General features: G+C 68.5%; 100 protein-coding genes and 2 pseudogenes (2 of these 102 running past the window's edge). 44 read left to right on the top strand and 58 right to left on the bottom strand.

Annotated elements, in window-relative coordinates:
* Nucleotides 1-49, top strand: the end of a protein-coding gene (locus ACEZHJ_RS13920) for a low molecular weight protein-tyrosine-phosphatase (RefSeq protein ID WP_018716774.1). 443 nt of this gene lie to the left of the window's left edge; only the last 49 of its 492 coding nucleotides appear in the window; the start codon falls outside the window, past its left edge; its stop codon occupies nt 47-49.
* A 172-nt stretch (nt 50-221) separates the two neighbouring features.
* On the opposite strand, the gene rne is transcribed toward ACEZHJ_RS13920, so the two are convergent.
* The gene (rne, locus tag ACEZHJ_RS13915; protein WP_375036635.1) at nt 222-3,566 is read right to left on the bottom strand and encodes a ribonuclease E; all 3,345 of its coding nucleotides are present in this window, start codon (nt 3,564-3,566) and stop codon (nt 222-224) included.
* Between the two features lie 588 nt (nt 3,567-4,154).
* Between rne and ACEZHJ_RS13910 the strand changes: the two genes are divergently transcribed.
* Both ACEZHJ_RS13910 and ACEZHJ_RS13905 read left to right on the top strand, forming a co-directional pair.
* A complete protein-coding gene (locus ACEZHJ_RS13910; RefSeq protein ID WP_018716772.1) occupies nt 4,155-5,105 on the top strand; it encodes an RluA family pseudouridine synthase in 951 nt (316 codons plus the stop codon).
* Between the two features lie 3 nt (nt 5,106-5,108).
* Complete coding sequence (locus ACEZHJ_RS13905) at nt 5,109-6,065, top strand: S49 family peptidase (RefSeq protein ID WP_018716771.1); 957 nt, start codon at nt 5,109-5,111, stop codon at nt 6,063-6,065.
* A gap of 16 nt (nt 6,066-6,081) precedes the next feature.
* Here ACEZHJ_RS13905 and ACEZHJ_RS13900 read toward each other — a convergent pair whose 3' ends face one another.
* A complete protein-coding gene (locus ACEZHJ_RS13900) occupies nt 6,082-6,672 on the bottom strand; it encodes a nucleoside triphosphate pyrophosphatase (RefSeq protein ID WP_018716770.1) in 591 nt (196 codons plus the stop codon).
* Nucleotides 6,673-6,782: 110 nt separating this feature from the next.
* Here ACEZHJ_RS13900 and ACEZHJ_RS13895 point away from each other — a divergent pair, with 110 nt between their 5' ends.
* The 14 genes from ACEZHJ_RS13895 (at nt 6,783) to ACEZHJ_RS13830 (ending at nt 17,670) form a co-directional block, all read left to right on the top strand.
* Complete coding sequence (locus ACEZHJ_RS13895) at nt 6,783-7,286, top strand: DUF177 domain-containing protein (RefSeq protein WP_375036634.1); 504 nt, start codon at nt 6,783-6,785, stop codon at nt 7,284-7,286.
* Nucleotides 7,287-7,316: 30 nt separating this feature from the next.
* Complete coding sequence (rpmF, locus tag ACEZHJ_RS13890; protein ID WP_018716768.1) at nt 7,317-7,496, top strand: 50S ribosomal protein L32; 180 nt, start codon at nt 7,317-7,319, stop codon at nt 7,494-7,496.
* An 88-nt stretch (nt 7,497-7,584) separates the two neighbouring features.
* Complete coding sequence (gene plsX, locus ACEZHJ_RS13885; protein ID WP_018716767.1) at nt 7,585-8,619, top strand: phosphate acyltransferase PlsX; 1,035 nt, start codon at nt 7,585-7,587, stop codon at nt 8,617-8,619.
* Complete coding sequence (locus tag ACEZHJ_RS13880) at nt 8,616-9,596, top strand: beta-ketoacyl-ACP synthase III (protein ID WP_375036633.1); 981 nt, start codon at nt 8,616-8,618, stop codon at nt 9,594-9,596. Before plsX ends, ACEZHJ_RS13880 begins: the two co-directional genes overlap by 4 nt.
* 26 nt (nt 9,597-9,622) lie before the next feature.
* Nucleotides 9,623-10,561 (top strand): ACP S-malonyltransferase, encoded by a 939-nt coding sequence (gene fabD / locus ACEZHJ_RS13875; protein ID WP_163139138.1) that lies wholly within the window; start codon nt 9,623-9,625, stop codon nt 10,559-10,561.
* A gap of 11 nt (nt 10,562-10,572) precedes the next feature.
* The gene (gene fabG / locus ACEZHJ_RS13870) at nt 10,573-11,319 is read left to right on the top strand and encodes a 3-oxoacyl-ACP reductase FabG (RefSeq protein ID WP_259200547.1); all 747 of its coding nucleotides are present in this window, start codon (nt 10,573-10,575) and stop codon (nt 11,317-11,319) included.
* Between the two features lie 131 nt (nt 11,320-11,450).
* Nucleotides 11,451-11,687, top strand: a complete 237-nt coding sequence (gene acpP / locus ACEZHJ_RS13865; protein WP_018716763.1) for an acyl carrier protein — start codon at nt 11,451-11,453, stop codon at nt 11,685-11,687.
* Nucleotides 11,688-11,776: 89 nt separating this feature from the next.
* Entirely contained in the window at nt 11,777-13,018 is a 1,242-nt protein-coding gene (gene fabF / locus ACEZHJ_RS13860; RefSeq protein WP_259200549.1) for a beta-ketoacyl-ACP synthase II, read from the top strand.
* Between the two features lie 16 nt (nt 13,019-13,034).
* Nucleotides 13,035-13,871 carry an aminodeoxychorismate lyase gene (pabC, locus tag ACEZHJ_RS13855; RefSeq protein ID WP_375036632.1) on the top strand — a complete coding sequence of 279 codons (837 nt, stop codon included), beginning with the start codon at nt 13,035-13,037 and terminating at the stop codon, nt 13,869-13,871.
* Complete coding sequence (gene mltG / locus ACEZHJ_RS13850; RefSeq protein ID WP_375036631.1) at nt 13,868-14,884, top strand: endolytic transglycosylase MltG; 1,017 nt, start codon at nt 13,868-13,870, stop codon at nt 14,882-14,884. Before pabC ends, mltG begins: the two co-directional genes overlap by 4 nt.
* A gap of 1 nt (nt 14,885) precedes the next feature.
* Complete coding sequence (gene tmk, locus ACEZHJ_RS13845; RefSeq protein ID WP_026320883.1) at nt 14,886-15,518, top strand: dTMP kinase; 633 nt, start codon at nt 14,886-14,888, stop codon at nt 15,516-15,518.
* Nucleotides 15,515-16,519 carry a DNA polymerase III subunit delta' gene (holB, locus tag ACEZHJ_RS13840; protein WP_375036630.1) on the top strand — a complete coding sequence of 335 codons (1,005 nt, stop codon included), beginning with the start codon at nt 15,515-15,517 and terminating at the stop codon, nt 16,517-16,519. Before tmk ends, holB begins: the two co-directional genes overlap by 4 nt.
* Entirely contained in the window at nt 16,506-16,865 is a 360-nt protein-coding gene (locus ACEZHJ_RS13835) for a PilZ domain-containing protein (RefSeq protein ID WP_018716757.1), read from the top strand. The genes holB and ACEZHJ_RS13835 overlap by 14 nt, the downstream gene beginning before the upstream one ends.
* A gap of 22 nt (nt 16,866-16,887) precedes the next feature.
* Nucleotides 16,888-17,670 (top strand): TatD family hydrolase, encoded by a 783-nt coding sequence (locus ACEZHJ_RS13830; protein ID WP_259200558.1) that lies wholly within the window; start codon nt 16,888-16,890, stop codon nt 17,668-17,670.
* A 5-nt stretch (nt 17,671-17,675) separates the two neighbouring features.
* On the opposite strand, the gene ACEZHJ_RS13825 is transcribed toward ACEZHJ_RS13830, so the two are convergent.
* The 3 genes from ACEZHJ_RS13825 to ACEZHJ_RS13815 all read right to left on the bottom strand — a co-directional run bounded on the left by ACEZHJ_RS13825 (nt 17,676) and on the right by ACEZHJ_RS13815 (nt 21,035).
* On the bottom strand, nt 17,676-18,809 hold the full coding sequence (locus ACEZHJ_RS13825) for an aminotransferase class V-fold PLP-dependent enzyme (RefSeq protein ID WP_375036629.1): 1,134 nt from the start codon (nt 18,807-18,809) through the stop codon (nt 17,676-17,678).
* A gap of 66 nt (nt 18,810-18,875) precedes the next feature.
* Nucleotides 18,876-20,075, bottom strand: coding sequence for a TraB/GumN family protein (locus ACEZHJ_RS13820; RefSeq protein ID WP_018716754.1), 1,200 nt, complete (start codon nt 20,073-20,075; stop codon nt 18,876-18,878).
* A 189-nt stretch (nt 20,076-20,264) separates the two neighbouring features.
* Nucleotides 20,265-21,035, bottom strand: a complete 771-nt coding sequence (locus ACEZHJ_RS13815) for a bifunctional 2-polyprenyl-6-hydroxyphenol methylase/3-demethylubiquinol 3-O-methyltransferase UbiG (RefSeq protein WP_018716753.1) — start codon at nt 21,033-21,035, stop codon at nt 20,265-20,267.
* Between the two features lie 265 nt (nt 21,036-21,300).
* On the opposite strand from ACEZHJ_RS13815, the gene ACEZHJ_RS13810 reads away from it, so the two are divergent.
* A complete protein-coding gene (locus ACEZHJ_RS13810) occupies nt 21,301-22,737 on the top strand; it encodes a PLP-dependent aminotransferase family protein (RefSeq protein WP_163141966.1) in 1,437 nt (478 codons plus the stop codon).
* A 12-nt stretch (nt 22,738-22,749) separates the two neighbouring features.
* On the opposite strand, the gene ACEZHJ_RS13805 is transcribed toward ACEZHJ_RS13810, so the two are convergent.
* From ACEZHJ_RS13805 to speB, 14 genes are all read right to left on the bottom strand, one after another.
* Nucleotides 22,750-23,574 carry a hypothetical protein gene (locus tag ACEZHJ_RS13805; protein ID WP_375036628.1) on the bottom strand — a complete coding sequence of 275 codons (825 nt, stop codon included), beginning with the start codon at nt 23,572-23,574 and terminating at the stop codon, nt 22,750-22,752.
* Nucleotides 23,571-25,028 (bottom strand): F0F1 ATP synthase subunit alpha, encoded by a 1,458-nt coding sequence (locus ACEZHJ_RS13800; protein WP_375036627.1) that lies wholly within the window; start codon nt 25,026-25,028, stop codon nt 23,571-23,573. Before ACEZHJ_RS13800 ends, ACEZHJ_RS13805 begins: the two co-directional genes overlap by 4 nt.
* Complete coding sequence (locus ACEZHJ_RS13795) at nt 25,025-25,753, bottom strand: F0F1 ATP synthase subunit delta (RefSeq protein ID WP_018716749.1); 729 nt, start codon at nt 25,751-25,753, stop codon at nt 25,025-25,027. The genes ACEZHJ_RS13800 and ACEZHJ_RS13795 overlap by 4 nt, the downstream gene beginning before the upstream one ends.
* Before the next feature lie 9 nt (nt 25,754-25,762).
* Nucleotides 25,763-26,032 (bottom strand): hypothetical protein, encoded by a 270-nt coding sequence (locus ACEZHJ_RS13790; RefSeq protein WP_018716748.1) that lies wholly within the window; start codon nt 26,030-26,032, stop codon nt 25,763-25,765.
* A gap of 3 nt (nt 26,033-26,035) precedes the next feature.
* Nucleotides 26,036-26,719: a F0F1 ATP synthase subunit A gene (locus ACEZHJ_RS13785; protein WP_018716747.1), complete on the bottom strand. Its 684-nt coding sequence runs from the start codon at nt 26,717-26,719 to the stop codon at nt 26,036-26,038.
* Complete coding sequence (locus tag ACEZHJ_RS13780; RefSeq protein WP_245558732.1) at nt 26,716-27,000, bottom strand: AtpZ/AtpI family protein; 285 nt, start codon at nt 26,998-27,000, stop codon at nt 26,716-26,718. Before ACEZHJ_RS13780 ends, ACEZHJ_RS13785 begins: the two co-directional genes overlap by 4 nt.
* The gene (locus tag ACEZHJ_RS13775; protein WP_375036626.1) at nt 26,997-27,395 is read right to left on the bottom strand and encodes a F0F1 ATP synthase subunit epsilon; all 399 of its coding nucleotides are present in this window, start codon (nt 27,393-27,395) and stop codon (nt 26,997-26,999) included. Before ACEZHJ_RS13775 ends, ACEZHJ_RS13780 begins: the two co-directional genes overlap by 4 nt.
* On the bottom strand, nt 27,392-28,774 hold the full coding sequence (atpD, locus tag ACEZHJ_RS13770) for a F0F1 ATP synthase subunit beta (protein ID WP_374759149.1): 1,383 nt from the start codon (nt 28,772-28,774) through the stop codon (nt 27,392-27,394). Before atpD ends, ACEZHJ_RS13775 begins: the two co-directional genes overlap by 4 nt.
* 147 nt (nt 28,775-28,921) lie before the next feature.
* Complete coding sequence (locus tag ACEZHJ_RS13765) at nt 28,922-29,731, bottom strand: carbon-nitrogen hydrolase family protein (protein ID WP_259200605.1); 810 nt, start codon at nt 29,729-29,731, stop codon at nt 28,922-28,924.
* A 19-nt stretch (nt 29,732-29,750) separates the two neighbouring features.
* Nucleotides 29,751-30,551 (bottom strand): ABC transporter permease, encoded by an 801-nt coding sequence (locus ACEZHJ_RS13760; RefSeq protein ID WP_018716742.1) that lies wholly within the window; start codon nt 30,549-30,551, stop codon nt 29,751-29,753.
* Nucleotides 30,552-30,562: 11 nt separating this feature from the next.
* A complete protein-coding gene (locus ACEZHJ_RS13755) occupies nt 30,563-31,429 on the bottom strand; it encodes an ABC transporter permease (protein WP_018716741.1) in 867 nt (288 codons plus the stop codon).
* Nucleotides 31,426-32,496, bottom strand: coding sequence for an ABC transporter ATP-binding protein (locus ACEZHJ_RS13750; protein ID WP_163141575.1), 1,071 nt, complete (start codon nt 32,494-32,496; stop codon nt 31,426-31,428). Before ACEZHJ_RS13750 ends, ACEZHJ_RS13755 begins: the two co-directional genes overlap by 4 nt.
* A gap of 80 nt (nt 32,497-32,576) precedes the next feature.
* Nucleotides 32,577-33,665 (bottom strand): PotD/PotF family extracellular solute-binding protein, encoded by a 1,089-nt coding sequence (locus tag ACEZHJ_RS13745; protein WP_163141578.1) that lies wholly within the window; start codon nt 33,663-33,665, stop codon nt 32,577-32,579.
* A 37-nt stretch (nt 33,666-33,702) separates the two neighbouring features.
* On the bottom strand, nt 33,703-34,767 hold the full coding sequence (speB, locus tag ACEZHJ_RS13740) for an agmatinase (RefSeq protein ID WP_018716738.1): 1,065 nt from the start codon (nt 34,765-34,767) through the stop codon (nt 33,703-33,705).
* 167 nt (nt 34,768-34,934) lie between these two features.
* Between speB and ACEZHJ_RS13735 the strand changes: the two genes are divergently transcribed.
* From ACEZHJ_RS13735 to ACEZHJ_RS13725, 3 genes are all read left to right on the top strand, one after another.
* Complete coding sequence (locus ACEZHJ_RS13735; protein WP_259200630.1) at nt 34,935-35,960, top strand: LysR substrate-binding domain-containing protein; 1,026 nt, start codon at nt 34,935-34,937, stop codon at nt 35,958-35,960.
* 58 nt (nt 35,961-36,018) lie between these two features.
* The gene (locus ACEZHJ_RS13730) at nt 36,019-37,191 is read left to right on the top strand and encodes an aminotransferase (protein ID WP_018716736.1); all 1,173 of its coding nucleotides are present in this window, start codon (nt 36,019-36,021) and stop codon (nt 37,189-37,191) included.
* A gap of 164 nt (nt 37,192-37,355) precedes the next feature.
* Entirely contained in the window at nt 37,356-38,282 is a 927-nt protein-coding gene (locus tag ACEZHJ_RS13725) for a pirin family protein (RefSeq protein WP_018716735.1), read from the top strand.
* Between the two features lie 292 nt (nt 38,283-38,574).
* Here ACEZHJ_RS13725 and ACEZHJ_RS13720 read toward each other — a convergent pair whose 3' ends face one another.
* The 6 genes from ACEZHJ_RS13720 to ACEZHJ_RS13695 form a co-directional block, all read right to left on the bottom strand.
* Nucleotides 38,575-39,531, bottom strand: coding sequence for a TIR domain-containing protein (locus ACEZHJ_RS13720; RefSeq protein ID WP_163140659.1), 957 nt, complete (start codon nt 39,529-39,531; stop codon nt 38,575-38,577).
* 357 nt (nt 39,532-39,888) lie between these two features.
* Nucleotides 39,889-40,872 (bottom strand): IS5 family transposase, encoded by a 984-nt coding sequence (locus ACEZHJ_RS13715; protein WP_163140662.1) that lies wholly within the window; start codon nt 40,870-40,872, stop codon nt 39,889-39,891.
* A gap of 768 nt (nt 40,873-41,640) precedes the next feature.
* Nucleotides 41,641-42,048 carry a hypothetical protein gene (locus ACEZHJ_RS13710; RefSeq protein ID WP_163140664.1) on the bottom strand — a complete coding sequence of 136 codons (408 nt, stop codon included), beginning with the start codon at nt 42,046-42,048 and terminating at the stop codon, nt 41,641-41,643.
* A gap of 150 nt (nt 42,049-42,198) precedes the next feature.
* Nucleotides 42,199-44,094 carry a hypothetical protein gene (locus tag ACEZHJ_RS13705; RefSeq protein ID WP_163140666.1) on the bottom strand — a complete coding sequence of 632 codons (1,896 nt, stop codon included), beginning with the start codon at nt 44,092-44,094 and terminating at the stop codon, nt 42,199-42,201.
* Between the two features lie 338 nt (nt 44,095-44,432).
* The gene (locus ACEZHJ_RS13700) at nt 44,433-47,918 is read right to left on the bottom strand and encodes a DEAD/DEAH box helicase (RefSeq protein ID WP_163140668.1); all 3,486 of its coding nucleotides are present in this window, start codon (nt 47,916-47,918) and stop codon (nt 44,433-44,435) included.
* The gene (locus tag ACEZHJ_RS13695) at nt 47,908-48,684 is read right to left on the bottom strand and encodes a Hachiman antiphage defense system protein HamA (RefSeq protein ID WP_163140670.1); all 777 of its coding nucleotides are present in this window, start codon (nt 48,682-48,684) and stop codon (nt 47,908-47,910) included. The genes ACEZHJ_RS13700 and ACEZHJ_RS13695 overlap by 11 nt, the downstream gene beginning before the upstream one ends.
* Nucleotides 48,685-48,939: 255 nt before the next feature.
* Here ACEZHJ_RS13695 and ACEZHJ_RS13690 point away from each other — a divergent pair.
* Nucleotides 48,940-49,188: pseudogene (locus ACEZHJ_RS13690) on the top strand (integrase core domain-containing protein); the annotation flags it as partial.
* Nucleotides 49,189-49,421: 233 nt separating this feature from the next.
* On the opposite strand, the pseudogene ACEZHJ_RS13685 reads toward ACEZHJ_RS13690, so the two are convergent.
* A pseudogene (locus ACEZHJ_RS13685) lies at nt 49,422-49,676 on the bottom strand (hypothetical protein); the annotation flags it as partial.
* A 60-nt stretch (nt 49,677-49,736) separates the two neighbouring features.
* Nucleotides 49,737-50,405, bottom strand: a complete 669-nt coding sequence (locus ACEZHJ_RS13680) for an HAD-IA family hydrolase (protein WP_375036625.1) — start codon at nt 50,403-50,405, stop codon at nt 49,737-49,739.
* 359 nt (nt 50,406-50,764) lie between these two features.
* On the opposite strand from ACEZHJ_RS13680, the gene ACEZHJ_RS13675 reads away from it, so the two are divergent.
* Nucleotides 50,765-51,076, top strand: coding sequence for a hypothetical protein (locus tag ACEZHJ_RS13675; protein WP_163140383.1), 312 nt, complete (start codon nt 50,765-50,767; stop codon nt 51,074-51,076).
* A gap of 127 nt (nt 51,077-51,203) precedes the next feature.
* Here ACEZHJ_RS13675 and ACEZHJ_RS13670 read toward each other — a convergent pair whose 3' ends face one another.
* From ACEZHJ_RS13670 to ACEZHJ_RS13635, 8 genes are all read right to left on the bottom strand, one after another.
* Nucleotides 51,204-52,373, bottom strand: coding sequence for a permease (locus tag ACEZHJ_RS13670; protein ID WP_163140381.1), 1,170 nt, complete (start codon nt 52,371-52,373; stop codon nt 51,204-51,206).
* Between the two features lie 321 nt (nt 52,374-52,694).
* The gene (locus tag ACEZHJ_RS13665) at nt 52,695-53,540 is read right to left on the bottom strand and encodes an SDR family oxidoreductase (RefSeq protein WP_163140379.1); all 846 of its coding nucleotides are present in this window, start codon (nt 53,538-53,540) and stop codon (nt 52,695-52,697) included.
* A 3-nt stretch (nt 53,541-53,543) separates the two neighbouring features.
* Nucleotides 53,544-54,224 (bottom strand): tetratricopeptide repeat protein, encoded by a 681-nt coding sequence (locus tag ACEZHJ_RS13660; RefSeq protein ID WP_163140377.1) that lies wholly within the window; start codon nt 54,222-54,224, stop codon nt 53,544-53,546.
* A 16-nt stretch (nt 54,225-54,240) separates the two neighbouring features.
* Complete coding sequence (locus ACEZHJ_RS13655; protein ID WP_163140375.1) at nt 54,241-54,891, bottom strand: TenA family transcriptional regulator; 651 nt, start codon at nt 54,889-54,891, stop codon at nt 54,241-54,243.
* Nucleotides 54,878-56,371, bottom strand: coding sequence for an AMP-binding protein (locus ACEZHJ_RS13650; RefSeq protein ID WP_163140373.1), 1,494 nt, complete (start codon nt 56,369-56,371; stop codon nt 54,878-54,880). Before ACEZHJ_RS13650 ends, ACEZHJ_RS13655 begins: the two co-directional genes overlap by 14 nt.
* Nucleotides 56,368-57,096, bottom strand: a complete 729-nt coding sequence (locus ACEZHJ_RS13645) for a thermostable hemolysin (RefSeq protein WP_163140371.1) — start codon at nt 57,094-57,096, stop codon at nt 56,368-56,370. Before ACEZHJ_RS13645 ends, ACEZHJ_RS13650 begins: the two co-directional genes overlap by 4 nt.
* 158 nt (nt 57,097-57,254) lie before the next feature.
* Nucleotides 57,255-57,725 carry a hypothetical protein gene (locus tag ACEZHJ_RS13640; protein ID WP_163140369.1) on the bottom strand — a complete coding sequence of 157 codons (471 nt, stop codon included), beginning with the start codon at nt 57,723-57,725 and terminating at the stop codon, nt 57,255-57,257.
* Between the two features lie 38 nt (nt 57,726-57,763).
* A complete protein-coding gene (locus ACEZHJ_RS13635) occupies nt 57,764-58,858 on the bottom strand; it encodes a hypothetical protein (protein ID WP_163140367.1) in 1,095 nt (364 codons plus the stop codon).
* 168 nt (nt 58,859-59,026) lie between these two features.
* Here ACEZHJ_RS13635 and ACEZHJ_RS13630 point away from each other — a divergent pair, with 168 nt between their 5' ends.
* Nucleotides 59,027-60,811 carry a sensor histidine kinase gene (locus ACEZHJ_RS13630; protein ID WP_163140365.1) on the top strand — a complete coding sequence of 595 codons (1,785 nt, stop codon included), beginning with the start codon at nt 59,027-59,029 and terminating at the stop codon, nt 60,809-60,811.
* Nucleotides 60,808-62,178, top strand: coding sequence for a sigma-54 dependent transcriptional regulator (locus tag ACEZHJ_RS13625; RefSeq protein ID WP_163140363.1), 1,371 nt, complete (start codon nt 60,808-60,810; stop codon nt 62,176-62,178). The genes ACEZHJ_RS13630 and ACEZHJ_RS13625 overlap by 4 nt, the downstream gene beginning before the upstream one ends.
* A gap of 43 nt (nt 62,179-62,221) precedes the next feature.
* Here the strand turns inward: ACEZHJ_RS13625 and ACEZHJ_RS13620 are convergent, their stop codons facing one another.
* The gene (locus ACEZHJ_RS13620) at nt 62,222-63,598 is read right to left on the bottom strand and encodes an MFS transporter (RefSeq protein WP_163140384.1); all 1,377 of its coding nucleotides are present in this window, start codon (nt 63,596-63,598) and stop codon (nt 62,222-62,224) included.
* Between the two features lie 205 nt (nt 63,599-63,803).
* Here ACEZHJ_RS13620 and ACEZHJ_RS13615 point away from each other — a divergent pair, with 205 nt between their 5' ends.
* Nucleotides 63,804-64,835, top strand: coding sequence for an Ldh family oxidoreductase (locus ACEZHJ_RS13615; protein WP_018719612.1), 1,032 nt, complete (start codon nt 63,804-63,806; stop codon nt 64,833-64,835).
* A 392-nt stretch (nt 64,836-65,227) separates the two neighbouring features.
* On the opposite strand, the gene ACEZHJ_RS13610 is transcribed toward ACEZHJ_RS13615, so the two are convergent.
* Complete coding sequence (locus ACEZHJ_RS13610) at nt 65,228-68,119, bottom strand: WG repeat-containing protein (RefSeq protein WP_375036624.1); 2,892 nt, start codon at nt 68,117-68,119, stop codon at nt 65,228-65,230.
* On the bottom strand, nt 68,116-70,902 hold the full coding sequence (locus tag ACEZHJ_RS13605) for a WG repeat-containing protein (protein ID WP_375036623.1): 2,787 nt from the start codon (nt 70,900-70,902) through the stop codon (nt 68,116-68,118). Before ACEZHJ_RS13605 ends, ACEZHJ_RS13610 begins: the two co-directional genes overlap by 4 nt.
* A gap of 702 nt (nt 70,903-71,604) precedes the next feature.
* On the opposite strand from ACEZHJ_RS13605, the gene ACEZHJ_RS13600 reads away from it, so the two are divergent.
* The gene (locus tag ACEZHJ_RS13600) at nt 71,605-72,504 is read left to right on the top strand and encodes a DMT family transporter (RefSeq protein WP_018719609.1); all 900 of its coding nucleotides are present in this window, start codon (nt 71,605-71,607) and stop codon (nt 72,502-72,504) included.
* Nucleotides 72,505-72,658: 154 nt separating this feature from the next.
* Here the strand turns inward: ACEZHJ_RS13600 and ACEZHJ_RS13595 are convergent, their stop codons facing one another.
* Entirely contained in the window at nt 72,659-73,903 is a 1,245-nt protein-coding gene (locus tag ACEZHJ_RS13595) for a hypothetical protein (RefSeq protein ID WP_375036622.1), read from the bottom strand.
* A 125-nt stretch (nt 73,904-74,028) separates the two neighbouring features.
* Between ACEZHJ_RS13595 and ACEZHJ_RS13590 the strand changes: the two genes are divergently transcribed.
* The gene (locus ACEZHJ_RS13590) at nt 74,029-75,420 is read left to right on the top strand and encodes a multidrug effflux MFS transporter (RefSeq protein ID WP_375036621.1); all 1,392 of its coding nucleotides are present in this window, start codon (nt 74,029-74,031) and stop codon (nt 75,418-75,420) included.
* Nucleotides 75,421-75,507: 87 nt separating this feature from the next.
* Here ACEZHJ_RS13590 and ACEZHJ_RS13585 read toward each other — a convergent pair whose 3' ends face one another.
* Nucleotides 75,508-76,683: a trans-sulfuration enzyme family protein gene (locus tag ACEZHJ_RS13585; RefSeq protein ID WP_375036620.1), complete on the bottom strand. Its 1,176-nt coding sequence runs from the start codon at nt 76,681-76,683 to the stop codon at nt 75,508-75,510.
* A gap of 84 nt (nt 76,684-76,767) precedes the next feature.
* Complete coding sequence (locus tag ACEZHJ_RS13580) at nt 76,768-78,126, bottom strand: MFS transporter (protein WP_375036619.1); 1,359 nt, start codon at nt 78,124-78,126, stop codon at nt 76,768-76,770.
* Nucleotides 78,127-78,298: 172 nt separating this feature from the next.
* On the opposite strand from ACEZHJ_RS13580, the gene ACEZHJ_RS13575 reads away from it, so the two are divergent.
* A complete protein-coding gene (locus ACEZHJ_RS13575) occupies nt 78,299-80,038 on the top strand; it encodes an alpha/beta hydrolase (protein ID WP_259201556.1) in 1,740 nt (579 codons plus the stop codon).
* Nucleotides 80,039-80,362: 324 nt separating this feature from the next.
* Here ACEZHJ_RS13575 and ACEZHJ_RS13570 read toward each other — a convergent pair whose 3' ends face one another.
* The 4 genes from ACEZHJ_RS13570 to ACEZHJ_RS13555 form a co-directional block, all read right to left on the bottom strand.
* Nucleotides 80,363-81,580, bottom strand: a complete 1,218-nt coding sequence (locus tag ACEZHJ_RS13570; protein ID WP_259201555.1) for a hypothetical protein — start codon at nt 81,578-81,580, stop codon at nt 80,363-80,365.
* 147 nt (nt 81,581-81,727) lie between these two features.
* Nucleotides 81,728-82,132 carry a hypothetical protein gene (locus ACEZHJ_RS13565; RefSeq protein ID WP_375036618.1) on the bottom strand — a complete coding sequence of 135 codons (405 nt, stop codon included), beginning with the start codon at nt 82,130-82,132 and terminating at the stop codon, nt 81,728-81,730.
* 15 nt (nt 82,133-82,147) lie between these two features.
* Nucleotides 82,148-84,607, bottom strand: a complete 2,460-nt coding sequence (locus tag ACEZHJ_RS13560; protein ID WP_259201553.1) for an outer membrane beta-barrel protein — start codon at nt 84,605-84,607, stop codon at nt 82,148-82,150.
* A gap of 188 nt (nt 84,608-84,795) precedes the next feature.
* Nucleotides 84,796-85,548: a helix-turn-helix domain-containing protein gene (locus ACEZHJ_RS13555; protein ID WP_018718909.1), complete on the bottom strand. Its 753-nt coding sequence runs from the start codon at nt 85,546-85,548 to the stop codon at nt 84,796-84,798.
* A 77-nt stretch (nt 85,549-85,625) separates the two neighbouring features.
* On the opposite strand from ACEZHJ_RS13555, the gene ACEZHJ_RS13550 reads away from it, so the two are divergent.
* The 8 genes from ACEZHJ_RS13550 to ACEZHJ_RS13515 all read left to right on the top strand — a co-directional run bounded on the left by ACEZHJ_RS13550 (nt 85,626) and on the right by ACEZHJ_RS13515 (nt 92,190).
* Nucleotides 85,626-86,027 (top strand): putative zinc-binding protein, encoded by a 402-nt coding sequence (locus tag ACEZHJ_RS13550; protein WP_163142421.1) that lies wholly within the window; start codon nt 85,626-85,628, stop codon nt 86,025-86,027.
* Between the two features lie 145 nt (nt 86,028-86,172).
* Complete coding sequence (locus ACEZHJ_RS13545) at nt 86,173-86,982, top strand: CbbQ/NirQ/NorQ/GpvN family protein (protein WP_018718911.1); 810 nt, start codon at nt 86,173-86,175, stop codon at nt 86,980-86,982.
* A gap of 47 nt (nt 86,983-87,029) precedes the next feature.
* Nucleotides 87,030-87,476, top strand: coding sequence for a cytochrome c (locus ACEZHJ_RS13540; protein WP_018718912.1), 447 nt, complete (start codon nt 87,030-87,032; stop codon nt 87,474-87,476).
* 28 nt (nt 87,477-87,504) lie between these two features.
* Entirely contained in the window at nt 87,505-88,914 is a 1,410-nt protein-coding gene (locus ACEZHJ_RS13535; protein ID WP_084594219.1) for a cbb3-type cytochrome c oxidase subunit I, read from the top strand.
* A 14-nt stretch (nt 88,915-88,928) separates the two neighbouring features.
* Nucleotides 88,929-90,764 (top strand): nitric oxide reductase activation protein NorD, encoded by a 1,836-nt coding sequence (locus tag ACEZHJ_RS13530; RefSeq protein WP_018718914.1) that lies wholly within the window; start codon nt 88,929-88,931, stop codon nt 90,762-90,764.
* On the top strand, nt 90,761-91,351 hold the full coding sequence (locus ACEZHJ_RS13525) for a cytochrome c oxidase subunit 3 (protein WP_018718915.1): 591 nt from the start codon (nt 90,761-90,763) through the stop codon (nt 91,349-91,351). The genes ACEZHJ_RS13530 and ACEZHJ_RS13525 overlap by 4 nt, the downstream gene beginning before the upstream one ends.
* Nucleotides 91,348-91,599, top strand: a complete 252-nt coding sequence (locus ACEZHJ_RS13520; protein ID WP_018718916.1) for a cytochrome C oxidase subunit IV family protein — start codon at nt 91,348-91,350, stop codon at nt 91,597-91,599. The genes ACEZHJ_RS13525 and ACEZHJ_RS13520 overlap by 4 nt, the downstream gene beginning before the upstream one ends.
* Before the next feature lie 126 nt (nt 91,600-91,725).
* A complete protein-coding gene (locus ACEZHJ_RS13515; protein ID WP_018718917.1) occupies nt 91,726-92,190 on the top strand; it encodes an Rrf2 family transcriptional regulator in 465 nt (154 codons plus the stop codon).
* A gap of 5 nt (nt 92,191-92,195) precedes the next feature.
* On the opposite strand, the gene ACEZHJ_RS13510 is transcribed toward ACEZHJ_RS13515, so the two are convergent.
* From ACEZHJ_RS13510 to ACEZHJ_RS13490, 5 genes are all read right to left on the bottom strand, one after another.
* The gene (locus ACEZHJ_RS13510) at nt 92,196-92,633 is read right to left on the bottom strand and encodes a GtrA family protein (protein ID WP_018718918.1); all 438 of its coding nucleotides are present in this window, start codon (nt 92,631-92,633) and stop codon (nt 92,196-92,198) included.
* A 164-nt stretch (nt 92,634-92,797) separates the two neighbouring features.
* On the bottom strand, nt 92,798-94,678 hold the full coding sequence (locus tag ACEZHJ_RS13505) for a protein kinase (protein ID WP_018718919.1): 1,881 nt from the start codon (nt 94,676-94,678) through the stop codon (nt 92,798-92,800).
* Nucleotides 94,679-94,691: 13 nt separating this feature from the next.
* Complete coding sequence (locus ACEZHJ_RS13500) at nt 94,692-96,005, bottom strand: 2-oxo acid dehydrogenase subunit E2 (RefSeq protein WP_018718920.1); 1,314 nt, start codon at nt 96,003-96,005, stop codon at nt 94,692-94,694.
* Nucleotides 96,006-96,014: 9 nt separating this feature from the next.
* Nucleotides 96,015-96,992 carry an alpha-ketoacid dehydrogenase subunit beta gene (locus ACEZHJ_RS13495; RefSeq protein ID WP_026321185.1) on the bottom strand — a complete coding sequence of 326 codons (978 nt, stop codon included), beginning with the start codon at nt 96,990-96,992 and terminating at the stop codon, nt 96,015-96,017.
* The gene (locus ACEZHJ_RS13490; RefSeq protein ID WP_051088243.1) at nt 96,992-98,176 is read right to left on the bottom strand and encodes a thiamine pyrophosphate-dependent dehydrogenase E1 component subunit alpha; all 1,185 of its coding nucleotides are present in this window, start codon (nt 98,174-98,176) and stop codon (nt 96,992-96,994) included. The genes ACEZHJ_RS13495 and ACEZHJ_RS13490 overlap by 1 nt, the downstream gene beginning before the upstream one ends.
* Before the next feature lie 419 nt (nt 98,177-98,595).
* Between ACEZHJ_RS13490 and ACEZHJ_RS13485 the strand changes: the two genes are divergently transcribed.
* Nucleotides 98,596-99,675 carry a hypothetical protein gene (locus tag ACEZHJ_RS13485; protein WP_018718923.1) on the top strand — a complete coding sequence of 360 codons (1,080 nt, stop codon included), beginning with the start codon at nt 98,596-98,598 and terminating at the stop codon, nt 99,673-99,675.
* A gap of 17 nt (nt 99,676-99,692) precedes the next feature.
* On the opposite strand, the gene ACEZHJ_RS13480 is transcribed toward ACEZHJ_RS13485, so the two are convergent.
* From ACEZHJ_RS13480 to ACEZHJ_RS13465, 4 genes are read right to left on the bottom strand one after another with little or no spacing between them, the layout of a single operon-like run.
* Nucleotides 99,693-100,616: an alpha/beta fold hydrolase gene (locus tag ACEZHJ_RS13480; protein ID WP_245558780.1), complete on the bottom strand. Its 924-nt coding sequence runs from the start codon at nt 100,614-100,616 to the stop codon at nt 99,693-99,695.
* Nucleotides 100,591-101,331, bottom strand: coding sequence for an SDR family NAD(P)-dependent oxidoreductase (locus ACEZHJ_RS13475; RefSeq protein WP_040409564.1), 741 nt, complete (start codon nt 101,329-101,331; stop codon nt 100,591-100,593). Before ACEZHJ_RS13475 ends, ACEZHJ_RS13480 begins: the two co-directional genes overlap by 26 nt.
* Nucleotides 101,332-101,333: 2 nt before the next feature.
* Entirely contained in the window at nt 101,334-102,164 is an 831-nt protein-coding gene (locus ACEZHJ_RS13470; protein WP_018718926.1) for a zinc-dependent peptidase, read from the bottom strand.
* Entirely contained in the window at nt 102,161-103,156 is a 996-nt protein-coding gene (locus ACEZHJ_RS13465) for a D-2-hydroxyacid dehydrogenase (RefSeq protein ID WP_259201546.1), read from the bottom strand. The genes ACEZHJ_RS13470 and ACEZHJ_RS13465 overlap by 4 nt, the downstream gene beginning before the upstream one ends.
* A gap of 331 nt (nt 103,157-103,487) precedes the next feature.
* Between ACEZHJ_RS13465 and dusB the strand changes: the two genes are divergently transcribed.
* The 3 genes from dusB (at nt 103,488) to ACEZHJ_RS13450 (ending at nt 106,819) form a co-directional block, all read left to right on the top strand.
* Complete coding sequence (gene dusB, locus ACEZHJ_RS13460; RefSeq protein ID WP_375036617.1) at nt 103,488-104,468, top strand: tRNA dihydrouridine synthase DusB; 981 nt, start codon at nt 103,488-103,490, stop codon at nt 104,466-104,468.
* Nucleotides 104,469-104,604: 136 nt separating this feature from the next.
* Nucleotides 104,605-105,855 (top strand): Xaa-Pro peptidase family protein, encoded by a 1,251-nt coding sequence (locus tag ACEZHJ_RS13455; RefSeq protein ID WP_018718929.1) that lies wholly within the window; start codon nt 104,605-104,607, stop codon nt 105,853-105,855.
* A complete protein-coding gene (locus tag ACEZHJ_RS13450; RefSeq protein WP_018718930.1) occupies nt 105,839-106,819 on the top strand; it encodes a threonine/serine dehydratase in 981 nt (326 codons plus the stop codon). Before ACEZHJ_RS13455 ends, ACEZHJ_RS13450 begins: the two co-directional genes overlap by 17 nt.
* 41 nt (nt 106,820-106,860) lie before the next feature.
* Here ACEZHJ_RS13450 and fabG (ACEZHJ_RS13445) read toward each other — a convergent pair whose 3' ends face one another.
* On the bottom strand, nt 106,861-107,607 hold the full coding sequence (gene fabG, locus ACEZHJ_RS13445; RefSeq protein WP_018718931.1) for a 3-oxoacyl-[acyl-carrier-protein] reductase: 747 nt from the start codon (nt 107,605-107,607) through the stop codon (nt 106,861-106,863).
* A gap of 352 nt (nt 107,608-107,959) precedes the next feature.
* On the opposite strand from fabG (ACEZHJ_RS13445), the gene ACEZHJ_RS13440 reads away from it, so the two are divergent.
* Nucleotides 107,960-109,408, top strand: a complete 1,449-nt coding sequence (locus tag ACEZHJ_RS13440; protein ID WP_018718932.1) for a DNA-3-methyladenine glycosylase 2 — start codon at nt 107,960-107,962, stop codon at nt 109,406-109,408.
* Between the two features lie 5 nt (nt 109,409-109,413).
* On the top strand, nt 109,414-109,929 hold the full coding sequence (locus tag ACEZHJ_RS13435; RefSeq protein ID WP_163138799.1) for a methylated-DNA--[protein]-cysteine S-methyltransferase: 516 nt from the start codon (nt 109,414-109,416) through the stop codon (nt 109,927-109,929).
* A gap of 15 nt (nt 109,930-109,944) precedes the next feature.
* On the opposite strand, the gene ACEZHJ_RS13430 is transcribed toward ACEZHJ_RS13435, so the two are convergent.
* Both ACEZHJ_RS13430 and ACEZHJ_RS13425 read right to left on the bottom strand, forming a co-directional pair.
* The gene (locus ACEZHJ_RS13430) at nt 109,945-110,613 is read right to left on the bottom strand and encodes a rhomboid family intramembrane serine protease (protein ID WP_018718934.1); all 669 of its coding nucleotides are present in this window, start codon (nt 110,611-110,613) and stop codon (nt 109,945-109,947) included.
* Between the two features lie 71 nt (nt 110,614-110,684).
* A complete protein-coding gene (locus ACEZHJ_RS13425; protein WP_375036616.1) occupies nt 110,685-112,325 on the bottom strand; it encodes an acyl-CoA synthetase in 1,641 nt (546 codons plus the stop codon).
* 195 nt (nt 112,326-112,520) lie between these two features.
* Here ACEZHJ_RS13425 and ACEZHJ_RS13420 point away from each other — a divergent pair, with 195 nt between their 5' ends.
* Entirely contained in the window at nt 112,521-113,540 is a 1,020-nt protein-coding gene (locus ACEZHJ_RS13420; protein WP_163138797.1) for a class I fructose-bisphosphate aldolase, read from the top strand.
* A 49-nt stretch (nt 113,541-113,589) separates the two neighbouring features.
* Here the strand turns inward: ACEZHJ_RS13420 and ACEZHJ_RS13415 are convergent, their stop codons facing one another.
* Nucleotides 113,590-113,781, bottom strand: the 3' portion of a protein-coding gene (locus ACEZHJ_RS13415; protein ID WP_259201542.1) for a GNAT family N-acetyltransferase. The gene runs 408 nt beyond the window's last position; only the last 192 of its 600 coding nucleotides appear in the window; the start codon falls outside the window, past its right edge; the stop codon is at nt 113,590-113,592.

The following is a 113,781-nucleotide window of genomic DNA, read 5'->3' as shown; positions in this document are numbered from 1 at the left end:
GGCGTCCGCCGGACTGCTGACGGCCATCCGGCGCGATCACGGCCTCTGAACCGGACGAACGGCCTTCACGGCGGCATCGCAAACATGCCGCAAGTCATTATATACAAGGGAATTCTCAAGAGCCGGTCGCGCCGGCAGGAAGGCGGGTAACATACCGGGCGGCATGATGCCGCCCGGTATGCCCGTGCCGGGGCCGACCGCCCCGACGGCATCGTCCGCAGTCAGGTCACGGACGATCCGGAGCCGTGATGGACCGGTCCGCCGTCGGAGTCCGAGCCGGGGTCCGACTCGTCCGAAGACTCCTCCGTGGCGGGCGACCCGGACTCGTGACGCCGGTGATCATCATCGCCGTCCGCCGCCGCAGGCTCCTCCGCCTCGGGGTTACCGGTAGCCTTCGTCGAGGACGTGTCGTGCGCCTCGTCCTCGCCGCCGACCCCGCTCCCGGTGCTCGCCGCTGTCGAGGCACCCGACTCCGGCTCCCGGTCAGCCGCTCCCGCCGCCGTCTCCGGGGCGTCGCTCACTGACGGCGCCTCCGGCTGGCCCACAGGTGCCTTCTCCTCAACGGTGTCACCCGCTGCCGGGGATGCGGCCCGAGTCCCGGCCGCCGGCGCAGCCGCGTCCGGGGCAGGGCGGTCGCCGGACGCCTCGCCGGCGGTATCCCCCGACGTGCCGGCGTCCTCCGCCGCGCGCTGCGGCTTCTCCGGCACCGCGGGCTCTGTACCCGCGGCCGTATCCTGCACCGGCGCCCCGGCCGCGGCCCCATCCGTCGCGGCAGAGGCCGCCGTACCGGTCCTGTCCGATCCCGTGGCATCAGTTCCGGCGCCCCGGGGCTGTCCGCCGTCGGCCGGGATGCGCGGCCGCCCCGACCAGCGGCGGGGATCATTGGCCGCCTCGTCGCGGCGTTTGCCGCCCTTGCGGCCCTCGCCGGACTTCTCCGGTTCGTCGGCCCCGGACCGGTCGGATTTCCTGTCCTTGCCGGAGCGAGTCCCGTCCTTGTCACGGGCCGCCTTCGCCGCGGTCTCCTTCACCGGCTTGTCGTCCCCGTCAGCCGCCACGGCACTTTCCTGCCCGGACTCGCCACCCGCCGGCTGCTTCGACGGCTTCCCGCTGCCGGCATCCTTCCCGGACTGCGGGGACGGCGCTGCAGCGGTATCCGTGTCAGCGTCACCATCGGTGCCGGCCTCGGCGGTCTCGCTGCCGTTACCTTCCTGGCCCGGACGGCTGGAACGGCGGCGACGACGGCCACCCCGGCGTCCCCGGCGGCTGCGGCCGGAGCTGCGCTGGCTGCCGCCGCGCCCGTCATCGCTGCGGGCTGTCTCACCGCCACTCTCGGACTTGCCGGCCTCGGCGGCCTCGGCCGTTTTCGTCTCGTCCGCCACCTTGGTCTCGTTTGTCTCCGCTCCGGCACTGCGACCGCGCTCATCCGCAGAGGCGGGCTTGCGGCCGCCGTTACCATTGCGCTTGCGCGGGGCGGACTCGTCATCGCCACCGCGCCGGCGGTCGCCACCACCGTCGTCCTTGCGACTCTCGCCGTCCTTGCGGCCCTTGCCGGAGCGCTCGTCCCGCTGGCCGCCGCGACCGCCTGCCTTGCCTTTCCCTTCGCCGCCGCCGGACCGGGCCTCCTGGGCCGCCTGCGCGTTGCCCTTGCTGCCGGAGCCACTCTTGCCGGAGGCCGCGGGGGCGGCCTTCGGTTGTTCTTCCTTGCGGGAGCGATCCTCCTTGCGGGAACCATCCTCGGCCGGGGTCGCCATCGCCTGACGGCGGGCGCTCTCATCCTCGCCGTCGCCGACGACGATCTTGCGCAGCCAGCCGAAAAAGCCACCCAGCGCACGGGCCGGCTCCGCCGGGAGCGCCGCAGCCGGGCGTTGCGCCTCGTTACGGGTCTGGGCCGGCTCGGACACGGTCTTGTCCTCCGCCTCGCCCTCGGAACGGCTGGCAGCGGGCCTGGACGCGGGTGCCGGCTTGCTCGGGCGCACCGATTTCACCGCGGGCTGCTCGGCCTTCGGCCGCTCCGAGGTCATGAGCCGCTCCGCCTCGCTCTGGCCCTCGTCGGAGGAGGCGAGCTGATAGCTGGCGTCGTCGTGGGAGCTGTCGTCACTGCGGATCCGATGGACCTCGTAGTGCGGCGTCTCCAGGTTGCGATTCGGGATCAGGATGATGTCGACGCCGTTGCGCTGCTCGATTTCGCTGATCGCCGAGCGCTTCTCGTTGAGGAGGAAGGTGCCTACGTCGACGGGCAGCTGGGCGAGCACCTTGCCCGTCTTGTCCTTCATCGCCTCCTCTTCGACGATGCGCAGGATCGACAGTGCCAGCGACTCGACGCTGCGGATCGTACCCTGGCCCCCGCAACGGCTGCAGATCTCCTGGCTGGACTCGCCCAGCGAGGAACGCAGGCGCTGGCGCGACATCTCCAGCAAGCCGAAGCGCGAGATGCGGCTGACCTGGACACGGGCACGGTCCTGCTTCACCGCCTCGCGCAGGCGGTTTTCCACCTCGCGCTGATTGCGGTTGGGCCCCATGTCGATGAAGTCGATGACGATCAGGCCGCCGAGGTCACGCAGGCGCAGCTGGCGCGCGATCTCATCGGCGGCCTCGAGATTGGTGTTGAAGGCGGTCTCCTCGATATCGGCGCCCTTGGTGGCACGCGAGGAGTTGATGTCGATGGAGATCAGCGCCTCGGTGTGATCGATCACGATGGCGCCGCCGCTCGGGAGCCGGACCTCGCGCTGGAACGCGGACTCGATCTGGCTCTCGATCTGGTAGCGGGTGAACAGCGGGACCTCGTCGTCGTAGCGCTTGAGCCGCGAGAGGTTCTGCGGCATCACCTGCTGCATGAACTCACGGGCCTGGCCGTAGACCTCCTCGTCGTCGATCAGGACCTCGCCGATATCCGAGCGCAGGTAGTCGCGCAGCGCACGGATGATGACGTTGCTCTCCTGATAGATCAGGAAAGGGGCGGAACGCTCATGAGCAGCCTTCTGGATGGCCTTCCAGAGATTGAGGAGATAGTCGAGGTCCCACTGAAGCTCCTCGACGGTACGGCCGACGCCCGCGGTACGCACGATCAGGCCCATGCCTTCCGGCACCTCGAGCTCGCGCAGGGCGTCGCGGATCTCCGTGCGGTCGGCACCCTCGATGCGGCGGGAGACGCCGCCGGCACGGGGATTGTTCGGCATCAGGACGAGATAGCGCCCGGCGAGGCTGACGAAGGTGGTGAGCGCCGCGCCCTTGTTGCCGCGCTCCTCCTTCTCGACCTGGACGACGACCTCCTGGCCTTCCTTGATGACGTCCTGGATGCTGACTTTGCCGGGGTCGGCGTCGTCGCCGCCCTGGAAATAGCTGCGTGCGATCTCCTTGAACGGCAGGAAGCCGTGGCGCTCCGCGCCGTACTGGACGAACGCGGCCTCGAGGCTGGGCTCGACGCGGGTGATCTTACCCTTGTAGACGTTCGCCTTCTTGCGCTCCCGGGAAGGGGTCTCGATGTCCAGGTCGTAGAGGGACTGGCCGTCCACGAGGGCGACACGCAGCTCTTCCGGCTGCGTGGCGTTGATCAGCATTCGTTTCATAACGGGGGGGTCTCCGGCGCTCGACCCGGTCAGCCGCCTCGCCAAATCCGTTGGGAAGCGATCGTGCCGCCAGCCGTGGCGCGTGCGCGCCACGACCGTCTCCGGCCAGCGCCGCAGCCCCTTCGGCCAGCCAGGGGCCGAGAAGCGCAGCAATCATTCGGGACACGATGAATCCAGACATTTCGCGGATAAGACGCCGGCGCCGGGGGGCGCATTGGCCACACGGAACATGCGTCCGCGCGGGTGATTGACAGTAACGGGCAACTGCAGTTTGGCCGCGCGCCGGTGAAGATGCCGCGCGCAGCCTGCAATCTTTATCCATGCGGCTACCGGCCGGCGCTTTGATCACGCGCTTTTGGGCCGTGTAACAGCGTTGCAAATATACCAACGTTGACAGTTGCCTTCCAAGCAATGAATGCATTGTCACCCCTGCGGCCACCGCCAGCACCGCCAGCACCGCCCTCCGGCGGGCCGGCCGGCGGCTTCGGCCGGGCGTTCGGACACTGCGAGGGGGTGACACCGGCCGTGGCCGGGTTAGTATGATGAGCGTCCGCCATAAACCTCCCTTTCTCACGCCGCGGAGCGCGCATGGGCAGTCAGGTCCGCCACATCGAGATCGACCCCGAATACGACGGCCAGCGGGTAGACAACTACATCAGCCGTGAGTTGCGTGGCGTACCGAAAAGCCTGGTCTACCGGCTGTTGCGCCGCGGCGAGGTCCGTGTCAACGGCTCACGCACCAAACCGACGTATCGCCTGCGTGCCGGTGACCGCCTGCGCCTGCCGCCCGTGCGGGAAGGCCGGGGCAGTCAGCAGGAGGCCTCGACACGGGTGCTGGAGCGGCTGCGCAGCCGCATCCTCCACGAGGACGACGACATCATCGTCGTGGACAAACCCTCCGGCATGGCAGTGCACGGCGGCAGCGGCATCGGCTACGGCGTTATCGAGGCGCTGCGCCAGCTGCGCACCGACTGCCGCTTCCTGGATCTGGTCCACCGCCTGGACCGCGACACCAGCGGCTGCCTGGTCGTCGCCAAGCGCCGGGCCGCCCTGAAACGTCTGCACGCGGCGCTGCGCGAGGGCGGGCTGGACAAGCGCTACACCGCGCTGCTCGCCGGCGGGATGAGCGCGGCGACGATACCCGTGGAAGCACGACTGGAGCGCCAGAGCGGACCGGGCGGGGAATCCATGGTCCGGGTGAGCGCGGCCGGGCGGCCGGCACGCAGCGTTTTTCACCGTCGCCGGCGCTATACCGGCTGGACCCTCGTGGACGTCGACCTCGAAACCGGGCGGATGCACCAGATCCGTGTCCATGCCGCCCACCTGGGCACGCCGCTCGCCGGCGACGACCGCTACGGCGAGCACGAACGCAACCGTGAGGCCCGCCGCCTCGGACTGCGGCGGATGTTCCTCCATGCCGCCCGGCTGTCGCTGCCCGCAGCGGACGGCACGCGGCTGACCGTGGAGGCGCCGCTGCCCACGGAACTCACCGGATTTCTCGACCGCCTTTCCGAACACCACCAGGACAAGGAGAGCTAGCAGATGGCCACGGACGAGCGCGACGACTGGGCGCAGGCGACCCTGCGCGACATCGCCCTGGAGGGCATCCGCGAGCGCCGGCGGGCGCGCCGCTGGGGCTTGCTGTTCAAATTCCTGCTGCTGGCCTACCTGGTGGCGATCCTCCTGCTCACCCTGCCGTCGCTGCAGGGCGAAGCCCAGATGCCCGGCACGGCGCCGCATACGGCCGTGGTCGACCTGGACGGCACCATCGCGGCCGACACCCCGGCCAGCGCCGACCGCGTCATCAACGGCCTGGAGGAGGCCTTCTCCGCCTCCGGGGCGCGGGCGGTCATGCTCCGCATCAACAGCCCCGGCGGCAGCCCGGTGCAGGCACGCCGGATCTACGCCGCGATCCAGCGGCTCCGTGCCGCCCATCCGGACAAACCCCTGTACGCCGTCACCGGCGACATCGCGGCGTCCGGGGCGTACTACGTCGCCGCCGCGGCTGACCGCATCTACGCCGACCCCGCATCGCTGGTCGGCTCCATCGGCGTGATCATGGGCGGATTCGGCTACACCGGGGCCATGGAGAAGCTCGGCATCGAGCGCCGGCTCTACACGGCCGGACGCAACAAGGCGATGCTCGATCCGTTCAGCGAGACAAACCCGGCGGTGGAGGAGCATGTGCAGTCGATGCTCGAGGAGATCCACCAGCAGTTCATCGACGCGGTAAAGCAGGGCCGGGGCGACCGGCTCGCCAGCGACCGCGACGACATCTTCTCCGGGCTGGTCTGGACCGGTGCCCGCGCGGTGGACCTGGGCCTGGCGGACGCACTGGCCACCCCGGACGAGGTCGCACGGGACGTCGTCGGCGTGGCCCGCACGGTGGACTACACCCCGCGGGGCGGCTTCCTGGAGCGGGTCATGAACCGCCTGGGCGTGACCGCGGTGCGTCTCGCCCAGCGGTTCGGCGGGCCGTTCACCGGTGCCGTGCGCTAGACGGTTCCGTGCCGGGTCAGGGCAGGGGTACCCCCGCCTCGCGCAGCAGTTCTGCGAGGGCGATCAGGGGCAGGCCGACGAGGGTGTTCGGGTCCCGGCCCTCGATCGCCTCGAACAGCGCGATCCCGAGGCCCTCGGCGCGGAACGCCCCCGCACAGTCCCAGGGCCGGTCCCGGTCGACGTAGCGTTCGATTTCGGCGGCGGAGAGATCGCGGAAGACGACGTCGACGGTCTCCAGGCGCTCGGCGAGCGCCCCGGTGCGGGTGTCGAGCAGGGCGAGACCGACCAGGAAACCCACCCGGCGGCCGCTGCCCGCCCGCAGCTGCGCGATCGCGCCGGCGCGATCCCCAGGCTTGCCAAGGACGTGACCGTCGTCGAGACAGGCCACCTGATCGCAGCCGATGACCAGTGCGTCATCCAGGCCGGCGCCCGCCGCACGGGCCTTCTCCGCCGCCAGGCGTACAACCAGTGCGGACGGGGACTCGTCGCCGTGCCGGACTTCATCGATCTCGGGGCTCCTCTGCTCGAAGGAGAGACCCAGGCGCTCGAGGAGCGCCGCACGGTAGGGCGAGCCGGAGCCGAGAACGAGCCGCCGGGGTTCCGTCACGTCGTCACCTCCTGCGCCCGCGCGCTGGCGGGGGTTGATGGTCGTCTGACAGCGTTTTGACACCGTCCCGTGCCGTGGATAATATGCGCTGCCTTATGCACGAGGAAACCTTGCCGCAGTTTGTCGACCTCCGCCGGCTCGGCGACGACGGCGCGAGTCTCACCGGCAGCATGCCTCTGGCAGGCCGGGAACGGCTGGCAGGGAGCCTCGTCGAGTCGACCGGCACGGCCAGCGCCGACATCCGCGTGAGCCGTGAGCCCGGCGGGCTCGTCATCGCTGAAGGGCAGGTCGATGCCGGGCTGGCACTGCAGTGTCAGCGCTGCCTCGGCACGGTGACCGTGCCGGTGCACGCGGACTTCCGCGTGGTGGTGGTCGCCACCGAGGCCGACACCGAGGGTCATGACGAGGCGGTCGTCGCGCTGGACGAGCGCCTCGACGTATTCGCGCTGCTCGAGGACGAGCTGATCCTCGAGCTGCCGGTAGTGGCGCTACACGACGCCGACAGTGGCTGCGCGGACTCAAAGCAGCACTTCGGCCCGCCGGGCGAACCGGAGCCCGAGCGCGAGAATCCGTTTGCCGTCCTCGCCGAGCTCAAGCGGCGGGACGATCACTGAGTCGCTGGATCCGATACAGGAGTAGCCTCCATGGCAGTCCAACAGAACCGCAAGACCCCGTCCAAGCGCGGCATGCGCCGGTCCCACGACGCGCTGGGCAAGCCCACGCTGTCCACCGAGCAGACCACCGGCGAGACCCACCGCCGCCACCACATCTCGGCCGACGGCTACTATCGCGGCCGCAAGGTCGCCAAGGGCCAGGAAGACTGAACGAGCGGCCCCCGGCCGCGCGGCCGCCCCGCCCGGACCGGGCGCGGCGGCCGTTCGCGTTGCGCCCGAGGCAGTTCGAGAGAGCAGCATGACACGGCGTCAAACCATCGCGGTCGATGCCATGGGCGGCGACCACGGTCCGGACGTGGTCGTACCGGCGGCACTCGCCGCCTGCCGCCGCCACGGGGATACGGTCAGCCTGATCCTCGTGGGCCAGGAGGATGCCCTGCGCGACGCGCTGTCCCGCCACGGCGCGGACGAGGGCGGGCAGCTGCGCGTGCACCACGCCAGTCAGCTCGTCGGCATGGACGAGCTGCCCTCACAGGCACTGCGCGCGAAAAAGGACTCGTCCATGCGGGTCGCCGTCGACCTCGTGAAGTCCGGCGAGGCCGACGCCTGCGTGAGCGCGGGCAACACCGGCGCACTGATGGCAACCGCCCGCTACGTGCTCAAGACCCTGCCGGGTATCGACCGGCCGGCGATCTGCACCACCATCCCCTGCGAGGGTGGCGCCTTCCAGATGCTCGACCTCGGTGCCAACGTGGACTGCACCGCCGAACACCTCTTCCAGTTCGCCGTCATGGGCTCGGTGCTCGCCGAGACCGTAGGCGGACTGGAGGCCCCACGGGTCGGGCTCCTCAACCTGGGCGAGGAGGAGATCAAGGGCAACGACGAGGTCAAGCAGGCCGGCCAGCTCCTGCAGGACAGCAGCCTGCACTACGTCGGCTACGTCGAGGGCGACTCGATGTTCCGTGGGGCCGCGGACGTGGTGGTCTGCGACGGCTTCACCGGCAACGTCGCGCTCAAGACCAGCGAGGGTGTCGCCGGCATGATCTCGCACTACATGCGCGAGGAATTCTGCCGTAACCTGCTCACTCGGCTCGCCGGCCTGGTCGCGATGCCGGTGCTGCGCTCGCTGCGCCGGCGGCTGGACACCCGGCGCTACAACGGCGCGAGCCTCCTCGGCTTGCGCGGCGTGGTGGTCAAGAGTCACGGTGGCGCGGATGCCGTCGCCTTCGAGCACGCCATCGACGTGGGCGTCCTGGAGGCGCGTAACGCCGTGCCGACGCTCATCGACCAGCGCCTCGGCGAGACCCTGACGAGAGGATTGCAGACGTCGTGAGCGTATACGCCAGGATCCGGGGGACGGGGAGCCACCTGCCCGAGCGGGTGGTCACCAACGAAGAGCTGGAACGTCTTGTCGAGACCTCGGACCGCTGGATCCGCGAACGCACCGGCATCGCCCAGCGGCACGTCGTTGCCGACGGTGAGACCTGCGGCGATATCGCCACGCGTGCCGCCGAGGCCGCGATGGAGGCCGCTGGCGTCGGCCCCGGCGACATCGACCTGCTCATCCTCGCGACGTCCACGCCGGACCAGGTCTTCCCCAGCACCGCCTGCCTCATCCAGCACCGGCTGGGCATCCCGGGCGGCGCCATCGCCTTCGATATTGCCGCCGCCTGCTCGGGGTTCATCTACGCCCTCGATGCGGCCGACCGTTTCATCCGCACCGGCGGCGCCCGGCGCGCCCTGGTCATCGGCGCGGAGACCTTCTCGCGCATCCTCAACTGGGAGGATCGCGGGACCTGCGTGCTGTTCGGCGACGGTGCCGGCGCGGTCGTCCTGGAAGCGGACGAGACCCCCGGGGTGCTGTCGACGCACCTGCACTCCGACGGCCGCCAGGAACCGCTGCTCAACGTGCCCTGGGGCGTCTCCAAGGGCGTCGAGGCCCTCATGACCGACCCGGCCTCCGGCAAGGTCACCATGCGCGGCAACGAGGTCTTCAAGATCGCCGTGCGCACCCTGGGCGCCGTGGTGGAGGAGACCCTCGCCGCCAACGGCCTGGAGCGCGGCGACATCGACTGGCTCGTCCCCCATCAGGCAAACATCCGGATCATGGCGGCGACGGCACGCAAGCTGGAGCTGCCCATGGACCGCGTGGTGGTGACCGTGGACCGCCACGGCAACACCTCCGCGGCGTCCATCCCCCTCGCGCTGGACGTCGCCGTCCGCGACGGGCGCATACAGCCGGGGCAGCTTCTGCTGCTCGAGGCCTTCGGCGCCGGCTTCACCTGGGGCTCGGCACTGGTCCGCTTCTGACGCGCACGAGTGGAGCACAGACGATCATGACGACAGACAACACCCTCGGATTCGTCTTCCCCGGCCAGGGTTCGCAGTCGGTGGGCATGCTCGATGCGCTCGCCGGGACCTATCCGGCGGTACGTGAGACCTTCGAGGAAGCCGGCGCGATCCTCGACACCGACCTCTGGGACATCGCCGTCAACGGCCCGGAGGACAGCCTCAACCGTACCGAAATCACCCAGCCCGCGCTGCTCGCCGCCGGCGTCGCCGTATGGCGCGTCTGGCAGGCACGCGGCGGCGCCGCTCCGGGGATCATGGCGGGGCACAGCCTCGGCGAGTACACCGCGCTGGTGTGTGCCGGGGCCATGGAGTTCGCCGACGCGGTCGCGGTCGTTCACGATCGCGGCCGGTTCATGCAGAGCGCCGTGCCGGAGGGGCAGGGCGCCATGGCCGCGATCCTGGGCCTGGACGACGACGCCGTGCGCGCAGCCTGTGAGTCGGCCGCCCAGGGCGAGATCGTCGAGGCGGTGAACTACAACGCCCCCGGACAGGTGGTGATCGCCGGGGACCGGTCCGCCGTGGACCGGGCCATCGAGGCCGCCCGGAAGGCGGGCGCCAAGAAGGCGGTGGCCCTGCCGGTGAGCGTGCCGTCCCACTGCGCGCTGATGCGCCCGGCCGCGGAACGCCTGGAGGAACGGCTCGCCTCGGTCACCATCGGCGAGCCCACCGTGCCGGTGATCCACAACGTCGACGCCGAGCCGGCGGCGGACGCCGGGGCGATCCGCGAGCGACTCGTCGCCCAGCTCCACAGCCCGGTCCGCTGGGTCGACACGATCCGCACCATGCAGGCACGGGGCGTCACCCGCCTGGTCGAGGCCGGGCCGGGCAAGGTTCTCGCCGGGCTGAACCGCCGTATCGAGCGCCGCATGCCGGCGCTGCCGGTGTTCGACCCGGACACGCTTGAAAAGGCACTTCAGGAATAAGGCGCAACGTGATGTTCTCACTCGAAAATGAAACGGCACTCGTCACCGGCGCGAGCCGCGGCATCGGGCGCGCGATCGCGACCGGGCTCGGCCAGGCCGGCGCCCGGGTGGTCGGCACCGCGACCTCCGGGGCGGGCGCGGAACGCATCACCGCCCACCTCGAAGAGGCCGGTATCGAAGGCTTCGGCGTCACCCTCAACGTGACCGACGCCGACAGCGTGAGTGCGGCGGTGGCTGCCGTGACCGAGGCCTACGGCGCCCCGACGGTGCTGGTGAACAACGCGGGTATCACCCGCGACAACCTGCTCATGCGCATGAAGGACGATGAGTGGGACGACATCATCGACACGGACCTGAGCTCGGTGTACCGCATGAGCAAGGCGGTGCTACGGGGCATGATGAAGGCGCGGCGCGGACGCATCATCAACATCGCCTCGGTGGTCGGCCTGATGGGCAACAGCGGTCAGACGAACTATGCTGCGGCGAAGGCCGGGGTCATGGGCATGACCCGCTCGCTGGCACGCGAGGTCGGCACCCGCGGCATCACCGTGAACGCCGTCGCCCCGGGCTTTATCGAGACGGACATGACCGACGAGCTCAACGAGGCGCAACGCGAGGCCCTTGTCGGCCAGACACCCCTGGCCCGGCTGGGCCGGGCGGAGGACATCGCGGCGGCGGTGTGCTATCTCGCCTCGCCGGCGGCGGGTTTCGTCACCGGTGAGACGCTCAACGTCAACGGCGGCCTGTACATGGCCTGAACCGGTCGTACGCGAGTCGCTGGCATGCCCGGGACGGTTCACCTAAAATACGGCCGGATTCGGCCCGGGGTCTGACGCTGGGGGCCGCGTAGGCGGGTCGGAACTTTCTACACTCCGGAGGAAGGATCAAGATGAGCAGTATCGAAGAGCGCGTTAAGAAGATCGTCGTGGAGCAACTGGGGGTGAAGGAGGAAGAGGTGAATTCCGAGGCCTCCTTCGTCGACGATCTCGGCGCAGACTCCCTCGACACCGTCGAGCTCGTGATGGCCCTTGAGGAAGAGTTCGAGTGCGAGATCCCCGACGAGGAAGCCGAGAAGATCACCACCGTCCAGCAGGCGGTCGATTACATCAACGCCAACCTCGAGTAACGGTCCCCGTCGGATCGATACGCTGACACAGGGCCGGTCGTCGCCGGCCCTGTGCTGTTTCGGGTGGTTGGCATTTACGGAGGTGGGGCGTGAGCAGACGCCGCGTAGTGGTTACCGGGCTGGGGATCATCTCCCCGGTCGGCAACACCCTGGAAGGGGCCTGGGAGAACGTGCTCGCGGGTCGTTCCGGGATCGGTCCGGTCGAGGGCTTCGACGCATCCGCGTTCTCGGTGCGCTTCGGCGGTGAGGTGCGGGACTTCGAGGTCTCCGACTACCTCTCGCGGAAGGAGGCCCGCAAGATGGACCCCTTCATCCACTACGGCATCGCCGCTTCCGTCGACGCGGTCCGGGATTCCGGCCTGGAGATCAACGAGTCCAACGCGGAACGCGTGGGCGTGTCCGTCGGCTCCGGCATCGGCGGCATCAGTGCCATCGAGAAGGGCCATGAGGCCTACCTCGGCGGCGGTCCGCGCAAGATCTCGCCGTTCTTCATCCCGAGCGCCATCATCAACATGATCTCGGGCAACCTCTCCGTGCTGCTCGGTCTCAAGGGCCCCAACGTGGCCACCGTGACCGCCTGCACCACGGGGACCCACAACATCGGTCAGGCCGCGCGCATCATCGCCTACGGCGACGCCGACGTGATGATCGCCGGTGGCGCCGAGTTCGCCACCACGCCCACCGGGCTCGGCGGCTTCGCCGCGGCGAAGGCACTGTCGACGCGCAACGACGACCCGCAGGGGGCGAGCCGCCCGTGGGACCGCGGCCGTGACGGCTTCGTGCTCGGTGACGGTGCAGGTGTGCTGGTGCTCGAGGACTACGAGCACGCGGTGGCCCGCGGTGCGCGTATCTACGCCGAGGTCGCCGGCTTCGGTATGAGCGGTGACGCCCATCACATGACCCAGCCGCCGGCGGACGGCGAGGGCGCACGGCGCTGCATGACCAACGCCCTGCGGGACGCGGGCATGAACCCGGACGAGATCGATTACGTCAACGCCCACGGCACCTCGACGCCGCTGGGCGACCGCGCCGAGGCGATCGCGATGCGCGGCACGTTCGGCGAGCACACCCCGAAGGTGGCGGTCACCTCCACCAAGTCCATGACCGGCCATCTCCTCGGCGCCGCGGGCGGCGTGGAGGCGGTGTTCAGCGTGCTCACGCTGCGCGACGGCGTGATCCCGCCCACCATCAACCTGGACGACCCGGAGGAAGACCTGGGCATCGATATCGTCAGCGGTGGCGCCCGCGAGCGCGACGTCCGCGGCGTGCTGTCCAATTCCTTTGGCTTCGGCGGCACCAACGGCACCGTGATCTTCCGCCGGATCGACTGATCCGGCGGCAGCGGCGATGTGGCGCGTCGACGGTCGACCCGGCGCCGCCCCCCCGGCGGACGACCGCGGGCTGGCTTACGGCGACGGGGTCTTCGAGACGGTGGCCGTCGTCGACGGCCGACCCGCACTGTGGCCGGACCACCGGGCACGGCTCGCACGCGGCTGTACCCGCCTCGGCTTCGCCGCGCCGCTGGAACGGGTCGACGCCGAGGTCGCGGCACTGGCAGGGCAGGGCGACGGCGTCATCAAGCTTATCGTCACCCGCGGCAGCGGCGGGCGCGGCTACACCCCGCCCACGGATGCCGGGCCCCGCGTGCTCGCCCACCGGGGCGGCGTACCCGAACGCCCGGTGCACTGGTGGCGGGAGGGCATCACCGTTCACCGCTGCGTGACAGCACTCGCCGTACAGCCCGCGCTCGCGGGCATCAAGCACCTCAACCGCCTGGAGCAGGTTCTCGCCCGGCGGGAATGGGACGACCCCGGGATCGCCGAGGGGCTCATGGCCGACACCCGTGGTAACGTTGTGGCCGGTACCATGAGCAATGTGTTCGCCCGCTTCGACGACATCCTGTGCACACCACCGGTCGCCGACTGCGGCATCGCCGGGGTCATGCGGCGGCGGATCATCGCGCTGGCGCCCCGCCTCGGCCTGCACCCCCGGGTGCGGCGGCTGACATGGGACGGGCTCGCCCGGGCGGACGAGCTGTGGCTGAGCAACAGCCTCGTCGGCGTCTGGCCGGTGGCGCGCCTGGAGCGACAGGCCTGGCCGGAGGCCGCCGGTGCGCGGGCCTGCATCGATGCACTCGCCGCCGCCGGGGCGATCATCACCCCGAAGGGATGGCATTCGCCATGAAGCGATGGCTGACCGCTCTCTGCATGGCCGCCGTGTTCGCCGCCGCCGCAACCGCGGCCTGGGCGTGGCAGACCTACGAGACCACCATGAGCCGGCCCCTCGTCGCGGCCGGGTCCGAGCCGGCACAGATCACGGTGGCGCGGGGCGACACGCTGGCGGGCATCGCCCGGCGGCTCGTCCGTGAGGAGCGCCTGAAGGCCGCCTGGCCGCTGCGGCTGTACGGCCGCTACACCGGCGATGCCGCGCGGATCAAGGCGGGGGAGTACCGCATCGCCCCCGGCACCAGTGCGACCGGCCTGCTTCGGGCGATGGTCACCGGCGACGTAATCCAGCACGAGCTGACCATCGTCGAGGGCTGGACCGCACGCCAGCTCTTCGACGCCGTCGCCAATCACGACGCCCTCGAACACACCCTTGCGCTCGACGATCCGCAGGCCGTGATGGCCGCCCTCGGCCATCCCGACCAGAAGGCGGAGGGCCGGTTCCTGCCGGAGACATACCATTTCCCAAGGGGCACCAGCGACCGCGATTTCCTCCAGCGCGCCTACCGCGCCATGAACAGCGCCCTGGCGGACGCCTGGGAGGGCCGTGCGGACGATCTCCCGCTGGAAAACCCCGATGACGCGCTCATCCTGGCGTCGATCATCGAAAAGGAGACCGGTGTGGCCGGCGAGCGCGCCCGCATTGCCGGCGTGTTCGCGCGCCGGCTGCGTCGCGGAATGCGACTGCAGACCGATCCCACCGTCATCTACGGCCTGGGCGAGGGCTTCGACGGCAATCTCACCCGCGCCGACCTGCGCCGGGACAATCCCTACAACACCTATACCCGCGCGGGCCTGCCGCCGACGCCCATCGCGCTACCGGGGCGGGACAGCCTCCATGCGGCTGTCCATCCCGCCGACGGCGACGCGCTGTACTTCGTGGCCGACGGCAAGGGCGGGCACGTGTTCTCCTCGACCCTCGAGGCCCACAACCGCGCGGTACGCCGCTATCAGCTCAATGGGGGACAGTGACATGACCGCGGGGCGCTTCATCACCATCGAGGGGCTCGAGGGCGCGGGCAAGACCACCGCCATGGACACCGTGCGCGACTGGCTCATCGAGCGCGGACTGGAGCCGGTGATGACCCGCGAGCCCGGCGGTACACCGGTGGGCGAAGCCGTCCGCGGCCTGCTCCTGAACCACGACTACCACGGCATGACCGCCGAGACCGAGGCGCTGCTGGTCTTCGCCGCCCGCGCCGAGCACGTCGCCCGGGTCATCCGCCCGGCGCTGGCCGAGGGCCAGTGGGTGGTCTCCGACCGCTTTACCGACGCGAGCTACGCCTACCAAGGCGGCGGGCGCGGCCTCGGCGAGGCACGCATCGCCGAGCTGGAGCGCTGGGTGCAGCAGGGGCTGCGCCCGGATCTCACCCTCTACCTGGACCTACCCGTGGAGCAGGGCCGTGAGCGCGCCTCCGCGCGCAGTGCCCCGGACCGATTCGAGAGCGAGGGCGGGACCTTCTTCGAGCGCGCCCGCGCCGTCTACCGGCGCCGCTGCGCCGAGCACCCGGAACGGATGCGGCTGATCGACGCCTCCGCCGACACCGACACCGTCCAGCGGCGCATCCGCGCCGCGCTGGCCGTGGCCTTCGGGGAGTCCGAATGAGCGGGGCCGCCGAATCCCGGGGCATGCCCTGGCACCAGGCGGCGTGGCAGCGGCTTACCGGTCGCATCGCCGCCGGCACCATGCCCCATGCCGTGCTCGTCCACGGCCCCCGGGGGGTGGGAAAGACGGCACTGGCGCACCGCCTTGGGGCCCGGCTGCTGTGTGTCAACCCCACGGCGGACGACGAGGCCTGCGACGCGTGCCACGGCTGCCGCATGCGTCTCGCCGGCGCCCACCCGGACCTGTTCATCGCCACGGTGGAGAAGGGGCGCAGCCGGCTGCGGGTGGACCAGATACGGGCCGTCAGCGAATTCGTGACCCTGTCCAGCCAGTACGGCGACTTCCGTGTCGCGGTCCTGCCCGACGCCGACGCCATGAACCCGCAGGCCGCCAACGCCCTGCTCAAGACCCTCGAGGAGCCGCCGGCACGGGCGGTGCTCGTGCTCGTCAGCGAGCGCCCGGCGGCGCTGCCGGCGACGATCCGCAGCCGCTGCCACCAGATCGCCGTGCCGGTACCGTCTCCGGAGGCCGGCGCGGAGTGGCTCGGCCAACACGCCCCACAGGCCGGGCGCCTGCTCGGCCTTGCCGGGGGCGCGCCGCTGCGCGCCATGGCGCTGGCCGACGCCGAGGGCGGTGACGCCTACGACACCGTGGTGCGCCAGCTCGCCGCCGTCGCCGCCGGGGAGACCACGCCCACCGCCGCTGCGGCCCACTGGCAGGGGGGCGACCGGGCCGGCTTCGTCGAGCTCATGCAGATGGCGGTCGGCGAGATCGCGCGCCGGGGCGCGTCCGGGGCGGGCCGCGGACCGGACGTCGAGGGGTTGTCGCGACTGGCGGCAACGGTAGACTGTGAGGCCGTACAGGCGTTCTACCGGCGCCTGTCGCAGTATCGCGCCGCCGCCGAACAGCCGCTGCACGGCCAGCTGATGGCGGAGGCGCTGTTCGCCGAATGGAGCGCGCACGCGCGGGACCGTCAGTGGGGGTACCATGACCCAGAGTAACCGGGGCGGAGGGCGCCAGGGGATCCTGTCGCTGTCCATTCGCGACAAGAACGCGCTGTATGCCGCCTACATGGGCTTCATCCGCAACGGCGGACTGTTCGTGCCCACCACCAAGCGCTACGAGATCGGCGACGAGGTCTTCATCCTGCTCACCCTGATGGAGGAGAGCGAGAAGATCCCGGTGGTGGGACGGGTCGTGTGGATCACCCCCCAGGGCGCCCAGGGCAACCGCACCGCGGGCATCGGCGTGCAGTTCACCGAGAAGGACGGCGGCCCCGCGCGCAACAAGATCGAGACCTATCTCGCCGGCACGCTGGAATCCGAGCGTCCCACCCATACCATGTAGACTCACGACCGCGAGGACGCCCTTGTTCGTCGACTCCCACTGCCACTTCCACCTGCTCGAAGACAACGCCGACACCGACCGTGCCCTGGCCGCCGCGCTCGACGAGGGCGTGGAGCACTTCCTCAACGTCGCCATCGACGTGGAGAGCCGTGACGCGCTGATCGCGCTGGCCGAGCGCCACACCGAGATCTCCACCTCCATCGGCGTGCATCCCAGCGGCACCGGCGAGGACCCGGACGAGGAGACCCTGGCGGCGCTGGCCGACCACCCGCTCATCGTCGCCGTTGGCGAGACCGGGCTCGACTACGCGTACAACGAGGACCGGCCGGAGTGGCAGCGCGAGCGCTTCCGCCGGCACGTGCGCGCGGCACGGCTCATCGGCAAGCCGGTGATCGTGCATACCCGGGCCGCACCGCAGGACACGCTCGCGATCCTGCGCGAGGAGGGCGCCCGCGAGGTCGGCGGCATCATCCACTGCTTCACCGAGGACTGGCCCACCGCCCGGGCCATGCTCGACGAGGGCTTCCACATCTCGCTGTCCGGGATCGTGACCTTCCGCAACGCCGACGCACTGCGTGGGACCGCGGCGCACATCCCCGGGGACCGGCTGCTCATCGAGACCGACTGCCCGTATCTCGCCCCGGTACCGCACCGCGGCCGCGAAAACCAGCCCGCCTACGTCCGCCACGTCGCCGAGTGCCTCGCAGAGGTACGCGGGGAGTCCGTCGAGGAGGTGGCGGCGGTGACCAGCGAGAACTTCTACCGGCTCTTCCCGCAGACCCGCCCGGCCCGCGCCAGCGCCTGAGCCCGTCAGCCGCCCGCGAGGGCGAGAACGCGGTCCACCGCGGCGTGGAGCTGCTCGCCGGTGTTGTAGAAGTGCGGCGAGAAGCGGATGCCGCCGGCACGCGCCGCGCAGGGGATGCCGGCGCCGCGCAGACGCCCGAGCAGGTCCCCGGGGTTCACCACCCCGGCCACGCGGAAGGTAACGATGCCGGCGTGCCGCTCGGGCGCCACCGGCGTGACCGCACTCAGCGCGGGCTCATCGGCGATGCGTTCCAGCAGCGTTCGGGCGTTGGTCATCACCGAATCGCCGATGGCCTGGATACCCTCGTCCTCGATGAGTGACAGGCTCGCGGACAGGGCGTGGATGCCGAGCATGTTCGGGCTGCCCGCCTCGAAGCGCCGGCCGGAGGCCGCCGGCGCCCAGTCACGGCGGTCGAAGTCCCCCAGCGCCTCCGCCATGTGCCAGCCGAAGCGGTTCAGCTCCAGCGCCTCCCGCGCCGCCGGCGTGGTGTAGAGCACGCCCAGCCCCTCCGGGCCCATCATCCACTTGTGGCCGTCGGCGACCACGAAGTCCGCCCCGACGGCGGTGGCGTCGAAGGGCAGGGCGCCCAGCTGCTGGATCGCGTCCACACAGAAGAGTGCGCCCGCCTCGGAACAGGCACTGCCGAGGCGCTCCAGGTCGATGCGCAGGCCGCTGCCGTACTGCACCGCGCTCACCGGCAGGACCCGGGTGTACTCGTCCATGGCGTCGATGAGCGCGCCCTCGGGATCCTCCGCCCCGGTCAGCGTCACCTCGCGGATCTCCACCCCGTGGCGCTCCGCCAGCGACTCCCAGACCATCCGGTTGGAGGGGAACTCCTGGTCGTTGATCACCACGTTGTCGCCGGCACGCCAGCGCAGGCCGTGGGCCACCATGGACAGGCCCTCGGAGGTGTTCGCCACCAGGGTAATGTCGTCGCTGCCCTCCGCCCCCACAAGCCAGGCGAGCTGCTCGCGGAGCCGGGCCTCCGTGCGGAGCCACGCGGGGTAGTCCGCCGCGCCGCGGCGGGCGTTCACTCCGGCGAAGGCGGCCACGGCATCCGCCGTGCGCTTCGGCCACGGACTCACGCCGGCGTGGTTGAGGTAGATGAGCGACTCGTCCTGGGGGAATTCGTCGTGCATGGCTATCTCCTGATCGCCCTCAGGCCGTGTGTGTCACCGCCGTCGCGTGCCCGCGACGGCGGCAGGTCAGCCGAAGAGCTTGCCGGCGATACGGAATCCGGCGAGGTAGGTCCCCACCGCGGAGCCCAGGGTGCTCAGCAGGAAGATCAGCAGCGTACGCGCGACCCGGTTACGCCACCACCCGCGCAGGCGGGTGACATCGCGGCGCAGGGCACGGAAATCGCGCACCTGGGGCTTGCGCAGGGCCATCTCCGCCGCCGCGGTGACCATCCCGGCCCCGACCGTGGGGTTCAGCGAGGTCAACGGTGCGGCCACGAAGGCGGTGATCACGGTGAGCGGATGGGCGAGGGCCACGGCCGCGCCCAGCGCCGAGAGCGCACCGTTGATCAGCACCCATTCGAGCACCAGCTCGATGCCCAGCGAGGTGCTGCGGTTGAAACCGATGATGAAGCCGGTGAGCACCAGGGCCACCACCAGCCACGGAATCGCGCGGACCCAGCGCGCCCGCGGCGGCGTGTAGCTCAGCCGCTGGACCTCCGCCTCGGGTTCCGCGATCCCCTCGCGCAGCGCCGCCTCCAGGCCGGCGAGGTGCCCCGCGCCGACGACGGCGAGCACGTGGCGCGGCCGGTGCTCCGCCGCCTCGCTCAGCAGGCGCGCCGCCATGAAGCGGTCCCGTTCGTGGATCAGGGTGTCGTAGAGCACCCGGGAGCGGTCGGCGAACTCCGAGAAGGTGGATTCCAGGATATCCCCCTCCTTGAGCCGCTCGATCTCCTCCGCGTCGATGCGCTCGCGGGAGAACAGGCTCGCGAACAGCCCCGAGACCAGCATCAGCCGCTGCCACCAGGGCGTGCGCCGGTAGATGCGCTTGAGGGTGACACCGATCTCGCGGTCCACGAGATACAGCGGCAGCCCGCCGTCGCGGGCGCGCTGGATCGCCGCCTCCATCTCGGCACCCGGGCGGATCTGGAACTGCTCCGCGAGCCGCTGCTGATAGGCGCCCAGCGCCAGGCTCGCCGCCACCATTCCGGCCTTGCCGGTCCGGATGACATGGAAGAGATCCATCTCCTCAAGCGCGCGGGGATTCATGAGGGCGTTGTGACGGCTCTCGCAAAGCTCGACAGCGACGGCGTCGTAGCGCCCCGTATCGATCTCGCGGCGCACGTCGGCCACGCTCTCCGGGGAGACATGGGCGGTGCCCAGCAACGTGAAGGTGGTCGCGCCGACCTCGACCGTTCGCACCAGGTGATCCGCGGGGGTCTCTGACATGGGGAGGGGGTGATCCGATGGCGGCCAGTAAAGGGCGCATTATCGCCGAAGCCTACGCGCTGCCGCAAAGGTGTCGAATGGGGTTCAGGGCCGTGCGAGGGGGATGTCGCGCGACGGCGACGTTCGCCGCCGCGCAACCGACCCGTGGGCGGCCGGGCGTTGACGGGCCCCGGCCGCGGTGGGCGTGTTTTAGCGCGGGCGGAAGGCCACCTGCTGGACGAAGTCCACGTTGCGGCGATCGTAGGGCCGCTGCAGGTCGCCGAAACGCTCCACGTTGATGAAGCCCGCATCCTCGAGGAGGTGCGTCAGGTAATCCTGGCGCAGCGGGTACATGTTCAGCTGGAACGTCGCGCCGTCCGGAAAACGGTACTCGAACTTCGCGAGCCGGCGGTTGAGCTCGGCCGGGCCGACATCCACGCCCGCACCCGTATAGCAGAACTCGTGCTTCGAGCTGTAGCCTTCGTCGAGCATGGTGTCGTAGTTGCGCTGGTCCATCACCAGCATCCCGCCCGGACGGAGCACGGCGAGGATCGCCTGCAGGGCATCACGCCGCTGCTCGTGGTCGAACAGGTGGGTGAAGGAGTTGCCGAGGCAGACGACGGCGTCATAGCGCTCCGTGCCCAGGACCTTGTCGAGCGACAGCCAGTCCACGGCCTTCGAATCGACGAAGGAAACGCCATACTTCTTCGCGTTCTCCCGCGTCTTCGCGATCATGTTCTCGGAGCCGTCCACGGCGGTGACGTTGAAGCCCGCGCGGGCCAACGAGACGGCGTTCACGCCCGTGCCCGAGGCGATGTCGAGGACGTCCTTCGCGCCCTGGGACCCGATCAGACGGTTGTAGAAGTGGCCCTCGCGCTCGAGGCGGGATTCCCAGCCGACCAGGTCGTCCCAGTAGTCGGCGAAGGTCGGGGTGTACTGATGGTACTCGTTGCCCTTGTCGGAATTCAGAACGGCTGACATCGGTCGTTCCTCATGAAATTGCGTGGTCACAGATGACCCGGCCGCAATCGACGGCCGGGCCCGCTCACCCATCGGTAGACGGCTGTGCCGTCGCCCGTGCCGGGCACGGGTGGTCAGCGATGGGAGCGGCGGGCCCCGCGACACCGGGGAGGTCCCGGTGGGGCCCGACCACGACCGCTGCTTACCTTAGGGAAAGGCTGGCGGCAGACACAGATTCAGTTGCGGGCAATGCTGACCGGTACAGTTTGGCCTATCATGGGCCGCGATGAGTGATTACCTCTACGAACGCGTCGCGGCAGGAATACAGACACAGATCGAACAGGGCACCTACGCCCCGGGCGAGCGCCTGCCCGGCGTGCGCAAGCTCCGCCGCCAGTACGGCGTCAGTGTCGCCACGGCGGTGGCCGCCTGCGAGCTGCTGGAGCAGCGCGAGATCCTGGAGGCGCGGCCCCGCTCGGGCTTCTACGTGCGCGGCCGTGCACGCCACGCCACGGCGCCACCGGAGGTCAGTGCCGAGGAGACACCGGGGCCGTCCCTGGTCTCCGGCCAGGAGCGGGTTCTCGAGCTCGTACAGGCCCATCACGATCCGGACCTGATGTCCCTGGGCGCCGCGGTACCGGATGCCGGGTTTCTGCCCGGGGCGGCACTGGACCGATCCTTTGCGCGGGTACGCCGGCGCGCACGCCGGCGCATCGCCGGCTACGACTTCCCGCCGGGCAGCTCGGAGCTGCGCGTGCAGGTCGCCCGGCGCATGGCCGATGCCGGCTGCAGCACCGGCCCGGACGAGCTGGTCGTGACCTCCGGTTGCCAGGAGGCGCTGGTGCTGAGCCTGCGGGCGGTGGCAAACCCGGGGGAGGTGGTGGCCATCGAGTCGCCGACCTTCTACGGCATCCTCCAGGCAATCGAGTCCCTGGGCATGCGTGCACTGGAGATCGCCACGGACCCCGCCGACGGCATGATCCCGGACGCGCTCGCCCACGCCCTCAGGACCTGGCCGATCCGCGCCTGCGTGATGATGCCGAGCTTCGGCAACCCGCTGGGCCACCTGGCCCCGCCGGCGCGCAAGGCCGCGCTGGTGGCGCTTCTGCGCGAGCATGGCGTGCCGCTGATCGAGGACGACGTCTACGGCGAGCTCGCCTTCAACAGCGTGCGTCCGTGGGCCGCCAAGGCCTACGACGAGGACGGCGACGTCCTCTACTGCAGCTCCTTCTCCAAGACCCTGGGCGCGGGGCTCAGGGTGGGCTGGGTGGCACCGGGGCGCTACCGCGACCGGGTAATGTATCTCAAGTACGCCGGCAGCCAGGCGAGCCCCACGGTCACCACCCTCGCGGTAGCGGACTACCTGGAGCAGGGCGGCTACGAGCGGCACCTCCGACGCGCCCGCCGGCGCTACGAACGCCAGGTGCGGCGCTTCGTGGACGCGATCGGCCGCCACTTCCCGGAAGGCACACGGGTGACGCGCCCGCGCGGCGGATTCGTGATCTGGGTGCAGCTGCCGCGGAGCACCGACGCCGTCATCCTCCAGCAGCGTGCCCGGGCGGTGGGGATCAGCATCGCCGCGGGCCCGATCTTCTCCTCGAGCGGACGCTACCGCGACTGCCTGCGCCTGAACTGCGCGCACCCGTGGACAGACACGGTGGCGGACGCCGTCGCCCGGCTCGGCACCATCGCCCGCGAGCTGCACCGGGAGGGGATCAGCTGAGCCGCCGAGCCGTCACTCGCGGTGCAGGGGCGCCAGTGCCGTCTCACCGAGCAGGATCACCTCGATCTCCTCGGTGATCTCCTCCTGGCGCAGCGCCTGGCCGCGCCGCCTGAGTGCCGCACGGCGTTCGTCGAGCCGGCGCACGGCGGCGTCGAGGTGCTGGGTTCTCTGCTCGTTCTCCGCGGTGAGCGAGGACAGGACGACGTCCCGGAGTGCGGCCGTGAGGTGGTAGTCCAGCAGCTCACGCAGGAAGTCCCCGGGGGAGAGGTTGAGCAACGGCGGATTGCCGGCACCGTGCACCGCCGGCGGCTCTGGGGACGGCGGAAAGATCTGCCGCTGGCGGACTCCGACGCCGCCGGGGACCTGATAGACGGCGGTGATCCGCGGTGGCCCGAGGCCCTCGATGAACCGTGCAAACGCCGCCAGCGTGGCCGTGAGCACGGGCTCCACCTCGTCGGCGACCACCGGCCCATCCAGCGTCCCGACCATCGGCACACCCGCCGGCAGCCGGCCGGGCAGGCGCCAGCCCACGGTCAGGCAGGGCGCGCCCGCGGGGACCGCCGCCGCGACCCGGCGGTTGAAGTCCCCCACGAATCCGCGCTCGCTGCCCACGGCCAGGGTTACCGGCGTGCCGGCATCCGGCAGGAGCACCCCGCCATAGTGCTGCCAGAAGGCCCGGGAAGCCGTGTCGATGACCGCACTCACACCGGCCTGATGGGTCTGAAGCCTGGCCAGCGTACGTGCCTCGACGGCCGCGAGGGTCTTCATGCTCCCGAGTATCTCGCCGAGCTCGCCAAGCGTCGCGATCCGGGCCTCCACCCGGGCCCGGCCACTCACGGCCCGCCCCCGAGCCAGCCACGCAGGGCCTCCAGCCAGGCGTCCCGCGGCGAATCCAGGGTCAACCCGCTGGCACCCACGTGCAGGAGCAGGTCATTCAGCCGGGCCGCCGCCTGTTCCGGACCCAGGTCATCGAGCAGCCCCGCCTGGTAGGCGATCATCCAGGCGAGGTCGAACACCACCGGCACCGGCGCCAGCCGGTCCTGCTTCAACAGCTCCCGCAGCAGCCGCCCGCGTTCAAGGCGCCGCTCCATGCTCGCCTCCAGACGGGCACCAAAGCGGGTGAACACCTCCATCTCCAGGAACTGGAGGTAGTCCAGCCGCAGGTGGGCGGCCGCCGCGCGCACCGCCGGGTGCTGGGCCTGGCCGCCGATGCGCGAGACCGAGCGGGCGACGTCGATCGCCGGGCGGAACCCCCCGGCGAAGAGGTCGCGGTCGAGATACACCTGGCCATCGGTGATGGAGATCAGGTTGGTGGGGATGTACGCGGCGATCTCGCCCTGCTGGGTCTCCACCACCGGCAGGGTGGTCATCGAGCCGCCGCCCTCCGACGGCGCCAGGGCGGTGGAGCGTTCCAGCAACCGGGCGTGAAGGTAGAAGATATCGCCGGGATAGGCCTCGCGCCCCGGCGGGCGGCGCAGCAGCAGCGAGAGCTCGCGGTAGGCGCGGGCGTGGGTGGACAGGTCGTCGTAGACGACCAGGGTATCGTGGCCGCGGTACATCCACTCCTCGGCCAGGGCGCAGGCGGCGAACGGGGCGAGGTATTTCATGCCCGGCAGGCTTACCGCCTCGGCCACCAGCACCACCGTATGCGCCAGCGCGCCGTTCTGGCGCAGGGTCTCCACCGTGGACAGGGTGGTGGAACGCTTCTGCCCGATCAGGCAGTACACGCAGAGCACGCCCTGGTCGCGCTGGTTGATCACCGCGTCCATGGCGATGGCGGAGCGGCCGGTGCCCTCGTCACCGATGAGCAGCTGGCGCTGGCCACGGCCCACAGGCACCAGCGTGTCGATGATCCGCGTGCCGGTGTAAAGCGGCCGGTCGACGAACGCGCGGGCGGTGATCGGCGGTGACGGCGCCTCCAGGGGGCGGCGGGCGCGCGCCTGCGGCGGCGGATCACCGTCCAGGGGGCGCCCCAGCGGGTCGACCACGCGGCCGAGCAGGGCGTCCCCCGCGCCGATGGCGAGACCGCCGCGCAGGGGCATGGCGCGGGTGCCCGCCTCCAGCCGGTCCGTCTCCTCCAGCAGGATGGCACCGAGCCGTCCCTCGGTGAGCTCGAAGACGAGCCCGCGGCTGCCGTCCTCGAAACGCAGCACGTCGTCCATGCCCGCCGAGGGCAGGCCGTCCACCCAGGCGATGCCGTCGCCCACGGAGATCACCGTGCCCTGTTCGCGCACCCGCAGACCGGGGCGGTAGCCGGCAAGACGCCCGGCGGTGGTCGCGCCCCGGCTCATGCGGTCTCCCCGGCGAAGAACGCCAGCTCGTCGGCGACATCGGCCTTGAGCACCCAGGCACCGACACGCAGGCGCACACCCGCGATCAGCGCCGGATCCTCGCTGAAACGCCACTCGCGGCCGGCACCCAGCCGCGCTTCCACCGCCTCACGCAGGGCATCGCGGTCCGTCGCCGCCAGTGTGTAGGCACTCACCACCTCCATGGGCCCCTCGGCCTCGCGCATGCGCGCGAGCTGCGCCTCGTCCAGGCCGGCCAGGTCCTCGACGGCCATGTCGATGAGACTGCGCTCCAGCGCGGGGGAGGCGGCACGCTCCAGCAGCCGTGCGGCGAGCCCGGCGGCAAGGGAACGGACCTCCGCCTCGTGACGCTCGGCCTCGCGTTCCACCCCCCGCTCGGCGAGCGCGGCAACCTTGCGGCGCTCGGCGTCGAGTTCGTCCTCCAGGGCCGTCATGGCCCGGCGCCGCTCCGCGGCGATCTCCTCGTCCAGCGCCGCCCGTGCGCGCTCCCGCTCGGCGGCCCATTCCGCCTGGCGGGCCTCGTAGTCCTGCCGCAGGGTCTCGGCCGCCTCCCGCTCGGAGCGCGCCGCCTCGAGCGCAGCGCGCACACCCTCGCGCCGGCGTGCAATGGCGGCCTGCACCGGCCGGTAGAGGAAGCGCTGCAGGATCCACACGAGGATCAGGAAGTTGACGACCTCCAGCGCGAACGTGGTCCAGCTCAGTTCCATGACCGGCTCCTACTGCCCGAGAAGGTAGCCGAGCAGGGGGTTGCGGAAGAGCACGATGAGCACCACCACCAGCACGTAGATGGCCAGGGACTCGATCATCGCCAGGCCGATGAACAGCGTGCGGGTGATCGCGCGCTCGGACTCGGGCTGGCGGGCGAGGGCGTCCAGGGCCTTGCTGATCGCCTTGCCCATGGCCCAGGCGGGCAGCATCACACCCAGGGCGATGGCGATCAGCGCCACGGCGGTGGAGGCGATGATCAGGACGCTGAGATCGGACATCGGTCACTCTCCTTGCTGGGTGAGTCGCTGGGAGGCGATGCCGCCGGCGATGTACACCAGCGCGAGCATGCCGAAGATGTAGGCCTGCACCAGGGCCTCGATGACGTGCAGCATCAGGATCGGCACCGGCGCGAGGAATCCGGCCACCACGAGCACCAGCAGTGCCGTGAGCTCCAGGCTCATGATGTTGCCGAACAGCCGCACCGCAAGTGCCACCGTGCGCGTGATCTCGCCGATGACGTTGAACGGCAGCAGGATCGGGCTCGGCGAGAGGTAGTGCCGGAGATAGCCGCGCAGGCCCTGGTAGCGCACACCGAAGACGTGCACCGAGACGAACACCACGAACGCGAGCGCGGCGGTGGCGGATAGATCACCGGTGGGCGAGTGCAGCCCCGGCACGATACCGAGCAGGTTGGCCACCACCAGGAACACCCACAGGGTCCCCACCAGCGGCACCACCCGTTCCGGATGATCCGGCATGACCTGCGCCACGGCGCCCTCGATGGCCTCGACGATGCCCTCAAGCGCCGCCTGGACCATGCCCGGGTCGTCGCCCAGGCGGCGGGTGAGCAGTCGGCAGGCGAGCGCCAGCACGGCCATGATCAGCCACGTGTAGAGCACCGTGTCGCTGAGCGTGACCGGACCAAGGGCCACGCCGCCGCCGTCGAGCAGTCCGCCGCCGTTCACCGGTCCCGCCCCCGTATGAACAGATAGACATTGCTGGCCCCCAGCACGACGCCGCCGACCAGGCAGACCGGCGTCCAGTACACCGAGTAGCCCGGGTCACGACCGTCCAGCCACAGGCCCAGATACGCCCCCGCCACCACGGGGATGACCAGCAGCAGCCCCAGGGTGGTGAGGTAGACGGTCTGCGCCATCAGCGTGGGACGGTCGCGCTCGGCGCGGCGCATCCGCGCCGCCTGGCGCCGGACCTCGCGCTTGAGCCGCTCGGTGTCGTTCATCCTCATCGCCCGCGCCCCATCTCCCAGAGCCGGCGCAGCATCGCCTCCTCCAGGCGCCGCAGGCTTTCCCGGCCCGCCTGCATCCGCTCCTCCTCGGCGACCAGGGTGCTCGACAGCGTCGCGGTGATGCGCTCGTAGTCCGTGTCGCGCTGATAACGCCGGGTCGTCAGCCACAGCCGGTTGTCGCTGAAGTGGAGCAGGGCGCCGGGCAGCGCCAGGTATTCCCACGGCCCCTCGCCGACGCGAAAGCGCGCGAGGCCGAACACGAGCACGGTCATGAACGCCTCGTGGCGGGCGCGCAGGCCGAAGCTACCGGTGGCGTCCTCACCGATGAAATCGCTCACCCCGGTGACCGTCTCCTCCGCGATGGGCGAGCGCAGCGCCATCTCGAAGGTGTTCACTGCGTCGTCCGGTTCATGCTCGCGCGCATATAGCACTGGTCCTCCGGAACGTCGTCGAAACGGCCGGCCAGAAAGGCGTCGCAGTCGGCGAGGGTGTCAGTCAGCGGCACCGACACCCCGGCCATGCCCGAATGCCCGGCGGTGACGTGGAACGGCTGGCTGAGGTAGCGCTGGAGCTTGCGCGCGCGCAGCACCACCTGGCGGTCGGCGGCGGAGAGCTCCTCCAGGCCGACCATGCTGATGATGTCCTCCAGCTCGTGGTAGCGGGCCAGGTGCTCCCGCACCCCCTCGGCGACGGCGTAGTGGCGGTCGCCGAGCACATGGCGGTCCATGAGCTTGCTGCCGGAAGCCAGCGGATCCACCGCGGGATAGATGCCCTGGCCGGCCTGCGACCGGGAGAGGATCACGGTCGTGTCCAGGTGGCTGAGGATGGTCGAGACCGCCGGGTCGGTCATGTCGTCGGCGGGGACGTAGACCGCCTGTACCGAGGTCACCGCGCCGGCGGCGGTGGAGCTGATGCGGTCCTCCAGCTCCGCCACCTCCGTGCCCAGGGTCGGCTGGTAGCCCACCGTCGCGGGCATGCGCCCGAGCAGGCTGGAGACCTCGCTGCCCGCCTGCACGAAGCGGAAGACGTTGTCGAGCAGCAGCAGGACCTCGGTGTGCAGCGTGTCTCGCAGGTACTCCGCGTACGTCAGCGCGGTGAGACCGACGCGGAAACGCACACCGGGGGATTCGTCCATCTGGCCGAACACCAGGGTGGCGTCCGGCAGCACACCGGTGCGGTCCAGCTCGTGCCAGATCTCGTGACCCTCGCGCAGGCGCTCGCCCACGCCCCCGAACACGGACACGCCCCGGTGCAGCGCCGTCACCGCGTGCATGAATTCCATGATGAGTACCGTCTTGCCCACACCGGCGCCGCCGAACAGGCCGGTCTTGCCGCCCCGGGCGAAGGGGCAGAGCAGATCGATGACCTTGATGCCCGTCTCCAGCACCGTGCTCGTGCCGTAGGACTGCTCCAGCGGCGGTGGCGGTGCGTGAACGTTGCGATACTCCTCCGCCTCGACCGGCGGGCCGTCGTCCACCGGCTCGCCGAAGACGTTGAGCACACGGCCGAGGCAGCCGCGGCTGACCGGCACGTGCAGCGGCGTGCCGAGGTCGTAGACCGGCATTCCGCGGCTCAGCCCACGCGTGGTGTGGAGCGTTACGGCACGCAGATGATGCCGGTCGAGATGCTGATGGACCTCGAAGACATAGTGCTCGCCGTCGAGCACGGTACACAGGGACTGGCGCAGCGGCGGCAGCCGCTCACAGCGGATGACCACCACCGGTCCCTGTACCTCCGAGACGATGCCGGCAAGCGGCAGTCCCTGCACGTCGATGCCCGACGTCGCCAATGGCGGCCTCCCTGTGGAATGCTCCAATGCCCACTGCCAATCTAGTCCGCTCCGCTGACTGGATTATTGACGCTGGTCATCCAACGTCGAGTCGGGGGGACTGGCGCGGCCACCGGGGGCGGTCACGGGGACTCAGCGGCGGGCGGCGGGGGCGCTCAGGTCGGCATAGAGCTCCGGGCGGCGATCCTGCAGGTAGGTGTTGCCGACCGGGTCGTCCCGGCGGAAGGCGGCGGGATCGACCTCGGCGACGAGCAGCGCCTCATCCGCCCCGGCGGCGGCGATGGGCTCGCCGTTCGGCGAGCAGATCGAGCTGCGACCGGTATAGCGCACCCCGTCCTCGGCACCGCAGCGGTTCGCGTAGGCGACGAAAAGGCCATTTTCCCAGGCCCTTACGGGCACTACATGAGTGGCGACGTAACTGAAGGGATGGAATAGGGCGGTGGGCACGAGCACGGCGTCCGCGCCATGGATCGCGGCGTGACGCACCGCCTCCGGGAATTCCACGTCATAGCAGATCAGGATGCCGAAGCGCAGCCCGGCGCAGTCCACAACGGGCAGGCCAGTGTCGCCGGGCAGGAACAATCGCCGCTCCCCGTCACCGAACAGGTGTGCCTTGCGCATCCCGGCGACGCGCCCGCCCGTCGCGTCGATGAGCTGGGCCGCGTTGTACACGCCGGCGGCGGAGCGCTCCGGGTAGCCGTAGAGGATGGCGAGCCCCGCCTCGCGGGCGATCGCCGCGATGCGCTCGGCGGACGGGCCGTCCGCCGGTTCCGCCAGGGACCAGGCGTCGGTGCCGATGTTGTAGCCGCTCAGCCACATCTCCGGGAGCACGAGCAGCGCGACGCCCTCCGCCGCCGCGCGCGCCGCGGTGCGCTCCAGATCGGCGATGTTCGCCGCGGGGTCGCCGGCGTTGCCGGCGGTCTGGTGTATCGCGAGCTTCATGTGGCGGCTCCCGCGGCCATTACCGGTCCATCGGCTCCCAGCGCCCGAGCAGGCGCGGGAGGTTCCCGAAGCGACCGATCAGTCCAAACACGAGGATGGCGATCATCACGAACATCACCGCCACCGCGGCCATCACCGGCGAGTAGCCGTAGCGCAGGGCGTTGAAGATCTTGATCGGGAGGGTCTCGACCGTGAAGCCGGCAACCATGTACGCGATGATGTACTCGTTCATGGAGAGCACGAAGGTGAACGCGTAACCCGATATGATGTAAGGGCGGACCAGTGGCAGGACCACGGTCAGGAAGGTCGTCTTCTCATCCGCGCCCATGGTGCGTGCGGCCTCCAGCATCTCCCGGTCCAGCGCCTCCAGGCCGAGGGAGATCGTCATCAGCGGCAGGGTCACCAGGAAGATCCCGTGGGCGATCACGACATTCTCGAACTGCCCGTAGTGGCCCAGCGCCGCCCAGAAGACCATGAAGCCCACCGCGGTGATCACCGGCGGCAGCATGAACGGCGCGATGCCGAGACCGTAGAGGATCTTCGCGTAGAGCAGGCGATGGCGCCAGAGCACGTAGGCCAGGGGCAGGGCGATGGAGGTCGCGACCAGGCCGGCCACCGTGGCGATGATCAGGCTGTTCTCGATGGGCCCGCGCCAGGCGGCGTCGGTGAGCATGTCGGCATACCAGCGCAGCGACACCCCATCCGGCGGGAAGAACAGACGCTTCTTGGCGTTCAGCGAGACGCCGAGGACCACCACGATGGGCGAGGCCAGGAACACGGCCACCGCGGCGAAATAGAGATTGCGGACGGTGCGGGTCATGGCAGCGGCCCTCAGCTCGCGGTGTGGATACGCTCACGCGCACCCAGCACGAAGGTCAGCAGAATGAGCGCCAGGCTGGTCAGCAGCAGGAACACCGCCAGCGCCGCCGCGAACGGCACGTTGGACTGGTAGACCGCCTGGTCGGTGATCAGCACCGACAGGGTCCAGTGCTCCGGATTGCCCAGTATCTGCGGGATCAGGTAGACGCCCAGAGTAAACACGAACACCAGGATCAGCGAGGCCACGATCGGCTGGCGCATCGCCGGGATCACCACGTTGAAGAACGCCCGCTGCGGCGAGGCCCCGAGGGTGCGCGCGGCCTCGGTCAGCTCCGGGTCCAGCCGCGACATGGACGGGTAGAGCATGAGCACGGTGTAGGGCAGGGTGAGGTAGCAGTAGCCCAGCACCTCCGCGGTGAACCCGGGCGCGAGCCCCACCGGGTGATCCATCAGCCCGAGCCATACCAGCAGGTTGGACACCCCCGCGGTGCGCGAGAGCAGGATCGACCAGCTGAACGCGATGATCACCTCGGAGAGCGAGAGCACCGAGAGCAGGAACACCAACCAGATCGTCTGCGTGCGCATGCGCATGCGCGAGAGCAGGTAGGTGAACGGGAACGCCACGGAGACACTGATCACGGCGACCAGCATGCCCAGATAGAGCGAGAACGCGAGGTTGTCCAGGAACAGCGAGGAGAACAGCCGCGCGTAGTTCGAGAATACGAACGCCGGCTTGTAGAACGCGCTCTCCACGCGCTGGAAGAAGCTCACCGCGAGCATGATCCCGAACGGGCCCACGAAAAACACGCCCAGCATCAGGGTCGGATAGCTCAAGAGCCACTTGCGGGCCGTCGTGCCTTCGGTCGCAGTCGTGCTCATCGCTTCAGTACCACGCAGGCCTCGGGGGGAAGCTCCACCGTCACGGTCTGGCCCTGGTGGACATCCGGCTTATCGCGGGGCTGGACGTGACTGGTGATACGCGTGCCGCCGCAGTCCACATAGAGTTCGACGCTCTGACCCACGTCGCGCACGAACGCCACGGTTCCCGAGAGGCGGTTCGGACCATCCTCGTCGCCGGCATAGAGGTGCACGTCCTCGGGGCGGACCGAGACGGTGACGGCGGTGCCCGCCGCAGCGCCGGCGGGCAGCCGCGCGGCCTGGAGCACATGGCCGTCGACGCGCACGCTGGTGTCGTCCACCACCTCGCCCTGGAGCAGGTTGCTGGTACCGATGAACTCGGCGACGAAGGCATTCGCCGGGTCCCGGTAGACCTCCAGTGGCGTGCCGATCTGCTGCACCTCGCCGTCACGCATGACCACCACCATGTCCGCCATGGTCATGGCCTCGCGCTGGTCGTGGGTGACCAGGATGGTGGTCACGCCGACGCGCTGCTGCAGCAGCTTGAGCTCCACCTGCATCTCCTCGCGGAGCTTGGCGTCCAGAGCGGAGAGCGGCTCGTCGAGCAGGAACAGCTCGGGCTCCAGGGCCAGCGCCCGGGCGATCGCGACGCGTTGGCGCTGGCCGCCGGAGAGCTGGGAGACGTGGCGGTCACCGACCCCTGGCAGGCGCACCAGGTCCAACAGCTCCTCGGCGCGCTGGCGCTGGGCGGCCTTGTCCTGCCCGCGGATACGCAGTGAATAGGCGATGTTCTCGGCGACGCTCAGGTGCGGGAACAGCGCCAGCGACTGGAACACCATGCCCAGGTTGCGCTTGTGCGCGGGCAGGGCGGTCACGTCCCGGCCGGCGAGCTCGATGCGCCCGCCGGTGGGCATGTCCAGCCCGGCGATGAGCCGGAGCAGCGTGGTCTTGCCGCAGCCGGAGGGGCCGAGAAAGCAGACCAGCTTCCCGCGGGGCACGGTGAGGTCCACCTCGGAGACGGCGGCGACGTCACCGAAATGCCGGCTGACGCCCTGCAGCGTCAGCGCGTCGTGGCTGTCTGCATTCATTGGGATTCCAGGTGGTTAATGATGATTTTTCAAGTGGGCGAGGAGGGCGGTGCCGTTACGACACCGCCCACGGTTCCGGGTTATCCGGTGATCATCGCCGTCCAGCGGTCCGAGAGCCAGTCGCCACGATCCAGATACATCTGGTAGTACGGCAGGATCGGGGGCTTGTCGCTGGCCACCGCGGCGAACTCCTCGTCGCTGAGGTCCAGGTGCTCGCGCTTGACCGTCGGCGCTGTGCCCACCCGGCGGGCGAGCTTGGCCTGGATATCCGGCCGGCACATGTAATTCATGAACACGTGCGCCTCCTCGAGCCGGTTGGAGGCCTTGGACACGCACCAGGAGCCGGAATCGAGCACGCCGCCTTCCTTCGGGAAGGTCGAGCGCACCGGGAAGCCGTCCGCCGCGGCGAGACCGGTGACGTCGTGGTAGTACTGGCCCATGGGGATCTCGCCGCTCTGCAGCGCCTGCTGGAACTGCCCCTCATCGCGGTACCACAGACGCACGTTCGGCTTCACCTCGGCGAGCTTGTCGAGGACCTTGAGGATGTCGTCCTCGCTCTTGAGGCTGTCGTGGCCGTTGAAGAAGGTCTTCGCGGTGATCTCAAGGAGGAACGAATTGCTCACCAGGGCAAGCAGGCCGAGCTTGTCGCGGTTCGCCGGGTCCCAGAAGGCGGCCCAGCTCTCCGGCGGCTCGGGGTAGGTATCGGTATTGGTCACCAGGGTGATGTACCAGCTCACCGCCCCCAGACCGGAGATGCTGCCGTCGTCATAGGTATGGACGAAGTTATCCAGCAGGTACTTGCGGTTGTCGAGCTTCGCCGCATCAAGGGGTGCCCAGAGCTTCGCATTGGCCCCCTTGAGCCGCGGCACCTGGGCCATCATCGAGACGTCCGCCGGGGCCTGGCCGGCACGGGCGGCGTTCTGGAGCTGAACCAGCCAGGCCTCGCCGGTGGGCTCGGCGACGGACTGGACCTCGATGCCGGTCTCCTTGGTGAAGTCCGGGAAGATGTGCTTGTCGAAGGAATCCTTGAAGTAGCCGCCGTAGACGCCGACCTTCAGGGTCCGGTTCTGTGCCCGCAGGATCGGCGGCATGGACAGCATCGCCGCCCCCGCCAGACCGGCGCCGATGAATTCCCGGCGCGTGATGCCGTTCTTGGTTTCGTCGCTCATATGTATCTCCCCGGCTTCTTTGGACGTTTGCTTCGGTTCATTCCCGCGACGGACGCGCCATCGACGGGCTGTAGACCATCAGGCTCAGGATCTCGAAGAGCACCTGGGCACCGACGTGGGCGGTGTTGGTCGTCGTGTCGTACTCGGGGGCGACCTCGACGACGTCGCCGCCCACGATTTCAAGTCCCTTGAGCCCGCGCAGCAGTTCCAGCACCTCGCGGGAGCTCAGGCCGCCGACCTCCGGCGTGCCGGTGCCCGGCGCGAAGGAGGGATCGATGCCGTCGACGTCGAAGGAGACGTACACCGGCCCGCCGCCGACCACCTCGCGGGCGCGCTCGATCACCGCGGGGATGCCCATGCCCGGCACCTCCTCGGCGTGGATGACGGTCATACCCGCATCGTAGGAGAACTCCCAGAGGTATTCCGCGGAACCTCTGATGCCGACCTGGATCGTGCGTGTCGGGTCGAGGACGCCGTCCAGCACCGCGTTGCGGAACGGTCCACCGTGGTGGAACTTGGTGTCGTCAAACGGCCCGCCGGTGTCGCAGTGGGCGTCGATATGGACCAGGCCCACGGGCCCATGGCGCCGCGCCACGGCCTTGAGAATGGGGTGCGTGATCGAGTGGTCACCGCCGGCTGAGAGCGGCACCACGCCGGCATCCACGAGTCTCGCCAGGAAGGCCTCGATATCCTCCAGGCTCTGCTCCAGGCGGTACCGGCTGCGCATGGGCACGTCGCCGATGTCCGCGACGCGGAGATCCATGACCGGCGCGCAGTCCAGCGCGTGGTTGTAGGGGCCGATACGCTCCATGGCGCGCAGCGCCCGTGGCCCGAAACGCGCCCCGGGACGGTTGGTCACACCCAGATCCATGGGCACGCCGACGATGCCCACCTGCAGGTCGCCGAAGTCCGGATTGGCGGGATCGACGGGCGAGTAGGGCGCATCCAGGAAGGTGGGCACCCCGGCATAGGGCGCGGAGCGGTTTCCGCCCTCGAACACCTGTGCCGCCACGCGCTTGAAGCGCGGGTCGTGGAAATCGTCACCGCCGCTGGACGAGTAGCGCTGCCGCAGTGCTTCGAGCTTGTCCTGATCCCAGGCCATGTTACGTCCACTCAATGTTGTGCGGGCCACCGAGGCTATCGGTGCCGGCCCGCTGTTCCAGAACTGCCCGTTTGGCTATTACTGAAGTATTGCAACGCGACATGAAAGTTCAATTGACAATGTTATTCTGTTGTTTGTGAGTTTTTCTCACGAAGAGAGGCCTGACAATGCCTTCCAGGTTACCCCCGCTGAATCCGCTCCGCGCCTTCGAGGCCACTGCCCGGAGGGGCTCGGTCTCCGAGGCCGCGCGGGAACTCAACGTGACCCACGGCGCCGTCAGTCACCAGCTCCGCGCCCTGGAATCATCCCTCGACGTGCAGCTCTTCGAGCGCAAGGCGCAGCGCCTCAAGCTCACCGCGCAGGGGGCACGGCTGCTGCCTTCGGTATCCTCGGCGTTCGAGGAGATCGCCACCGCGATGGCGGAGATCCGGCGGCCTTCCACGCGTGGAGACCTGTCGGTGAGCTGCACGCCGGCGCTGCTCTCGTTCTGGCTGCTGCCGCGGATTCGGGAGTTCAACGAGCAGTTCCCGGACGTCCGCCTGACCCTGACCTCATCCAACGATCCGCAGAACGTGCACTCGCCGGAGCACGACGTCTGCATCCTCTACGGCGACGGCAACCTGACGGACTGCTGGGTGCGGCTGTGGTCGAACCTCGAGCTCTTCCCAGTGGTCAGCCCGACGCTGCTGAACAGCCGGCCGCTACGCACGCCCCGGGACCTCGAACAGCACGTAATGCTCCACATCGCCGATCACCGGGAATGGCACGCCTGGCTCTGCGCGCTGGATGCCCCGGACCTCGCCGGGCGCTGCACCCATCATTTCCTCAGCGACGCGCGCCTTGGCCTGGAGGCGGCGGTGCTCGGCCACGGCGTGGCCCTGGGCGATACCATGACCGCCAGCGGACTGCTCTCCCGGGGCGTGCTCGTCCGCCCCTTCGACCGCTCCGTGCCGGCCGTGGACAGCTTCTACGTCGCCTGCCGCAGCGAGGCGAGGGCGGCGCCCATCGTGAAGGTGTTCATAGACTGGCTCTACGCCGCCCGCGACGGCAGCAACGCGTTGGCGGAGCCACCGTCCGGCACACGCAGGAGCGGGCGGCGGCGCAGTAGTGGTAACGTCCCATCCGGGGCCGGGCATGACGATGCCGCGGCGGCGACCGGGGCGGGCGCACCCCGCGACGGTACAGATCACTGACGCAGCAGGCATTTCGCCTCCGACACGACACACGAGACAGCGACACAGCCGGAAACCCATGACCGACACCGCCGGATTCAACCCCGCCGTGCACGGCCTCGCGCCGCCCCCCATCGCCGCCGTCCAGCAGTGGGCGAGGGCATACAGCGGCGATCACGGCCCCCTTGTGGACCTGGCCCAGGCCGTGCCGGGCTACCCGCCGCACCCCGACATCCTGGGCTGGCTCGCAGAGGCCGCCGGGAGCGCGGAATTCGCCGGTTACGGCCCCATCGAAGGCGAGGCCGCGCTGCGCAGTGCCTACGCCGAACATGTCAGCGCGCTCTACAAGGGCGACATCCGCCCGGAGAACGTGCACATCACCGCCGGCTGCAATCAGGCGTTTCTGGCCGCGGTCATGGCCGTGGCGGGGGCCGGCGACAACGTGCTGCTCGTCAATCCGTTCTACTTCAACCATGAGAGCTCGCTGTCGATGCTCGGCATCGGCACGGAGCACCTGGAAAGCCTCGCGGAATACGGTTTCGTACCCGATCCCACCGGGGTAGAGGCCGCCATCGGCCCACGGACCCGCGCGGTGGTACTGGTCACGCCGAACAACCCGACCGGGGCGATCTATCCGCCGGCGACCGTCGCGGCCATCCACACCGTCTGCCGGCGGCGTGGGCTCTGGCTCATCGTCGACGAGACCTACCGCGACTTCCTCCCGGCGCAGGACCAGATGCCCCATGGGTTGTTCGGCGAGCCGGACTGGACGCACGACGTCATCCAGCTCTACAGCTTCTCGAAGTCCTTCTGCATCCCGGGGCACCGGCTCGGCGCCGTCACCGCCGGCGCGGACGTCATCACCGAGATCGCCAAGGTCATGGACAACCTCCAGATCTGCGCCCCGCGCGTCCCGCAGTTCGCCGTGGCGCGGGCCCTGCCGGCGCTCGCGGCGTGGCGCGAGGACAACCGCCGCGAAATGGCACGGCGTGCCGAGGCGTTCCGCGACGCGATGACCGGCGTGCCCGACTGGCCGGTGAGTTCGATGGGCGCGTACTTCGCCTACATCCGGCATCCTTTTCCGGACGAGACCTCGAGCGGGGTCGCCGAGCGGCTGGCGAGGGACGCCGGCGTGGTGACCGTGCCGGGAGACTTCTTCGGCCCGGACCAGGCGCGTTACCTGCGTGTCGCGTTCGCGAACACCACCGCCGAGCGCGCCGCGGTGATCGGGGAACGCTTGAACCTTCTCTAGACTTTGCCGATAAGGAATTGTTTTAAGAGAAATCAGTTCGACGAACGGGCAACGATAACGATCCGACAGAGGGGCAGACGCATTTCCCCGGCACAGGCATCGCCGTGCCGTGCGATCTACCATTACCACGTCGCGACGGAAAATCGCCGCCGCCGGAGGGAATGATGAGCAACCTGGCCCCGGAATCCAGTGAAACCTACGAGCAGGACTGCAGTGCCCCCCGGAGCTGCGACGCCATCGAGCTGCTGATCGAGCCCCGCAAACGCGACCTCGGCGGCTTCTCCGTCCGGCGCGTGCTGCCGACCCGCGAGCGCAAGCTGGTCGGGCCGTGGATCTTCTTTGACCACATGGGTCCCACGGACTTCCCACCAGGCGACGGCATCAACGTAAGGCCGCATCCGCACATAAACCTGGCGACCGTGACGTATCTCTTCGAGGGGGAGATCCTGCACCGTGACTCGCTCGGCAGCTATCAGCCCATTCGGCCCGGCGACATCAATCTCATGGTGGCGGGCAAAGGGATCACGCATTCCGAGCGCGAGCGCCCGGAGGTGACCGCCGCGCCTCATCGTCTCAATGGCCTCCAGCTCTGGCTCGCTCTGCCGGAGGCCGACGAGGAGACGGCGCCTGCATTCCATCACTATCCGGACACCACGATACCCCGCGTGGAGGTCGACGGCGTCCCGGTCCGCGTGATGATGGGTCACGCATTCGGCGTCAGCTCACCGGTGCGGACGTACGCACAGACGCTTTACGTCGAGGCCCGCCTGCGCGCAGGCCAGCGCCTGGCGGTACCGGAAGCGCACGAACGCGCCGTCTATGTCGTGGAAGGCGGGCTGACCGCCAGGGGCACGACAATCCCGGAGCACACCATGGCGGTATTCACCGACGCGCCAGGGATCATCCTCGAGGCCACTCGCGACGCACGCATCGCAATCGTCGGCGGAGAGCCTCTGGGACAACGCCATATCGAGTGGAACTTCGTATCCAGCCGGAAGGCACGCATCGAACAGGCCAAGGCCGAGTGGAGAGCGCAGACCTTTCCCAAGGTCGTCGGCGACGAGTACGACTACATCCCGTTGCCGGAATAGGCCCACGGGAAGATCAGAAGGCCCAGGGCAGATTACCTTGACCGGCGGACGGCGCCACACGCGCCTAACGCATCCATAATTGCGTGTAATGTATATTATGTTAAATCACGTCATAAGTATCGCACTACCTGATCGCGCTTGTGTAGGATCCGGTTTCAGATGAAATTTTTCCAGACGGGTGAAACTCGCTAAGGTACTGAGTCAGGCGGCTTTATCCGGGCCTTGTTGCCGGATAAGGACGTCCCTCGGGACAGCCGTCGGTTGGACAGACGCTGGCGGCGTACTCTTCTTCTCAGTGCTGCAGCGGTCGGATAAGCAACTCCCAGTAATACTCGGCTGCTCCCTGCTGGGACAGCGCCTTGTCCCTCGATCCGTCATGGAACTGCATTCCCAAGGGCTTCAGCTGAAGCGTGTAGCCATCGTCCGTGACGGTGAGCTGTTCATTGAAACTGTTCCGTTCCCCCTCGCCCGAGTGCGAAAAGGCGATACCGCCCAGGCCGTACCGGTCTCCTCCACCGTTCCAGATCGCACACTGGGCGACGCGGTTGCCGTTCTCGTAGATCGCAGCGGAGAAACTGGTGTCCGTCGTTCGCTTGAAGCGTGTCTTGATCTGGGGGTCTCTCGCCGCGAGTTCCTCAAGCGAACCAGAGAAGAAGCGAGCAATGTACTCGTAGGTGTCTTCGAGGAACTCGTCGCGCTCATGGTCGTCGAACTGGCGCTTGATTCGCAGATTGGTTGAGCGCGGGCCCGAGGTGCGGCTGTCAGCGTCTACGCCCCCCTGCGCCAGCATTGGAGACGATTCCGTATCTCCGTCGAAACCATTCGCTGCCTCTCGCACGTCCCGGGCGATGATCGCCAAAGCCTCGTGCTGGTTTGCGTGCATAGATACCGGCTTTCCATCTGTCGGTGTTGCCCGTAATCTCCCGAACGGTGCGGAGTGCCAGTCGCACGGGTGCAGGATGACCGGGATCACCACAGCCGTCCCCTCCTCGTGCTTTTCCAAAGCACGCGTCATCTCCTTCTCGTAACAATAATCGGACGCGAGGAAGTTGGCGCTCACCAAGAGAAGGACAATCCACGAGTCCTCCAGATGATTACTGACGGACCCGTGGATATCGCCCCCAGCGGTAATTCTCCGATCGTGCCACGACGAGATAACGCCCTGGCGCTGGAGAAGCGCCAGGTGCGTCTCGAGCTCATTACGGAGTTCTTCGTCCTTATGAGAGTAGGAAAAGAACAGCTTAACCATGCCGGTTCCTCAACGCGTTTAGGTCAGATCCGCGAGTTGCTTGAGAAAGGCAACGACGTTACCGCCCGTGAAGTCGGCCCGATTCAGGCCTCGTTCGTTCCACAGGTCCAAAATGCGCTTCTACTCCGGTCTGGGCGGCCGACCTCCCCCGGCCCCGCCGCAAGTGGGGGTGGACAGCATGGGCTCCAGCCGGTCCGTACGGACCCTAAGGAAGCACTGAAATAATGCGGTTTTCCTTGATTTCGACGTGGCCGATGCCGTTAGAAGGCGCGATTCGCGGCCTTTCGAGGCGGCCTGTGTTGCTGCTCGCCGGCAAAATGCCGCCGTATTGCTCATGTGGAGCGCTTTTCTGCGGTCTCAACACGCACCTCCCCCTGGGACGGCACCCAATCGTCGACGAGCCAGCAGCAGATTCGCCAGGCCGAACAGCGCATACAACTGCGTCTCGTTCTTCGCGATGCCGCGGTAGCGCACCTTGCGGTGGCCGAACCGCTTCTTGAGGACGTGAAACGGATGCTCGACGTAGGCACGGATCCTCGCCTTGATGAGCTCGCAGGCCTGCAGGGCCTGGCCGGTCTCGTCGTCGCCGAGCGCCCGGCGCGCGCCGCGCTTCATGGCCACATGCCACTTCGTCGTGCTGCCACGGTGTTCGGCGCGCTTGCTCACGCCCTGATAGGCCGAGTCGCCGAAGGCGTGTTGCTCCGCGCCGTGGAGCAGGTAGTGCGCCTGGGTAATGTCCGCGGTGTTCGCCGCCGTGGCCACCATCGAGTGCACCAGCCCCGAGCCGGCGTCCACGCCGATATGCGCCTTCATGCCGAAGTAGTACTGCTTGCCTTTCTTCGTCTGATGCATCTCGGGGTCGCGAGCCTTGTCCCTGTTCTTCGTCGACGGCGGTGCGGCGATGAGGGTGGCATCGACGATGGTGCCCTCGCGCAGCATCAACCCCTGCTCGGCGAGGTGGGCGTTGATCGCCTCGAAGATCCGCCGGGTGAGCCCGTGGCGCTCCAGGAGCCGGCGGAACTTCAACAGCGTGGTCGCATCCGGCGCCGCCTCCCGCGCAAGGTCGATGCCCACAAACCGCCGGATCGCCTGGCTGTCGTAGATCGCATCCTCGATGCCCTCGTCGGAGAGCCCGAAGCACTGCTGGGCGACGTACATCCGAAGCATGCGCTCCAGGCCGATCGGCGGACGCCCACGACCGCCACCATAGGGATAGTACGGCTCAAGCTCGGCAACCAGCGTCGCCCAAGGGGTGATAGATTCGATCTCCGCGAGGAACCGGTCCCGGCGGGTGACCTTCTTCTTGGCGGCGTACTCCAGATCCGAGAAGCTCGTCTGCATCGGTTACCGTCTCATCACACAGGGCCTTGGCGCATTATCCCAGCCCGCAGGCCCGGCCGGTACAGCCGGGAGCCAATAAATCAGTGTTTCCCTAACCCTAACGCATACCGCTTGCTCTTCACGACGTCGGCGGTTGATCTGCTGATTAATCCACCGCTCGTCGAGAGCGTCGAGCTGCCGTTCCTCTTGATTAATCTTGATCGTGATCATAGCTATTCGCTTCCCATTCGCGCTCAATTTCGCGGGTCCGGCAGATCCCACGAAGACCGCAGTGGTGCCGACGCTCGCAGCGCCGCCGCTCAACCAGGAGCAAATCCGCCACGATGTGTGCCGCCTTTGCTCTGCTTCCCTCTCGTCGGATCGCGGCCCAAGAGAAACGTCAGTCCGAGCCATCTCTGAAGATCTGGCTTCGATGCCACGCCAGATACACGTGATGCTTGCCCGTGAGTTCGATCTATCCGGGAAAACTGAGGGCTGCTTGGGCAACATCGGTCAGCTCGGGGGACCGCAATAACTGCCCGCCTTCATCAAAGGAAATAGGTCCGGCATCAAATGCGGCGTCCCAGAGCGCGGAGAGTAGATTGTGCGCTGCCAGCAAGGCCAGCCACAACTCCGCCTTGCAGTGGGGTTGCGGGAAACGTGGGGGAGAACGGGAAGCATGATTGCCGTCTCCAACGTATCCTGCCTGACCGCAACGCCTATCCGAACACTACACTCAAGCCGTGAAACCGGCCTAGGCCCGCGAGCTTGCAGTGCCTCACGGCACACCTATTGTGGTCTGAAGCCAAAGAAACGGTCGACAGTAGAGTAGCCGCTGCGGTCGATCAGATACTCGACCTCGGGGTCGTTCGCCTCATCACCGCCGACGGCATTGGCGATCCAGCGGCGCACCCAGAGGGCCTGAAGACGTAGCCCCAGCATGCCATTGGCTTCTGCCAAGGTCGCCGCTTGGTGCAGGACGTCATCGTTACCTGCTGTGCCGCTGCGGTGCGCGAGATACTGCCGCGTAATCTGCGCCCAGATCATCGGGTACGGGTAGCTTTGAGCGACGGAATGCTCGTATACGGCATCAAGTAAGTGCTGGGCAATGCCTTCCTGCCGCCCTTCTCTGGCATGCCAATGCGCTACAAGGACCTGCGCCTCGAGAACGAGGAAATCCTCGTCTATCGACGACACTAGGCCACGGACTTCTTTGGCCGCCCGCCGGCCCCCGCCAAGTTGCCCGTGAATGGCAAGCCAAAGATGCGCTAGATGGATAAGGACCTGGCCGTCGGCCGAATCCAGTGACCCGCGAAGTTCGTCTAGCTCGTGACTCGTCGCTTGCGCCTAGGTGTCGAGACCAAGCGCGAGCAGGGACTTGAGCCGCAAATAGAGCCCCTGCGCGTGAAGGAGCGCGCGAGCTCCGCCCTGTAGCTTCGCGCGGATGGCGGCGTCCGCCGAGTCGACAGCACTGGCGTACTCACCCTGGCAAAACGCCAGCCGCGCCGCGTGTAGATGCGGGGAGGCGGTGCGGGAGCCCGCCGCGTGGCCGAGTTCGTCCTGAATTAGGTCGGCCGCGTCGGCATACTCGCCAAGTAGTATGTCGAAGTAGATCGCCCCATTGCGAAAATGCGCCCGATCCAAGTCACGGCCGCGGCCCAATAGTGTCGGTATGGCCGATACGGCGAGAACGGCGTCGTAAAATCGCTTGCCTTCGCGAGGCAGTCCCCTGGTGAGGAATACGCGGCCCTTCCCAAACCGAGTTAGGTAGATCTCGAATGCGCCGCGGGTATCTCTGGCGAGCAGGAGCGCTTCGCAGGCAAGCAGCAGAGGCTCGATTGTGCTTGCCCCCTCGATCCCAAGATCGTCTGGGCGCGATGTCAGCATGTCGACTGCGGCCTGTGACTTCCCCCCTTCGGCGAGCAGAACAAGGCGAAAGTGGTCGCGGACAATTGGGTGGCAGGCGTAGACGTCCTCGGATCCCCGTCGGTCTCGCACCACGAGACCGCTCGTTGCTAGTCGGTTGAGATCCACCACCAGCGCAAACGCCTCTCTCTCCTGCACCACCCTTTCGCCGACGAGAACAGGTGCGATGATTTCGAGGGTCGACTTGGGCACCGGCGATCGGAAGATCGACAGTCCCTGAAGAATCGCGCGCTGGTGATCGTCCAGGGATGCCGAGTAGAAGTTAAGCAGACGTTCCAGCTTGTCGCGGAAGGGGTCGTTCGCGTCTCCATCGTGGAAGACGTGAAGCAAATGTTGGCGCGGCGTAATTCGGCGCTCGCGGGGGATTGATGCTGCGAACACCCGAAGAACCAGCGGATGGCCTTCGAGGTACTGCGTAACCTCGCGGCGATCCGCGTCTGTACCAAGGACGCCGTTGTGCGCGAGGAGTTGCGCGCCCTCCTCAAGTGTTAGCCGATCCAGCCGCAGCGCCTTCGCGCCCGGGGTGCGCTCAAGATCGGTGATGGGGAACCGGCTTGTGATGACGCACAACCACGGCGAACCGACATAGGCCACTAGCTGCAAGAAGTCGCGGAGCTTAGCGTCGATGAAGGTGCCGTACGCCTTTCCCTCCGAAACCGCCTCTTGCAGCACCTCCAGGCCATCGAGGACCAGAATCAATGGCGGGAGCTTGGTGAAGCGCCTTTCAAGGATGGCAAGCGGATCGTCGCGGTCCAGGTGGAAATCCTGGGTGGGGTCCACCTCCTCCACAAACCGGAGCAGGCGCCTCAGGAAGTTATCGACATCCTTGTTGACGTAGAAGCTCCAATAGAACAGGCCTCGTACCGCGCGATGGCACTCGACCGTCTCCATTCGCAGCCAATGGCCGACGAGTGCGGTTTTCCCCGCCCCGCCGATGCCGATGATGGACACAATGCGCACCGCACTGTCGCCGAGCCACTCGCCAATCGTCTGAGACTCGGCGGATCGGCGCACGAATGTCTCGTCGTTCGTGGTCTCGTGGCACCAACACTGTGGCAGGTGATTCAGTAGAGGCGCCGCGGGCAGACTGTCGGGAACTCCCTGGCGCAGTCGCGCTTGCTCCTCCGCTTTCCGGCGGACTTCGTACAGCTTCTCGACGCTGTAGGGAGCGTCATCCTTGTCGATCTTTCCGTGACAGTTTCGGCAAAGCCAGAGGGCGTTCTCGATACTCCTGCGCTCGGAATCGGACATATCGTGATCGAACCGCGGAGCACCCGGCTTCCGTCCACGGACGTGCGCGGCCTCGCCGATGGACATGGCCTTCTCGGGGTTGTGGTGCGGTCCCTGAGTGGGGGTGCCACAAAGCGAGCAGCAATAGCCTACGCGCTCCGCCGCGGTTCGTCTGGTTTTATCGCTGAAGTCTGGCCCGGCCATGCACCGCTAGCTTAACAAAGGCCCAAGGGAACATTTTCATCACCGGTTTTCCTGGTGTTGGTCTGGAAGGCGGATGCTGGGGCCACCTGCGAAACTCGTATGTCGGCGTAGCCGCCGTCACTGCTCCTCCTCAAGATACCGCAGCCGGCGTTGACATGTGGTACGCACCCAAGCCCCAGAACGCCTTCTCCAGTGTCTGCGAGAGTCCGAGGCGTGCGAACTCAGGTCAGCTGACCGGGACCCAAATATGTGAGATTGACAACGTTCTGGGTGTCCGCTTCCATGCGGCCGAGGAGCATGCCGGTCGCGTCGTCGGGTAGTGGCGATGCGAGTCGTCCGAGACGATCGTAATCTGCGGAATAGAGCCCGTATTCACCCGTCTCAAGCCGCTGAACCCTTAGCGGCTGCTCATGTCCGGGCGGAACTATCCCGGCATCCCAGACGACGTCGCGGGAAATTTGCTGTCGAGACCAAACGATGGACTCTGGGGGCTTTTGCCGTTCGATGAAGTCTCGCCATAGCTCAACCGTTCCTGGTGTCGGCCAGCCTCCAGTCGACGTTAGCCTCCGCACTTCATTTGATTCAAGCCATCGTGTCATGTCGCGGCTGTTGGAAAACGCCGCATTCGTGTCAGTGACGGCCTTGATAGCTGCCAGCCGTGACGTAAACCCGGCCTGCATCAAAATCGCAGCTGATTTGTTGAGCGTTCCAGTCTCCAGCGCCGGTCCCGCGAGACCCGCCTCGAAGTCCTCAAACATAAAGTCGCCCACAGAATCGCGGTGAGCCAGCGCGCGAACGCGTACCGCGTCGATGGCCCATGGAAGGCGGTACACAAGCGCGTCTTCAACGAATTTTAGTGTGTCAGTGCCATTCTCATCGTGAAGGTCAGTCAGAGGTTGTCCCCGAAGCCAAACACAGAGAATATCCCGCCAGTCTTCAGGCAACTTGTCGGGAATGAATGGGGTGATCTGAAAGACTAGCTCTGCGAGACGGGTCATGGATTGTAAGGCATCGTCGCTATCGTCATTGAGAATGGCGCCGTTCGCTTGAATGAGGAGTTCGTTAGCTTGGGGCGCTATGTCATCGAGCTGCTGTCCGGTGGACCAACCAATACCGGCAAGATAATACGCCTTTCGTTGTATAGGGGTACTCCCGTTCCAGATTTGGCGGGCGCGGCTAGCCAAAGCAGCTTCGAAGAGTCGCTGTACGGCTTCTTCATGGCGCCGCAGGCGGCGTGACCATAGAGAAGACGCGAGAAGGCGGTCGAGCGCAACCGCTATCTGATCCGCGTCCGCTTCATCGTCACCGACAAGGCCGAGGATAGCGCCATCAAGATATTCAAGATGTTTCGTCCACTCGCGGAGGGCAGTTTTCCGGTCGTCTTCGCTCTCGTCGTCCATCTCCGGGAAAGCCCATGCCGCAGCGTTGTTCACGATATAGTCCGTAAATTCACCGATGTCCGGCTTTCCTAGTGCGGTATTGAGTCTGGAAAGTAGCTCAAATACTAGGTGCACTAAGCCGCTTTCCATCTGTCGGCCTGCTGCATCGTGAATAAGTGCTTCCCACTGACGTTGACGATGAGCATGTCTATCGAAGATCGGAAAGACAACGAGCCCTTCAACGTCAACAAATGCACGACCGGCGCGTCCGGCGACATTCTTAAATTCTGGTGCAGGGATTATTGACCCCGCGCGATGAAGTGAAGAAATGACGAGGGACGTGGCCGTGAGATTTAGACCTTGTGAAAGAGTCGGTGACGATACAGTAATAGTTAGGATGCCGTCCCGAAGTAGCCGTTCGACCTCTTTGCGGTACGGTGTAGGGAGTGCACCGTGGTGAATGGCAACACCGATTTGCAAGCATTGCAGAATGGGGTGGTCTGCACCAAACCATTCGCGGCCAACGGCTAGAGCGGTATTAAGTCGGTCTTCGTCCGCCCTCAGAGCGGAAGTCAATGCACCTCGTCGATGCAGGTCGACTATCGCCTTGGCATACGGCTCAACCGAATTCTTCTGCGGGCAATATATTAGAACGGTCTGGCCTTCTTCCATGAGTCGCCATGCCGTAGCGAGAACGAACTCTCGCTGGTCGCCAGGAAACGGTCTCCTACGCCTTCCGATAGGGGGAATACTGGCTGTGAGGAACGAGGGCACGAAGGGGCGCTCATTGCCAACACGTAGGTTCAGCCACGCACGGTCCCCTTGCCAGATGATCTCGCCGAAGCGAAGCCGGGTTGGCCGCCATTTGGATTTAACCGCCCCTCCCTCCTTGTCGCGACGTAGCCACGCAACGAAGTCGTCAAACTGCTCTCCGTCGGGCAGGATTGCAGACAGGCATACGATACGGCGCTGGTCCGCATCGTCGCGCTTTAGCAGCCGCTGGATCTGAACTTCATAGCGAACCTCCCTGTCTCCGAGACCGATCATGTGTCCTTCATCCAGGACGATGAGCCCAATATCGTCAAGGAGTGAAGGGTCATTTCTCAGAGCGAAGTCCAGCTTTTCAGGCGTGGCGACGACAATGTCGCGACTCTTTAGGGCGTCCTCATCGAATCTGCTTGCACCCATGCTTCCATACAGGGCGGTGACAGACCGCCCGAGCGGCGCAAAAGTCTGTGTAAGTCCACCTTCCGTTTGCGCGGAGAGCGCACGGAGGGGCGTGACATATACGGTCCGCTTACCGGCCGCAAGACATCGCAGTATGCAGAGTTCCGCGATGCGCGTTTTGCCCGCACTGGTCGGCAATGATAGGACTAGATCGTCGTCAGTATCTACAGCACGCGTGGCCGCCTCGGTCTGAGACGGCCAAAGTTCGACCTCGGCGCGCCGGCGTTTGGTTAGCGTAGCTATGAACAATTCGCGGAGGTCGGCCCATGCCTGGGCGTTGCCTCCAAGGATGCCGGAAGGCAGGACGGAATGGAAGCTAGACGACCAAAGATCGTCGATTAGATGGATCGTAACGCGGTAGCACCACCATTGGGGTACGAGGTTCATTTCTCCGGCAACAGACTGCCCTTCCTGGAGCGCCGCGCGGGCTTGTTGAGTGAGTTCGAAAATGCCGGTCTCCAACGCGAAGATGAACATCGACAATGCGCGGAGATAATTGTCGGTGAGTATGTCGTCGAGCGTCTCCGCATAAGTATCGCCCTTGTCTTGTGCGACTTGGCCGCCAACGGCTTCCCCGAGTTTGTCGACGAGAGTGGCATCAGAGAGGGCTTGGTCAGCCAGCCAGTTGAAAACATCGCGGTCGAGACGGTCTAGCGAGCGAAGAATAAGACGGGCGAGCGCCTGTTCCATTGGTGACAAGTTTTGCTCGTCAAGAGAAACGTTGAGCAGGGAAAAAGCCCGCGCCGAGTAACGCCCAAGATGAAACGCGACAGCCGCCAATAGTCTGTGGAATCCACGCTCTGTGTCGTCCGGCGGACCATTGCTAATGACGGCTTCTATGGCCTCGCCGGCATGTTCGAAGGCTGAGCGTGCAAGGAGCTGGTCGCCGCCCTGCTCTCGTAGCCGCAACGCCATCAGCAGTAGGGTATAGCCGTAAGAATATAAATCGTAGGAGAGGTTGCGCGGGAAGCGGGGAGCCCCCTCCGGAAGCACACCGTCTCGCCAGATCATCGCGCGGGCCTGTCCTTTCGCAAGAAGGTCGTCGCGGAAACCAGACGCCACTGCGTGCTGGATCGCTTCCGATAGCTCTTCAGGGGTCATGCTCGGCCTCGACGAGATTGTAAACGGCAGCGATCAGCTGCTGGTGGGGCTCAACTCTCAAGCCAATGGCCTGCTGCGACACTGCGCCTCCGTATGCTCCGAGGTCATTAGATAAGAGCCTGTGAGGCGAGTTGCCGCTGAACGTGAAGAGCATATGCCCTACTTGGCGGGAAGAAATGCCGTCATTGAGCTGTGCGCGGTCTATCAGGTCGCCGAGAGCGGTATTGCCCGTTTCATGTAAGCGATCGGAAATGAAGCCGAGCGCATGGGGCGACGGCAGGCCGTCATGAGAGTCAAGAGCCTCACGCGCTTCCGCAACGGTGTCCGCATCGAGTGCCGCGCGGCTCTTGGCCTCAGTCTTCAGAAATCGTATTGGCTCGTCTTCGGCGGGCGGCTTGATAGCGATAACATCGTCTCCCCGGAGGGCCATATTTCGGTGATCCTTCCAGCGGAGACGTTTAATAGGGACGGAGTAAGCTGTCTCCGCATCTATGTATTCCGCTGCCAGTATCTCACCAAGGTCACCCGAACGTGCAGTCCTGGTCGTTGGTAAACGCTCTCGTACATAGCCGGCCGCCGCAGACTTGCCCAACCGCTCCAAAAGGCGGGCGAGACGTTCGGGTGACGCATAGTGGTGCGGCACCATTTTCGCTAGAAGCGGCGGTGCGACGTCCAAAACGTTTCCGGCGGCGGTAATCGTCACCAGGCACCCCGCGCCGACATCCTCTTCTTCCTTGTCGCTCCATATTGAAAAGTCGGTCGGCATCGGGTCAACTCGTGCAGCAGTACGTCAATGATAACATTACGCATTTCTTTTGTCGGTTCCCACCAAGAAATAAGCTCACGCAACAAATGGTAATAGGGCGGCAAAAGATTGTGCAGCGTGACACGGGACACCGCCTCAGCGCCAACCCAGTTAACGGCAATCCCGCGCCAGCTTTACGACGGCAAATGGTTGGTATGCCCCTAGTTTCGTAGATGGTTAGCATTGCCATTGTGACTCCGCAGAATCAACCCCGGGCCGTCCGTGGGCAGCGTGGGGGACTCCTATGACAACGCCCTCGCCGAGAGCATCAATGGCCTCTACAAGACCGAGGTGATCCGTCACCGCGGCCCATGGCCGGATCTGGAGCGCGTGGGGTTCGCCACGCTGGAATGGGTGGAGTGGTACAACAACCGCCGCATCATGGAGTCCATCGGCAACCGGCCGCCGGCGGACATCGAAGCCGAATACTACGAGCAACTCACCCAGTCGGCCCAGGCGGCCTGACTCACAACAAACGGTCTCCGGAATAGTCGGGGCGGTTCACCCCCAGTTCAGCCACGAGTGCCCGCTTCCGTGTGGGCGTAAGGATTTTTTTCCCAGCACGTCCTGAAGCATCGCCTTGTCGAGGCTCAGATCGGCGACCAGCTGCTTGAGCTTGCGATTCTTCTCGTCGAGCCGGCGCAGGCGCCGCAGCTCTAAGAGGTTGAGGCGCCATACTTCTTGCGCCAGCTATAGAGCGTCGCGTCGCCCACGCCCATCTTGCGGCAAACCTCTTGCTTCTCGGTAAAGCGGCTCCTCTTTACCGCATGCCCCTCCACGCAGTCCTCAGCTTCGATCAGGCCGGAAATTCCACTTCCAAACAGTCCAGAATCCTGGGAGAGGGTCACTGTCGAACGCCCCCGGGAATCCGTCAGCTGCACGGTGGCGATCAAGTGCACCACCCGCCAAAGGGACACCCTGCTATGTGCAACCCAGACGCCGTCCCGTCCCATGGTGACCTTCTCGACGCATTCCCGGAGGCCAATCTGCGCCGTATTGGACGTGTAGGCTGGTTAGTGCAACGTGAGCAGCTTGTCTGCCACCTCGTCGAGGCTTTGCCCCATGACGTCGGGGGGCAGGAACACATCTCCCCGCTCGATTTCCAGACGGGCACACCAGCCGGCGAGCGCACCGGCCCGTTTGGCGCCATGGCAATCCCACGCGTGCACTGCGACCAGGGCCATACGCTCAAGCGGTGTCTGGATCTGTTTCGCGGTGAAACGGTAGATCTCCGGATGAGGCTTCCACACGCCTGCCGCCTGCGCGGTGATGACGTGGTCAACGTACTCGGAAAGTCCGGCTCCCTCGAGGAAGCGCCGGGTATTGTCGGGACCGCCGACGGTCAGGCAACCGACGGTGACCCCTGCCTGAGAGAGGGTCCGTAGCGCCGGGGCGGCGTCGTCGAAGGTCGGCAGCGAGGAAAACCCGGCAAGTACGTAATCGATACCATCTTCACCGAGCGTGTGTTGCGTCTCGGTGCGCAGCGCCTGACGCGCGACCGGCTCGAAGGGCGCCTCGTCGCCGGCGAGCGTCAGCGCCATGGCATCGCGTTGGAACCGCATGAACCATCGATCCAGCACGGCCGCCGGCTGGCCCACCTCCTCCAGTCGCGCCGCCAGCGGATCAAGGTTGAGCAATGTTTCCAGGACATCGAAAACCACTGCGTCCGGTCGCTCAGCCATGTCGATGGTCTCCTGGCACAGAAGTGGGCTTACAAGTTGAGTGAGCGCGCACGGGAGGTCCCTTCGCCGATACTACGGAAACCGTAGCAGACGAAACGCTGCCCGGCCTTCGCTGTCGCCAGTGGGCGCGGCGTGCCAGCCCCCGCTGACAGGTCCCTCAGGATGCCCAGGCGCTGTTGCCAGCTCTACTGCCACCATGACGACTCAGCACTTCGGCGCTCAAGAACTGGCGCCAGGGCCCCACATCGGCTCCATCCGGAAGGCGGTGCAATCATCCGGGATTCGATCGCTGCCGTTTAACGGCCTGCTATGATGAGCCTCCCGAGGCGATCCCTCTGACAAATAGGAAGGCTGCATCCATGACGTATAAATTCGCGCTTGCCGCTTCAATTGCGCTCACCGCTATCCCGGTAGCCACGCTGGCGGCCAGCGGCGGGTCATTGGAGGTTGACGAGGGGATGGTTTACTACCACAACCCGAATGCGAATGAAGGTGATTTCACCGCTATCAGCCCGGCGCACATCGCGAGCGTGAGGGTGAGCAGCCGCTCCGGGCACGAGGTCGGCCTGCTGCTCGATAACGGCAAGACCCTCTCCGTGGAATTCGATAGCGCCGAAGCGGCCACTTCGATGGGTAAGCGCGTGGTTGATGCACTCAGATCCGCGCAGTGATACCCAGACATCCCTGGGCAACGGGGCGGGCTGCCCTGGAATTCACGGAAACAGCGCCCCGAATCTGAACACACGCATTGCGGCAGCCGGTCACCTGACCGGCAGCGCCGGGTGTCCCCCCGCCCCGTCAGTGCCCGTGCGCATGGTGGTGCTCATGCTCACCGCCCTCCTCCATCGCGCGCATCATTTCCGGGCCGCCGGTGCGGCGGTAGCGCAGGTACAGCCCGCCCGCCACGAGTAGCGCGATGACGTTCAGGACCGTCGTGTAATTCAGCGAGAACGCGGCGGTGCCGACGTTGGCGTTCCGCTCCGCGGGGATCCAGCCGATGCCGCCGAACAGCAGCTCCACGGCGATCGCCGAGATCACCATGGCCACGTAGAACACGACAGCCAGGAACACGGCCATCCGCAGGCCATAGTATTTCCGGTAGATGTTGAGTATCGGCAGGATGATCAGGTCGCCGAAGATGAAAGCGACCACGCCGCCGAAGCTGATCCCGCCGTTCCAGAGGACGGCGGCGAGCGGCACGTTGCCGATGGAACAGGTGAACGACGCCACCGCGATGAGCGGCCCGATGATGGGGCCCCACAGCGTGGAGAGCACCGGGTCGTCGGTGAAGAACGCGGCGTGCCAGAAGGCGTCCGGCACCAGCGCGCCCAGGGTGCCCGAGACCACGAGGCCGACGCCGATGTCCTTCCAGAGCATCGACCAGTTCATCACGAAGTAGTGGCTGATCGCGGTCCACCCCTCGGCCGAGGTGAGTCGCTCGCGCCAGGTGCCCTCCTTCGCCATCGTGGCCATGCCGGCATGGCCCTCCATGCTCCCGCTGAGGCCCTTCTTCGCCTGACGGCGGGCCTCGTCCACCAAGGATGGACGAAGGAGCCTGCGGAACATGAGCACGAGCAGCGCGATCATGATGGGGCCGCCGATGAACTCCGCCGCGCCGAAGCTCCAGCCCATGAGCACCACCAGCAACACACCGAGCTCGATGACGAGGTTCGTCGAGGCGAACTGGAAGGCCATCGCGGCGGTGAAGTCACCACCTTTACGGAAGATGGACCGGGCGATCGCGACGGCGGCGTACGAACAGGACGACGACGCGGCGCCAACGACGGAAGCGCGGGCCACCGAGCGGGCGGAGTCGTCCGGCAGCATGCGCTGGAGCTCGGCCTTGGAGACCAGCACGTCCACCGCCGCTGACAGCAGGAAGCCGAGAACCAGCCCCCACAGCACCTCCCAGCCCATGGCCGCCGCCAGGTAAGCGGCCGATCCGATCGCCTCGAGGAGTGATGCCATGCAGCCCCCTTGCGAGATACCCAAAGGCGTTTACGAGGCGTGCACGCGCAGGGAGCGCCGACGTCCCCGCGCGCTGCAACCCCTTCGAGCCTAACACCCCGTGGGGACAGCTGCGTGCCCTTGCGTGCGATGGGGCGTGCCGCCCGTTAACGTGCGCGCCAGCGTTCACCGCACCACGATCCCTTCCGACACGCTGCCGCCTGGGTCACCTTCCTCCGCGGCGTGGCCGGGAACGGAGACCGATACGGGAGATAGCCGGATTCGGGCGTCGCCGCGGTCCATTCTGCCGGGCGTGCCCAGACCCGCGCCCCCCTGTATCGATCACCCGCGGCGGTCCTCCACGGGCATTACGCGGCCGGGCTCCCCGCCCGGGACCCGGTCGCGTGCGGCGGCGTAGGCGTTGATCGTGGGGGTCTGTCGTGCGAGCCCGCGGTCGATAACGCCGGGCAGGAGGCCGTTGATGCGCGCGAAGAGGCTCTCCGGAAAGCCGAGGTAGACCTCCTTGCGGCCCTTCTCGAGGGCCTTGACGATGGCCCGTGCCACCCGTTCCGGCGGGTCCATGTGCATGATGCCGGCGGCGGTCATTTCCTGCACTACCGGTGGATTGAAGGCGGTGTTAACGGCACGTGGGGACACGTGGGTGACGCGCACCCCGGTGTCCGCGAGTTCGCGCCGCAACGCCTGGGAGAATCCGCGCAGGCCGAACTTCGTCGCGGCGTAGGCGGCGAAACCGGGGAATCCGATCGAGCCGAACATGGACCCGACGTTGACGACGTGCCCCGCACCCCGTTCGACCATCGCCGGCAGAAAGGTCCGCGTCATCAGCATCGGCGCCTCGAGGTTCACCGCGACCATCCGGGCGACCGCTTCCGGGTCCTGGCTGTCGTAGCGGCTGAAATCCATGACGCCCGCGAGGTTGATGAGCACATCGGCCCCGCCCCAGCGGTCGTTCACCGCCTGGAGGGCGGCCTGCCTGTCCCCGGCATCGGTCACGTCACAGGTCAACACCAGCGTATCGGCGCCGGCCTCATCGGGAACACCGCCGGATTCCGGCCGTCGCACCAGGAGACCCAGCCTTGCGCCGCGCCGGGCAAGGGCACCGGTCAACGCCCGCCCGATGCCACCGGCGGCGCCGGTGATGACGATTCGTTGGTAATCAAGCTTCATCGTTCACCTCATCCGGCCGGTTTCCGGCCCATGCCCGCCCATTTCGGAGCGCACCCTGGCGACGAGGGCCCTCGCCTCCTCCCGGCGACCCTTGTCCGCCACAGGGCGTTGGGGACGGTCCGGGGCGTCGAGGGCCTTCTTCAGGTGCTGCAGGGCCTTGTCGTACTCGCCCTGGTCATACAGGAACTCGGCATAGAGGTAGTTGGAATCGAGCCCGTCCGGATTGATCTCCATGGCCTTACGGAAATAGGCCCGGGCCTTGTTGTCGCTGCCGAATCCCAGCGGCCAGCCCGGCACCTTTGAATAGAGGGTGCCGAGGGAGGTGGGGATGGAGCCGCGCAGGGCCGTGGGGTCCTGCTTTTCCGCCTGAAGCAGGAGGTCGCGCGCCCGTTCCGCCATCTTCAGCGCACTGAACGGTCCGGCGACCGCGGCGTGGCTGCTGAGCACAATGGCCTTCCACACGCGGGGTTCGACGCGGTCCGGGAACGCCGCGATCACCGCGTCCGCGCGCTCCTCGAGCTTGCCGAGGGCCTCCCCGCGCTGATCCTCCGGCATCTGGTAGTTGATATGCGCCCACGCGCGCTCGATGTCGAGGACACGGCCGTCGACGCCGGTGTCCGCGGCGGCCCACGCCGGGCCACCCAGGAGCATCGCCAGTAACAGTGTTGGCAGTATGCGTTTCATGATTGCCTCCCGGCGCCTAGTACGTTGAGATCGCGCGGAAAACGTCGCCATAAAGGCGGTAGAACCGCAGGGCGCAGTGGATGACGGTCTCCCGGTCTGCGGGGTCGTCCAGGCGGTTCATCAGGCCTTCGAGGAACCGGACGTGCTGCTGGTCCACGGACCCGTGAGAGGTGAGATAGCGGAACGCCGCCGGCGGGAGCCCGAGGTGGCCCCGAATCGCCTCCGCCGCCTTTGTCGCGAGGGCCACGGACATCCCCTCGAGCACGAATACCATGCCGAAGAAGCCGGCCGGGTTGCCGCGGTCGATGACGTGATAGGCGTAGGCGACCATCAGCTCGGTCGCCGGCCCCGGGACCGCGTTCGCGACCAGGGCGGCATCGCCGTCCGCGGCGGCGATGTCGTCGAGTATCCATCGCTCGTGGCCCAGCTCCTCGGCGATGTACTCGGCCACGGCGTCGCGCAGCCAGCCGATCCGGTCCGGCAGGCGGCCGCCGCAGGCCATGAGCAGCGGGACCGTGTGGCGAACGTGGTGGTAGGCCTGGCCGAGGAAGGCCACGTACTCCTCGCGGGTGACTCCGCCCGCCAGGGCGCGCTGAACGATCGGAATGGCGATGAATTCGTCCCGGGCCGGCTGCGTCGCTGCAACGAGTTCGTCATAGAACGGCATGGCGCTCCCCCTGTTCATAAAGGCGTTGAATCTGTGGTTGATAGCGCTCCCCGATCGCCGCGCGGTGCGGTGCCCCCGCGGCCGAGGCGAGCCCGTTGGCCACCACGAACGGGGCATCGGCCTCGACCCAGGCCGCCACCCGCGCGTAGTCAGGCAGTGCCTCGTTGGCGCGATCCACGGCGTCCCGCAGGGCCTCCGCGGGTGCCCCCGGCATTGGCACGATCACGGCGACGTTGAACGGCCGGCCCTCGCCGAACACGGCGGCCTGTGCCACGCCCGGACCCGCGACCAGCTCGCTCTCGACCCACTCCGGCGCGACGTTCCGGCCGAAGGCCGTCGCGAAGGCCGTTTTCCGGCGTCCGACGATGTGCAGGTAGCCGTCCTCGTCTATACGGCCGAGATCCCCCGTGGGCCAGCCCGTCCCGGCAACGGCGCGCGAGCCCAGGTAGCCGAGAAACAGCTCCCCGTGCACCACGACCTCGCCGTTGTCGTCCACCGCCAGGCGTACGTGCGGCAGCGCCCGCCCGGCGCTCCCCGGCCGGTCCGCGCCCGGGACGTTGAGTGTCACCACGGACGCCGCCTCGGACAGCCCGTAGCCCTCGAAGGCGGGGATCCCGAGGGTCCTCGCGCGGCGGATGAGCGCGGCCGACGACGGCGCCCCGCCGACCGCCGCGAACCGGAGCGACCGCGGCGCCGGAATACCCGCCACGACGCACTCCGTCAGTGCCTTGAGGAGCTGGGGGACGAGGATCAGGGTGGTCGGTTCGTACCCCGCCAGGGCCAGCATCATCCGGCGCGGGTCGAGCCCCGAGGAGCCGGTGATGCCACAGTCCTCCAGGGACGGGACCTGGGCCCGGCCGCCCGCCCACAGCGGCGCGTATAGCCCCCCGACGTTCTCCAGCAGCGTCGACAGCGGCAGAAGCGCCAGCGAGCGGTCCCGGGGTTGCGCGGTGACGGCATCGCACAGCGTCGCCGCGACGCGCTCCACGGAGCTGCCGGAGAGGCAGACGCCCCTGGGTGCGCCGGTGGTGCCGGAGGTGTAGGTCACCTTCGCCGTGCCCGCCGGCAGGGCGCTGCGTTTGCCGCCATGGCCTGGAACGAAGATGGCCAGGCGCTGGCCGGCCACGACGAACATGTCCACCGGCCGTGACTCAATGAGGCGCGAGACCCGCTCCGGGGCGTCGGTGAGCACCACATCCAGACCGGCGTCACGGATGAGGTGCAACAGTTGCCCGTCGGAGAAGAACACCGGCATCGGGACGCAGACCCCGCCGCGACGGGCCACGGCGAGGTCGACGACCGCCCAGCCGCAGCTGTTCTCGGCGAGCAGGCCGACGCGATCCCACGGGAGCCTCTCGGCCGCGTCCTCGATCTCGTGCTGGAGTGCCGCGTAATCGAGCTGCGTCGCCCCGTCCGCCACGGCAACCGCACCCGGGGACCGCCGGGCGTGTTCCTCGATTCGGAAAAGGAGGCGCTTCATGTGCCGGCCACCCCGGATGCCAGGGACGGCGCAAAGGCCCGGGCGCCGAGTGCCTCCGCGCAGGCGAGCAGGTGCCGGGGCGCGTCGAGCTGCCAGCAGCGCGCATAACGGAGCTTGCCCATCCCCGCGCGGACGTCCCCCGCGTAGACCTGGGGCGCGGCCTCGTAGTAACGCCCCCACGTCGTTCCCCGGTCCGGCAGCCTTTCCGGGTCGGCGTCGGCCACGCGGATCGGGCGCAGACCGAGGCGGCGGAAGGCGTTGAACAGCGGAGCCGCCGCGGTAAAGACCACCCAGTGGAATCCCGCCGCGGCGAGAAACGCGGTCGTGACCGCGATGATCCACCGCGCCTGACCGGGCGCGCTCAGGGCCAGGTTTCCAACCTCCACGACCTCATTGCGATCTACTTGCCGCGCGATACACGCCGAGACCGCCTGCTCGGCCGGGACGTCCAGGTAGTGCTCGAGGAAGAGCCGCGCACCCGAGGCACTGCGTACGCCCACGACGCCTGCGAGGCGGTGCTCCTGGCTGAATGCCAGGAGCGTCGGGAAGAAGTTCGTCACCCGCGCGCCGCACGTCCGTGCGAACACGCGGGCAATGAACGATTCCAGTTCGCCGCGTTCCGGGCCGTCCCACCCGGTGAGGTGCAGCGCTACCCGGTGGTGCAGCTCCCCGAGCAACGGATCGATACGGGGGTCGACGCAAAGTGATTCCTGGTCCCGGCTCATCGTGTGCCCTCCGTCCATTGACGGGCGCGGCACTGCGACTTCCATGCCAGAAAAACAATGTCCGATTTTTCCGAGGGTTACGCTTTATTTCCCGGTCGACGGGAGCGCGCAAAAAACGTTATCGCGCAAGCAGTGCAGACATTTTTTGCGCGCCCCGGTCAGTCCACGGGGCCATTCGCGCCCGCGCAACCATCGCGCCCCGCCGCCGTAACGCCACGCACCGTCACGCGAGCCACCACGTGCACCCGCCCGTCGGCATGACACGCCATCACGTAGCCGAGGGCACCCGGGGTGGCGGCAACGAAGCGGAGCATTGCCTCCTGCGAGCGAACCACATAGGGCGGGGAGACGCCCTGGAAGTAGCGTTCATTCCAGTACTGCGCGAGCATTCGGGGCGACTGGCCCAGCACTGCCTCGGAGAACGCCTCCCGCAGGGGGGAATCCGGCGGAAGATTCAGGGGCACCAGGGGCAGGCCGTCGGCATCGAAACGGCGGCGCTTGAGGAATATATCCCTGAGGCTGCGAGTATCGGCGTCGATACGCGGCGGCGGATCGGCGGCGATGACGGCGATCTCGATCCCGCCGGGCGGCGGCGCGGCAAACGCCAGCATCGCCCACGCCAGCGCCATTATCGCGCCTGCCCAACGGCTACTGACGATGCACCACCTCACAGTAGAACGGACAGGGCGATGAGCCAGCCATCCGGCGCGAGCTGTTCCTCGCCCCGCGTCTCACGGCGTTCGAGCTTGATGGACAACGGCGGCACCGGCCGGTAGGTGACCCCCACGGTATCGATATCCGCCGCCTCGCTGAACAGCCCCGAGCGGTAACGCTCGTGGGAGGCGACACCGTAGAAGTCACCACCCAGCGGCAGTGCCAGCTGCACGAACGCGCCGTAATCGTCCCCCTCCTCGTCGCCCTGGCTCTCCCGGTAGACGCCCTCCCCCGTCAGCTCCGCGCCGCCGGCGGTGTACTGGAAATCGACGCCGGCCAGGCGCTTGGCGTTCGGGCGGTCCTGTAGCCTGAAGCGGGCGACGGAGAAGCCGAGCTGAAGGTCGTCGTCGCGGCTGCGATACACCAGGCGCAAACCCGCCGCATGATCGAACGCGTTGCGCGGATTGGGCTGCACCTGCGAGTCCATGAAGGTTTCCTCGGTGCGCTCGGAGTTATCCAGCCGCTCCGTCGCATCCAGGAAGACGTGGAAGTCCAGCGCACCGTCCCCCACCGGCGTGGTGCCGATCGCTTCCAGCCCGGAGGCGTGCCGCGCGAACGGTGCGGAGGTCGTCAGCGGACGCGACACGCCCCAGGCCAGCGGTGCCGCGTGGATGAGGTTCCGCCGGCCTATCGGGGTCAGGAACTTGCCCGCCCGCAGACGCAGCCCCGGACTGAGATCGTGCTCCACGTAGAGCCGCTCCACCTCCAGCTCGCTGCCGGCGCCCGAGATGCCGTCGCTGTCGACGGTGACCGCATCGCCGAACTCCGTTTCCGAAAACACCCGCCAGTTCGGCGCCAGCTCCCCGCTCACGAAGACGCTCAGGTCCCGCGCCCGGAGGGTGTCACGTTGCCCCTCGAGGTTCTCGTAGCGGAAGTCGGCGTAGCCCCCCAGGGTCAGGCCAAGCGCATCCACGTGGTATCCCCGGCCCAGCCGGTAGCCATCCGGTTCCCCGGGCACCGGGAGTTCCGCGGCATGGACCGAGACGAGGGCAAGCGTGCACAGCCAGGCGGCGGCACGAACGGACCGGAGGATTGTTCTGCGTCCCAAAACCGGGTCACCACACTGGCAGGTCGGCCGCATGCCGCGGCGTGTCGCGGCCCGGGCCGAGCAAAACAGAAAGTGTGATGTAGTATAAACGACGACGCCCCTACACCCGTCATCGGCCGCACCCCGCAATCCGCCGATTCCGGGAACCGCCTACCAGGAGCACCGGCATTGACGATCCGAACCGCGATTCTGAGGGGGACGCTGGCCCTCGTGTTCGGGTCGATCCTGCTGAGCGGCGCGGTATCCTTCTACCAGTTCCGGCAGGCCCTGCAGTCCGAGATCGCCCGGACCCTGCAGGTGACCTCCACGGCACTGCTCGAGCGCGTCGACGCCTATCTCTTCGATCGGCTGGAGGACGTACGCGAGTGGCGCCTGCTGCAGGTCATGCAGGACATCCGGGTGGGCGACGTGGACAAGCGCCTGTCGCGGCTGCTGACCGATCTCAGGCAGGGGCACGGCCCGGTGTACGACGCGCTATTCTGCACCGATCAGGAGGGCCGCGTCGTCGCCTCCTCGCAGGCCTCGCGCATTGACACCACCCGCATGCCCGCCCCGGCCGCGGTTCGTGAGGCCCGGGGCGACAACGCCGAGGTCGTGGTCGAGACCCTGGCCACCCTGGACCGCGCCGGCGGCCCGCAGCTCGTGCTGCGCACGACCGTGCCGGACGCCTTTGGCACCGGCACCCTGGGCTATCTCTACGCCGTGCTCAACTGGAATCACGTAAAGGGGTTCCTCCGGGACTCTGTCGGGGGTACGCCCCGCGCCGCCCTGCTGGTAAACACCTCGGGGCGGGTGATCGCCGAGTCCGGGGCCGCCGAACTCGGCGCAGACGCCCCCACGGCCGATCTATCCCGATGGCTCGATCAGGCCGACGATGCCTCGCCGGTCATCCAGGACGGTGCCGCCCTCGGGACGGGGCCACTGCTCGTCGGCGTTGCGAGGACTTCCTACTACCACAAGCTCTCCGGTTTCGACTGGCACCTGCTCGTCGTCGAGCCGACGGGTATCGCCTTCAAACCCGTCTGGCGCCTGGCCGCCGCGATGATCCTCGCCCTGGTCGTGACCATGGTGGTTGCCGGGTGGGTGTCCCACCGGGTCTCCGGTCGCATCGCCCGGCCCATTGCCCGGCTCACCGAATTCGCCCGGCGCCTTCGCGGCGGTGAACAGCCACCGCCCCCGCCGGTACACGACCGGATCACCGAGGTGCGCGAGCTCTCCCGGGCATTCGAGGAGACCATCGAGGCGCTTCGCCAGTCCCGGGAACAGCTGGTGCGCGCTGGCAAGCTCGCCGTCGTAGGTGAAATGGCGGCGATAATGGCCCACGAGGTGCGTACGCCCCTGGGGATACTGCGTTCCTCGGCGCAGCTGCTCGAACGCCAGCCGGAGCTCACCGAGGAAGGCAGGGAGCTCACGGGCTACATCCAGAGCGAGACGGACCGGCTCGGGGCGCTGGTCAACACGCTCCTGGAAACGGCCCGTCCGCGGCCGCCCTCCTTTCGGCCGGCAGATCTGCGCGGGATACTGGAGCACGCCGTCGCGCTGGTGGAGACCCGCGCCGCGAAGAACGGGGTGCCCGTGGCGCTGGACCCCGGCCGGGGCGATGCGGTGCTCACCTGCGACCGGGAACAGCTGATCCAGGTCTTCCTGAACCTTCTGATCAACGCGATTCAGTACAGCCCAGAGGGCCACCCGGTATCGGTGCAGCTCCGGTGCGAGGCCGAAGCGCTCGTCGTCCACGTGGACGACGCCGGGCCCGGCGTGCCGGACACGTTCCAGCACCGGGTCTTCGATCCCTTCTTCACGCAGCGGGAGGGGGGCATCGGGCTCGGGCTCACGGTCGTCCAGCAGATCGTGGAGGCCCACGGCGGGCGGATCGACGTCGGCAATTCCCCGGCTGGCGGTGCCCGTTTTTCGGTTCGTCTTCCGAGACACAACGAGGAGGGAGCGGCGTGAGCCGAGCCAACCGCATTCTCGTCGCCGACGACGAGGCCAAAATGCGCCGGCTGCTCGAGATGGCACTGCGCGGCCAGGGGCACGAGGTCGCCACCGCGCGGGACGGCCGGGAGGCACTGGCGCAGCTGGAGGCCGACGCCTTCGATCTCGTGCTCACCGATCTCAAGATGCCACACGTGGGCGGGGTGGAACTGCTACGCCGGCTGCGCGAGCTCGGGCAGGACGTGCCGGTCATCGTCCTCACCGCTTACGGGACCGTGGAGACCGCGGTCGAGGCCATGAAGCTCGGCGCGGTCGACTACATCATCCGGCCGTTCGAGATGGCGACGGTGGAGATCGCCGTTACCCGGGCGCTGGACACGGAGCGGGTCCGGCTCCAGAACCGTTACCTCCGCGACGAGGCCGAGCGCGGCCGGGGGGAATTCATCGGCCGCAGCGCGGCCATGGATCGCCTCTATACCCTGCTGCACCGGGTCGCCCCGACCCGCAGCGGGGTCATGATCGTCGGCGAGACCGGCACGGGCAAGGAGCTCGTGGCCCGCGCCATACATCGCGAGTCCGGGCGCGACGGCCTGTTCGTGGCCATCAACTGTGCCGCCATCCCCGACGACCTTCTGGAGAGCGAGCTATTCGGCGTTCGCAAGGGCGCCTACACCGGCGCGGACCGGGACCGAACCGGGCGCTTCGAGCTGGCGAGCGGCGGCACGCTCTTTCTCGACGAGATCACCGAGACCCCGATCGCACTCCAGACCAAGCTCCTGCGTGTGCTCCAGGAAGGCACGGTGGAGCGCCTCGGCTCCCAGCACCCGACGCCCGTCGACCTCCGCGTGGTCGCCGCCACTAACCGAAACCCTCAGGCCGCGGTTTCCGAAGGACGTCTGCGAGAGGACCTCTACTACCGCCTCAACGTGGTGCGTGTCGATGTGCCGCCGCTGCGCGAACGCGGCGATGACATCGCCCTGCTCGCGGAGCATTTCCTGCACCGCTACTGCGCGGAGATCGGCAGGCGCGCACCTGCCATCAGCGAGCAGGCCGTCCGACGGCTGCGGGAATACGGCTGGCCGGGGAATGTGCGCGAGCTGCAGAACCTCATGGAACGGGCGGCAGTGCTCTGTCCCGGGGATGTCGTCGACGTCGCAGAGCTACCCGCAGAGCTGACCGGGCCCCAGGCCCGACACGACCTCGGTGAGTCCGCCCTCCGGGACGACGGGGACGATCTGGCACTGCCGCACCACGTCGAAGCCCTCGAACGGACCCTTATTGACCGCGCCCTGCGGCGCGCTCATGGCAACAAGGCCGCCGCCGCCCGGGCGCTGGAGATCAGCGAGCGCTCCTTGTGGTACCGGATCAAGAAGTACGGGCTGTAGGCGGCCGGAATACGCAGCGCGCTGGGCCCGCGTCGCAAACCCGTCAACCCGCGGGCCAGTCGCGGTGATGCAGATCGATCACGAACGCATGGCGGTGGCGGCCCGGCGTGTGCCGGTGCGGGTGCGTGTGCGGCTCCGGCCCTTCCCACCCTTCATGCTCGTGCTGGTGGTGCTCGTCGTGGTAGTGGAGGTGTTCGTGCTGCTGCGGCTCATGATCATGCTCCCGCTCCAGGGGATCATGCCGCGGCCAGAGCGAGGCGGCCGCCGCGGTCGACACCAGTGCGATCACACCGAGAACCGCGAAAGTCGTCGTCAGTCCGGCCTCCGCCCCCAGCCATCCCGCAAGCGGATAGGCGAGCAGCCAGCACGCATGCGATAGCGAAAACTGTGCCGAGAACAGCGCGGGCCGGTCCTGCTCACGGCTCGACTGCCGCAGGAGTCGGCCCGCCGGCGTCAGCACCAGGGACGTGCCAGCACCGAGCATGAACCATATAGCGAGCAGGGCTTCATATCCCGGCTCGAGCAGGCCGAGAAACAGACTCGCCGACATCACAACCCCGCCGAAAAGCATCGGAGGGCGTTGCGGCAGCCTGTCCAGCAAGCGGGGCAACCCAAGGGCCACCAGCATCGACCCGCCTCCAGCCGCCGCGAACGCGATGGCCACGGCGGTTTCGGCCAGGCCCAGCCCGGAGCGAACGTAGACCACCGTGTTCACGATCTGCATGGCGCCCGCCGAGGCCACCACCATGTTCAGGCCCATGAGACCCCGCAGGCGCGGCGTGCGCAGGTAGACGCGGGTTCCGTAGCTGATCTTCCGCCAGACGCTCTCGACCATCCCGGACGGCCTCGCCCGTGGCAGGGCGACCGAGACCACGAGCACCGCCGAGGCGAGGAACGCGAGCCCGTTGAGGACAAACAGGACATCGAAGCCCATGACTGCCAGAAGCAGGGCGGCGGCGGTGGGGCTGAGTAGATTCTCGAGATCATACGCCAGCCGGGACAGCGAGAGCGCCCTGGTGTAGCGCTGCTCGTCGTCAATGATGTCCGGTATCGTCGCCTGGAACACCGGCGTGAAACCGGCCGAGCACGCATTCAGCAGGAAGATCAGGACATAGATCTGCCAGATGGCCGTAACGAACGGGAGCAGCAGCACCACGGAGGCCCGGAGCAGATCCAGCGTGACCAGCAGCCCGCGCCGTGGCAGACGGCCGGCATAGGCACCGACCACCGGCGCGATGCCCACATAGGCGACCATCTTGATGGCGAGCGCGGTGCCGAGAACCTGCCCCGCACGCTCACCGGCAAGCTCGTTGGCGAGGAGCGCGAGCGCGATCGTCGTCAGCCCTGTGCCCGCCAGGGCGATAACCTGGGCCGCGAAGAGATGGCGGTAGCGTCTGTCGAGCAGTGGTCCGGAAAGCATGGTGACCGATGTCCCGGCTGGAATAGCCGTCAGCGCGGACGGCGTGAGCGTTCGGCACAGGATCCCACGTCGCCGCCACCCGTTTCCAATGCGCCGTTGACGAGGCCTCCGGCGTGACACTCGGGGATGTGTGCTTGTGCCTTGCCACTACAGCGGGCACATTAGATTGGATAAAATATCCAATTAACCCTGAAGGAGACCCCTGATGGACGGGCAACAGGTGACCTCGATTCCGGAGCTGACCGCCAGGGTCGAGGCGATCTTTCGCGGCGCAGGCTTCAGCGCCGATCACGCCGACGCATTGAGCCGTGTGCTGGTGGCTGGCGAACGCGACGGCTGCAAATCGCACGGCATCTACCGCGTCGAGGGCTGCCTGCGCACGCTCAAGCGGGGCAAGGTAGTAGCGGACGCGGTGCCCGTCGTCTCCGCCGACGACAGCGCCATCGTCCGCGTGAATGCCGCGGGCGGCTTCTCCAACGCCGCCTTCGAGGCCGGACTGCCGAAGCTCGTGGAGCGGACACGCACGCTGGGCGTCGCCGCGATGGTCATCAACGACTGCACCCACTTCGCCGCCCTCTGGCCCGAGATCGAGGCGATCACCGAACACGGTCTCGCCGCGCTGGCGATGTGCCCGAGCTATGCGACCGTCGCCCCGGTCGGCGGACGTGAGCCGCTGCTGGGCACGAACCCCCTGGCATTCGGGTGGCCGCGGCGCGGCCATCCCTTCGTCTTCGACTTCGCTACCAGCGTGGCGGCCCGCGGCGAGATAGAGCTGCGCCGCCGCGCCGGCGAGACGCTCCCGGCTGGCTGGGCGCTCGGGCCGGACGGCAGTCCCACCGATAACCCGGAGGAGGCCCTCGCCGGGGCCATGCTGCCCTTCGGCGGCCACAAGGGCTCGGCGATCTCGACCATGATCGAGCTGCTGGCCGGCGCGATGATCGGCGATCTCACCAGCCGGGAGGCCCTGGACTGGCTGGGCGACACCTCGCTCTCTCCGAGCCACGGCGAGCTGATCCTGGCCTTCGACCCGGCACGCTTCGCCGCGGGCCGCGAGGGCTCGCCGGAGGCCCGGGCGGAGATGCTGTTCGACGCGATCGTCGGACAGGGCGCCCGCCTCCCCTCCCAGCGGCGTTTCGCGGCACGCGAGACCGCCGAGACGGACGGGATCGTGCTGACGGCCGAGGAAGACGCCCAGCTCGAACGCCTGGAGCGGGAGGGGCTTGCCGCGGTGCGCTGATGCGACGGGGACACCACCGGTGCCCCTCGGCGCGCCTCCGCCGTAGGTCGGCCGCTCCTGGCAGCCGACAGTGCCGGTGCCGCAAGGCCGGATGTTGGCTGCCGTAAGCAGCCAACCTACTCGCCCGAATTTCTCGAGCGGGAGGGGGCTGCCGCGGTGCGCTGATGCGCCGGGGACACCACCGGTGCCCCTCGGCGCGCGTCCGCCGTAGATCGACTGCTCCTGGCAGCCGACAGTGTCGGTGCCGCAAGGCCGGATGTTGGCTGCCGTAAGCAGCCAACCTACTCGCCCGAATTTCTGGAGCGGACGGTGGCGGGCACAGCGGGGCCCCGCCGGCGCACGGCACGGCCCCGGCACACGGGATGCGCCGGGGCCGTTACCATTGCATTGGATCAGTGCCGGCAGCGCTGGGGCAGACGCTCCGGCCAGACACGCTCGTTGTCGGGGCCGTAAAGCACCCTGACACCGCATTCACTCGCCACTCGGGCGATGGGCCGGCCCTGGCGGTCGATCATCATCGCGCTGCGCTCCGTCGTGGCGATGGCGCGCCCGTCCTGGAAATCCGTTACCAGATCGTAGACCGGCGGTATGACGTACCGTCCGTCCCCGTCGATGAAGCCGTAACGGCCGCCGCTGGCCGCGTAGGCCAGGCCGTTGTCGGCGGGCAGCCCGAGGTCCGAGTAACGTCCCGGGATCTCCCGGCGTTCCCCCGAGGCGTCTACCCAGAACCCGTCCTCGCCATCGGTTCGGCTCACCATCGCCGTATCGCCGTGGAACACGCCGGCCTTGCCGTCAACGATGAGGGTGATCTCGCCGTTCGGATCGGCGTATTTCGTTTTCGTCACCCCGCCCTCGTGCACACGCCCTATGATGTGGGACGCAGCGGTCGGCCAGCGCCATTCGCCGTCCGGCAGGGTCGCGACGACGCTGCCCTCGGCATCGATGATCTCCGCTCCCTCGCCGCTTGAACGCAAAGCCCTTTGCGGATCGGCATGGAAAACACTGCCCGTGCCGGGTTCGAGCCCAATGGCCCATTCGTGGTCGTCACCGAGGTAGCCGACGGCGGGGCGACGCCGCAGCCTCAGCAAGTCGCCCATGACGGTGAACGTCGCCTCGTCGCCATCGAAAAGCACCTCCCCGGACGGACTCAGCAACTTGTGGACACCGGCCGGACCGTGTGCCCGGACCTCGACACTGCCGTTGTCGAGCACCGTCGCGGAAAGCAGACCTTCCGTATAGGGAACGATCGTCTCGCCGTCCGCGTCGACCAGCGCTCGGGGGATGTCCTCGAACGGGTCGCTCCCACGGCGCCGCTGAACGATCCACAGCTGGCCGTTGACCGGCTCAACCGCGGCATACGCCGGCGCCAGCACCCACTCGCCGGCCCTGTCGATCACACCGGTCTTCCCTTCCGGCGAGACCGCCGTGGCCTGACCGTCGTGAAAATCCCCCACGTCCTGGAACCGGGGTTTGGTGATCGGTTGCTGCGAGGTGAGGTCGTAGAGACTGAACAGCGCCTCCGCCGCGGCGCTCCTGCGATAACGCATGATTCCGGGGGCGACCACCGACATGCCGAAGCCGTTGGGTATGTCGAAGAGCTGCCCCGAGCGGTCCACGACCCGGGTCACGCCATCTCCGTACACAAGGGCATTGCCGTGGTGGAAATCATCGATATGCTCCTGCCCGGCGGCGAGGATGACCGAACCCTGCCCGTCGAGGATCCCGACGCCTTCGTCGGTGTGAAACGCGAAGCGCCGCCCACGCACGGGCCCGCGGATATCGAGCGACTCGACCTTTTGCCAGTCTTCGTGGAATTCGAGCTGGCCGTCGGACATCAACATGCCGGCACCGGGCCCGCAGTGGCAGTACCGGCTCTCGCTGATCAACGCAATCGCGGCCGGATTGTCCCCGGCCCCGCCCTCCGCCGTTTCCAGGGGCTCGATATGGTGGTTGCCGAGGCGTTTGCGCGTGGCCTCGTCGAGCAGGGGACGCCCGTGCGGATCGACGATCTGGATTAGCGCCTTGTCCCGGTCGCGGAACCACGTCCACGCGCCGTGACGCTCGGCGTAGGCGATCTGCCCGAACCAGTCGCGGCCGTCCTTGCTGTCCTCGCCGGTGAGATAGGTGCCGGATCCGAGAATCACGCCCGCCAGCGTCTCGCCGTCGAACACCACCAACAGGCCGGCGGAACGAACCGGTTTGGGAGTGAGCCCGGAGGCGAGCACGACCGGCTCGTCGAACGCCGGTCCGATGACCTTCGTGCTGTCGCCCCCCGAATCGACCAGGAAGGAACCCATTGCCCTGACGCGACTGTCAGCCTCCCCACCGAATTCGGCGATTCGTTCGCCCTGGAGATCGAAGACGGCATTACGGCCGTCAGGCCACGTAACGCGCCAGAAATCGCCCCTACGCCGCACGGCTGCGCCGTCCTTCCCCACAGCGCTGCCATCCTGGCGAATCAGTGCATCGCCCTCGGGACCGCCCGCAGCCAAGGCCGCCGCCCCGGACTCCGACGGCGCGCTGATATCCCTGTAATCCGGTTTGATCTGCCATTCCAGATCCCGGTCGATGAGTCCGTACCGGCGATCGCGGCGTGCGATGAACAGCCCCGCCGACCCGAACGGCTCGACCAGGGTGATCCCCTCGGGTACGGCGAGCGTCTCTCCATCGGCGTTCTCGTAGGTGGCTCCGTACTCGACCTCGACCCGCACGGGGGTACCGTCGCCGACACGGATTTGGTTCACATGATCGTGCAACTCGACGTTGAGGGCTGCCCCCGAACGGTCGATGAGCACCCACTCGCCGTCACGGACAGCGGCCGCGATACCGTTATCCCGGAAAGCCCGAACGTCCTCGAACTGTGGTTCGATGGCCCATTCGCCCCGGCGATCGATATAGCCCCACTGCTCGCCGTCGTAGGCGCCGGCCAGTCCGCCGTGGAAATCGGTGACATCCTCGAACCGCGGCGGGATTGCCAGTGCGCCCGCTGTATCGATGAATCCCCAGCGATACTCGGCGAAGCCGTCGACGGCGGCGACATCGTCGATGTCGACCCCCTCCGCGGGCAGCCGCAACGCGGCGAGCCCCTCGCGCAGCTCATATAGGCAGGTGCTGCCGCGGTTCCGGCCATGGGCATTCAGCCGGTAGTCGCTGAATGGCCGTGTGTATTTCGACGTAAAGCAGCGGTCCGTGTCCCGCGCCGCCGCGTCTGCCGGCATCAGGGCCGCCACGGTGGCGGCAATCGACAGCGATACCAGGCAATGGAGCGTTCCCTGTTTCCTCACGAGGCGTTTTCCTTTTTCTGCGAACCGTCGTCATTCCGGGAATCCTCTTCGAGACAGGGGAACGTGGCCCTGTCGAGCTCTTCCGGCCAGATCACCTCGTCCTCGGGATCGGTGACCACGATCCGGTTGCAGAGGACACCGAAACCGACCGTTTTCCGGCCCTGGGGATCGATGAAGAACAGCCCCCCTTCCTTACCGGAAACCAGCGCCCGCGACTCGCTGAAGGTCGACACCCGCTTGTAGGCCGCGGGGATGGCGATCCCGCCGTCCCGGCTGATGAAGCCGATAAGTTCGCCCGATATCTTTCGGCGCTGGAACGCCGCCCGGTCCCCGCGCATGGCACCCAGTTTGGTGAAATAGGCACCGGTGACCTTCTCGCCCTGCGCGTTCATGAACCCGTAGAGATCCGAGCCGTCCTCCCGCCAGGCGACCAGGCCGTTCGCCCCGGAGGCCGTATCGAAGGCACGCTGCCCCGGAATCCGCGTCAGCTCGTCGCCTTCGGCGTTGACCAGCGCCGTCGCGTCGTCCCCCTCCAGGTTCAGGGCATAGCGCCTCATCCCGGGGACGGGCGTCAGGTTGTCGTCCGCCCGGACGTTCCCTTCGTCGTCCACCACGACGGTCTCCCGGCCGTCATAGACCCGTGCCTGCATCAGCGGTGGCACGAAGTCCAGCGAGGCCGCGTAGACCGGTTCGACCCGCCACTCCCCGTCGCTGTCGAGGGCGCCGTCGCCGTCCTCGAAGAGCGTGAGCGCTAGCGTCCCGTTGCTCTCGAAACGCTTGACCCGGCCCTCGGCGATGGCGAGCGCGTCACCCGTGCGATCGATGAGCCAGACACCACCATTGATGGGCTGGACCAGGAAACGCTGCGGCCCCACGACTTCCGCAGACTCGAACAGTAGCCCGGTGATCGGTTCGCCGGCCTCGGTCGAGACGAGCTGGTAATGCCGGTCACTACGGGGGTCGCCCTCAACGGCGCGGCGTTTGATCTCGTAGATCCCCGGGGCGATACGCTCCGGCGGCGAACGGTCGTCGTGCAGCGGCTCGACGACCCATTCGCCCTGCCGGTCGATGATCCCCCAACGATCATCGCCGGCATCGGTTCGCACCGCGGCAGGCGCGTAGCCGTCCACGAACCCGGATATGGACGTGAACTTGGGCTGGGCCGCTACCGCGCCTTCGGTCACGCTCCAGAGCCCCCATCGGGCGCCGCCCTGCGACGAGCGCTCGCTGAACTCGAGCAGACCACCGTTGAACCCGTGGTTGTGCTCGAAGATATGGGGACGCAGCGGATAGCGATTGCCGTCCCGGTCGAGGATCACCACACGCCCGCCGGCGGTGGACTGTGCCAGGGTATAGACATCGGAGAACGCCACCATGTCGGCATAATCGGGCGGGATCACCCAGTCCCCGCTGGCATCGATGGCACCGATCCGGCCACCCCGGGTTTTAACCAGCGCCGGCGCGAGCACGTCATCGGTATCCGTGAACGTGTCCCAGTCTTCATTGCTGACGATGCGCCCGTCGGCGCTCAGGACCGCCAACGGCTGCCCGCCATCGCGCGGTCTCAGCGCGGCGAGGGGGAGAGACCGGTCGGTATCGCCCTCCTCCACATCCGCCGGCAGCGTGAACAGATCGACCCGGTAATCCTTCAGGCGCTGCCGGGTTTCCTCGTCAATGACGGACTCGCCCGCGAGGTCCCGGATGTCCATGACATCGCGTGTCTCGTCATAGAGCCAGAGTATGCCGTCGCGAAAATAAAGCGTTTTGAGCCCGGGTGCGGCTACGCGAACCGTCTCGCCGTTGCGGCGGGCGATGACGACGGCATCCTCGAGTTCGTATACGGCGAATCCGTCACGTTCAACGTAGGGCGAGGCATAGCGCTCGAGCGTCTCGATCTCGTTGCCGGCCGCGTCCACCAGCCACCGTTCGCCGTCGTCATCTTCAGCGACCCAGGTACCGGTAAGCACCGGCTTGAATGTGCGATAGTTACGTTCACCAAGCAGCCGGCCCTGGTTGTCGTACAGCCGCCACGTCTCGTCGCCCCTGATCGCCGTCAGCTCGCCATCGGTCACCGGCTCGGCCGTTGCGTCCAGCATCTCCGGGGAGAGACGCCACCCGCCCCGGGCATCGTACAGTCCCCAGCGCACCCGCTCCGGCGACAGCCTGACCAGAACGGCGAGTGCCTCCGGTGCATCAGCGCTGACGGACACGGAGAGCGTGTCCCCGGGCAACGTCACCGCCCCGCCGTTCGTGGCGCGCCAGACCTTCGGCGGCACCGGCACCCTGACCGGAAACAGCGCCATTTCGGCCTGACGGAACGGCGCCCGATAGAACGCACCGTCCGGCAGGCGTCTGATAGTCGCGCCGGTACGGTCGATGAGCGTGAAACGGCCCTCCACCCTGACCATCGCCGCACCGCCGGCGCCGAACGGGTTGGCATCCTCGAACTGCGGCGGAATGACCCATTCGCCCCGGACGTCGATGTATCCCCATTCGCCGTCGCGGGAGACAGCGGCCAGGCCGTTGGCGAAATCCGTCGCATCGTCGAACCGCGGCTCGATCACCATCGAGCCGGACTTGTCGATGTAGCCGATGGTCGGCCGCCGCGCACCGAGGTCTCCGATCGGTGCGCGCGCCAGTCCCTCGTGGAAGGTCCCGAAACAGCTCAGGCGATCGCTCTGCCAGTTGCACAGGGTGGGCCAGTGGACGATCGCGGACTGCGCGACGCAAGAGAGAACGGCGGCAAACGCACCGATCAGGGATGCCGAAATAACACGAGACATTGTTCTTCCCTGAAAGCGATATCCGATATGCGTGAGGCCATTGCACCGGCGCGCTCCAGGGGCGAACACGCTGCATGGGGCCATGCCTCGGGAATGCATCGCGGGGAGGATACACGGGGCACGGTCCCGCATGCCATACACCGGCGTTACCGGCGCGTCGCCGGCCATCACCGCAACGGAAGACCCACGCACAATGGCCGGCGCACATACCGCGTCTGGGACCGCCCCGTCCGTTACGCCCACCGTCTGCAACGTGGTCCGCTGCAGGTCGGCTGCACAGGGCAGCCGGCATTCTCCCCAAATGTGTGCTGGACCGGTCATGCAGTGGCGACCGCCGCAGGCCCGGAACGTATTGCCAGCCAGGAGCCGCCAACGTAAGGGACGGCATGACCGCCCGGCCGGGCGTGTAGCTGACCCCGGCAGCTCGCGCGCCCGCCACGCGCGATATCCCGCGGGCGCCCCCGGCAAGGATGTGACACACGGCCGACGGCCGCGCACGACCGACCACCATGGCACCCACCCCCCCCCATCCCGTAGGTCGTGCACCGACAGGTGTGCGACGTCTCCGCGGCGTCGCGAGCGCAGGAACGTCGCGTGCCCGCGGCCGAAGGCTGCACATTCCGGTAGGTCACGCGCCGCAGCCAATACCGGGCAATTCGCCCGATGCTAAGGTAGGGCGCCAATCCCCACCCTCTTAGCTGGATGCGCAACGACCACAACACCACCCTGGCCACGCTATTCGTCGTCGGTACCGGATGCCTGTGGGGCTTCTACTGGCTGCCGGTGCGGCGGCTCTCCGAGCTCGGCCTGTCGGGCGCCTGGGGCACGCTGGCGATCGTCGCTGTGGCCGCCCTCCTGCTGCTACCGTTCGCCGTGCGAACCTCGCACCAATCCGTACCGTCCAGCCGCGCGGCCCTGGTGTGGGTTGCCCTGGGCGGTTTCGCCTTCGTCCTCTACTCGGCCGGCCTGGTCTACGGACGCGTGGCCATCGTGGTCCTGCTGTTCTTCCTCACGCCGGTCTGGAGCACCCTGATCGGCCGCTACGTCATGGGCTGGCCGACACCATGGCCGCGCCTCGTCGCCATCGTCGTGGGTCTGGCCGGACTAGCCCTCGTGCTGGGTGCAGACGGTGCCGTCCCGCTCCCGCACGGCCTCGGCGACTGGCTCGGGCTGACCTCCGGGCTGCTCTGGGCCATCGCCACCACGGGGATCCGCTCCCGCCCGGCGGTGGCACCGGGCAAGTCTGCCTTCGTCTTCGCCCTCGGCGCCTGTATCGGTGCCGCCGTTCTCGCACCGGCCCTTGCGCCCCTGCCGCGACTGTCGGCGAGCGCCGCGGCCCCCGCGCTCGGCTGGGCCCTCGTCACCGGCGGCATCTGGTGGGGGCTGTCGATGGCCTGCCTGATGTGGGCGGCGGCCCGGCTGGAGCCCGCCCGGGTGGGCATCCTGCTGATGTCGGAGGTGCTGGTCGGCCTGATCTCGGCGGCGCTGATCGCCGGCGAGCTGCTGGGGGCGCAGGAGATCGCCGGTGGCGCCCTGGTGCTGTGCGCGGGTGTGCTGGAGGTCTGGCCGGTACGACGCAGTCGCGCCGACAACACGCCGTGATCGCCGCCCTACGGCTCGTACGGGCGATACGGGGCGACAGACCCATTTGCGAAGGGCATATGGAGCCCTTTATATCCAGTGCCTTGCAGGCTATTCCCGACGCACTGCGACACGCATGCCGCAGCGCGTTTCCTGCCGGCAAATCGCCTCGGAGCTAGTGCACTGCCGGAAACAGCGTCGCCGTGCCGGTAACGACCTCACCGTCGGCATCCGCCGGGATGTCCTGCGGTGCACCGACGACGACGGCACCCTGGCCGGCCGCAACGGCGGAGCCGAACTCGTCATAGGTGTCCGGCGCCGACGGCGACAGCCGGGTGCTCAGGCGCCACCCGTCGTCGCCCGGAGCAAACGTCCAGACGGCACCGCTGTCCCGCCCGGGCTCGTCGACACGCGGCGCGCCCACCACCGCAATGTCCCCCGCCAGGGCGACGGCGTGCCCGAACTGGTCGCGATCCGCCGGTTCCGGTGCGGTCAGCTTCGCGATCTCGCTCCAGCCTTCACCCGTGCGCCCGAAGACGTACGCGGCCCCCTCGTCGCTGCCGTCGAGGTCGGCAAAGCGTGCACCGACCAGGGCCCAATCACCGGCCAGCGCCACGGCGTCACCGAAGCCGTCGCCACCGCCGCCGTCCGACGGCGTCAGCCTTGCGGCCTGCTCCCAGCCGCTATCCCGGCGCCCGAAGACGTAGGCGCTGCCCGTCGTCTCCTTCGCCGGCACGTCGCCGCTGGCCCCCACCAGGATACGGTCTCCGTCTACGGCGACGGCGGAACCGAAGCGCTCCCCGGCGGACTTCGGCGTCAGGGACGCGGTTTTCGTCCAGCCGCCCTCCCCGCGTTCGTAGACCAGTACCACGCCCGAGTCCTCGCCGACGACGTCCGCCCCCGGGGCACCGATGGCCGCGACACCACCATCCAGGGCCACGGCAACGCCGGCCATGTCGTTCTTCCCGACCGTATCGCGCCGCAGCTTCGCGACCGGGGTCCACGCCCCGCCTTTGCGTTCGAAGAGATACGCTGCCCCCTCGTTAAGCTCGGAGAGCACCACGCCCGGCGCCCCGACGAGGACCGTGTCGCCACTGACCGCGACAGACGCGCCGAACCCGTCCGCGAGCTCGCCGTCGGACGCCTGGAGCATCGCGGCCGGCGCAATGCCACCCCCGGTGCGGTCGAACAGGTAGACCGCGCCGACGTCGTCCCGCTCAAGGTCCGTCGAGGACGCACCCACCGCGACCCGGCCGTCGTCGATGGCGACGGTGGTACCGAACACGTCACCATCCACGGCCTGCCGGGCGACAAACGTAACGGGCGACGCGGCCCCGGCACCGAACGACACCGTGATCAGCGCGGCGAACAGGACACGGCACAGGGGGCTCGCGGGAATGCAACGGTCTTTAAAGGGCATGACGTCTCCGAACAAGCAAGGGGTGAGTTTACGTTTCTAGACCCCCGGCCTTACCGGGCACTTACTCTTGCAAGCACCACAACGGGTAGAAGCGGCGCTAGCGCTGCGTTGCCGACACTCCGGCAATGAGTCCGGCATTCGGTCCGCCCCCCTTTGCCCATACGCGTTCGCTCGGCTGCCCCGAGGGATCACCCGGACAGGCTTTCCACCGTATTAATGAACGGAATTCATTACGGCATCCAATCAATCCCGTCTGGTCGAACAATATTACGGCCTTTATTGTTGTGAACATGCCGGATACGCCATCCAAGCCAACAACTGCCGCCCCCGCCGCACACAAGGGCTGGTACGTTCTGGCCATATTGAGCCTGTTGATGGGGTTCGCCTCGATTTCGACGGATCTGTATCTGCCGGCCATGCCGGCAATCGCGGATGCGCTCGGAGCGGGGGACGGAACGATCGAACTCACCGTCTCGGGCTATCTGGTCGGTTTCAGTCTCACGCAGCTGATCTGGGGTCCGGTGAGTGACCGCTTCGGGCGCCGTGTACCGGTGGCCATCGGCCTGATCCTGTTCGTCATAGGCTCGGCGGGCTGTGCCCTCTCGGACAGTGCGGCGATCATGATCGCCTGGCGGGTCGTGCAGGCCATAGGCGCTTGCGCGAGCGTTGCGCTCTCGCGCGCAATGGTCCGCGATCTGTATGACGGCAATCGGGCGGCGCAGATGATGTCGACCCTGATGACCATCATGGCAATCGCGCCCCTGCTCGGTCCACTCGTCGGCGCCCAGATTGCCGCCTTCGCCGGCTGGCGCGCGATCTTCTGGACACTGGTCGGCATCGGTGCGATCGCGCTGCTCCTGCTGCTGACACTGCCCGAGACACATGCCCCGGAACACCGCAGCCGCGAAACGTTCGCGCAGGCATTCCGTCGCTACGGCGGGCTCATTCGCCACCGGCACCTGCTCGGCTACGTCGGCGTGGGCGGGTGTTTCTACGGCGGCATGTTCGCCTATATTGCCGGGACGCCGTTCGCGTACATTGACTACTACGGCGTGCCGGACAGGCTCTACGGTTTTCTCTTCGGTGCCGGCGTGATCGGCATCATGACCACCAACCTCGTCAACGCGCGTCTGGTGCGGTATTTCGGCGTGAACCGGATGCTACTCGCGGGATCGCTGGCGGCCTTTGGCTGCGCGGCGGTCACCGGGGTGAACGCCACCACGGGCTGGGGCGGGCTCTGGGGGATCGCCGTACCGCTGTTCGCGTTCGTCTCGACCACCGGGTTCATCATCGCCAATGCCATGGCGGGCGCACTGGAGGACTTTCCCCGGCGCGCCGGCGCGGTCTCCGCCCTGGTGGGCGCGACCCAGTATGGCAGCGGCGTCGTCGGCTCCGCCCTGGTCGGGCTGCTCGCCGACGGCACGCCGCAGCCGCTCGGGCTGGTCGTCGCGATGGCGGCGACCGGCACGCTGGTCAGCTCAGGATACGTCGTCCTGATACACCGCCGAGCTCGCTAAGAGCAGCCCGCCCGAATGCGGACAGCGGTCGTGCAATCGCCTTTCGCCGCCGAACGCCCACGCCGCCCCCTACCCTTCCCGCAGCACCTATCCCGCGCGGGCCAGCGCCTGCTCCAGGTCGGCGATCAGGTCGTCCGCGTCCTCGAGGCCGACGGACAGGCGCACCATGGTCTCGCCGATGCCCCGCCGGGCACGCTCGCGTTCGTCCAGGTCGGCGTGACTGGTCATCACCGGCTGAGTCACCAGGCTCTCGACGCCGCCGAGGCTGGGAGCATTCAGGAAGAGCTCGAGGGCATCCACCATAGCCATCGCGCCGGCCGCGTCCCCTTCCAGGGTCAGCGAAAGCATGCCCCCGAAAGCGCGCATCTGCCGCCGGGCCAGGGCATGGTCCGGGTGGTCCGGCAGCCCCGGATAATGCACCTGGCGCACCGCCGGATGGTTCGCCATGGCCTCGGCGATGCGCTGGGCATTGGCGTTGTGGCGCTGCATCCGCACGTCCAGCGTGCGCAGGCTGCGCGCGAGCAGCGCAGCAGTCTCCGGCGACGGTGTCTGGCCGAGGGTCTTGCGCCAGCCAGCCACCGGCTCCAGTAGCGCCCCCGGCCCCATGACCGCGCCGGCGGTGAGGTCGCTGTGGCCACCGAGATACTTGGTCGCGCTGTGCACCACGAGATCCGCACCGAGCGCCAGGGGGTTTTGATTCACCGGCGAGGCGAAGGTGCTGTCCACCACCAGCAGCGCCCCCGCCAGGTGCGCGGCCTCGGCGACAGCGCCTATATCCAGCACGGCGAGGTCCGGATTGCCGGGCGTCTCGATGATGACGACGCCGAAACCGGCAGAGAGGACCTCGTCGAGCGCCTCCATCTCGTCGGGGAAGGCCAGGTGCCCCCGCCACCCGAGCGCCGGGAGACGCTCCGAGACCAGCTCCAGCGTGCCCCCGTAGGCGTTGCCGACCACGGCCACCCCGCCCTGCCCGTGCGCCATGCATACAGCGGAGATCGCGGCCATGCCGGCCCCGAACACCAGCGCCGCCTCACCGCCCTCCAGTGCGGCGAGCTGGCGTTCCACGGCAAAGATCGTCGGATTGCTGCCGTAGCGCGTATACAGAGGACGGCGGTCCGGTGCGGCGGCAGCCTCGCGTAGCGCCTGCGTGTCCGTAAAGCCGAAGGTGGTGGTGTTGTAGACCGGCACGTACGGCGCCCCGTAAGGGTCGGCAACCTGCCCCGCATGGATACAGCGCGTGGGGAAACGCTCATCGCTCGCCATGGGTCCTCCGTCAAGGCGTATGTGGAATTCGCAGAGGATGACCGATCCCGCGGCGTCATGCGAGGCGGCGCCCCGTCAGTCACTTCACGCCGGTGGCGGATCGCCCGGCGTCTCCTTTTCTTCCGGTCCCCGTTCACCGTTGAATCCGGCGTCGTCACGCACCGCCGGCGGTTCACCCTCCGTTTCCCCGAGCGTCGCAACGTCCCCGGGTGCGCCGCTCCCCGCAGCACGCGGATCCAGCGCCAGGACCGCCTGCGTGGTCCGCGGCACGGCGACGAATGCCCCCTTCTCCGCCTGTGACGCGGCGCGCCCGGCCGAAATCGCGATCAGCACGAGGACGACGAGCGAGGCGTGCACGCCGGCGGTGAAGAGAAACACCCCGGCGGGACCGGCCATGTCCATCACCAGCGACGCCACCGGCGGACCGATCACCGCCCCCAGGCTGAACACGAGCAGGAGCAGGCTACTGACCTCGATAAAGGCCTGATTGGGCGCATAGTCGTTGGCGTGGGCGACGCACAGGGAATACACCGGCAACGCGCTCGCCCCGAATGCGAAGGCCGCGATCTGCAGCACGTGGGCGTCCCTGCCGAACGAGCCGGCGAGCACGACCCCGCTGATGCTGGCGAAGAGGCAGGTGAACACGATCACCTTGCGCCGGTCCACGCGGTCCGACCACCATCCCAGCGGCCACTGGGTAAACACGCTGCCGAGAATCGCCACCGCCATGAACAGCCCCACCCCCATGGCGTCCAGCCCACCGGCCTCGGCAAACAGCGGGGCAAGGGTCCAGAACGTGCCGTTGGCGACGCCGACACCGAGGCAGCCGAGCACACCGACCGGCGAGACAGCCAACAGTCGCCCGAGGACCGGTGGCGCTCCGGCCTGCGCCCCCGGCGCCTGCATGGTGGTGAAGGCCACCGGGAGAATGGCCAGGGAGACGGCAATGGCCGCCAGCACCAGCGGCACCGAGTCGACCGGCCCCGCCCAGCCGAAGGCGAGCTTGCCGGCGATGAGCGCCGCCCAGCTCACGAGCATGTAGGCCGCGAGCACGCGGCCCCGTGTTGCCGTCGGGGCGAGGTCGTTGAGCCAGCTCTCGGTGGCGATGTAGAGCCCGGCGAAACCGAAGCCCACCACCATGCGCAGCCCGAACCACAACGCGTCGGTCATCAACAGCGTGTGTGCAAGCAGTCCGGCGGCCACCAGGGAGCTGAACCCCGCGAACGCCCGGATGTGCCCGACCCGGTGTATGAGCGCCGGCACCGCGAGGCAGCCGAGAATAAAACCACCGTAGTAGCCGGACCCCAGCAGCCCTATGGCCAGGTTGCTGAAGCCCATCGTCCGGGCCTCCAGGGGCACGACGACGCCCTGCAGCCCCGACCCCGTCTCCAGCAGCGCAACCGCAATCAGCAGCTGGGCAATGGAGATCAGCGTCCGTGCCATGGGTCCCACTCCTGAGCGTTGCCGGAATCCCTCCCGTTATACGCGATTCACCCGGTCGCAGGTCCGTCTCCATCGCCGGGGACCGCACCACTCTTGACCGCCATCATGGCGGGGCGCTGCCGTTGCGCGACCATTGGCGTGTTGACTCATGCGAGCGGCGGGGAGGTGATCCATGCTGCCCTACGCACCGTCCGGGGAATCGTTCCGGGCCGTCGACCGTCTCTACCACGCCTGGCAGGGGCGGCTCACCAGCGCCGTCTCACCCGCCGCCGTGGCGCTGGCGTTCCAGGACTGGGCCAGCCACCTCGGCAACTCACCCGGCAAGCAGACCGAGCTCGCCTTCAAGGCACTGAGCAAGTGGTCGCGCTGGGCGGACTTCGCCTGTCGCTGCCACATGGAAACGCACGCCCCGGACGCCATAGATCCGTTGCCTCAGGATCACCGTTTCGACCATGCCGGCTGGCGCATGCCGCCGTTCCGAATGCTCCAGCAGGGCTTCCTCCTGACCCAGCAGTGGTGGCACAACGCCACCACGGACGTCTCCGGCGTCTCGCCGCACCACCAGGACGTGGTCGCCTTCATGGCGCGCCAGTGGCTGGACGTCTTCTCGCCGGCGAACTTCCTGGCGACCAACCCGGAGCTGCTGGAGACGACGTTCCACGAGGGCGGGAACAACCTCCTGCGCGGCGCCCGCAACGCGCTTGGGGACTGGAACCGTCTGATGTCCGGCATGCCCCCGCCGCCACCGGCGGATTTCGTGGTCGGGCAGGACGTCGCGGTCACCCCCGGCAACGTCGTCTACCGCAACGGGCTGATGGAGCTTATCCAGTACACCCCCGCCACCACCGAGGTGTACGCGGAGCCGGTACTGATCACCCCGGCGTGGATCATGAAGTACTACATCCTTGATCTCTCCCCGGAGAACTCCCTGGTCCGTTACCTGGTGGCACAGGGGCACACCGTGTTCATGATCTCCTGGGTGAACCCCGGCGAGGACGACCGTGACATCGGCCTCGCCGATTACCTGGATCGCGGCTTCTACCGGGCCCTGTCCGTCGTGCGCCGGCTGATCCCCGACGTACCCGTACACACGGTGGGCTACTGCCTTGGAGGCACGCTGCTCGCAATCGCGCTCGCCGCCCTGCGGGGCGAGGCACAGCGCCAGGTGGCGAGCATGACCCTGTTCGCCGCGCAGACGGACTTCAGCGAGGCCGGTGAGCTGATGCTGTTCATCGACCCGGCTCAGGTGGCCTACCTGGACGACGTGATGTGGGATCAGGGCTACCTCGATCCCAAGCAGATGGTCGCGGCATTCCAGCTCCTGCGTGCCAACGACCTGATCTGGTCGCGCATGACCCGCAGCTACCTGCTGGGGCGTGAGGAGACGATCACGGACCTGATGGCCTGGAATGCCGACAGCACCCGGCTGCCATTCCGAATGCACTCCGAGTACCTGCACCGGCTCTTTCTCGCCAACGACCTCGCCGAGGGCCGATACCGGGTCGACGACCAGCCCATCGCACTGACGGACATCCACGTCCCCGTCTTCGCCGTTGGCACGGAGACCGACCATGTCGCACCGTGGCGCTCGGTGTACAAGATCAAGCTGCTCACCGACACGGCCGTTACCTTCGTGCTTACCAACGGCGGCCACAACGCCGGCGTGATCAGCGAGCCCGGTCATCCACACCGGCACTTCCGGATCGGCACGCGCACCGAGGGCGACCCGTACCTGGACCCGGATGAGTGGCAGGCTTCCCTCGCCCCGGTCGACGGTTCCTGGTGGCCCGCTTGGGCCGAATGGCTCGCGCGCCACTCCGGCGCCACGGTGCCGGCCCGTCCCCCCGAGCGTGGCCGTGACCGCGGGACCTCGCTGCCCGACGCCCCGGGCACGTACGTCCACATGAGCTGACCGGCATGATCAGCCCGTCCACCACAACGGGAACCACCTGTACCCGCCGCATGCCCGTCACGGCATGCCACGGCCCTCACCGGAGCCGATATGCCGACGGTTCGGGCACCGGCCGGAGCGGGCGCACGGCACGGATGTGGACTGGATCAAAGGGGACACTGGCCCGGGAATCCGACCTTCCCGCGGCCCGCATTCAGCGCAACACCGACGACACGTTCATTCTCCACCCGGCCTGATCCACGATCGGCGGCGATGAACCAGAAAAAAGGCGCGCCATGACGGCGCGCCCCTGTTACCGCTCCAGCCCGAAGGGCGGGACGCCGGTCACTCCTCGAGGGCGTTGTCGTGAACGTACTCAAGCACCTGCACGGCATCGTCCGCGTTCTGCGTGAAGATATCGATGCCGTTCTGATCGCCATCGATGGCCGGGATGCTGTCGAAGCTCACCGCCTCGAGGATATCCGTGGGGGTGGGCACGTAGACGTTGTTATCCGGATCGTACACCAGCGCCGTGACCTCGCGGTCGAACCGGGCGGTCCGGTCATAGGTGTAGTCCGAGACCAGTGCACCGAGCTCGTCGTCAACGCCGATGAAGCTGCTGATGTAGACGACCTCGTCGACGGTGAGCTCACCGGTCTTGTCGGACGCGCCGGCGATTGCGGACGCCGCGAGCGTGCCCAGCACATCCGGAGCCACCCGCAGGGTCAGGGTGCTGGAATCACCGCCCTCGTCCTGGGCCACCACGGACAGCACGTAGTAGCCATCCACCGTCTCGCCCGAACTGGCCTCCAGCAGGGCCTTGTAGATCGCGAGGTTCTCCAGCGGCGAGTCGATGGTGTTGCCCAGCAGGTCCACGAGGCGACCGGCCTCGTCGGTCACGTCCATGAGGTTCGCCTCGGTGATGGTCATGCCGTCCACCTTGGCCAGGGCCTCGGTGAGCGAGTGATCCAGCACCGACGACGGCGCCCGCGCGACATTGAGCCGCCCGAACTCCACCTCCATGACCTGGTCGGCCAGCTCATCGGGGAGCTCGCCGTCCTCCGTCAACTGCGCCACCTCGGTACAGTCGGCATTGAGGCAGGGCTGGACATTGCCGTTATCGTCCAGCACCGGATTGCCCTCGTCGTCGCGCAGGATCGCCCAGAGGTCACCGTAGTCGCCGCCCTTGGACGTGCCGGGCTCGGCGTTGCCGCGCCCGGGCTTGCCGTCACGTCCGGGGACACCGGCCCATGCCGGACGATCCGAGTCCTCCTCGGCATCCTCGCCCGCGGCGTCGCTACCGCGACGGCCTCGCATCACCTCGTCCTCCAGTGCCGAGCCACCGCCGTGGCCGCCACTGCCCTGCATGCCCTGACCACCCTGGCCACCCTGACCGCGCTGGCCACCGCCCTGGCCGCCACCACCGGCGCCCTTGCCGGCACCGTTGTGATCCTGCGCCACGGCGACACTCGTGGACGGCGCAACGATCGGCAGCGCCATCACAGACGCCGCGCCAATGGCCAGCGCGAGGCCGGTCCCGAAAAGTCCCTGTCTGATTTCCATGGTTGCGTCCTCTCTATCCCTTCCGGCAGGTGCCCCGATTCCAGGTACACCCTGCATTCCCAACAACAAGCCGGGCTGAAAATTCCGGATCACTATCACGCGTTGCCTGGCAATCCCTCCCCGACGCGCCCCGGCGACGGTCCGCCCTCAAGAGTGTGAATCCTGCTCCGGACGCTCCTCACCGCCCTCGTGGTCATCGTGGCCGTGCTCCATGCGCTCGTCCGGGTGCTCGCCGCCTGCAGCGTGGTCCTGGTCGCTGTCGTCGTGCTCCCCGCCCTCGTGCTCACCGCCCTCGCCGCCACCGCCGTCGCGGTGGCCACGGAAGACCTCGTCCTCGAGCAGGCTGCCATCGTGGCGCGGGTTGGCCGCAGAGTGACCGCCGCCCTGGTGGCCGACCCCGTCATAGCCGATACCGCGACCGGGACCGCTGTGGCCGTCGTGTCCGCCACTGTGGGCATCCTCGGCCACCGCCACGGCAACGGTTGCCAGGAGCACCGCGCCGGCGAGCACCATGACACACCGACGGATGCGCTTATTTGAGCTGCTGTTCACGTCTTGCCTCCCCGGTCAGAACCGATAGCCGAGACCGATGCGGAAGAGATCCTCGTCGCTGTCGAAGGTCTCGGTGCCCGTGTCGTAGCGGATCGAGTAGTCCTCGTAGTCCGTGCGGGTGTAGTCGAGACGGACGAAGGCGTGCTCGGAGGTCGGGACCTCGACGCCAATGCCGGCCCGCGTCGCCCACACGTCCCGCTCATCGCGCACGTGCACGCCGATGCCGTCGAAACGGTAGTCCGTGTCCAGCTCCGCGCGGACACGACCGGCCCGCGCATAGACCAGGGCGTTGCCCCCCAGGAGGTAGCCGACGCGCAGGCCCAGACCGTAGGTCGGGCCGCGGTCGACGGAGTAAATGCGTCTGTCGGGCCGCCGGGCGGAGTCCCAGCCGGCCTCGGAGTGCTCCGCCTCCGCCTCGACGCCGAGATAGAGTGACCCCAGGCGGGCGCCGTAGCCGCCGAACACGCCGGCCACGCCGCCGTCCCCGGCTCGCTCCGCGGAGAGATCCCCGACCCCGGCCTGGCCGCGGTTGTCGCCCCGGTTGTCCGTGTGCAGCGAGCCCCAACCGAGCTGGGCGCCGACGTATGGACCGGTAAACACGTCCGGGCTGCGGCTGACCGTGCGCTGCGGCGCGGCGTCGAAGAACCGGTAGCCGAGACCGAGGGTGATGGCGGATGCTTCCGGCGAGAACCGGTCGGTGCCGTTGCCGTAATCGACGTCGTAGCCGTCGTAATCCGTATAACGCCACTCCAGCCTGCCGAATAGCCGGCGTGTCAGCGACAGCTCCATACCCGTGCCGAGGCTCACGCCGCGCTGAGTCCCGGTATCGCTCACCATGCTGCCACCGTGGGCGTAATGGGTATCGAACTCGGCCGCCGACAGACCCGCATGGCCGTACAGCATCGCGCCGTCGTTGACCCAGTAGCCGAGTCGAACGCCGCCACCGTAGCGCTCGTTACGCTGTGAGCCGAAATCGCGCTCGTCGCGGTGATGTCGCCACTCCCCGTTCGCCTTATCGATCTGCGCTTCCAGCGCCAGCAGCCAGCGGTCCATGCCCCAGCCGTAGCCGACGAAGCCGCCGGCGACGGTGGAGAAGTCGCCGAAACGGCCATCCACGCTGCCGTTGCCGGAAGCCGGCCCGCGGTGACCGCTGAACTCCGCACTCGTGAACGCCCGCCCCCCATGCACGCCGACATAGGCACCGGAGCGCGACTCACCGCGCAGCGCCCGGATCGGCGGCGCGGAAAGACTCGCGTCGATACCGACGTAGGTGGTGGCGTCCTGGTAGTCCGCCGCGTCCATGTTCGACTCGCGGCGCTCGAAGATATGGCCACCAGTAAGGGTCAGCCGGGGGGTGAGCCGGTAGCTCAGGCGGAGTCCGACCCCGGTGACGTCATCGGTGCGGTCACTGTCCCTGTAATCGCTGCGCACCCAGTACACGGGGACGGAGGCACTGAACCGCCGGGTAATGCGGTGATCCAGCGTCGCCCGGGTAATACTGTCCACCGCCCCGGCCACGCCGGGCAGCGTGGTCTCCTCGATGGAGCGCGAGAAGCTCACCTCCACGCCGGTACGCGGTGTCACGTCGGTCTCCACGCGTGCCCCGGCATCCCACGCCTCGATGCGATCGAATCGCGGGTCGTCATAGTCCTGCTGCATATGACCGACCAGCAGCTCCGCCGAACCGCCCGGCAACGGCCGGGCCAGCCCCACCGCAACGGAAGCGCCGTCGCTGGAGCGCTGGAAACCGAAGTCGGTGTAGCGGTCTTCGTAGTCCCGACGGTTGACCGCCGCCTGCACGAAGGGCCGCCAGCCCGCGTCCCGCCGGAGCAGCACGCGGCCACCGAGCTCGTATTCCTGGCGGTTACGGTCGTCGTTGTTGGCGAAGCCGCCCCCGGTGAGCGGGACGTCCTCGAAGTCCAGATCCGTCGCCGTCAGCCCACCGCGCACCTCGACCCCCCCGACGGGCAGGGCCGTTCCCAGTACCGCCTGGGTCTGGTCGTACTCCGTGGGCTCGGCCGCCGTGCCGGGTGTATCGACAGCGCTGCGGTCCTCGTGATCGGAGACCGATGACAGCGAACCGAACACGCTGCCCCCGCCACGAAGCTCATAGCGCTCGTCCAGGCGGAGGTAGTGATCGGTGTAGTCCTCGTCGGAATGCCCGGTGTAGCGTGCCCGCTCTGCGCCGGCACGCAGCCTGAGCTCGTGGCGCTGCCAGTCCGACGTCGCCGATAGCCACGGCGTGACCGTCGTCACCAGCGAGGACTCAGGGTCGGAAGGCGTGGCGTAGAGGTTGTCCTCGTGCCCGCGCGTCACGCCGGCACCGAGATCGAGGTAGAAATCCCCGACGCGTACCCCCTTTGCCGCGTCCCCTTTGTTATCCGTGTCAGCGCCGTCGCCGACGCCCGTCTGTGCCGCTGCCGTGCCCCCGGCCACCACCAGCACCATTGCCAGTGGGAACAACCTGCCCCGCATCACCCCTCCGGTACTAACCTGTCCACATTCGAACCGGCCCGCCCGTCCGATTCGTCATTCGGCATATACATATCAGCATATTGCATATACCGGGGAACACCTTACCGAACGTTTCAGGTCAGGAATTGACCGGAGTCAATGACACTGCTTTTTGTGCACAGCGCGCAGAGACGGACTCTACCGCCCGGTTAGGCGGGCATCTCCACACCGTCCGCGATATAGGCAAGGGACAGCGCGTTGCGCAGCGTGATGCGCCGACCGTCGACGCCGATGATGCCCTCGCGCCCGAGCTGCGAGACGGTGCGGCTGACGGTCTCCAGGGTGATGTTCAGATAAGCCGCGATCTCCCGCCGCCCCATCGCCAGGCGCAGGCGCATGCCGTCGAAGCCGCGGCGGCAGCGGCGCTCGGCCATGTCCAGGAGGAACCCGGCAACGCGCTGCCGCGCCGAGCCCCGGCAGGCGCCGAGCAGGCGCTCCCTTGCCGTGCTGAGCTCCTCACGCAGCAGTCGGTTGACCGCCTGCCGGACGCGCGGATCCGCCGCCATAGCCTCTTCCACGGTCTCCCACGGGAGCTCGCAGACGCGGCTGCGCTCGAGCGTCACCAGCCGCTCGTCCGGGGCCATGCGTTCACCGGCATCGAGCCCGATCGGCTCGCCCGGCAGGGTGAAGCCGGCGATGACCTCCTCGCCGGTCGCCGTGTAGCGCGAGCGCTTGACCGCCCCGGAGCGCAACACCCCGAGGCAACGTCCCGGCCGCCAGCGAAGCGCCTGACGCGCCGGCAGGGTCACGCGTTGGTGCACCATCGGGGTGTCCGGCTCGCCGACGGGATTGCGCAACCCCTCCGGGAAGCACACGCGGTAGAGGTCACAGTCGGTGCAGCCCTGCAGCACCGGTATTGTGTCCCCGCGGTCAAGGGCCTGTGACGGCGCGTCGGTCGACATGGCTTACCCTCCTGATCGATCATTAACCTGCATTAAATATACATGTATTTTCCCGAGTGCAATAACAGGAGCCCGTCATGACCGAGTCCCGACCGCTAGTCTACGCCTGCTCCGGCTGCTCCAATGTCGCCCAGCTCGCAAACCGTGTCGCCGTGGCCATGGACCGCGACGGCCGCGCGGAGATGTCCTGCATTGCCGGTGTCGGCGGCGGTGTGCGCTCACTGGTGCGCCGGGCCCGCAGCGGCCGGCCCGTCATCGCCATCGACGGCTGCCCTCTGGCCTGTGTCCGCCACTGCCTCGAGGGCGTCGGCGTCACCGCCGACTACCACACGACGCTGACGGATCACGACCTGCGCAAGCGCTACCGCGAGGACTACGGCGAGGAGACGGTTGCCGAGGTGCGCCAGCGCGTCGAGGCCGAGGCCACCGGCGCGGGCCTGTTCGCGCCAGCAACGGATGCCTCCGCGGTTCGCGGCTGACCCCGCGCAAGGCCGGCCGGGACACCGCCCGTAACCGGGGCGCCCCGGCCGGGCCGAACGAAGCATCGTGGTCAACATGCATTCCAAGTGTTTCTTTTAAGATGTATCTATAGTACTTTTTAATCGGAACATAGGGGATTCAACCATGCACATCGTCAGCGACACCGCCGAAACCGCCCCCGCCGGCAGCTTCTACCACGCCCTGGGTGACGAGGTCGCACTGTTCGGGCACGCCGCCGCCGAGCGCCTGCCGGTACTCATCAAGGGCCCCACGGGGTGCGGCAAGACACGGTTCGTTCAGCACATGGCGGAGCGTCTGGAGCGCCCGCTCTACACCGTCGCCTGCCACGACGACCTGACCGCCGGCGACCTCGTCGGCCGCCACCTGCTCGGCAGCGAGGGTACCTACTGGCAGGACGGTCCGCTGACCCGCGCGGTGCGCGAGGGCGGGATCTGCTACCTCGACGAGATCATCGAGGCGCGCAAGGACACCACCGTGGTGCTCCATCCCCTCGCCGATGACCGCCGGGTGCTGCCGCTGGACGCCACCGGCGAGCTGATCGAGGCCCACCCGGACTTCCTGCTGGTGGTCTCGTACAACCCCGGTTACCGCAACCTGATGAAGGGCCTGAAGCCGAGCACGCGGCAGCGCTTCGTGGCCCTGTCCTTCGGCTACCCCGACGCCGCCGCGGAGCGGCAGATCGTCGCCCGGGAAGCGGGGATCGACACGGCACGGGCGGAGCAGCTCGTGCGCTTGGCCACGGACCTGCGACGCCTCGACGGTCACGACCTCGAGGAGGCCGCCTCCACCCGGCTGCTGGTCCACGCGGCCCGGCTGATCGCCCGGGGCGTGGCACCGCTCGCGGCCTGCCGCGCCTGCCTGGCGGAGCCGCTGAGCGACGAGCCCGCCGCCCTGGAGGCGCTGATGGATGTCGTCGGCGCCCACCTCGGCTGACCCCGCGGACCGGAACACCGCTTTCTCAACCTTCAGGGGGACATTCGATGTCGGAACGTTTTACCAAGGGCATGGCCCGAAACATCTACTACGGGGGGAGCCTGTTCTTCATCCTCCTGTTCCTGGGACTCACCTTCGATACGGTGACGGCGCTGCCCGACCGCGAGAATCGCGCGGGGCTGACCGATACCGTTGCCGAGGGCAAGGAGGTGTGGGAGCAGAACGACTGCATCGGCTGCCATACCCTGCTCGGCGAAGGTGCCTACTTCGCCCCCGAGCTCGGCAACGTCTTCGAGCGCCGTGGCAACGGCAACGAGGCCGCGTTCAAGGCGTACCTCAACGCCTGGATCAACGCCCAGCCCACCCAGGCCCCGGGCCGTCGGCAGATGCCGCAGTTCAATCTCTCCGACCACGAGATCAACGCCCTCGCGGAGTTCCTGATCTGGACCTCGCGCATCCGCAACAACGACTGGCCGCCGAACGTCGAGGGCTGAACGGTCAATGAACCAGGGGGACACGAGCATGAAATACCAGAGCCAGTCGGTGGCGATGCCCTACTTCGTCTTCGCCATCGTCCTTTTCTTCGGCCAGATCGCCTTCGGGCTGATCATGGGCCTGCAGTACATCATCGGGGACTTCCTCTTCCCGCTGATCCCCTTCAACGTCGCGCGCATGGTGCACACCAACCTGCTCATCGTGTGGCTGCTGTTCGGCTTCATGGGCGCGACCTACTATCTCGTGCCCGAAGAGGCCCAGCGCGAGCTCCAGAGCCCGTGGCTGGCACGAGTGCTGTTCTGGGTGTTCGCCATCGCGGGCACGCTGACCATCATCGGCTACCTCGCCGTGCCTTACGCGCGGCTGGCCGAGCTCACCGGCAATGAGTACTTCCCGACCATGGGCCGCGAGTTCCTGGAGCAGCCCACCATCACCAAGGCCGGCATCGTGCTGGTCGCCCTCGGCTTCCTCTACAACGTCGGCATGACCGTGCTGCGCGGGCGCAAGACCGTGATCAACATGGTCCTGATGACGGGCCTCGTGGGGCTGGCGGTGATGTTCCTGTTCGCCTTCTACAACCCCTCGTCGCTGACCATGGACAAGTACTTCTGGTGGTGGGTCGTGCACCTCTGGGTCGAGGGCGTGTGGGAGCTGATCATGGGCAGCATTCTCGCCTTCGTGCTGATCAAGACCACCGGCGTGGACCGCGAGGTCATCGAGAAGTGGCTGTACGTGATCATCGCCATGGCCCTGATCACCGGCATCCTCGGCACCGGTCACCACTACTTCTTCATCGGCGCGCCGTCGTACTGGCTGTGGATCGGCTCGGTGTTCTCGGCGTTCGAGCCGCTGCCCTTCTTCATGATGCTGCTCTTCGCCTTCAGCATGGTCCGGCGCCGGCGGCGCAACCACACCAACCGCGCGGCCACGACCTGGGCGCTCGGCACCTCGGTGGTGGCCTTCCTCGGCGCCGGCGTGTGGGGCTTCCTCCACACCCTGGCACCGGTGAACTACTACACCCACGGCAGCCAGCTCACCGCCGCCCACGGCCACCTCGCCTTCTTCGGGGCCTACGCGATGATCAATCTAGCGATCATCTCCTACGCCGTACCCGCGCTGCGCGGCCGGCCCGAGGGCAACAGCGCCCGGGCCCAGTCGCTGGAGATCGCGAGCTGCTGGCTGATGAGCCTGTCGATGCTCGCCATCACGGTGTTCCTCACCGCCGCCGGCGCGATGCAGATCTGGCTGCAGCGCTGGCCGGAGAGCGGCCAGGCCCTGTCGTTCATGGCCACCCAGGAGAAGCTCGAGCTCTTCTACTGGCTGCGATTCGGCGCGGGCGTGCTCTTCGCCGTAGGCCTGGTGCTCTACGCGGCGAGCTTCTTCGTCGGCGAGCGCGCGGGTGACACCGCGCACGACGCCGCGGCGGCCACGACCTAGGGGAGGCCCGTGCCATGGAAGAGGTCGTCGGTCTCGGCTGGCACCGGGTGATCACCCGCCTCGCGCGGCGGGACCACCCCGAGGCGGCGGTGGCGCTCGCCGACGAGCAGGCCCGGCTCGGGCTCGTGCTCCGTGCCCTCGGCGGCGACGCCGGCCTGCGCGTCACCGCCGCCACGCCGCGGGCGGTCCGGGCCCGCCGACGCTGGCTGGAGCGCGTGGCCGGCACCGGCCACCGCCATCCGCTGGCATGGCGTGACGGCGAGCGGGTCTGCGTGCCCGAGCGCATCGCCTGCTTTCCGGACGCCGGGCGCAACCGCGACCTCTACCTCTGGCTGATAGCGCTCGCCAGCCGCTCCGATCCCCACGGCGGGGACTGGTTCACCGGCAACCAGGCCGCGGTCCGGCGAACCCTTGCGGCCTTCCCCGGCCTGACACCGGTGTACCGGCGGCTGGTGGCGGCGACGCTCGCCGCGCGCCGCGATCCGGACCGGCTCGGCCGTGCGGAAGGGCGCCGCGAGGCCGCGATCCGCGCCGCACTGGAGGACCCCGGCAGCCGGACGGCGCTGCCGGCGGCGCGGGGCCAGCCGGAACCGGTCCCGGTCTGGCTCTACCCGGCTCCGGAAACCGGCACGGCCCCGACGCCGGCGGAACGCGATGACGACGCCACGGAGACCACCGCCGGCACGCCGCCGCGGGGCCGGGGGCGCAAGGCCGCGGAGTACGTCGAGGACACGGACGGCCGCAGCGGGCTGATCGTCTTCCGGCTCGAGAGCCTGTTCTCGTGGTCGGAGTACGTCCCCGTGGACCGGACCGTGGACGACAGCGAGGACGAGGACGCCCCGCGGGTCGCCGAGGACCTGGACCGGCTCAGCCTCAGCCGCACCGGCACGGCGCCGGCCTCACGCCTGCGTCTGGATCTCGACCTTCCCGCTGCCGGCGACGACGACACGCCCCTCGGCGACGGCCGGCTGCTGCCGGAATGGGACTGGCGCCGGGGCGAGCTGCGCCCCCGGCACTGCCGGGTCGTGCCCCTGCTGCCCCGGGACGCCGCACCGATGGCCATTCCCACCCACCTTGCTGCCCCGGCCGCGCGGCTGCGGCGCCGCTTCGAGGCCCTGCGCCCCGAGCGTTACTGGCAGCGCCGCCAGGCCAGCGGCCGGGCCCTGGACCTGCCCGCGTGCATCGAGCACCGCACCGCCCGCCGCCGCGGCCGGGCCGACACGGCGCCACGCCTGTGGGCGGATCCGCGGGAGCAGCAGCGCGACCTGGCCTGCCTCGTGCTCGCGGACCTGTCGCTGTCCACCGAGGCCTGGGTGGACGACGACCACCAGGTGATCGAGGTGGTGCGCGACAGCCTGCACCTGCTCGGCGAGGCCCTGGACGCCGGCGGCGACCGCTTCGCCATGTACGGCTTCTCCTCGCGCCGGCGTTCCCACGTGCGCTTCAGCCTGCTCAAGAACTTCGCCGAGCCCTGGGGTGAGACCGCCCACGGCCGCATCCACGCGCTGCGCCCGGGCTACTACACCCGCATGGGCGCGGCGGTGCGCCAGGCCACCGAGATCCTCGCCGAGCAGCCGGCCTCCCAGCGCCTGCTGCTGCTGCTCACCGACGGCAAGCCCAACGACCTGGACGTCTACGAGGGGCGCTACGGGCTGGAGGACACGCGCCACGCCCTGCTGGAGGCGCGCCGCGCCGGCGTCACACCCTTCTGCGTGACCATCGACCAGGAGGCGGCGGACTACCTGCCTTACCTCTTCGGCCAGCGCCACCACGCCCTGCTCCACCGGGCCCAGGCCCTGCCGGAGCTGCTGCCGCGGCTCTACCTGCTGCTCACGGAGGCGACGGCATGAGCGATGCAGCCGCTGACACCGCGCGCCCCGGCGCCTATGCCGTGCCGGGCGATCTGGCGATGTGGTGGTTCATCCTCGCCGAGCTCGCCGTGTTCGGCGCCCTGCTCGCCAGCCTGATCGTCGCCGGCGCGCTGGCTCCGGAGGTGTTCGCGGCCGGGCGTGCCGGACTGCACCCCGTCGCCGGCCTGGCCAACACCGTGATGCTGCTGACGGGCAGCTACCTCGTCGCCCGCGGCATCGACGCCGCCGCCGCGGAGGGCCCGCGCCGCTGCGCGCCGTGGTTCCTGGCCGCGACGCTGGCCGGCGCCGGCTACGTGGCCGTCAAGCTCGGTGAATACGCCGACCTCGCCGCCGCGGGATACAATCTGCGCACGAGCACCTTTCATTTCTTTTACTTCTTCACCACGGTGTTCCACCTTATGCACGTGGTGCTGGGCATGATCGTGCTGGCGGCAGTGGCCCGGCGGTGCCGGCGGGGCGATTACGACGACGAGGGGCTCAGGGCCCCGGAGAGCGCGGCGAGCTACTGGCACATGGTGGATCTGGTATGGCTCGCGCTCTTCCCGCTGCTCTACGTGCTGCCATGAGCCGGGCCGAGACACTGTCGCAGCACTGGATCATGCTGCTCGCGCTGACCGTCGCCGCGGCACTGGCAGCCACGGTGGTGCCTGCCCCCTGGCTTACGCCGGCGGTGGCGGCGCTGACCGTGATCAAGGGGCGCACGGTGATCGACTCGTTCATGGGGCTGCGTGGCGCCTCGCCGCTGCTGCGCCACTCGGTCAGCGCCTGGCTCGCGGGGGTGGTCGCTCTGGGCGTGGTCATACGGCTGACATGATGAATCACAAATAACTACCTCTTTAGAGGTATCTCATCGATGGTATGACTGTCCGTCGGACGGTACACTCAACACGATGCACACCGCGTCACCTCCGGGTAACGCGTCAGCGGAGGCTCCCAGCCCATGCGATTGACCCTCTACACCGACTACTGCCTGCGCGTGCTCATGTACCTCGGTGTCAAGGAAGACCGGTTCGCGACGATCAGCGAGATCGCCGAGCGCTACGACATCTCCCGTAACCACGTGATGAAGGTGGTCTACGGACTCAGCCAGTCGGACTACATCCGAACCGTTCGCGGCAAGAACGGCGGCATGTACCTCCAGCGCGCCCCGGAGAGCATCAACCTGGGGGCACTGATCCGCGACACGGAGCAGGATCTCGCCCTGGTGGAATGCTTCGCGCCGGACAACCGTTGCGTCATCACGCCGAGCTGTCGGCTGACCCACATCCTGGGCGACGCCCTCAAGGCCTTCTTCGCGGAACTGGACAAGCATACCCTCGCGGACCTGCTCACCACCCGGGACGACATGCGCGAGCTGCTCGGCATCCGCGGCATCCCCGTGGTCCAGGCGGCGAAGAGCGGCTGACGGGGTCACCGCCGCGGCCGGAACACCAGCCGGCTGGAGAGCACGAAGTTCACGCTCATGCCGCCGGCGCCGCCGACTAGCACCGCGCACAGCGGCAGCAGTGCCGTACCGGCGGGCACTGCGGCCGCCACGCCCCGGCCCGCATGGAGCACGAGCGCGAACAGCGCGAGGTTGAGGGCACCGCCGGTCGCGTGGGCGCTGTAGAAGCTCAGCAGCTGTGGCAGCACCCGCCGCCTGCGCCGGTGCCCCGCGAAGGTGAACCGGCGGTTGAGGAAATACCCCACGGTCATCGCCAAGGCCAGTGAGCCGAGGCGCGCGGCACGCAGGCCCACCGGACACAACGCGTGAATGGTGTACAGGCCGGCGGCATCCACGCCGGCCATCACGCCCCCGACCAGGGCAAAGCGGGCGAACGTCGCGCCACCCGCCGTCGACCGCGTCACGCCACCGTCCCGCCTTGGCCTCATGCTGGGATACCCGCGTCGCCTGATCTGCCGACACCATACCGTGCCCCCGGGGGCGCCACCGTGACAGCCGGGTTTCACGTGTGCGCCACGCCCGCCGGCAGCAGTGCCGGCGACGCCGCCGGAGAAAACCGTGGCGGCGCTCAGGCCGCGTCGCTGTCGGCGCTTTCGCCCAGAAGGAACAGCGGCGAGGTCAGGTCGCGCGGATCGGCGGCCCGGCGCGGATTCGCCGGGTAGAAGCAATCGCCGAGCCCGGGGCGACGGCGGAAGTGACGGGTGCGCTTGTAGGGCAGCTTCATGAACCCGGCGATCCCGACGCCGCGGATCTGGTCCACCGCCTCGGCGATACGCTCCAGCAGCGCGGCGAACTCCGCCTCACGCTCGGGCGCCAGGAGCGTGTAGTAGCTGTGGATCTTCAGGTGCGTGGGCTTGCTCTCGAAGATCACGCAGCCCGTGTGGGGGATGTCGTTGAGCTCGACGATGGCATCGATGATCGGCTGCGGCAGGGCCAGGTACTCGTCCGGATCACGCCCGTCCTCGAAATAGGAATGCGGATGCAGCCGGGCATCCGCGCTCTCCGGCGGCACCACCTCGTAGGGAATGCGCAGGTCCGGCGGCACCTCGAAGGGCTCGCCCTCGCCGGCACGCTCGAGGTGCAGGGTGTGGCGGGCATCGAACATCACGCACTTGAACACGCCCTCGCGCTCCAGCGAGCGCGCCAGGGTTACCACCACGTTCACCGCCGCGGCGAAGGCACTCACCCGGTCCGGGTCGCGCAGTTCCAGGTAACTGTCGATCTCCAGGCCCTCGGGCTTCCAGCGGATGCCCAGCCCGCCCACCACCGGGTAGCGCGAGAGGCGGCTGACCGCGGCCATGAGCGCCTTCTCCCGGTCCCCCATGCCGTGCATGAAGTTCTTGTAGTAGCGCTCGAGCTGGGCGTCGTCCGCGCCGGCCAGGGTGGCCTCCGCCACCTCCTCGCGCAGGAACGACTTGCGCGAGCTGTAGACCACGCTCTCCATGTCCTGCGCCGGCGCGACCTTGATCGGCAACAGGGTCATGGCCGGCCTGGCCGGGCGCGGCACGGCGACGATGCGCCCGAGGTGCGCCATCTCGCCGAGGAAGTAGTCGCCGGCACGGCGACGCTCGTCGGGGTCCCGGCTGAGCAGGCCGTCGAGCACCCGGGCGAAGGGCCGCGGCAGCCCCAGCGCGCGGGCGGGAATCACGTCACTGCCGAACCTACAGGACTGCGCCGAGGCCAGTGCGTACAGGGTACTCGCCACGCCCTGCTCGTCGAAGCGCGGGGAGGACAGGCCGCCGCCCAGCTGCTCCTCGCCGATGAAGTAGACGTCGCCAAGGCGGGCATTGGTCTCGCCACCGCCGGTCATCGCGTCCAGCGAGCAGAACGGCGTGGGCTGATCCTCGTGGTCCACCTGGGCGAACACCGACGAGCCCCAGTCGATCAGCGAGACGCGGCCGTCGTCGGGGTCGTAGACCAGATTCGAGGGTTTGATGTCCCCGTGGACGATGGGCCCGCGGGGATGATGACGCAGGTAGGCTAGCATGTCCGCGAGCTGGCGGGCGATGTGCAGCAGCTCGTCCACGGGCAGCGGCCCCACCTGGATGGAGCGCTGATCCAGGTCCTCGCCGGGGGCACGCTCCATGACCAGGATGCGCTGGCCGTGGATGCGCTCGAAGGCGAGGAAGGCCGGGACGTTGGGGTGACGCACCTGCGAGAGCATGTACGCCTCCTCCTCGAGCCGGTCCTGGATGTGCTGGGCCAGGGTGATACGCGAGAACTTGAACACCTGGCTCGCGCCCTCGCTGCGCCGGCCGGCGAACACAAAGCTGTACGCGCCCTTGCCCAGGAGGCAGACCTGGCGGTAGCCGAGCCCGCGGAGCTGCTCCTCGCACAGCCGCACCCAGGCCTTGAGGCGGTGGGCCTCGTCCTTGCTGAGCAGATAGACCGACTGCTCTTCGGGGATGTAGAAGTGGCGGATCGACTCCGCCGTCGCCGCACGGGACATCGCCCCGCCCCCGTCAGCCCGCCTCTGCGAGCATCAGCGCCGGCTGTTCCAGCAGTCGTTTCCAGTGATTACTGAACCGCGCCATGGTCGCCCCGTCAATCACGCGATGATCGGCGGACCAGGAGATCGGCATGATCCGGCGGGCGACCACGCAGTCCTCCGCGTCGAAGCGCGGCAGCCGCTGGGTGGCCCCCAGGGCGACGATGGCGAGTTCCGGCTTGTTGATGATTGGGGTGGCCACCGTGCCGCCGATCGCCCCGATGTTGGAGATGGTGATGGTCCCGCCCTTCATGTCCTCGGCGGCCACACGTCCGGCCCGCGCCGCCTCGACCAGCTCGTTCAGGGCCTTGGCGGTGGCGAGCAGCGACAGCGACTCCACCCCCTTGATGTTCGGGACGACCAGCCCGTGGGCGGCATCTACGGCCACACCGATGTTGTGCCGGCGGTGGTAATGGATCTCCTCGTGCTCGTCGTCGAAGGTCGCGTTGAGCTGCGGAAAGGCGCGCAGGGTGAGGGACAGCGCCTTGACGAAGAACGGCATCAGGGTGATGCGCACCTCCTCGCGGTAGTGATCGCGGATCTCCGCATACACCTCGGTCAGGGCGGTGACGTCCACCTCGTCGGCGTAGGTGTAGTGCGGGATGGTCCGCGCCGACGCACTCATCTGCCGGGCCATCGCCGCACGCACGCCCTTGAGGGGCTCGCGGCGGATCACCTCGTCGCCGCCGCCCGTGGCGGCGCCCGACGATGCCGAAGCCGGAGCCGCCGCCTCCGCTCCCTTCGCCGGCGCCGTTCCGGCCTCGGCAAAGGCACGCACGTCCTCCTTGTAGACCCGCCCCTTCTTGCCCGAACCAGGCACGGCATGGACGTCCACCCCGAGCTCCCGGGCCAGGCGCCGCACTGCCGGGCTCGCCGGCACCCGTCCGGCGGGCCCGGCGGACCGCCCGTTGCCGTCCCCGGCCGCCGCCGGGGATACCGCCTCGCCACCGGAGGCCGGTTCCGCGGGCGGTGCCGGCGACCGGTCACTGTCCGTCGCCGGCGCCGTAGCGGCATTACCGCCGCCAGGCTCGGCGGCGTCACCGTCCTCGCCGGCGACCTCGATGGCGAACAGCGGCTCGTGCACCCGCGCGATCTCGCCCTTGGCGTAGTAGCGCTTCACCACCCGGCCGGTCTCCATGGCCGGGATCTGCACAAGGGCCTTGTCCGTCATCACGTCGCAGACGGGCTGGTCCTCCTCGACGTTATCGCCCTCCTCGACCAGCCATTCGGAGAGCTCGCACTCGACAATGCCTTCGCCGATATCCGGCAGGATGAAGTCCTTGATCATGGTGGTGCCCTAGAAGTTCACGGTCTGCTCGATCGCGGCGAGCGTCTTGAGGTGGTCCGGCATGTACTCCCGCTCGTGGGCCAGCGGGAACGGCGTGTCCAGGCCCGTGACCCGGCAGATCGGTGATTCCAGGTAGAGGAAGCAGCGCTCCTGGACCGTGGCGGAGAGCTCGGCGCCGAAGCCGGCGGTGCGCGGCGCCTCGTGGTTGATCACCAGCCGCCCGGTCTTGAGCACGGAGCGCGTCACGGTCTCCACGTCCCAGGGCAGCAGCGTGCGCAGGTCGATGACCTCACAGTCGATGCCCTTCTCCGCGGCCATCTCCGCGGCACGGGTCACCACCTCCACCTGCGCCCCCCAGGCGAGCACCGTGACGTCGCCGCCCTCGCGCAGCACCTCCGCGCGCCCGAGCTCGGCGGTGTAGTCCTCCTCCGGGACATCGCCCACCGCCGCGCGGTAGAGGCGCTTGGGCTCGAAGAACAGCACCGGGTCCGGATCACGGATGCTCGCCAGCAGCAGCCCCTTGGCGTTCTCCGGGGTGCTCGGCACCACCACCTTGAGGCCCGGCGTGTGGCAGAAGTAGGCCTCCGGGGACTGGGAATGGTAGTGCCCGCCGGAGATGCCGCCACCGTAGGGGCTGCGGATGGTGAGCCCGCCGACGTTGAACTCGTTGCCCGAGCGGTACCGGAACTTGGCCGTCTCGTTCACGATCTGGTCGAAGGCCGGGAAGATGTAGTCGGCAAACTGGATCTCCGCCACCGCCCGGAAGCCGGCGGCGGCGAGGCCGTTGGCGAAGCCGATGATGCCCTGCTCCACCAGCGGCGTGTTGAAGCAGCGCTCGTTGCCATAGCGGTCGCGCAGGTGACTGGTCGCGCGGAAGACGCCGCCGAACTGGCCGACGTCCTCGCCAAAGCAGATCACCCGCTCGTCCGCCGCCATGGCGGTGTCCAGGGCACTGTTGAGGGCCTGCAGAAGATTCATCCTTGCCATCACTCGATCCGCCCCGCCGTCTTCGGATAGGCGTCCGGGTTCGCCCGCACCTGCTCACGCAACGCCTCGTACTGCTCGGTGAGGTTCCAGGGCGGTGCGGCGTAGACATCCTCGATCAGGCGTGCAAGCGACGGCGCCGGCTTGGCCTCGGCGGTCTTCATCGCGGCAAGGATCTCGTCGCGGTACCCCTGGCGCAGGGCCTCGTCGCGCTCCGCGTCCCACCAGCCCTGCGCCTCCATGAACGCGCGGATGCGTGCGATCGGATCGAAGCGCTGCCAGGCCTCCTCCTCCTTGCGGCTGCGGTAGCCGGAGGGGTCGTCGGAGGTGGAGTGGGCACCGAGGCGGTAGGTCATCGCCTCGATGAGCACGGGCACGCCCTCGCTCACCGCCTGGCGCCGCGCCTCCTGCGTCGCGAGGTAGACGGCGAGGAAGTCGTTTCCGTCGACGCGGATGGAGCGCACCCCATAGCCGACGCCGCGGGCGGCGACGCCGTCGCCGGCGTACTGCTCGCTCACCGGGGTGGAGATCGCATAGCCGTTGTTGCGGCAGAAGAAGATCACCGGGCAGCGGATCACCGCCGCCATGTTCAGCGCGGCGTGGAAATCCCCCTCCGAGGCCGCGCCCTCACCGAAGTAGCAGATGCTGCAGCGCCCCTCGCCGGCGAGCTTCTGGCCGTAGGCGTAGCCCGCGGCCTGGGGGATCTGGGTCGCCAGCGGCGAGGAGACGGTCATGTACGACAGCGCGCGGCTGCCGTAGTGGACCGGCATCTGCCGGCCCTTGCCGAGGTCGTCCTCGGTGGCAAAGAGCTGGTCCATGAACTGCGCCGCGGTGAAGCCGCGGTAGCGCAGCGCGCCCTGCTCGCGGTACTGGGGCAGAATCATGTCGTCCGGTTCGAGCCCGGCCGCACTGCCCACCGTGGCGGCCTCCTCGCCGGTGGCGGTGAGGTAGAACGACAGCCGGCCCTGACGCTGTGCTGCGACCATGCGTTCGTCGAGCAGCCGCGTAAACACCGCGGCGTCGTGCATCGCGAGCACGATCTCCTTCGCCACACCCGAGGGGTCGGCGCCTTCGTAGGGCCTGCCATCCTCGCCGAGCATCCCGTAGATCGGGATGGTCAGCGCGGACTCGGTAATGAAATCCGGGGTATGGATGCGCGGGGCATCCACTGAAGACGGCGCATACATGGCGGACTTCTCCCCTCCTCCGTGATTGTGTTCTGTCCGCGGGCCGATGCCCGCGCCGCTTATCGGTCTCAATGCAGTCTAGCAGCAGCACACCCCGCCGACGCCATCACCGGTCCTGATCCGCACCGGATAGCGATAACGCGCCCGCGAAGGGGCCGCGGACACAGTCCCCCCGTGGCCCACCGGTCTACCCGTAACACGGCGGTGATGGCGGCGCACATGGGGCTCTTCTAGGCTTACCTCCGGGGCGACCGAACCGGTCCCCCGGGATCGCCCCTGCCAGGACCCCGGCAGCGGCCGCGACGCGGCGTACGGGGGTTCCCGGCGGCGATACCGGGGTCGCGGGCATCCAGGAACATAACGACGACCGTGCCCGGACCTTCAGCCCCCGCCACACCGCAACCGGGAGGAGACAATCCATGCGACGTCCACCCATTCGCCGGCACACCCTTCCCGCCGCCCTGGTTATCGCCGCCGCACTCGCGTGCCCGGCCGCCCTCGCCCAGGAGCAGTCGGGCGACAGCGGCGCCCCCGCGGACGCCCTGGCCAGCGCACAGACACGTATCACCGGCCTGGAGAACGATCTCTCAGACGCCCGCGACCGTGCGGACAACCTCGAATCACAGCTCGACGACGCCCGTGAACGCGTCGAGTCGCTCGAACAGCAGCTCACCGAGCGCACCGATGCCCGGGACCGCCTGCGTAACGAGCTCGATAAAGCGAAGGAACAGGTCGGTTCGCTGGAGGCGGAGACCGCCGAGCTGCGCAAACAGCTCACCGCAACGCAGGGCAAGCGGGACGCCTTCGAACAGCAGCTCGCCGAGCGCACCGATACCCGGGACCGCCTGCGCGGCGAGCTCGGCAAGGCAAAAGAGCGGATCGATTCGCTGGAGGCGGAGACCGCCGACCTGCGCGAACAGCTCACCGCGACCCGCAAGGAACAGGGTCGGCTGACCGAGGCGCTGCAGAAGGCACGTCAGCAGGGCGAGGAGACCGCCGCGACACTGGACGACGCCCGCGGGACCATCGACAACCAGAAAAGCACCATCGCCCAACTCCGCGAACGCGCCGGCACCCTGAAGGATAGCCTCGACCAGGCCCGCGCCACCGTGAAGTCGCGGGAGCAGACCATCGCCGGGCTGCGCGCGCAGCTCGCCCCCGCCAACGGCGGCACGGCGTCGCTGGACGAGGCCCGTGCGCAGGCATCCGAGGCCGCGGCGCATTTCCGCGACGTACATGCCGCCCATCGCCGGGACGAGGCCGATGACCAGGCCCTCACCGAAGCACGCCAGGCGCTGCGCGTTGCCCAGTCACTGGTCGCCCGGCTGGAGCACGAAGGGCTCTACGACGTGCGCGGCGGCGACACCCTGGGCCAGGTCGCCGCGAGGTTGTACGGCGAGGCCAACCGCTGGCCCACGCTCTACGAGGCCAACCGGCACGTCCTGGAGAACCCGGACACCCTGCGTGACGGCATGATCCTGGTGACGCCGGCCCCCTGAGCCGTGTCCCCCGGGGCTCAGCCCCGGGGCGTCGCCCCCGTCTCCGCGAGGAATCCGTGTATCGCATCGGCACACGCCGGTGCGCGTTCCTGGTGCAGGGCGTGCCCGGCGGCAGGGATTTCCGCGGTACGCAGGTCGGCGAAGCAGGCGAGTCGCGCCGACCAGTCATCGCCCCCGCGCAGACGGCGGACGACGGACGACTCGCCGCCCCAGAGCCAGAGCACGGGGGCCTCGATCGCCCGCCAGCACGCCATCGCCTCCTCGAGCCGGTAGAGCACCGGGTTCGGCCGGCGATGGGCCGGGTCGCCACGCAGGCGCACCGCCCCGTCCACCTCCCGGCCCCAGCAGCGCGCGAGATACGCCGCCACCGCCCCGGGCATGCGGGGGTTGCGCCCGGCCAGGTGGTCCGCCAGCGCCCCGTAGTCGGGGAAGGACCGCAGGCGCGGTGTCTGTGCGAGGCTGTCCAGCCACTCCCGGTAGCGCCCAGGCGCGGTCTCCGCGGCAGTGGCCGGGAGCCCGAAGCCCTCCAGCGAGACCACCGCGCGCACCCGCTCCGGGCGCACGCCGGCGTAGAGCCCGGCGACGTTGCCACCCATGCTGTGGCCGACCAGAACCACCGCTTCGCCCGCGGGCACCGCCCGGTCGATCAGGGCGTCCAGATCAGCGAGGTAGTCGGGGAACCAGTAGCGCCCCTCGGAGGCCCGGTCGCTGTCGCCGAATCCCCGCCAGTCCGGTGCCAGCCGCCGCCAGCCGTCACCGAGGGCCGCCGCCAGCGGACCGAAGCCGGCACCGGTATCCATCCAGCCGTGGAGCAGCAGCATCGTGGGCGCTGACGGCGCGCCGGACCACTCGTGGACGGTATAACCGACGCCGCCGAGCTCGTGCCGGCGGCTCGCGGCGGGCCACCAGTCCGGGTCAATCGATGCCGAAACGTGCTGCATGCTCGCGGATATCCCATTCCTCGGCACCGAAGGCCGCCGTCTCGGTACCGGTCAGCACTGCCTCGACAAAGGCGGCCACCCGCTCCGGCGGCTCCAGCTCACCGGCCTCCTTGAGGGCGCGGAAACGCGCCACGGCAGGGAAATCCGCCTCGTCCTGCTCGCGGATGAGTGCCTGCATGTCGGTATCCACCACCCCGGGCCGCAGGCTGCCCACGGCGATGTCCCGGTCCCGGAGCTCCTCACGGAGCACCGTGTAGAGCATGTACAGCGCGGCCTTGCTGGTGCAGTAGGCCCCCCACCCCGGGATCGCCCGGTGCGCCGCCCCGGAGGAGACGTGCAGCACGCGACCGCCCGGCAGGCGGGACAGCAGGGCCTGTGTCAGGAACAGCGGTGCCTCGACGTTCACCGCCTGGCTCGCCCGCCACGCGCCCACGCTCACCCCCGCCAGCGGCCCCACGGGCTCGAGGCGGCCGGCGTTGTGCACGAGATAGCGCACGGCGCGCTCGCCCACCGCGGTGGCGACCGAGTCACGCCCGGCGGCCTCGGCGATATCCGCCGCGACGACCTCGATGCCGTCGTGGCCTTCCGCGGTTTCCTCCAAGGCCAGCCGCCGGCGTCCGACGACCAGCACACGCCCGCCCGCGCCGGCGAGGCGCCGGGCCAGTGCCCGGCCGATCCCGCTGCCACCACCGGTAATCACCGATACCGTTTCCATGTTCACCTCGACTCCCCGTGTCTCGATCCGCTCCGGCCGCCATGATGGCCGGCCGGCCCGTGTCCGGCGTGCGCCTCCGCGGGCGTACGCCGGTAGAAGGCCGCGAGCTGTTCGTGGACCGCCGGGAAATGGGCCGCCACCACCTCCGGCATCTCCAGGAACGTCTCACTGAATACCGCGAAGCACTCCGCCGGGTCGGTCGCCGCGTAATCGTCGATGCCCGGGTCGCGGCCCGCCTCCACCGCGGCATTGATCGCCTCGAAGGCCTCGGTGAAGGCGCGGGTCCAGGCGCGGCGGTCCATGCCACGGTGCAGCGGCGGCATGCCGTTGGCCTCGCCGTTAAGCATGTCCAGCTTGTGCGCGAGCTCGTGGAGGACCACGTTCCAGCCATCCCGGCGGCCCCCGGCCTCCACGTCGGACCAGGACAGTATCACCGGACCGTTGTCCCAGGCCTCACCGGCCAGTGCCCGGGCCTCGTCATGCACCACGCCCGCCTCGTCCATCTCGCGGTGACGTGCCAGGAAGCCCGACGGATAGACGATCACGGACTGCCAGCCACGGTACCAGTCGATATCCAGGCCGAGCACCGGGACCGCTGCGAGGGCGGCAATGCGTACGGCCTGCTCCGGCACGAATTCACCGCCACCGGCGGCATAGAAGCGTTTGCGTGCGAGGAACAGTGTCGCCAGCTCGCGCAGGCGCACGCGCTCACCGGCATCCAGCCCGGCGAGCACCGAATCACTGTGTGTCGCCCGCCGCCAGAGCGCGTCGTCGACGGCGTAGCGGCGCAGCTGGCGACCGCGCCACCAGCCCCGCAGGACCCGCGCGATCACGGCTGGGGCTGCGCCACGACGCGCACGGGCCGGCCCGCCCGCCAGGCGGCCACGTTCTCCGCGGTCTGCTCGACGACGCGCTGGCGTGCTTCAAGGCTGCCCCAGGCGCAGTGCGGGGTGACGATGAGATTCGGCAACCCGGCGGCAATCAGGGGATGGTCCGGCGCCGGCGGTTCGCCGTCGAGCACGTCGACCGCCGCGCCGGCGATCCAGCCCTCGCGCACCGCGTGCAGCAGCGCCGCCTCGTCGACCACGCCACCGCGTGCGGTATTGATCAGGATGGCCCCCCGGCGCATGCGCCGCAAAACGCCCTCGTCCACCAGTCCGCGAGTCTGCTCCGTGAGCGGACAGTGCAGGCTGATCACGTCGCTGGTCTCAACGACCGTGTCGAACCCCACGCGTCCCGACCGCGGCGCCTGGCCGGCCCGCTCCGCCACCACGACCTCCATGCCGAGGGCGGCGCAGACACGCCCGACCTCCTCGGCAATGGCGCCGTAGCCCACGAGCCCGAGGCGCATGCCGTCCAGCTCGCGGATCGGGTGGTCGAGCAGGCAGAAGAACGGCGATCGGCTCCACACCCCGCCGCGCACGTCGTCGACATAGGCGGGGATACTGCGCGCGAGCATCAGCACCAGCCCGAGCACGTGCTGGGCCAGCGAGCGCGTACCGTAACCCTGGCAGTTGACCACGGTCACGCCGTGGCGGGCGGCCGCCTCGAGATCCACGTTGTTGGTGCCGGTGGCGACGATGCACACCAGCGCCACCGCGGGATGCGCCTCGAAAAAGGCAGCGTCCAGCACCACCTTGTTGACCACCACGCAGCCGGCATCGCCGACGCGTTCGGCCACGTGCTCCGGTGGCGTGGTGCCGTACCACGCCATGCCTGGCAGCTCACGCTCCAGGGCGGAAATGTCCAGGTCACCGCGGTCCAGCGAATCGGCGTCGAGGAAGACGGCGCCCTCGCCGGGGTTGACATCGGCATTTTTATGCACAGGTCCCCTCCGGAGGCTTCACGGGTGTGTCATCTGGGAAAAATTTCTTATGTGGAATATAGAAAAACAATTTAAAAACATGTTTTTAAACAAATTAATACAAGCGTGCCCGGTTTTTGATCAATCCAAAAGCGTCTCAGTGACGACGGGGATTTAGATCCCTTATCCGCGTTTCCTCCACAGGGTTATCCACAGCTTCTGTGGAGAACCCGGAAACCGTCCGGCGACGCCGGCCCCAGCGGTGGCACCGCCCCGGACACCTGCCTTCGGGGTGGCGACCGGGCTACCCGCTCAGTATCATCGGTATCCCGCACCAGCGCTGTCCAGCCCCATGCAGATCGGCCCGCACATGCTCGCGAACAATCTCGCCCTGGCGCCCATGGCCGGCGTTACGGACCTGCCGTTCCGGCGGCTGTGCCGACAGATGGGCGCGGGCCTCACCATTTCGGAGATGGTGGCCTCGGATCCGGCGCTGCGCGGCACGCGCAAGTCGCGCCTCAGGCGCGTCCACGACGGCGAGCCTGGACCGCGCGCGGTCCAGATCGCGGGCGCCGACCCGGCCATGCTCGCACGCGCGGCGGCCGACAACGTCGCCGACGGCGCCGAGATCATCGATATCAACATGGGCTGCCCGGCAAAGAAGGTCTGCAACCGCATGGCGGGCTCGGCGCTGCTCGCCGACGAGGCGCTGGTCCAGGAGATACTCCGGGCGGTGACCGCGGCGGTGGACGTACCCGTGACGCTCAAGATCCGCACCGGCGTCAGTCCCGAGCGGCGCAACGGCGTGCGCGTCGCCGAGATGGCCCAGGCAGCCGGCATCGCGGCACTGGCGGTACACGGACGCACCCGCCGGGAGGCCTACCGGGGCGAGGCCGAGTACGAGACCCTGCGCGCGATCTGTGCCGCCGTGGACATTCCGGTCCTGGCCAACGGCGACATCACCACCGCGGAGCGCGCCCGTGCGGTGCTCGATTACACCGGCGCCTCCGGGGTGATGATCGCCCGAGCCGCACAGGGGCGGCCCTGGATCTTCCGCGAGATCGAGCACTATCTGCGCACCGGCGAGCATCTGCCACCGCCGCCGGTCGACGAGGTCCGGGCCGTCATGCTCGGGCATCTGCATGCACTGCACGCGTTCTACGGCCCGCACCAGGGCGTACGCATCGCGCGCAAGCACATCGGCTGGTACCTCTCCGGGCGCCCCGGCGGCGAGGCGGCGCGCCGCGGGCTCGTGCGCCTGGACGACCCGCAGGAGCAGATCGGCGAGGTCGAACGGTTCTTCGACGGGCTGGCGCGCGCCGACGCCGCCTGAAATCGCTGCTCCCCCCCTTCCCGAAGGGTCCTGAAGCGCGCCATCATAGACCGCTTGAAGAATCGTCGGGATCGCCGCGGCGGGCGAACCGGACACCATCGCCGATCATGCAGCACATCAGCAGAGGAGACCTCCCATGCAGCAGGCGAGCGGTCGTTACTTCTCCGACGCCGAGTACGAGCGTCGGCGACGCCTGGTCCGCGAACGCATGTCCGAGCAGGGACACGACGCCCTGCTCATTGCCAGTCCGGAGAACATCAATTACCTCTCCGGTCTCGACCACATGGGCTACTTCGCCTGCCAGCTCCTGATCTTCCCCGCCAAGGGCCAGCCCATGCTGGTGACCCGGGCGATGGAACAGGCCGTGGTACGCGATCAGGTCCCGGACCTGATCCACATCGGCTATACCGACGGCTCCGCGCCGGCAGCGGACGACCCGCTCTCGCTCACCGGTGCGGCGGGCGAGATCACCCGTGAGCCGCGCCGGCGGCCGCCGCTGATGAGCTCCGCGGCGGTGCGCGAGACCGTGCGTGCGCTGAACGATGCCGGCCTCGCCAGCGGCCAGATCGCCGTCGACCAGACCAGCACCTTCCTGCCCTACGCCGTGCTCGACGGGATCATCGAGGGCACGCCGGAGGCGAACTGGGAGGACATCGGCAGCCTGATCGACGACGTGCGCCTGGTGCAGTCCGCCGACGAGCTCGCCCTGACCCGCGAGGCCGCGGCGATCTCCGACTCCATGATGCTCTCGGCCATCGCCACCGCCGGCACGGGCATGAACGCCCGCGAGGTGATGGCGGCGATCTACGACGCCATGTTCCGCCGCGGCGGCACCTATCCCGGCTTCGTGCCACTGGTGCGCACCACCGCCAACCTCGACCACGAGCACGGCACCTGGGAGGACCGCAACCTCGTCCATGGCGATCTGCTGTTCCTGGAGATGTCCGGCTGCGTGCGCCGCTACCACGCCCCCATGGGGCGGCTGGCGTTCATCGGCGAACAGCCCGCCGAGGCGCAGCGCATCAACGAGATCTGCCAGGAGGCGATGATGGCCGCCGCGGGCACCATTGCCCCCGGGGTCCCCGCCGGCGACGTCTACGAGGCCTGGCAGGGCGTGCTCGACCGCAACGGCCTGTCCCACTACCACCGCCACCACTGTGGCTACTCGGTGGGCATCGGCTACCCGCCAAGCTGGTCGGGCAGCGGCGTGCCCGTGGGCCTGCGCAGGAACTCCGACATGAAGCTGCGCGAGGGGATGGTCTTCCACCTGATGAGCTGGCTGCTCGGCTCCGGCCAGGGGGACGCGTTCCTCTCCGACACGATCACCGTCACTGGTACCGGCTGCGAATTCCTGACCACGGTGAACCGCGATGCCTGTGTCCGCTGACGCCCCGGAGCTCCCGGACCTCGAGGCGGTGCGCGCCGCGGCGGCGCGCATCCGCCCCGCCATCCCGCCGACCCCGGCGTTCCCGGCCCAGGACCTCTCGGCATCGCTCGGCACGGAGCTCTGGGTCAAGGCCGAGAGCCTCCAGCGCACCGGCTCGTTCAAGGTGCGCGGGGCCTACAACTGGACGGCGACCGCGACCGCGGAGGAGACGGGCAACGGGCTGATCACCGTGTCCGCTGGCAACCACGCCATGGCCCTGGCCTGGGCGGCGGAGCGCCAGGGGGTACCGGTCACGGTGGTGATGCCCGAGGGCTCCAGCACGATGAAGATCGAGACCACCCGCGCCTTTGGCGCGGAGGTCATCATCCACGGGGACATCAAGGCCGCGGTGGCCGAGTGCCACCGGCTGCGCGAGGAGCGCGGCCTGACCCTGGTGCACCCCTATGACAACCCGCGGATCATGGCCGGCCAGGGCACCGTGGGCCTGGAAATGCTGGAGCAGATCCCGCGGCTGGGGCGGGTGCTCTGCCCCATCGGCGGCGGCGGGCTCGTCTCCGGGCTCGGCATAGCCATCCGCAGCCAGCGCCCGGACATCGAGCTCATCGGTGTCGAGCCCGAGGGCGCGGCGACCATGCGCAACGCCTGGGACAGGGACAGCGCCGAGGCCGCACTGGACGGCGTCAGCACGATCGCCCCCAGCCTCGCACCGGTGGTGGTGGGCAAGTACACCTACGCGGCCAGCCGCCGCTGGGTGAACGACATCGTCACCGTCAGCGACGACGCCATCGCCCGGGCCACGCGGGCGCTGATGACCCAGGGACGGCTGTACGTGGAGACGGGGGCGGCCGTGGGACTGGCAGCGGTGCTCGACGGGGCGGTGCCCGCCGCGGCGGAGGGTGCCACCGCGCTGGTGATCACGGGCGGGAACATGGACACGGCCCAGGCCCGCGAGCTGCTGGCCTGAGCCCTGCCGGAGGGCGCCCGCGGGCGCCCTCCGGGACGGCATTACATGTAGACGCCGCCGTTGACGTTGATCTGCTGGCCGGTGATGTAGTCGCCGTCCGCGGCGAGAAAGACCACCGCACGCGCGATCTCGTTGGGCTCGCCGAAACGGCGCATGGGGATCTTGGCGAGGATCTTCTCGCGGATCTCCTCCGGCACCTTCTGCAGCATCTCGGTCTCGGTGAAGCCCGGCGCGATGGCGTTCACCGTGATGTTGTGCTTGGCGAATTCCTGCGCGGCGCTCTTGGTGAACGCGATGATGCCGCCCTTGCTCGCGGCGTAGTTCGTCTGCCCGAAGTTGCCGGCCTGGCCCACGAACGAGCTGATGTTCACGATCCGTCCGTAGTTGCGGTCCATCATGTGGGAGTAGGCGGCGCTGACCGTGTAGTAGACGCTGTTGAGGTTGGTGTTGATCACCTCCTCCCAGTCGTCGTCGGTGAGCTTCTTCAGGGTCTTGTCGCGGGTGATGCCGGCGTTGTTGACCAGGATATCGAGCTGTCCGAAGTGCTCGATGGTCTTCTGGACCAGGCCGCGGGCCTCGTGCTTGTCCGCCACGTTGCCCTGCAGCACCAGGCACTCGCTGCCCAGGGCCTCGACCTCGCTGGCAACGGCCTTCGCGCCGTCGGCACCACTGTTGTAGTTGATGGCGACACGGGCGCCGAGACGCGCCAGCTCCAGGGCGATCTCCTTGCCGATACCACGGGATCCCCCCGTTACCAGGGCGACTTGGTTATCGATGCGGCTAGCCATGCTGCTCACTCCTTATTCGGCCTGTGTTGTGCGGTCCACTCGGAAGACCGGTTTACCGGCCCATCCCGGCCGGCTGCCTGAGATCGATTGCGGATCCGTGCGGAACGCCCGGCGCCCCGCTTCGACCCGTGGGTCGACTATGCCAGAGTTCGCACCGCCGATGCAGCCTGCACGACGGCGTCACGAAAGCTCCCGTGTCACCAGCGCGCCTGTAGGCGCGCCGGGCGGTCCGCAAACGCCCACGCATCCCGCCCGCTCCTGTCCGCCGCCCGGAAAAACCCGGAAGTCGGGCGTGGATCAGGCGTCCGAAAACGGCGAGACATCCCGCCGCGGGACGATCTAGACTCGCATCATGGAACTCGATCCCGATCACTGCTACCAGGCCGTACAGGCGCGTGACGCCCGCTTCGACGGGGCGTTTTTCGTCGGTGTGTCCACCACCGGCATCTACTGCCGTCCGGTCTGTACCGTACGGGTGCCGCGGCGCGAACACAGCCGCTTCTTCGCGGACGCGGCCGCCGCCGAGGCGGCGGGCTTCCGGCCCTGCCTGCGCTGCCGTCCCGAGCTTGCCCCGGGCGCCTCGCCGCTGGACTCGCCGCGCCGTACCGCCGACATCGCAGTCGCACGCATCGAGGCCGGGGCCCTGACCGACGGCGGCGTGGACGCCCTCGCCGCCGAGCTCGGCGTGAGCGCGCGGCAGCTGCGCCGCCTCGTCCAGCAGGCCTACGGCGTCACGCCGGTGGAGCTCGCACAGACGCGCCGGCTGCTGCTCGCCAAGCAGCTGCTCACGGACACGTCCATGCGCGTCGCCGACGTCGCCTTCGCCGCCGGCTTCAGCAGTGTCCGGCGCTTCAACCACCTCTTCCGCAGCCGCTACCGGCTGACACCGAGTGCCCTGCGGCGCCGCCGTCCGGCGGGCGAGCCGCAGGCCGTCACACTCAAGCTCGGCTACCGCCCGCCGCTGGCGTGGTCACCGCTGGTGACCTTCCTCGGCGGTCGCGGCGCCCCGGCGGTGGAGCAGACCGACGGGGTGCACTACTACCGGCGCACGGTGCGCATCGGCGAACACACGGGATGGATCGAGGCGGTCAACGACCCGCGCCGCCCGGTGGTCCGGATCTCGGTGGCGCCCTCGCTGCTGCCGGTGCTCACCCCGCTGCGCGCGCGCCTGCGCCACCTCTTCGACCTGGACGCCACGCCCGGCGTGATCGACGCCCACCTCAGCGGCGATCCGCGCCTCGCGGACGCCGTCGCCGCCGCCCCCGGCCTGCGCGTCCCGGGCGCGATCGACGGCTTCGAGATCGCGGTGCGCACGGTGATCGGCCAGCAGATCGCGGTACGGGCGGCGACCACGGTCTTCACCCGGCTCATCGAGCGCTTCGGCGCACCGACAGGGACGCCGTGGCCGGACCTGAACCGGCTCTTCCCCACGCCCCGGACCCTTGCCGAGGCGCCGCTGCAGTCGATCATCGACTGCGGCCTGCCGAGCCGGCGCGCCGGCACGATCCAGGCCCTTGCCCGGGCCGTGGCCGACGATGCCGTCTCCCTCGCCCCCACCGCCACCCTGGAGGCAACCACCGCGGCGCTCACCGCGATCCCCGGGATCGGTCCGTGGACCAGCCAGTACGTCGCCATGCGGGCGCTGGCGGACCCGGACGCCTTCCCCGAGAGCGACCTCGCCCTGCGCCGCGCGGTCGGCGCGGAGCGTCCCGCCGACGTCCGCGCCGGCACCCTGGCGTGGCGCCCGTGGCGCGCCTACGCCGCCATGCATCTCTGGCACCGAAGCGCCAGCGGAGGATAAGGACCATGACCCTGCGCTACACCCTGATGGACAGCCCCATCGGCGAGCTCCTGCTCGCTGGCGACGGATACGCGCTCACACACCTGGACCTGCGCGATCCCGGCGATCCGCGCCCGGACCCGGCGGCGGGCTGGCAGCGTGACGACACCGCCTTCACCGAGGTCCGGGCCCAGCTCAACGCCTACTTCGCCGGCGACCGCGAGGGCTTCGACCTGGCGCTTGCCCCGGCGGGCACGGCGTTCCAGCGCCGGGTATGGGACGCGCTGCTGGCGATTCCCTACGGCGAAACGGCGAGCTACGGCGACGTCGCCCGGCGCCTGGGCACGCCGGGGGCGGCCCGTGCGGTGGGACTGGCGAACAACCGCAACCCCATCGCCGTGATCATCCCCTGCCACCGGGTGATCGGCGCGGACGGCAGCCTGACCGGCTACGGCGGCGGACTGGAGCGCAAGCGCTGGCTGCTCGCCCACGAACGGCGCTTCCGCGCCGTGGTCGCCGACGCCCAGGCCGAGCTGCTGTGAGCCCCGGGCGTTGCCCTAGAGGTTGAGGCGGCGGCGCGGCTTGATCGGCAGCCGGCCCCGCCAGTAGAGGATCATGACGAATCCGAAGGCCATGCCGCCGAGATGCGCGAAGTGGGCCACGCCGGAGAAGGTGTTGGTCACCCCCGCGAAGAGCTCGAAGGCGCCGTAGAGGATGACGAAGTACTTCGCCTTCATGGGGATGGGCGGGAAGATGAGGATGACCTGCTGGTTGGGGAAGAACATGCCGAAGGCCAGCAGGATGCCGAACACCGCCCCCGAAGCGCCGACGGTGGGATAGATCATGCCGTTGCCGGCGGCCATGGTCGCGACCACAAGCTGGATCAGCCCGGCACCGACGAGGCAGACGAAGTAGTAGCTCGTGAACGCCCGCGTGCCCAGGGTCCGCTCGATCGGCGTGCCGAACATCCACAGCGCGAACATATTGACGAACAGGTGGAACAGCCCGCCGTGGAGGAAGCCGTAGGTCACCAGCTGCCAGACCGCGAAGTCCGGCACGCGCATCAGCCCGGTGGCGGTGCGCGCGACGTCCGGCGTACCCAGGGGCCAGAGAGCGAGCTGATCCGCCGCCGTCATGCCGATGAGCTGCTCGGCGCCGAACACGAGCGCGTTCACGACCAGCAGCGCGAAGACCGCCGGAGGCAGACTGGTGTCACGTTGTAGCATCGGTACTCCAGGCAGCGGGACGTATATGGTGCGCGCATCATAGCGCCCCCGGCTGCACCGGTGCACGCGCCTCAGCCGCCGCCCTTGCGCCGCTGCTCGCGCTCGCGCAGCTCCCGGCGGATGATCTTGCCGGTGGTGGTCATGGGCAGCTCGGCGACGAACTCCACCTCCCGCGGATACTCGTGGGCGGCGAGGCGCTCGCGCACGAACTGCCGGATCGACTCTGCCAGCGCCTCGTCGCCGGTCACCCCCTCGGCGGGCACGACAAACGCCTTCACCACCTGGGTGCGCAGCGGGTCCGGGCTGCCCACCACCGCCGCCATCGCCACAGAGGGATGGTGCATCAGGCAATCCTCCACCTCCCCTGGACCGATGCGGTAACCCGCGGAGGTGATGACGTCGTCGTCCCGGCCGACGAAACGGAAGTAGCCGTCCTCGTCCACGCAGCCGGTGTCGCCGGTGACCAGCCACTCGCCGCGGAACTTCTCCGCGGTGGCCTCGGGCCGGTTCCAATAGCCGAGGAACATCACCGGGTCCGGGGCGTGCACGGCGATCGCCCCCACCGCCCCCGCGGGCAGCTCGTTGCCCGCCTCGTCGATCACCGCCACCCGGTGGCCCGGCACGGCGCGCCCCATGGACCCCGGGCGCAACGGCATCAGCCCCGCCCGGTTGGCGACGATGAGGTTGCACTCGGTCTGGCCGTAGAACTCGTTGATCGTCACCCCCAGGGTCTCCCGGCCCCAGTCCAGCAGCTCCGAACCGAGGCTCTCGCCACCGCTGCCCACCGAGCGCAGGTGCCGGCCGAAACGCTCGGCGGCGTCGGGGACCTGGCGCATGAGCTTGAGCGCGGTGGGCGGCAGGAAGGCATTGCGCACCCCATGGCGGGCGATCAGGGCGAAGGCCGCCTCCGGGTCGAAACGCCGCGCCCGGTGGGCGACCACCGGTACCCCGTGGTGCAGCGAGGGCAGCAGCACGTCCAGCAAGCCGCCGATCCAGGCCCAGTCCGCCGGCGTCCAGAAACAGTCCCCGGGCTGGGGGAAGCCCTCGTGGGGCTGCTCCACCCCCGGCAGATGGCCGAGCAGCACCCGGTGGGCGTGAAGCGCCCCCTTGGGCTGGCCGGTGGTGCCCGAGGTGTAGATGATCACCGCCGGGTCCTCGGCCCGGGTGGTCACCGGAGTGAACGCCGCCGACGCCCCGTCGAGCAGCGTCCGCCAGGCGTGCATCCCCGCCGGCGCGTCGCCGCCGACGACGATCACCGTCTCCAGTGCCGGCAGCCGTTCGCGCAGCGCCGCCACCGTCTCGGCACAGGCGGCGTCCGTCACCAGCACCCGCGCCCCGCAGTCGCCGAGGCGGTAGGCCAGCGCGTCGGGGCCGAACAGGGTGAACAGCGGGACCGCGATACCGCCGAGACGGTAGACGGCGGTGTGGGCGACCACCGTCTCCGGGCGCTGGGAGAGCAGCAGGCCGACCCGGTCACCGCGCTGCAGACCGAGCCCGGCGAAGGCATTGGCAAGCCGGTTGGAATCCGCGCGCAGGCGCTCGAAGCTCCAGTGCTCGGCGCCGCCGTCGCCGAGGTCGTGGATGATGGCCGTGTGCTGCGGGGTGGCATCGGCGTGGCGATCAAGCACATCGACACCGATGTTGTATTCCGCCGGTATCCGCCAGCGGAATGCCCGGCACTGCGCCTCGTAGCTGGACGCGCTCGCGAGCATCGCTCTCTCCTCCTGTGATGACGGTGGCCGCCCGGGCCCGCGTTGATTAGGATATACGGCCCGTGCGCGCGGGCGACCGGTTTTCCGGTGCGCCCGGTACCCGTCGTACCATAAGCGAGCGCGAAAGACCTTTAAACACTGCCGCGGGCGCCCGCCGCGCCCGCGCCCGTCCAGACCCCGGAGGTTGGAGTCCCCATGACCGACTACACCGAGCTCGCTGAGACCATCGAGCGCATGGCCGCACCCGGCAAGGGCATCCTTGCCGCGGACGAGAGCTTCGGCACCATCGCCAAGCGCTTCAAGGCCATCGACGTGGAATCCACCGAGGAGAACCGGCGCACCTACCGCTCCCTGCTGGTGTCCACCCCGGGGGTGGAGGACTACATCGGGGGAGTGATCTTCTTCGAGGAGACCCTCGGCCAGCGCGCCGACGACGGCCGCACCCTGCCGGAGGTCTGCGAGGCCTCGGGGATCGTCCCCGGGATCAAGGTCGACAAGGGCACCATCGATCTGGTCAACGCCCCCGGCGACAAGATCACCCAGGGCCTGGACGGCCTGCCCGAGCGCCTCGCCGGCTTCCGTGAACAGGGCGCGCGCTTCACCAAGTGGCGCAACACCTACACCATCGGCGGACACAACCCGACACCGCTGGCGGTATCAGCCAACGCCGAGGTCATGGCCCGCTACGCCGCACTCGTGCAGGCCGCCGGCATGGTGCCGATCGTGGAGCCGGAGGTCCTCATGGACGGCGATCACGGCGTGGAGCGCTGCGCGGCGATCACCGAGTGGGTGCACCGTAGCGTCTTCGACGCGCTCTACCGCTACGGCGTGAGCCTCGAGCACATGGTGCTCAAGCCCAACATGATCCTGCCTGGCAAGGAGCGCGAGCGCCTGGCGCCCGAGGCCGTGGCCGAGCATACCCTGCAGGTGCTGAGGCGGACGGTGCCGGCGGCGGTACCGGCGATCGCCTTCCTCTCCGGCGGCCAGACCCCGGCAGAGGCGACCGCCAACCTCAACGCCATCAACGCCGCCGGGGGTGCCAGCCCCTGGTCACTGACGTTCTCCTACGGCCGGGCCCTCCAGGAGCCCGCACAGCAGGCCTGGCGCGGCCACAGCGACCGCATCGGGGCCGCCCAGCAGGCCTTCTACCAGCGCGCCCGGCTCAACGGCGAGGCCCGCCGCGGCAGCTATTCGGCAGACATGGAAGCGGCATAAGCCGGTGGCCGGCGTGCCGGGATACTCCCCGGTGCGCCGGCCACCGCCGTCAGCGTGATCCTGCTTCCCGCATACCGGCGCTCACCGCCTCGTTCCACGCGGTCCAGAACCAGGCCCCGCCCTCTTCCAGCGCCTCGTCCCAGAACGATACCGGCGTGGGTGCGATCAGCTCCATACGCCCCTCCACCTCGTCCTCGCAGCTGCACAGGGTCATACCGAACTTCCGCGCGATCTGGCGCAT

It is taken from the genome of Arhodomonas sp. KWT2 (assembly GCF_041949875.1).
In the GTDB taxonomy this organism is placed as follows: domain Bacteria; phylum Pseudomonadota; class Gammaproteobacteria; order Nitrococcales; family Nitrococcaceae; genus Arhodomonas; species Arhodomonas aquaeolei.
The sequence above is the reverse complement of the archived record's forward strand: the minus strand, read 5'-3'. Positions and strand labels throughout refer to the sequence as shown.

Coding starts and splice junctions, on each gene's coding strand:
- rne (WP_375036635.1), bottom strand. CDS start 3,566: ATGAAACGAATGCTGATCAACGCCACGCAGCCGGAAGAGCTGCGTGTC.
- ACEZHJ_RS13910 (WP_018716772.1), top strand. CDS start 4,155: ATGGGCAGTCAGGTCCGCCACATCGAGATCGACCCCGAATACGACGGC.
- ACEZHJ_RS13905 (WP_018716771.1), top strand. CDS start 5,109: ATGGCCACGGACGAGCGCGACGACTGGGCGCAGGCGACCCTGCGCGAC.
- rpmF (WP_018716768.1), top strand. CDS start 7,317: ATGGCAGTCCAACAGAACCGCAAGACCCCGTCCAAGCGCGGCATGCGC.
- plsX (WP_018716767.1), top strand. CDS start 7,585: ATGACACGGCGTCAAACCATCGCGGTCGATGCCATGGGCGGCGACCAC.
- fabD (WP_163139138.1), top strand. CDS start 9,623: ATGACGACAGACAACACCCTCGGATTCGTCTTCCCCGGCCAGGGTTCG.
- fabG (WP_259200547.1), top strand. CDS start 10,573: ATGTTCTCACTCGAAAATGAAACGGCACTCGTCACCGGCGCGAGCCGC.
- acpP (WP_018716763.1), top strand. CDS start 11,451: ATGAGCAGTATCGAAGAGCGCGTTAAGAAGATCGTCGTGGAGCAACTG.
- pabC (WP_375036632.1), top strand. CDS start 13,035: ATGTGGCGCGTCGACGGTCGACCCGGCGCCGCCCCCCCGGCGGACGAC.
- mltG (WP_375036631.1), top strand. CDS start 13,868: ATGAAGCGATGGCTGACCGCTCTCTGCATGGCCGCCGTGTTCGCCGCC.
- tmk (WP_026320883.1), top strand. CDS start 14,886: ATGACCGCGGGGCGCTTCATCACCATCGAGGGGCTCGAGGGCGCGGGC.
- holB (WP_375036630.1), top strand. CDS start 15,515: ATGAGCGGGGCCGCCGAATCCCGGGGCATGCCCTGGCACCAGGCGGCG.
- ACEZHJ_RS13835 (WP_018716757.1), top strand. CDS start 16,506: ATGACCCAGAGTAACCGGGGCGGAGGGCGCCAGGGGATCCTGTCGCTG.
- ACEZHJ_RS13825 (WP_375036629.1), bottom strand. CDS start 18,809: ATGCACGACGAATTCCCCCAGGACGAGTCGCTCATCTACCTCAACCAC.
- ACEZHJ_RS13820 (WP_018716754.1), bottom strand. CDS start 20,075: ATGTCAGAGACCCCCGCGGATCACCTGGTGCGAACGGTCGAGGTCGGC.
- ACEZHJ_RS13815 (WP_018716753.1), bottom strand. CDS start 21,035: ATGTCAGCCGTTCTGAATTCCGACAAGGGCAACGAGTACCATCAGTAC.
- ACEZHJ_RS13810 (WP_163141966.1), top strand. CDS start 21,301: ATGAGTGATTACCTCTACGAACGCGTCGCGGCAGGAATACAGACACAG.
- ACEZHJ_RS13800 (WP_375036627.1), bottom strand. CDS start 25,028: ATGAGCCGGGGCGCGACCACCGCCGGGCGTCTTGCCGGCTACCGCCCC.
- ACEZHJ_RS13795 (WP_018716749.1), bottom strand. CDS start 25,753: ATGGAACTGAGCTGGACCACGTTCGCGCTGGAGGTCGTCAACTTCCTG.
- ACEZHJ_RS13790 (WP_018716748.1), bottom strand. CDS start 26,032: ATGTCCGATCTCAGCGTCCTGATCATCGCCTCCACCGCCGTGGCGCTG.
- ACEZHJ_RS13780 (WP_245558732.1), bottom strand. CDS start 27,000: ATGAGGATGAACGACACCGAGCGGCTCAAGCGCGAGGTCCGGCGCCAG.
- ACEZHJ_RS13765 (WP_259200605.1), bottom strand. CDS start 29,731: ATGAAGCTCGCGATACACCAGACCGCCGGCAACGCCGGCGACCCCGCG.
- ACEZHJ_RS13760 (WP_018716742.1), bottom strand. CDS start 30,551: ATGACCCGCACCGTCCGCAATCTCTATTTCGCCGCGGTGGCCGTGTTC.
- ACEZHJ_RS13755 (WP_018716741.1), bottom strand. CDS start 31,429: ATGAGCACGACTGCGACCGAAGGCACGACGGCCCGCAAGTGGCTCTTG.
- ACEZHJ_RS13750 (WP_163141575.1), bottom strand. CDS start 32,496: ATGAATGCAGACAGCCACGACGCGCTGACGCTGCAGGGCGTCAGCCGG.
- ACEZHJ_RS13745 (WP_163141578.1), bottom strand. CDS start 33,665: ATGAGCGACGAAACCAAGAACGGCATCACGCGCCGGGAATTCATCGGC.
- speB (WP_018716738.1), bottom strand. CDS start 34,767: ATGGCCTGGGATCAGGACAAGCTCGAAGCACTGCGGCAGCGCTACTCG.
- ACEZHJ_RS13735 (WP_259200630.1), top strand. CDS start 34,935: ATGCCTTCCAGGTTACCCCCGCTGAATCCGCTCCGCGCCTTCGAGGCC.
- ACEZHJ_RS13730 (WP_018716736.1), top strand. CDS start 36,019: ATGACCGACACCGCCGGATTCAACCCCGCCGTGCACGGCCTCGCGCCG.
- ACEZHJ_RS13725 (WP_018716735.1), top strand. CDS start 37,356: ATGAGCAACCTGGCCCCGGAATCCAGTGAAACCTACGAGCAGGACTGC.
- ACEZHJ_RS13720 (WP_163140659.1), bottom strand. CDS start 39,531: ATGGTTAAGCTGTTCTTTTCCTACTCTCATAAGGACGAAGAACTCCGT.
- ACEZHJ_RS13715 (WP_163140662.1), bottom strand. CDS start 40,872: ATGCAGACGAGCTTCTCGGATCTGGAGTACGCCGCCAAGAAGAAGGTC.
- ACEZHJ_RS13705 (WP_163140666.1), bottom strand. CDS start 44,094: ATGTCCATCGGCGAGGCCGCGCACGTCCGTGGACGGAAGCCGGGTGCT.
- ACEZHJ_RS13700 (WP_163140668.1), bottom strand. CDS start 47,918: ATGACCCCTGAAGAGCTATCGGAAGCGATCCAGCACGCAGTGGCGTCT.
- ACEZHJ_RS13695 (WP_163140670.1), bottom strand. CDS start 48,684: ATGCCGACCGACTTTTCAATATGGAGCGACAAGGAAGAAGAGGATGTC.
- ACEZHJ_RS13680 (WP_375036625.1), bottom strand. CDS start 50,405: ATGGCTGAGCGACCGGACGCAGTGGTTTTCGATGTCCTGGAAACATTG.
- ACEZHJ_RS13675 (WP_163140383.1), top strand. CDS start 50,765: ATGACGTATAAATTCGCGCTTGCCGCTTCAATTGCGCTCACCGCTATC.
- ACEZHJ_RS13670 (WP_163140381.1), bottom strand. CDS start 52,373: ATGGCATCACTCCTCGAGGCGATCGGATCGGCCGCTTACCTGGCGGCG.
- ACEZHJ_RS13665 (WP_163140379.1), bottom strand. CDS start 53,540: ATGAAGCTTGATTACCAACGAATCGTCATCACCGGCGCCGCCGGTGGC.
- ACEZHJ_RS13660 (WP_163140377.1), bottom strand. CDS start 54,224: ATGAAACGCATACTGCCAACACTGTTACTGGCGATGCTCCTGGGTGGC.
- ACEZHJ_RS13655 (WP_163140375.1), bottom strand. CDS start 54,891: ATGCCGTTCTATGACGAACTCGTTGCAGCGACGCAGCCGGCCCGGGAC.
- ACEZHJ_RS13650 (WP_163140373.1), bottom strand. CDS start 56,371: ATGAAGCGCCTCCTTTTCCGAATCGAGGAACACGCCCGGCGGTCCCCG.
- ACEZHJ_RS13645 (WP_163140371.1), bottom strand. CDS start 57,096: ATGAGCCGGGACCAGGAATCACTTTGCGTCGACCCCCGTATCGATCCG.
- ACEZHJ_RS13640 (WP_163140369.1), bottom strand. CDS start 57,725: ATGGCGCTGGCGTGGGCGATGCTGGCGTTTGCCGCGCCGCCGCCCGGC.
- ACEZHJ_RS13620 (WP_163140384.1), bottom strand. CDS start 63,598: ATGCTTTCCGGACCACTGCTCGACAGACGCTACCGCCATCTCTTCGCG.
- ACEZHJ_RS13615 (WP_018719612.1), top strand. CDS start 63,804: ATGGACGGGCAACAGGTGACCTCGATTCCGGAGCTGACCGCCAGGGTC.
- ACEZHJ_RS13605 (WP_375036623.1), bottom strand. CDS start 70,902: ATGTCTCGTGTTATTTCGGCATCCCTGATCGGTGCGTTTGCCGCCGTT.
- ACEZHJ_RS13600 (WP_018719609.1), top strand. CDS start 71,605: ATGCGCAACGACCACAACACCACCCTGGCCACGCTATTCGTCGTCGGT.
- ACEZHJ_RS13595 (WP_375036622.1), bottom strand. CDS start 73,903: ATGCCCTTTAAAGACCGTTGCATTCCCGCGAGCCCCCTGTGCCGTGTC.
- ACEZHJ_RS13590 (WP_375036621.1), top strand. CDS start 74,029: ATGAGTCCGGCATTCGGTCCGCCCCCCTTTGCCCATACGCGTTCGCTC.
- ACEZHJ_RS13585 (WP_375036620.1), bottom strand. CDS start 76,683: ATGGCGAGCGATGAGCGTTTCCCCACGCGCTGTATCCATGCGGGGCAG.
- ACEZHJ_RS13580 (WP_375036619.1), bottom strand. CDS start 78,126: ATGGCACGGACGCTGATCTCCATTGCCCAGCTGCTGATTGCGGTTGCG.
- ACEZHJ_RS13575 (WP_259201556.1), top strand. CDS start 78,299: ATGCTGCCCTACGCACCGTCCGGGGAATCGTTCCGGGCCGTCGACCGT.
- ACEZHJ_RS13570 (WP_259201555.1), bottom strand. CDS start 81,580: ATGGAAATCAGACAGGGACTTTTCGGGACCGGCCTCGCGCTGGCCATT.
- ACEZHJ_RS13560 (WP_259201553.1), bottom strand. CDS start 84,607: ATGCGGGGCAGGTTGTTCCCACTGGCAATGGTGCTGGTGGTGGCCGGG.
- ACEZHJ_RS13555 (WP_018718909.1), bottom strand. CDS start 85,548: ATGTCGACCGACGCGCCGTCACAGGCCCTTGACCGCGGGGACACAATA.
- ACEZHJ_RS13550 (WP_163142421.1), top strand. CDS start 85,626: ATGACCGAGTCCCGACCGCTAGTCTACGCCTGCTCCGGCTGCTCCAAT.
- ACEZHJ_RS13545 (WP_018718911.1), top strand. CDS start 86,173: ATGCACATCGTCAGCGACACCGCCGAAACCGCCCCCGCCGGCAGCTTC.
- ACEZHJ_RS13540 (WP_018718912.1), top strand. CDS start 87,030: ATGTCGGAACGTTTTACCAAGGGCATGGCCCGAAACATCTACTACGGG.
- ACEZHJ_RS13535 (WP_084594219.1), top strand. CDS start 87,505: ATGAAATACCAGAGCCAGTCGGTGGCGATGCCCTACTTCGTCTTCGCC.
- ACEZHJ_RS13530 (WP_018718914.1), top strand. CDS start 88,929: ATGGAAGAGGTCGTCGGTCTCGGCTGGCACCGGGTGATCACCCGCCTC.
- ACEZHJ_RS13525 (WP_018718915.1), top strand. CDS start 90,761: ATGAGCGATGCAGCCGCTGACACCGCGCGCCCCGGCGCCTATGCCGTG.
- ACEZHJ_RS13520 (WP_018718916.1), top strand. CDS start 91,348: ATGAGCCGGGCCGAGACACTGTCGCAGCACTGGATCATGCTGCTCGCG.
- ACEZHJ_RS13515 (WP_018718917.1), top strand. CDS start 91,726: ATGCGATTGACCCTCTACACCGACTACTGCCTGCGCGTGCTCATGTAC.
- ACEZHJ_RS13505 (WP_018718919.1), bottom strand. CDS start 94,678: ATGTCCCGTGCGGCGACGGCGGAGTCGATCCGCCACTTCTACATCCCC.
- ACEZHJ_RS13500 (WP_018718920.1), bottom strand. CDS start 96,005: ATGATCAAGGACTTCATCCTGCCGGATATCGGCGAAGGCATTGTCGAG.
- ACEZHJ_RS13495 (WP_026321185.1), bottom strand. CDS start 96,992: ATGGCAAGGATGAATCTTCTGCAGGCCCTCAACAGTGCCCTGGACACC.
- ACEZHJ_RS13490 (WP_051088243.1), bottom strand. CDS start 98,176: ATGTATGCGCCGTCTTCAGTGGATGCCCCGCGCATCCATACCCCGGAT.
- ACEZHJ_RS13485 (WP_018718923.1), top strand. CDS start 98,596: ATGCGACGTCCACCCATTCGCCGGCACACCCTTCCCGCCGCCCTGGTT.
- ACEZHJ_RS13480 (WP_245558780.1), bottom strand. CDS start 100,616: ATGCAGCACGTTTCGGCATCGATTGACCCGGACTGGTGGCCCGCCGCG.
- ACEZHJ_RS13475 (WP_040409564.1), bottom strand. CDS start 101,331: ATGGAAACGGTATCGGTGATTACCGGTGGTGGCAGCGGGATCGGCCGG.
- dusB (WP_375036617.1), top strand. CDS start 103,488: ATGCAGATCGGCCCGCACATGCTCGCGAACAATCTCGCCCTGGCGCCC.
- ACEZHJ_RS13455 (WP_018718929.1), top strand. CDS start 104,605: ATGCAGCAGGCGAGCGGTCGTTACTTCTCCGACGCCGAGTACGAGCGT.
- ACEZHJ_RS13450 (WP_018718930.1), top strand. CDS start 105,839: ATGCCTGTGTCCGCTGACGCCCCGGAGCTCCCGGACCTCGAGGCGGTG.
- fabG (WP_018718931.1), bottom strand. CDS start 107,607: ATGGCTAGCCGCATCGATAACCAAGTCGCCCTGGTAACGGGGGGATCC.
- ACEZHJ_RS13440 (WP_018718932.1), top strand. CDS start 107,960: ATGGAACTCGATCCCGATCACTGCTACCAGGCCGTACAGGCGCGTGAC.
- ACEZHJ_RS13435 (WP_163138799.1), top strand. CDS start 109,414: ATGACCCTGCGCTACACCCTGATGGACAGCCCCATCGGCGAGCTCCTG.
- ACEZHJ_RS13430 (WP_018718934.1), bottom strand. CDS start 110,613: ATGCTACAACGTGACACCAGTCTGCCTCCGGCGGTCTTCGCGCTGCTG.
- ACEZHJ_RS13425 (WP_375036616.1), bottom strand. CDS start 112,325: ATGCTCGCGAGCGCGTCCAGCTACGAGGCGCAGTGCCGGGCATTCCGC.
- ACEZHJ_RS13420 (WP_163138797.1), top strand. CDS start 112,521: ATGACCGACTACACCGAGCTCGCTGAGACCATCGAGCGCATGGCCGCA.